Consider the following 115,343-nt stretch of genomic DNA (forward strand, 5'->3'; position numbering starts at 1 on the left):
GTCGGTCGCCGCCACCACCAGAATGCCGCCATCCATCTGCGCCGCGCCCGTGATCATGTTCTTGATGTAGTCGGCGTGGCCCGGGCAATCGACGTGCGCGTAGTGCCGCTTCGCCGTCTCATACTCGACGTGCGCCGTGGCGATCGTGATGCCGCGCGCCTTTTCTTCCGGCGCGTTGTCGATCGAATCGAACGACCGAAACTTGATGTTCGGATTGTGCTTCGACAAAACCTTGGTGATGGCCGCCGTCAACGTGGTCTTGCCGTGGTCGATGTGACCAATCGTCCCCACGTTGCAGTGCGGTTTAGTCCGATCAAATTTTTCTTTCGCCATTTTCCTTCGTGCTCCTCATAGCTCCGGAATCTCAGGCTCTTCCTGATAATGAACCGTCGCAGCAGCAATATATTCCCACTTCAGAAGTTCGGTCGGTGCCGGTTCAACCTCCGCCGGCTGAATCCAAACGCCGATGGTATCCTGACTCACGACTCTCGCTTCAAAGAACTTTTTATCCGCGAAGAATTCGATGCCCTTGAGTTCTCGTCGGCCTCGCCAACTCAACCGAAAAAGGACGTACTTTTTGCGCAAATCCATCTCAGGTGCGATTCACAATACGATCGCTCCTGCCTACTCCCGCAAAAACGACAGTCTTCAGATTTTCCAACTGCGTTAGAATGCCCGACTCCAAGACATCGTCAGCCATTTCAAAGCTGACCGGAACACCGTAAATCCGCTCAGGAGCCTCAATGCGAAGCAGCCAACGCAAGCGCGAGCCCTGCCATAGAACGGCAACGAGCTTATACTGAGTACCGAGAACTTCAAGAATTTCTTCCGCTAGGCGTCCAAGAGCTTTACCTTTGTTCTTCGTGCGCTCCTGCCCAAGCGTCCCAGCCAGCACGCCCCGTGCATATTCCTTTTCGGCGACCCCAAAGCGCCTGACCCACTTCTTTTGCTCATCGGTGAGCTCTGGCAGCTCTGAATCACTCGCACTCAGCGCCTGCTTCCACTCTTCAGCAGAACTACTTAAATCCGAAACGAAAATCTTGAAACCTTCTGTCGACATACAGCTCACCTACTTCGCAGTGCCCTGCACCTTGGCGATGATTTCCTCCGCTACCGACCGCGGAGCCTCCTCATAGCGGGCAAAGTGCATCGAGTATTCGGCGCGGCCCTGCGTTGACGAACGCATGTGAGTGGCATAACCGAACATTTCCGCCAAAGGAACGATCGCCTTAATCACCTGCGAACCGGCGCGATGTTCCATGCCTTCGATGCGTCCGCGGCGCGAACTCAGGTCGCCCATGATCACGCCCGCATAATCTTCCGGAGTGACCACTTCGACCGCCATCACCGGCTCGAGCAACACCGGCGAAGCCTTGCGCGCCGCTTCTTTGAACGCCATCGATCCGGCAATCTTGAACGCCATTTCGTTCGAATCGACATCGTGATAGCTGCCGTCGTATAGCGTCGCCTTCACATCGACCATGGGATAGCCCGCGAGAATGCCGCCTTCGAGTGCCTCGCGAATGCCCTGATCGATCGGCTTAATAAATTCCTTGGGCACCGAACCGCCCGTAATGTCGTTGACGAACTCGTAGCCCGTCCCCGCGGGTTGCGGGTCGAGATAAATCTTGGCGTGCCCGTACTGGCCCTTGCCGCCGGTCTGCCGAATGTATTTGCCTTCCGCTTCGGAGTGCTTGCGGATGGTTTCGCGATACGCCACCTGCGGCTTGCCGACGTTGGCTTCGACTTTGTACTCGCGCATCATGCGGTCGACGATGATTTCCAGATGCAACTCGCCCATGCCGCTGATGATGGTCTGTCCGCTGTCAGGATCGGTGTGAACTTTAAACGTAGGATCTTCCTGGGCCAGGCGGCTGAGCGCCATGCCCATCTTTTCCTGGTCGGCCTTGGTCTTTGGTTCAACCGCAACCGAAATTACGGGAACCGCAAACGTGATCGACTCGAGCGCGATGGGATGATCCTCATCGCAAATCGTGTCGCCCGTGCCCACGTTCTTCATGCCCACCGCGGCGCAAATGTCGCCAGCGAGAATTTCGCTGATCTCTTCTCGCTTGTTGGCGTGCATCTTCAACAGGCGCCCGATGCGCTCGGTCTTCGTTGTCCGAACGTTGCGCACCGAATCGCCAGTCTTCAACTGTCCGGAGTAGACGCGAATGAATGTAAGCTGACCGACGAATGGATCGGCCATGATTTTGAACGCCAAAGCCGAGAACGGCTCTTTGTCGTCGGCCTTGCGCGTGATCTCTTCACCGTTGTCCGGATTCGTCCCTTTCGTCTCGGGCACATCGAGCGGAGAAGGCAAGTAGTCCACCACCGCGTCGAGCAGCGGCTGCACACCTTTATTCTTGAACGACGTTCCCACGACCACCGGGAAAACCTTCAGCGCAATCGTCGACTTGCGCAGCGACTTCCGCAGTTCGTCGGCGGTAATCTCTTCGCCTTCCAGAAACTTGTGCAGAATTTCGTCGTCGTTTTCGGCGATGCTTTCGACCAGTTGCGCGTGGAAGGCTTCGGCCTTCTTTTTCAGCTCCGCGGGAATTTCTTCCGTGGTGTACTCCGCGCCCATGGTTTCGTCTTTCCAGACGATCGCCTTCATGTTGATCAGGTCAACGACGCCGACAAACTTCGCTTCCTGGCCGATGGGAATCTGAATCGCGATGGGCTTGGCGCTGAGGCGCTTGCGGATGGTATCGACGGCATGCTCGAAATCGGCGCCCATCTTATCGATCTTGTTGATGAAGCAAATGCGCGGGACGCCGTACTTATCGGCCTGGCGCCAGACTTTTTCCGACTGCGGCTGCACGCCATGCACCGCGTCAAACACCGCGACCGCACCGTCCAGAACGCGCAGCGAACGCTCCACTTCCGCCGTGAAATCGACGTGGCCGGGAGTATCGATGATATTGATGCGAATGTCGCGCCAGGTGCAGGTCGTCGCCGCTGAGGTAATCGTGATGCCGCGCTCCTGCTCCTGCTCCATCCAGTCCATGGTGGCCGTGCCCTCGTGCACCTCTCCGATGCGGTGCGTCCGCCCCGTATAAAACAGGATGCGCTCCGTCGTAGTGGTCTTGCCGGCATCGATGTGGGCCATGATGCCGATGTTTCTGCAGCGTTCTAATGGGACTGTTCTGGGCACGACAATTAACTCTTTCTGGGCTCCAACTTCAGTTCAGTTCTGATTTAGTAATTGGGAAATTTAGTAATTGTGTAATTGAAAAATGATTCGCGCTCTTGATCTTCAATTACTAAATTACTCAATTTCCCAATGACTCAATCTCTTACCATCTGTAATGCGCGAACGCCTTATTGGCTTCCGCCATGCGGTGCACATCTTCTTTTTTCTTAATCGCCGCACCTTTACCCGAGGCGGCATCCAGCAATTCGTTGGTCAACTTGTCGACCATGCCTTTTTCGCCGCGAGCCCGGGCATAGGTAATCAGCCAGCGAATTCCCAGCGACGTCCGGCGGTCGGCATTCACTTCCACCGGCACCTGATAGTTGGCGCCACCGACGCGGCGGGTCTTCACTTCGAGCAAAGGTTTCGCGTTCTCGACCGCCTTCTTGAAAAGCTTCAGGGCTTCGTCGCCGCCCTTGGATTCCACGCGCTTCAGAGCTTCGTAGAAGATGCCTTCGGCGGTCGAGCGCTTGCCCTGCCACATCATCGAGTTGATAAACTTCGTCACCAGGTCCGATTGATACACGGCATCGGCCGGGACGGTCCGCTTTGCGATATGTCCTTTACGAGGCATTCAGCTTCTAGCTCCTAGCTCATAGCCTTCCAGCTTGAGCTTGCCAACAACTAAACTTAACGACTAAGCACAGAACGACTGTCCTTAAGCCTTCTTGTCGCCCTTTTTGCTGCGCTTGGCGCCGTACTTCGAGCGGCCCTGCTGGCGGCCGGCAACGCCTACCGCGTCCAGCGTGCCGCGAATCACGTGATAGCGCACACCGGGCAGATCCTTCACGCGGCCGCCGCGGATGAGCACGATCGAGTGCTCCTGCAGATTGTGGCCGACGCCGGGTATATACGTCGTGACTTCAATTCCGTTCGTCAGGCGAACGCGCGCCACTTTGCGCAAAGCCGAGTTCGGCTTCTTCGGCGTCTGCGTGTACACGCGGGTGCAAACTCCGCGCTTCTGCGGACATCCCTGCAACGCAGGGCTCGCCGTCTTGTACCGAGGCCGTTTGCGGCCTTGAGCCACCAACTGGTTAAACGTAGGCACTCTTCGCCACTCCTTAAGCCGCGCACCATCCTGCCTTTACGCGCAGACGGCGCAGCTGCAATACCTGTTCTAAACGTGCATCCGTGGGCATAGCCGACTCAGGTTTGTCAAACCGCGCTTAACAAACAAGGCCAAACCATTACTTCTCGCCGCGCGGCTTCACGACCGCAAGCTCACGCCAGAGAGATTCTGGATTCCCTTAGACTTTCGCTGCCGACGGTGGCGCCCGGCCAAACTCCGGGGGCACTCCGTTTCGTCAGCCTTGCCCTGCATATCCTTCCACAATAGGGCGGAAGGCACCGCAGGAACGTTTCAGCGAGGAATGTTTTCGAATCCGCACTTCACTCGAAAACACATTTCTCTTCGTCTATAGCTCTACTGCAAGTTTTCTGCGCTCTTATACCGCACACACTACCGCAGAAAAACCCACAGCACACTGCAAGCCTGGATGTACTCGCGGAACCAAACTAATATAGCAAGTTGCCGCAAACATCGTCAACTCGTCTTTTTGCATCCCACCCAAAGATGTTTCGGAGCGGGCTGGCAAGGGGTCTGAATCGCGCCGCTTGCCGATTCCGCGTCCAGCCTCTACACTACAGGTTTTCCAATTCATTCAGAGTAAGAGTTTCGTCCACGCCGATTTCGGCCCTTGGGCTGGAACTTCGCTTAAAGACTGGGTTGAGCGCCCTGTGCAAGAGAGGACTACGGGGCACGATTGACGGAGGGGTGCACGATTGACGGAGGGGTGCAAGATTGAAAGAGTGGTGCATGCGTAGGTTGCTTTCGAGAGCGTTACCGTTGGCATTCGCGGTCCTTTCTCTGTGGAGCATCAGCGGCTGCGGCGGGGGAACCAAAGCCGGCCCGCCTATTTTTCCCGGGCGCATCATCCTGAGCCCGGGCGGATCCTCCTCGCTGGTGCTGGGCGGTACGCTGAGTTTTACCGCCTCCGCGTCCACCACTTCGGGGACGAATATTGCGACCACGATCACCTACTCCTCCAGCGACACCTCGATTCTGACTCTCGCGCCCAACGGCGTCGCCTGTGCCGGACAGTGGGACATCGCATTCACCACCTGCACTCCCGGCGCGACGGGCCCGGTTCAGGTAACGGCCTCCGCTCTGGGCGCCCACAGCATTCCTACTTGGGTGTTCGTTCATCCGCCTATCGACAGCATCACCGTCACGGGAGTTCTGCTCGATGGCGTCCCGGTGCAGGAACCTTGTCTCTCGCAAAGTCAATCTATGAGCGTGGAGGCCCACGCCTACAGTCAGGGTGTCGATATTACCGCGGCGGTCGGTCCGTTCACCTTTTCTGCGAACAATGCCACCGTCGTCAATCTCATCCCGCTCGTCAATACCTTCTATAATTTTCCGACGAATCAGGCCACGGCTGCAGCTCTTTTTCCGGGAATCACTCAGATCTACGCCTCTGCCAGCGGAGTCTCCAGTTCGACGTTCGCGCAGCCGCAGTTCCAGAATCCGACGGGCGGAACTTCTCCAGCTCTTGATTTCTTTGCCACCTGCCCGATTCAAAACATCGCCCTCGAACTCAACGCAACCGGATCGCAGCAGAACGGTCAGACCAGCTTTGTCACGGCCAAGGGAACCACCCAAACGGCCACGGCAGTGTTGACCGACGTGATGGGCAACAGTTCTTTGGCCAATAAAAACGGTGGTATCGTCCTTAGCAAAATCCCACTGACCTGGACCGCATCCCAGCCTGCCGTGCTGTCCGCTTCCTCTGGATGCACGGAAACCTGTGCCCTCGCCACGCCCTCGGTGGGGGCCGGAACTGTCACTGCCTCCTGCTCCCCGCCAACCTGCAACATCGGATTCCCCACAGTCCCGGCGTCGCTTTCCACGCCGGCGCAACTGACCTCGTGCACCCAATTTTTTAACGCGCTCTATCCCAAATTCATCGATTGCCAGCTAGTGATCCCCGCGCCGGTTTACTCGAACGTTGCGATATCGGGCTCGATCACAGGTTCGACCAGTCCCGTGTCGGTACTCGCGACCAGTACGGGATGCGCTAACGATCCGCCGAACGCGTGCAGTACCGGCGTCTACAGCTTCACGGCTTCCAAGGGTGCCAGCGGTTCTGCGGTTCCCCTGCCCACAGCGGCGAATTCGTTGCTCTTCGATCTTGCCGGCGATAAGGCTTATGAAGGAAGCGCGTACGGAGCGCAACTCATCAACCCGGCAAACTTCGGCTCAAGTACTTCCCCATTCACCGCCTTGGGAACGGTGACCGGACAAGTGTTGGCCACCTCGAACAATGGAAACATGGCGGTGTTCTCGGACACGATCCATAGTCCAAATCAGGTTTACATTGTCAATGCGACCAATACCACGAACCTGACGGCGACTCCATTGAGTATCACCGGAGCCGTGGCTGCCGGCTTCTCTCCCGATGGACTGAAGACTTTTATCATTGGCGGCAGCAACGCGAACTCACTCTACGTCTACTCCCCACTGCAAGCCTTGCAAGGACCGATAGCGCTAGCGGGACCGGCCAATGCCGTTGCTTTTTCACCGAATAGCGCGTTTGCCTACATCGCAGAATCTTCCACCGGTACTTCGTCGGCGAACATCACCGCTTTCGCAAACTGTATAACTCCATCAAATCCAGCAAGCCAGGCTCCTGTGAGTGTGCCTCTGCCCGCCAATCCCATTCTGATGAAGGTATTGCCCGGCGTCCACATCGATGGCACGGACTCCTCAGGCAATCCGATTAAAGATGGAGTTCACGTCTTCGTACTCGACGCCACTGGGTTCGACATCGTCACATCGGTCATTTCTCCGCCGCCACCACCTGCCCATATACTGTGCCCGCAAAGCCTGGCGTTCGATACAGTGCAGCGCGTTGAACTCAACCAGGGCACCCTTCAGCCCATCAACTTTTTCGCCTCCGCCGACGGCTCGTTGCTCTACATCGCATCGGCTAACAACGCCAGCATCCTCGTCTACAATTTCGGCAGCGGAGCGGTCACCGGCATCGAATTGCAAGGCGGCGCCGTCCCACTGAGCGCCGACATGTCAGTTGATGCCGGCACGATCCTGGTGGCGGGCAGCGATGGCATGTTGCACCAGGTAAGCACCGCCCTCGGTGGCAGTGATATGGTTCCGATCTCTTTTCCCAACCTGGACAATTATCTGAATCCTTTCTGCACTTTCACTCCGACTCAAGGCCCCTGCACCTTCAACACAATCCTCGCAAAACCGTAAGGTAGTTGGCAGTTCTCAGTTTGTTCATTATTCAGCCGGAGCCATCGGCCACCCCATCGGCGATTGGAAGGCCGTGGCAAGAGTTTGCCGCCCGCACCCGGAATTTGGACGGAAAAAAGAAAAGCCCCCGCGAGAGGGCCTTGAGCTAAAGGCTAAGAGCTAAAGGCTAAGAGGTAAAAGCTTTCCTATTGCAAACTCCCCTTCGGCTCCAATTCTTTCCCGACGCTGTCGAGGACGCCATTCACGAAATGCACCGACTCGGGACTCGAAAATTTCCGCGCAATTTCCAGAGCTTCGTTAATCACCACCGCTCGCGGAGTCTCAGGATAAGCCAGCAACTCGGCGACGGCCGTGCGTAGGAGATTTCGATCGACGGCCGCCATGCGCTCCATTCGCCAGTGCTCGGCATGCTTCTCAATCAGCCCGTCGATTTCAGCACTGCGTTCGACGGCCACGCGAAACAGATCGTCCGCAAAACCCCGGACTTCCGCACTCGCCGTGCCATGCTCACGCCAAAACGTTCCGCGTACCTGATCGGCATCCTGTTTGCCCATGTCTGATTGAAACAACATCTGCAGCGCCAGTTCTCGGGATTTTCGTCGAGTACCCATAAAAGCAGCTATCAGCCGTCAGCTATCAGCCATCAGTCTACTGCACCGGCGGCTTATCCGCGCTTCTTCTTCGCGCTCTTACTCTTGCTCCCATTCTTGGATTTTTCACTCCGACGACTCGCGGAGCGAGGCGGAGGAATCTGCTTCTTGCTGACAGCTGAAAGCTGAGAGCTGAGAGCTTGCCCCAACGACGCCATTTCCACCGCCGCCAGCGCCGCCTCAAACCCCTTGTTTCCCATTTTCAGCCCAGCCCGATCAATGGCCTGCTCGAGGTTCTCGCAAGTCAGCACGCCAAACGCATGCGGCACCCCGGTCTCCTGTGCCGACTGTCCAATCCCGCGCGTCACTTCGTTGACGATCACGTCGTAATGCGCGGTGTCCCCGCGCAGCAGACAGCCGATACAAATGATTGCGTCGTACTTCTTAGTCGAAGCCAAAGTCCGTGCCGCGGAAGGAATCTCAAACGCCCCCGGCACCCGCGCAATATCGATATCCTCTCGCGCCGCCCCGCAGCGAATCAGGCCATCGCAAGCGCTCGCCAGCAGCCGCTCGGTAATAAATGAATTAAAGCGCGCCACCACGATCCCGAACGTCCGTCCGGAAGCATCGAGCTTCCCTTCCAGCACAGCGAACTTATCCTCGGCTGGATTTTCGACTTTCAATTTGTCTTTCTTCTCCGTGATTCGTTGCCTCTCCGTGCTGATGTAAATTCCTACACGTTGTCATCCTGAGCGGCGCCCTTTGCCGCGAAGGATCTATGCATTTATGCCGGGAACAACGACTACAGAGATCCTTCGGCGCAAAAACCCGCGCCTCAGGATGACAACATTGAGTGATCCGTGAAAATCCATACCGAAGGTTACTTGCCCTTGAACACCGCCGCGCGCTTCTCCAGAAATGCCGTCGTCCCTTCCTTCTTATCTTCCGTCGCGCACGACATTCCGAACAACACCGCCTCCAGATAAAGCCCCTCCGCCAGAGTCATCTCCATGCCTTTGTTGACGGCCTCCATCGCATACTGCACGGCCAGCGGAGCATTCGCAATGATCTTCGCCGCAATCGCTTCCGCCCGAGGAATCAACTCGACCGGCGCCGTGACTTCATTCACCAGCCCGATGCGATGCGCCTCCTGCGCCGTGATCATCTCCCCCGCCAGCACCATCTGCATGGCCATCCCCTTGCCCACCAGCCGCGGCAGCCGCTGCGAACCGCCATAGCCCGGGATAATCCCCAGCTTCACCTCCGGCTGCCCCAGCTTCGCATTCTCGCTGGCCAGCCGCATGGTGCAAGCCATGGCAATCTCGCATCCACCGCCGAGCGCGAATCCGTTGATGCAGCAAATCACCGGCTTGCCCAGATTTTCGATCAAATTCAGAACGCTCTGCCCGCGATGCGTATATTCCTTCCCCGAAACCGCGTCGTGCTTGGCTAGTTCTCCGATGTCCGCGCCAGCGATAAACGCTTTCTCGCCGGACCCAGTAAAAATCACAACGCGAATGCCCGTGTCATTCTTGATGTCATGAAACGCCGCCCGCAGCTCCTCCATGGTCGCCATGTTGAGCGCATTGAGCACCTTCGGCCGGTTGACGGTGACGTAAGCAATCGCGTTGTTCTTTTCGAGAAGTATGTTTTCGAAGTTCATAGATTGAGACCTCAAGTCCTGTCATCCTGAGCGCAGGCAACCGATCCGCGAAGCGAATCGGTTGACGGAGTCGAAGGACCCCATGTAGCTTAAAGCCACCAGCGGCTTATCGAGGAGTTCGCCCGATGCGCTTAGTGAGAATGCCTCTTCGAGCCACACGTCGCCTCCGCTGCAAGGGATCCTTCGACTGCGCAAGAATTCCGCTTCTCAGAATTCTTGCTTCGCTCAGGATGACAAACTCCTGATGGTTCGCGGCTACAGCTTATTCGCCCGCGGCTTCTCCGGGTTTGCGTAATCATAGAACCCACGCCCCGACTTCCGGCCGTACCAGCCCGCCATCACCATCCGCTTCAGCAGCGGAGGCGACGCGAACCGCCGCTCCTTGAACTCGTCATACATCACGTGCGTAATGTAATAAGTCGTGTCGAGCCCGACGAAATCCAGCAGCGTGAACGGCCCCATCGGATAGCCGCACCCCAGCTTCATCGCGTTATCGATATCTTCAATCGACCCCACGCCCTCTTCATACGCGCGAATCGCATCCAGCAAATACGGCACCAGGAGCCGGTTTACGATGAATCCCGTTTTGTCCGACGTGCGCACCGGAACCTTGCCCAGCTTCTTGGCGAACTCATAAGCCGTCTCGTAAACGTCGTCGGCGGTCGCGATCGTCCGCACTACTTCGACCAGCTTCATCAGCGGCACGGGATTGAAAAAGTGCAGCCCGATAAATTTTTCTGGTCTCTTGACCGAAGTTAAAAGCTCCGTCACCGAAATCGAAGAAGTATTTGAAGCAAAGATCGCGTCTTTCTTCACCATGCCATCGAGCGACGCATACATCTTCTTCTTCTCTTCCACATTCTCGATGATGGCCTCAATCACAATGTCGCAATCGGCCAGGTCGGATTTCGAAGTCGTCCCGCGCAGCCGCGCGCGGATCGCATCCTTCTGCGCCGCCGTGATCCCGCCCTTCTCGACCGGCCGCTCGGCAAATTTCGCCAAAGATTTCTCAATTCCGGCAAACCCCTTGTCGAGATACTTTTGCTCGACTTCAAGCACCGTGACGTCGAATCCAGCCGTGGCGCAAACCTGCGCAATGCCAGAACCCATCAGCCCACAACCGAGAACGCCAACCTTCTTAATTTCCATATGAGGTTCCTTGTCGAACATGTTTATCTCGCCGCAGTCCTTGCGGCCGGGATCATCGGCGTAGCGAGTGGGTTCGGAAATTCAGACGCTGAATGAAAATGGCCGTTCAGCGGCCTTCGAGATTCTTAAGCCGGTCTGAGAGAGATTCAACTTCGGCATCCAGCGCGCGAAGAGCCGCGGCATGGCTTCGCTGACGCAGCTCGACAGGGGACGCCCACTTATGAAACTCGGTGAGCAAGGTAGTTTCCACCTTTTCTAACCGCTGGCTAATCCACTGTTTGTCTTCGTCCGTGAGCATAGCTGGATTATAGGGCAATTGCACAGCAGGACGCTGAATAAATCATCAACTCCGGGCGACGAGAAACTCCTTGCATCTTATTGGAAGGAATCAGTTCATGCTCTCGACGATCATTGCGATCCCCTGCCCGCCGCCGATGCACGCTGTCGCCAGCCCATACTTTTTCTTGCGCCGCCGCAACTCATAGAGCAGCGTGATCACCAGCCGCGTTCCGGTCGCGCCCAGCGGATGCCCCAGCGCAATCGCCCCGCCGTTCACATTTACTTTCTCGCGATCGAGTCCTAACTCTTTTTCCACGCCCAGATACTGGGCCGCGAATGCTTCGTTCACTTCAATCAAGTCGATGTAGTCCAGCGACAGCCCGGCCTTCTGCAGCGCAATCTTCGTCGCCGGCACCGGGCCGCGTCCCATCAACTTCGGCTCGACTCCCGCTATACCCCACCCAACAATTCTTCCAAGCGCCTTCAATCCGCGCTTCAGCGCCTGCTCCAACGACATCATCACCACCGCCGCGCCGCCATCGACAATGCCGCTGGCGTTGCCGGCCGTGACTGTTCCGTTTTTTCCAAACGCCGGCTTCAACTTCGCGAGTCCTTCCATCGTCGTCTGCGGACGCCGGTGATCATCTTCCGTCAGCGATTCCCCCGTCGGTTCGCCCTTCGCATTCCGCAGCGGCACCGGAACCAGTTCTTCCTGAATGCGTCCGGCCTTGTATGCATCGTCGGCGCACTTCTGCGAGCGCAGCGCAAATTCATCCTGCATCTCGCGCGTGATTCCCTGCTGCGATCCATATAGCTCTGCGGTATTCGCCATATACGAGCCGCAGTAAGTATCGAGCAGCGCGACCATCAGCGAATCTTCCAGCTTGCCGCCCGGTGCCAGCGTAAAGCCATCGCGCCCGCGAATCACAAACGGAGCTTGCGACATGGCCTCCATGCCGCCGGCCAGAACAATCTTCGCTTCTTCCAGTTGAATCATTTGCGCCGCATTCACAATCGACTGCATGCCCGACCCGCACAGCCGGTTCACGGTCAGCGCCGGAGTCTCAATCGGCAGCCCCGCTCGCAATCCCACGTGCCGCGCGCCATACAGGGCGTCGCCCGAAGTCTGCTGCGCGTTGCCGAATACGGCGTGATCGAATTCCTTGGCATCGATCCCCGCCCGCTCAATCGCGCCCTTCGCCGCCACCGCGGCCAACTCCTGGGCGGAGAAGTCCTTCAACTTGCCGCAATAGCGGCCAAAGGGCGTGCGCGCCCCACTGACGATGGCGATGTCACCTGGCTTCAACATGTTTATTTCGGCAGAACTTTCTTTAGAGCTTTCGTCGGAACTAATCGGAAGCGATCAGCCAAACTTTTTAGTTTAGCAGTGAGGAAGGAATATCCGCCACCGCGAGAATGGAGTGACTGTCTAGCGCTTGTCTGCGCTGGATGCAGAACTGGAGTTTTGCGTTTTCGGATCGGTCGATGCGGGAGCGACGGCAGGTTCGGCAGTGCCCACAAGACGCACTAAGGTTCCTTCCCTTTGCTCGAAAGAAAGAAACTCTCCCTCATGCACGCAGGCTAGGTCGGCGCCAAGCTCGTTGTTGCCAATCTGAAAGCGGCTCAGGATCTTCCCGCTCCGCTCGCTCAATTCGTAGATCGTCCGTATGCGCGGCCCGTCCACACGCGCGTATAAATTATTATCGCTGGGAATGAGCGCGTCGATCTGAGCTCCTCCGGGCAGCTTCGTTTTGATCACCCGGATCGCTCCCCCTTGGCTCACCTCAAGCAAAGGAAACTTGCTTCTGTTTTGAACCACAATGATGGAATCGCCGTACGGCACAAGCTGTGCGGGCGCAACGTAAATGGCTGGCCCTTTTCCGGTTCCATTCAGCGTCCCGAACATCGACTTCGGCGCGTCGCCTTTGGTAATATCGAGAAATTTTAGGAGAGTCCCATCGTCCTTGAACATCGCCAGTTTCGGAGAGTGGTCTTGCCTGTCGAATCCGAAAACGAGAAATGTGCCCGACGCAAATTCAGCGAACCGATGCAGAGCGATAACATCGTCGATTTGTATTTTCCTTTTGTAGTTACCTTGACGGTCAAATATCACCAGATAATCGTGACGTTCGGCGAGATTTGCATCCAGCTCATGGTCCGTACCGTCAGCTGTCGTAAATGTTTCCTTGCCCCGCTTATCCTCTGGCGCAGCGATGACGAGCAAGACTACATCCGATTCCGATGCGTACGCATCCTTCAGATGGACATCGTACAGATCAGTAATTTGGTCTAGCCGAAACTCATTGGCGTCACCGGACGTCGGAACGGCGACAATCAATTCCACAGGCGGTCCGAGCTTCGACATTCGGGTAGAAGACACGATCGATTGGCCATCCAGCGCCGCGGGTACCAGCATGTTCAAAAATGCTGTCCCGTCACCTCCGCACTCGGCTGGAACTTCGGTAGCCCATACGCCCGTCAGGCCCGCAACCTGACCTGCACGCTCGAAAGAGAGGCGATAGCTCGGCACATGGATCGTGGATGGCGGGGGCTTGAACACAGTTTGCCCGTACGACGACGATAGACTTATCGCGAGGGACAGACAGAGAAGGAGTCCGCGCATGACTATTTTATGAAAGCCCCAGCGAATGAAAAATGCAAGGTTTTGGTGGATGAGCGAATAAGGTTCAGGCGGCTGCTTTACGCTACCGCACCCGCGGCGAGCACTGCCGCGCCCAGCGCCACAACCTTCCCCGATCCATGCGCCATGGCCTGCGCCAGCGCATGCTCAGCGCGGTTGATCACTTCGGTGACCACATCGATGGGATCATATTCACTTCGGATCACGGCCTCCGCCAGCCCAGCGGAAAACTGCGCCGCCTGCCGCTCGCCACCGTCTTCCTTCGCCGGGAACCGTACTTCGGAGACAATCTTGCGGAGCTTTTCTATCGCCAGCATGCCCTCTTTTTCCGCCGTCTCGCCCAGCAGGATTGCGATGGTCGTCGTGTCATAACGAAACGCCAGATCGTTTGAGCGGATGTTGGCGGCGAATAACTGCCCAGCTTTTTCCATGACGGCCTGCACTTCCGCCTCGCCATGTTCCTTGATCATCGCCGAACTCTTGCCGAACTGCAGCAGCAGCACCGAAAGCGCCGACGCATTTTGAATCGCGCGCTTGCTCTCTGCCAGGAGCAGATCGAGATACGACGCACGTTTCAACAATCCTGACTTTTCGTCCGTCACCGAAAGATTCTTCACCAGCCGCCGCAGCCCAGCGTTGTTGAGCGCAATCACCATCTGCTCGGCCAGTGTTTTCAGCACAACCATATCTGCCTGCGCCCAGGCTCGCGGCCGGTTGTGCACCAGAACCAGCATGCCGACCACTTCTTCGCCATCGCTGAGCGGGATAGCCAGCACGGAAGCGGCGCCCAGTTCCACCAACGCCTTGCGTGCAGCCTGTAATGGAAGAGCCTTGGGGGCGTCTTCGATCGCCAGCGGTTCGTGCCCATCGACCGCCTTGTGCAGGCATGAAATCAGTTCGCTAATCGCCGAATTGCTCGCCTTCTTCAATCCCTCGGCGCAAAATTCTTCCATCGCGGTCGCCGCTCCGCCCTTGCCCATGGCCGCGATGCAGCGTGCCGCGTCCCAGTGCGATGCAATCTCTCTGACCGCGGTGCTCAGCACAGCAGGCGCCGTGCCCTGGTGATAGAGCTTGCGCGAAATCTCCGCCACGCGTGTGAATGCGCGGACATCGGTCGCCGGATCGGGCGCGGACGCAACCGGAGCGGCAGCTGGCGCTGCAACCGAAACCGGGGCGGCAGCCGGGGGTAAAGGCGCCGTCCCCGCATACCGTGGCGTCACTCCTGCCGATAAATACAATCGCTGCAAATCTTCATTCCGCTCTTCTTCGCGCGGGAACAGTTCTTGTATTCTCTGTAGCCGTTCGACTGCTTTGTTGCGCATCCCGTACTGCACCAGAATTTCCGCCTGCAACATCAGATCCTGGAGCGTCGATGCCCCCAAAGTCCGCAAGTCCTCCTGCGCCGGTTCTTCCGCGGCTTTGCTGGCCGAGCTGAACCTCGATGCGATCGCGCGGAAGCGCGCATCTTCCACCTTACCCTTCAACATCTCCAGTCGCTTCAGGTGCCCGGATTCATAGGGATCGACCTCGGCCGCGCGATCCAGGCACTCTGCGGCCTTAGCGTATTCCCCGGTGCTGCAATAAAGATCGAACAGCTTCAGCAGCGTCTGGCAATAATCATTTTCGCGGTTCGACGCGTTATAGAGCTCGCTCAGAAATTCGAGCATCTGCGGGCAAGCCCGGCGCGTCGCCGTAATGTCTTCCATGATGGCGATAAACTGCCGGCGCTCGCCGCGACGCCGCTGAAATTGTTCCAGCTTGCGCGCCAGTGCGACCGCGTCCTCCTCATTTCCGCCATCCAGCAAATTGCCGATCAGCGCGATTACCTGCTGCACTCGCGAAGGATTCTGCTCAAACAACTGCCACACCAGCGGTTCCGCTTCCGCGTAGCGCCCCGCGGCTACCAGCGCATCAGCATAGGTCTCGCGCAACGACGGCGTTACCTGCCCGGAATTGACTTGTGGCTCGAGTATAAAAATCGCCGCGCCCACCTGGCCCTGCGCCAGCAAGCTCTTCCCATACGCCAGCGCAATGCTTTGATCGGAAGCATCTTCCTGATAAGCGCGCTCGTACCAGGGCGCAGCGTCGCTGCCCTCGGCCGTGGCCAATTGCGCGATCCTCTGGAAAGCTGCCGCCGCTGCCTTGCTATTTCCCAACTCCGACGCAAGTTCCGCCATGCGCTGCCAATTAGCCCGCGTTGGTTCCAGCGTCACGATGCGATCTAATATTTCGGAAGCTTCCTTTTTTTTCCCCAGCTTGGACAGATCCAAAAGCGCGGCTTCATAGGTTCCCACCGCAAGCTTCTTGTTTGACCCCTCCAGCAGTTGGCCAAAGCGGAACTTTTGCTGCCAGGTCGGACTCCCATGGCGCGCCAGCTTCTTATAGGTAAGGCTGGCCCGGGTCGCATCCCCCATCCCCACCTGCCGCTCAAACAGATCACCCAGCAAAGCAACCGCTTCCGCATTGCGACCCAACGAAAGGCACAAGTCCGCCGAGAGTTGCCGAACCACATCGTTGTCGCTATCGTCCCGCAGAACCAGCAGATATTCTTCCAGCGCGTCCGCCGTCTTGCCCTTTTGCAAGAGCTTCTCCGCGCGTTCCACGCGCTTCCCTATCTCGGCACGATCCAGTCGTTTTGTAATCTCAGGCATGCGGAATCAGGCGGAGTAAACCCTGGCTCCGATTCTAGGAGTGCGCCCCCGGAGCGGCAACGCAGTAACGCCGGCAGGCGATTACGAAGGTCACCCCCGCCGCAAGCTTGTGGCGGCGTTTTCCCGGGGGGGTGGAACTACGGAACTCTAAGGGGTTAGTACTGCACTTCGAAGCTTTGGCGACGCTACGGCGATATTGCTATCGTGCACCGCCGTCCGAGCCGGCATGGTGTATGTCTACTGTGAAACCGGCAACGCCGTCGCCCGTGATCTTGTTGATGGAGAATCCGACCCGGCTGCCATAGCTGGCCGGCATGCCACGTTAGAGAGCAAAAGAGCGCTCCGAGGTTGTGTCACGGGTTGCGCGGCGATTTGAATGTACGCGTGTTTCGATGGCCGCAGGCGCGAAATGGTGCGGGAATATTCGCCGCACGCTAGCTCGCATTCTCTAGTGGCCCAGAATCGCCTTGTGCCAGTCCTAACAAGCAGTATGATTGCGGAATCAGCTGAGCCGCCCGATCCTTCGAGATTACTGCCTGCACGCCCGCCTGACGGGCCAACCGTTCTACTTCCGGCCCTTCCTCGACGGTAAACAAAATGATCTTCATAGCGGGAAGCCGCCTCATTAACTCCGCGGCCGCGTCGAAACCATTCATCACAGGCATCGTCAGGTCGAGGATGACGAGATCAGGCTTCAGGTTGTCTGCCTTTTCGATCGCCTCGCGCCCGTTCTCTGCTTCCCCTACGACTTCGAAACTCGGTTCCGATTCAAACAACTGGTGCACCAGGGTGCGAACGGCAATATTGTCGTCCACGAGCAAAACGCGCTTCCGCAAAGGGTTGGCTGCCATCGCCGACATAAGATGCCCGAAACCTGTGGCTGGGCTGTCAGCTTTTCTTCCAATCTGGATATCCTAGTTTCTTCCTCTGAACCGCGCGCAGTCTGCGAATGGCTTCGGCCATCGCTTCTTTCTCCGTGGGGCCTGCCGAAGCTTGCGAGCGCAGAAATATGGCTGCTTCCGCCGCATCCACGCGTTGCCGCAACGTCTCCGCGTCACCATCAACAAGAGCCGCTTCAAATTCGCGCTGCCAGTCGGGATATTTTATATTGCGCACCCTCGAAATGTCGTCTTTCCTCAATGCCAGCTCCCCAAGCCTATGGATATCGAAATATGTATCGAAATATCTATTGAACTCGATGCCGGAAATAGTACGTCGAAGCCAATAAGCCGCTGGAGCGCGGCTTTGCTTAGAACAATGCAGCCCGGTTGCCACTCGATCCGCCGACAGTGAAACTATTTCCAAGCCGTTCCCTTCAGCAGAGTTAGAGGCAACCACCATTGCCCGCCCATCGCGCTTTGAATCCGGTGTTGGTGGCTCAATTCCACCACTGCGGTGATTATTGGCCAACTTCACGCGTTTTGCCCCCATCCGCGTGCAAGCTGGTGACGGGAACATTGTCGGAAGTTCTATCAACGATGCGCTCAAGGTTTTTGATTAGTTCCAAACCTGGCTCGCTCCGCGCGTAAACCTCGCAGTCAGCCTTCTGGTCCCGGTACGGGAATCACCCGATACCGTTCGCTCCCGCCTCAGGACATACTCAATGCAAATTACAGACTGACATTCACGCATCAAAATTCCGCGATTGGCAACGCCAGCGCGTTTGTTTCGACGGATTCTCCGCTCCGGAAAGTTAGTCCTGCGTTTACTCCGCTCTTATCTCTTTTGGGACGCGACTTTGGCGAGGTACGGCGTATCGGTGTGCACTGCCGCGAAATCGGTCGTGCCCCGGCCACGACCCAGCACAGATATTTCGAATCGGGCAGCTCCGGAGGATTTCCGTCATGAAGTCGCAGTCCCTTTTCTTCTCTAGTGTCCTTGTGTCTTTTATTGCCATCATGTTCTTCGTTTTTTTCCTCTTTCCCACCCTGGGGCGGACGCAGTCACTCACCTCGGGCGACGTCGGAGGCACCGTCACCGACCCCAGCGGCGCCGCGGTTCCCAACGCAACCGTAACTCTAAAAAACAACGATACCGGTACCACTCAGACCGCCAACTCGAGCAGCACGGGAGCCTATCGTTTTGCCCTGCTGAATCCGGGCAGCTATAGCGTGTCCGCCACCGCTCCGGGTTTCCAAGGCTCGCAGCAAGTTGTTTCCGTCGCGGTCGGGCAAGCCAGCAGCGTCAACATCAAGCTCCAGGTCGCAACCTCGAGCACAACGGTCGAAGTCACCGCTCAGGGCTCGAATCTCCAGGTAGACAATGGCAATGTCTCGACCACGATCAGCCCCGAGATTGTCGCCAACATCCCGAACCCCGGCAATGATCTGACGTACTACGTGCAGACCGCCCCCGGCGCAACGATGAACACCCAAGCCGGTTACGGCAACAGCGCCACCTTCGGCATCTCCGCGACCTCGAATCTTTTTACCGTCGACGGCATGAATGAAAACGATCCATTCCTCAATCTCAGCAATTCCGGAGCGACCAATCTTCTGCTCGGCGCCAACGACGTCCAGACTGCCACCGTGGTGAACAACGGCTACGCCGGAGAATACGGCAGCCTTGCGGGAGCTAACGTAAACTTCGTGACCAAATCCGGCGGCAACAAGTTTCACGGCAATGCCGAATATTTCTGGAATGGCCGCGTGCTCAACGCCAACGACTGGTTCCTGAACAATAGCGGCACGCCTCGATCCTTCGACAACGCCAATCAATGGGCGGCTTCGCTGGGAGGGCCGATCATTAAGAACAAGACCTTTTTCTTTGTCGATACCGAAGGTTTACGCCTCCTGATTCCGACTTCTCAACCGGTCTACATTCCGAGTCCTCAGTTTCAGGCGGCGACTCTCGCCAAAATTCCGTCCTCGGAGACTTCGTTCTACAATCAGATTTTTTCCATCTATAACAGCGCTCCCGGAGCTTCGCGCGCGGCGAACACTCTTCCCGCAGGGGGTTGCGATGGATCTGTCACTCTCGCCGGAAGCGCACCCTGCGCGCTCCAGTTTCAGTCCAATGCCACGAACCTGACGACCGAATGGTTGATGACCGCTCGCGTGGACCAGAACTTCGGCAGCAGGGATCGCGCGTTTATTCACTTCCGTACCGACCACGGACTTCAGGCGTCGGTCACCGATCCTCTTACTCCCGTGCTCAACGCGCAGAGTGTTCAGCCGCAATACGAGGGTCAACTTCAGGAGACTCATCAGGTGGGAGTAAACGCCATCAACCAATTCATCCTGGCCGGCTCCTGGTATGGCGCAGTGTTTGGTCCTCCCAGTCTGGGTAAAGCTACGTCTCTGATGCCTTACGACCTGTTCTTTTCCGGCAATCAATTCAGTTCGCCCGGCAGTCCTCTCGGAACCACCTTGTATTCATCGTGGCCGCAGGGGCGCAATGTCACGCAGTATCAGGTCTCCGATGACTATTCCTGGCAGAGGGGCAGTCACTCTCTGAAGTTCGGCGCGAACTATCGCCGCAACGACATCACCGACTACACCCCGGGTGGATTCCTCGGAACCATCCCTCTCGCCGTTTTCAATTCTCAGAGCAGTTTCAACGCCGGCAGCGCGGATGTATTTGAGCAGGGCTTCGCCAGCCGCCCCACAGAACCTCTCGCGCTCTATAGTCTTGGCCTCTATGCGCAAGACGAATGGGCCATCCTGCCGCACTTGAAAGTCACGCTCTCATTGCGTGCCGAACATAACTCCGATCCCGTCTGCCAAACCAATTGCTTTGCTCGTCTCACGAATTCATTCCTCGATGTATCCCACGACCCATCTCAGCCGTACAATCAAGCGATCCAAACTGGCCTGAACCAGGCGCTCCCGAATTACCAGAGCATCAGTTGGGAACCCCGAGTCGGATTCGCGTGGCAGCCCCTGGGTCGAGGCACTACCGTCATCCGCGGCGGAGCTGGAATATTCTCCGACATCTTCCCTGGAACCATCGCCAGCTCCTTCGACACCAATCCGCCGTTGAAAAATACCTTCGTCACGACAGGCCTGCTCGCCCCAGGCGTCACTGGCAACGCTCAGTCGCTAGCGCAATCGTCCAACGCCGCCTTCGTTTCCGGTTTTAACTCTGGGCAGACTCTCGCGCAGATTTCCGCGGCTCTGCCGTTCTTTAGCCCACCCACCCTCACCAGCTCGGCGCACCGCATTCAATATCCCACCTATCAGGAATGGAACCTGGAAGTGCAGCAGGCAATCGGATCCAAAATGTCGCTCAGCATCAATTACGTCGGCAATCATGGCTCCGATCTAGCAGCCACCAATGCCGGCTTCAATGCATACTGCGGAGCCGCGTGCCTCTCGGCAGTGAGTACCGCCGAGGGTCTTTTGACTCCCATTGCTTCATTCACCGGCTTGCCTGCGGCCGCTCCCGATTCGCGCTTCAGCACCGTCACCGAAGTCGGCAATTACGGCGTCTCCAACTACAACGGCTTAACCGCTTCATTCACGCGCCATGTTTCCAGCGCCTTCCAGGTGCAGGCTTCGTTCACCTGGAGTCACGCCCTCGACGACATCTCCAACGGCGGCTTCCTGCCCTTTAACTTCGACACCAACACCAGCATCTTAACGCCGCAGAATCCCTATAACTTCCGCCAATACAATTACGGCAACGCCGATTACGACGTCCGCAAGCAGGCCAATCTCAGCTACGTCTATCACACTCCGAAACTCAGTAATCGGGCTTTGGATCTGCTGGCCGACTGGACTGTTTCCGGCACGCTCTTCGTGCGCTCGGGGCTCCCCTTCACCGCCATTGATGGCACCGCCGGTGGGGTCTTGTCCGGTTTCAATTACGCGAACACGATCTTCGCCGATTCCTCGGTGGGACCGCTCTCTTGCAGCTCCTCGAATGTCTTCAATACCTTCGTGACCACGACACCGTGCATGACCCCTTCGGAATTTACTTCACCGATCGGCCCCGGTGGCATCGGCTCCTACGGCAACCAGCGCCGCAACCAGATCTATGGACCTGATTACTTCGACACGGACCTGACACTGATGAAGAACTTCCGCATTCCGCACTGGGAGGGCGCTGAATTCCAAATCGGCGCACAGGCCTTCAACATCCTCAACCATCCCAACTTCGATCAGCCGATCGGGAACATCTCGGACTCCCAGTTCGGCTACAGCGTGCGCGCGGTGGCAACTCCCACCAGCATCTTCGGCTCATTCCTGGGCGCCGACGCCTCGCCGCGCTCTCTCCAGATTCGCGCTCAACTCCGGTTCTAGGCGCGACCTCCCAACACTCGCGGCCCGGTTCTCCACCGGGCCGTTTTTTTCGGATCGAACTCAGACGTCGAACGCATTCGACGAACTCGCCCAACCAGTTCTTTTCCACTACGGCTTGCATTGCGCAGGATTCTCGCTCAGGTGCGCCAGCAACTCTTTCGCCTTCCCGTAATCCGGATTGAACTCCAGCACCTGCTCTACATACCGCCGCGCAATCTCTTTTTGCCCTGCCGCGCAGAACACCATCGCCAAGTCCATCCCGATCGCACTTCGATACGGCACTCTCACAAACGCTCCCTGCCACAACTCTACCGCCCTCCGCAGGTTCCCCGACCGTGCCTCCAACACGCCGAGATTCGCTGCCGCGTCATTCTCCAAGGGATCGATCTTCAGCGCCCGCTCATATAGCTCATGCGCCTGTTTCTCGCGGCCATGAGCTTGCTCCACAAACCCCAAAGCCGCCAGTAACACCGGATCCTCCGGCCTCTCGATTACAGCTTTGCGCAAATAGCCATCCGCCCGCCGCCCCGCGCCTTCCACATTGCGCAGCGCCAGAGTCTCCCAGGCCAGCGCGAAATCGCGGCTAGTCGCAAGCGATGAGTCACTCTCCGGAAAAGCGATCAGCGGCGCACCGGGCGTTCCCCGCACTTCTAGACGCGGCAGCGGCGCCTCTTTGGGATTTCGCTGGATACGGTGGTCCGTCGCCTCCGTGTGCGCCACGTCTTTACTTGGCAATGCCGGCATATGGCAAGCCGTACAGTCTGGCTTGTCGGGATGATGCTGGGCTGCAAATTTTTCTTCATGACACGCCAGGCATTTGCTCCGGTAGTATGCCGCCTTCTGCGCCGCCTCCGGCTCTTTATGCGGATCGTGGCAACTTCCGCACCACATCTTGTCGCCTGACCTGATTTTGCACATACTCTCCGACAGCGCCTCAAACTGGCTGAGTCCCTGCGGCCTCTGCGGCTCGGTTCCGCTGAGAAGAAAATAGTGAATGTAGTCCGAAAGTTTTTCCCCCGGCTGAAACTGGTACGTGCGTTTCCCCGGTTGCTCCACCGCGACTGCGCCCTCGAAGTGACACTCCATGCAGATCGCATCGCGGCGGTCGGGAGAGAGCTTCGCGGGATTTACAATCATCCCCTTGTCTTGGCCCTTGTCTTGGTCTTGGCCCTTGTCTTGGTCTTGGCCCTTTCTTTCGCCATGTCCTTCGCCCGTGCCGTGGCAGCGCTCGCAAGTGATGCCGCCATGCAGAAACGGTTTCCCGGAAAATTTGTTGTCCGTCCCCGTCACCGGCGGTTGCAGCCCGCTGGTGTGGCAATTCAGGCAATCCACATATGCCGGCAAGTTCATTGGCACCTCGCTCGCCTCGGTGTACGCTGGCGTCATATTCCATCGCCCTTCCTGCGAATACCAGTTAATCGGAGCCTCAAATAAAAAATCGTCGCTCGAAAACAGATACGTCCGCCCTTTCACTCCCGAGCCGATGAAATAAGAAAGCTCGCGCTCCCCGCGAAAGCCGGTCTCCCCCGCCCGCTCGTAGCTCATCCATGCCTGGCCGTTCTGCTTGTAGATTCGGTAGCGAATGCCCGAAGGCTTATGGGTGAACTCGCCGGTGATCAATGCCTCGCTGGCAGCGCCACTCGCCCCGGCCATCACTGTTTTCTGGTAGGTCCGGTAGATTTCGGAGTGGCACGAGGCGCAGGCCTCGCTGCCCCCTTCTGCTTTCACTTTCCGGTTAGTGCTGGAGTTTGTTGTCGCGGCCCTGGTCGGATGAGAATCGGCCGGATTCGCGATCGCCGAATTCGGGCTCGTCTGGTTGGGATTGTTTGGACTCTGTCCAGAACCTCTGCCAATCAGGAAGGTGGCAAGGAACAGGCCCGCGATTGCCCACTGAAGACGCATTGCTTCCCGTGATTCTAGCCGAACTTTTCGGAAGTGGTGGGGAAGCGCAGCCGTTTTTCAGGCAGAGCGACGGCCTTGTCTCCGGAAAAACGGCCTATCCCGCCCCTTGAAGCACCCGACTCACCGGCAAGGGGAAAGTTTTTCTAAAATGCGGTACTCTAGCGCAACGGCTGGAACCGCCGAGGGGGAGGTTCTCGTTGGGCTTCGTCATTGATTTCGACGCCGGAAACAGACTGCTTCGCGTCACTGTGAAAGGCAACCTCGACGACGAGATTCTCCTCCACGCCTACGAATCGATCGAACGATATGTCGCCTCTCACCCACCCTGTCGCGGGCTGGTTGACCTTTCCGCAGTCACGAAGTTTGAAGTTTCCAGCAAGGGCGTGCGTGCGCTGGCACGGCGTCCTCCCGCCATCCCGCACGGAGAAATGCGGATCGTTGTCGCCCCTCTCGACTCGGTATACGGTATGGCGCGCATGTTTCAGATTCTCGGCGAACTGACCCGTCCCGATCTCCACGTGGTTCGTACGGTCGAGGAAGCCTTCCGTTTACTGCAAGTGGAGTCGCCGGAATTTCGCATCATCGATTAGAATTTCAGATAATTGATTATCAGATAATCGATTAAAGGATGCGGACTTGAACACGCGTCAACCTGCTCGTCGCGAGGCTCGCTGATCACCGTCTCCATTGGTTCTTGCCTTCGCATTTTGCCTCAGTCGAGCGCAATAGCAGTCTTCATGGACTGCTTGGCCCTGTTCGTCTGTATTTGCCGTTTCCAGGCACACAGGTTTCTTGCAGATCGTACAATGGAGAAGGCCCGGCATCGACGACGAGTCGACCATCTCAAAGTCTCCCCACAACTTATGAATTCCAATGTAAAGAGGTCCTAATTCGGATCGTCAAAGAAAACGTAGCCCTGCACACTTGCTGCAAGTGCACTGAAAGAGTGGATTCGAAGCCATGTCCACGTGTGCGCAGCGGGAGCAGATGTGCCCCTCCGCCTGATCCAGCTCCGCCATCGCCCTGAACTCGCCGGCCTCGACGCAGTACGGGCAGCGGATCACTCTCGCTTTTATCCGAACTCCTTCCCCGTCGAGGCGTGGGTTCGGCAAAATGTACGATTTGATTTGAGTTGGTTTCCTGGCTTCACTCACAGGCTCACCCCGACGGCTACTTTTTCTGCGTTACTGGAATGTTACGCTCCGCTCCGCCAGACCGTCTGCACGCTGCGCATCCTACGTATGTTCGTCAACGTACATACAGATAGATAAAAGAAGTGTAGGTTGGATTGTCTCGTTCAGCATCGTTCCGCCATAGGCCATCTGGCAACGGTTCCGTGCGAAATCAGACGACCGACTTTCGCTTTTAAGGAGCGCGTTTGGCTAGAGTTGCTCTCCCTCGTTCGCTTAGAGCTCCGAAGCTGTCTACCGATAAAGCATCTGACAAAGAAGACGGAGATGGCAGAGACATAGGAAATGTCATTCTGCGGGACCTTCCCCGTAGGGAAGCCGCACAACTGTTCCCGGCGCTCGAATTCGTCCGCCTCAAGCTGCATCAGGTTTTGCACGAGCCCAGCGAGGCCATTCGCTCAGGCTACTTTTTAAATAACGGACTCGGCTCCGTCCTTACCATTCAGCCCGATGGCAAGAGCGTCGAAGTCGGCCTCATCGGGAAAGAAGGATTCATCGGTGTTCCGATCGTCTTCGGATTCAAGACCAGCGGTCTCCGCGTGGTCACCCAGGGCGATGGCACCGCGTATCGAGTCGACGTAGATACTCTGCTCAGAATCCTGCCCGACTGCCCGGAACTTGAAAAACACTTGCAGCAGTTTGCCATGATGCTCGGGATGCAGTCGACACAACTCGCTGCGTGCAACCGTCTGCACGGCGTCACCGAACGCCTGGCGCGCTGGCTCTTGATGAGCCACGACCGCATCGGGGGTGCCCATCTGCCCTTGACTCAGGAATTTCTATCGCAAATGCTCGGCACTCGCCGGGCCAGCGTGACCGTGGCGGCCGGCGCGCTCCAGAGGGCCGGCATGATTCAGTATTCCCGCGGCAGCGTCCGCATCCTGAACCGCCAGAAGCTCGAACAATCCGCCTGCGACTGCTACCAAGCCATCGAACGCCAAAAACAAAAATGGCAAGCCGAAGCGGTCTAGGACCGATTTTCGTGGAGGAGCGGCCCTCGTGGAAGATCGGCCCTTCAGGGCTGCGTCAGCCGTGGCCATGATGGAGGGCTTTAGCCCTGGGGCCACCTGCCGTTCACAATGCCGCTTCCAAAGGAAAAAAGGCGCCGGAAAGATTCCGGCGCCGGAGTGACATACGACTCGCGAGATGCGGTCAAGCGAGAAGGGTAAAACTCACAAGACTTATTTGCTCTCCGCCACCGAAGGCGAAGGGCCGGTGCCGAAGTCGCGGCGATTGTTCACCGCCGTACGCGCCGCCCTGACATTCGGCTGGCTCGCGGCCGCTGCTCCGTAGCGCTCCAGCAGCACCGGAGCCATTGTGTTCTCGGCTTCTTTCACGAAGATCATCTTGTTCTGCGAAGCCATGTCCACGCGGACGAAATCTCCCAGCTTCACCTGACCGGTCGCGACCAGGTTCGCCAGCGGGAAAACCAGATTGCGCTCGATCGCGCGCTTCAAGTGCCGCGCCCCATACCGCGGGTCTGTGCCTTCCTTCAGCAAATACTCTTTCACCGCCGGCGTGCAGTTGAAGACGAACTGGTTCGTGCCCGCCGCCATCAGCACGCGCTGCTGCACCATCCCAAGTTCAATGTCCAGAATCTGCGACAGATGCTCATCGCGCAGCGTCTTGAACACCACCGTCTTGTCGATGCGGTTCATGAACTCCGGCGTAAATTTGCGCCGCGCCGCTTCCACCGCGGTGCGCTGAATCTTGTCGTCGAACGATCCGTTGACTTCCACGACTTTCGGAGCGAAGCCGAATCCGCCATCCACCAGATCGGTCATTTCCGATGCGCCCAGATTCGACGTCATGATGATGATGCACTGCGACATGTCCACGCGGCGGTTGTCGCCCAACGTCAGTGTCGCTTTGTCGAGAATTCCCAGCAGCAATTGCCACAGCGAATCCGACGCCTTCTCAATTTCGTCAAACAGCAGAATCGACAGTTTCAGCTTTTCCGTGAACCACTGGTTCAGCGCTTCCTGAGTGAGCAGAGGATGCGTCTCGCGATGTCCCAAATATCCCGGAGGCGAACCAATCAACTTTGCAATCTCGTGCGAATGCTGGAACTCCGCGCAGTCAATCTTGATGCATGCCCGCGAGTCCCCGAACAACGCCTCGGCCATGGCCTCGACCACGCGAGTTTTACCGGATCCCGTGGGCCCCAGAAACAGCAGGTTCCCCACCGGACGCCCCGGCGCATTCAGCCCCGCCAGAAACATCTGATATATCTCGACGACCTTCTCTACGGCTGCGTCCTGCCCCACAATGCGGCGGCGTAGCGCGGCATCAAACTCTCCAGCATCGTTGCTGCGGCGGTTCGGATCGAGCACTGTTGCGAGATTCGTTCTCATAAAGTGATTGCCAGGAGATTCTAGCCGGAGATGTCAGCCGGGCTCCCGGTAATTTTTCCCTTTCGTGAGGCCGCCATTTCGTCGGCTCTTCGTTCTCTAATTTTCCGGAAGTCTTAACCCCTACTCTCTGGTCTATTCTGGAAGCATTCACCAGTTCAGTTCAGCTTCCAGCATCCGGCTGCCAAGGAAATAAGCAACCGGCTGGCCACGTCCCGACGGCGTTCTGTAATCTTTGCAACACAAACAAATATTGCGACTTAGCGCAACTCCACCCGTCTTCTCCACTCCCCAACTAGGAACCTCAACACCTCAAAGAGCAAACCTTTGCACCATCAAGGAAGGAATGTGGCGAGCAGCCTGCCCTGAGCCTGTCGAAGGGGCCGAGGCCAAGCAGCCTTGGTACGGGCACGAAATTCCCACCGCGCTCTTGCACCAACTGAGAACTGAGACTAAGAACTTCGTCTTTCCCAACCGTGTTACATCCCCCGTAACTAGCACGCCACCCAACCCGCGGCTACTATCGCACACAGGTAGGCTTTTGGGAGGAACGCTTGCGCCTTTCGTCGGTTCGCATCGTCTCTGGCATTTCGTGTCTCTTGTTCGGCGCCGCCGCGTGGCTGGTAGGCTCGGGATCCACGTCCGACTTCACCGCCAATGCGCAGACTTCCAAAGTAGCGTCCGCCAAGCCCGCCGTGTCTTCCACTGCCGAACCGGCACAACTCCGCCCCGTCAGCGCGACTACAGCGAAACCCGCGAACATTCCGGCGCTGCCCATTGCAGCCCCCGGCACAGAAATCTACATCGCAAAGCGCGGAGAAGCTATACCCACGATAGCCCGCCGCTACCTTGGGAAGACCAGCTACCTCACGTCGTTCGACCTGGCCGATGCCATCCGCGCCGTAAATCATAAACCCGACGCCTCCAATATCCTCAAGGCCAACGAGAACATCGTGATTCCGGGAATCCTTGCCGCTCCCATCACCGAGAAAACGATTCCCGTGCCCAAAGATTTTGAAGTCCGCGCCATTTACCTGACCGGCATCATGGCCGGCAGCCCCCACGGCATGCGCATCATCAAGCACTGGCGCGAGGTCGGCGGTAACGCCGTCGTCTTCGACATCAAAGACTCCGACGGCAGCGTGACCATTCCCTTCGAGCACCCGCTGCTCGGCCCGCACCAGGTCTATATCCACGACGTGCCAAAGTTCGTGCGCTTCCTGCACCAGCAAAACATGCACGCCATCGCCCGCATCGCCATGTTCCGCGACGAGCACCTGGTGGTGAATCATCTTGAACTCGCGGTTCAATCGAGAAAAAATAAGCAAGCGTGGCGTGAAAACGGCAAGCTGGTCTGGACCGATCCCTCCAATCCCAAAGTGCAAGATTATGACATCGCCCTCGCCAAGCACGTAGCCCAACTCGGCGTCGACGAGATCCAATTCGATTACGTAAGATTCCCCGCCGAAGGCGACCAAAAAGACGCAGCCTTCGTCTACCAGAAAGATCAATCCGATTCGGCAGCATCCGACGACTCCCACGTGGGGACGGACGCATTCGTCCGTCCCGCGACGGCGAAGCCGAGCAAGACCACCACGGCAGCGGAAGCAGGAAACCCGAAGCTGGAAGCCAAGAACCCGAAAACCGGAGGCCGGAAGCCGGAAGCCGCCCCCCGCGGTCCCCAACGCACTGACGTCATCACTGCCTTCCTGAAAAAGGCCTACGCCGAACTCCACCCCACCGGCGTCCTGCTTTCCCTCGACGTCTTCGGCGTAATGGCCTGGCAACGCCCCGTTGACCTCGCCCACACCGGACAGGACATTGTCGGCATGGCCCACTACTGCGACGTCCTCAGCCCCATGATCTATCCCAGCCACTTCTTCGGCATGGACAACATCGCCCACCCTGGCGACGAACCCGCCCACTTCATCGGCGAATCCATGGACCGCTTCGAATTAATCACCAAAGGAAGTGGCGTGGTGATCCGCCCCTGGCTGCAAGCCTTCCACTGGCGCACGAAAACTTATTCACCCGAATACATAAAAATTCAAGTTGAAACCGCCAAAGCCAAAGGCGGCATCGGATTCTTATTCTGGAACGCCGCCAACGACTACTCCAAGCCCTACCAAGCCATGCCAGAAATGAAAGCCGCCGACGCCAAAGCCGCATCTGGAGCGGGATCGAAAGACAAAGATAAATATAGAGACAGTTCGAGATACTTCCGCGGCGACGAACTGCCAGTGGCGACAACGCAAGCCGCATTAACTCCGACGAACTAAGAACAATCTGTCATCCCTGAGCAAAGCGGGTCGGTGAACGAACCGAGCCGGCTTGCGCAGTCGAGGGACTTTGGGTCACCTTTGTCATCATGCCACTTGCATTGCGCTTATAGTCATTATAATATGACTATATCGAGGGTACCCAATGAAGCAAATGCCAGCCGGCCAATTCAAAGCCCGATGCCTTGCCGTCATGGATCAGGTTCTGCAGAGCGGAGAGCCCGTGCTGATCACCAAGCACGGCAAGCCCGTAGCCAAACTCGTCCCCGCTGAAACGCAGGCCGACGACATATTTGACTATATGGCAGGCAAGGCGCAGGGCGTTGGCGACATCGTCGGTCCTGTCACCCCACTAGAAGATTGGGAGAGCAAGTGATCCTGCTGGACACTCACGCCCTTTTCTGGATGGCCACCGATTCCAGCCGGTTGTCAAAACAAGCCCGCGAGGCCATCCGCCAGGCTCGGCATAACGGAGCCCGACAAGAGACGGGAATCGCTATCGCGACCATCAGCCTGTGGGAACTCGCCTGGCTGGCGCACAACGGACGGATCATGGTCGTAGGCAGCGTCGAGTCGTTCGTCCGCGAAACCATCTCTCGCGTTATCCTCAAACCCGTGACCGCCGAGATCGCTGCCCTCGGCGTCCGCCTCCCCAAAAATTTCCCCAAAGACCCCGCGGACCGCCTGATCGCGTCCACAGCAATCGTAGAGGGCATCCCCCTCATCACTGCTGACGCCTCAATCCGCCAATCGAAGGTAGTCCAAACCATCTGGTAGAGTCACCTACCGGCCAATCCCTGTCTCCAGCGCCATCCCGCCGCGCTATCTCGGTCATCCCGAGCGCACCAGGTCGGCGAGCGAAGCGAGTCGATCTGCGCCGTTGAAGAACCTGCTTTCCCAGTAGTCCACTACTCCATTAACCGCGCCAAAACTCATCCCCGCCCACGAGTTTTTCTGTAATCTATTCAGAAGAGGGCTGACGTCCGACGACTGACGCCCAATTTCTCAAGGTCTGTATTTTGATTTTCATACTCGACAACTACGACTCGTTCACCTACAACCTGGTGCAATACATCGGCGAACTCGGTGCAGAAGTCGAAGTTCGCCGCAACGATCAGATTACGGTGAGCGAAGTCGAGGACTTGCAGCCCACGCGGATCGTCGTCTCCCCCGGCCCCTGCACGCCGCACGAAGCCGGCATCAGCGTCGACTTGATCCGGCATTTTGCGGGCAAGATTCCCGTGCTCGGCGTCTGCCTCGGACATCAGGCCATCGGCGAAGCCTTCGGCGGACGCGTGGTCCGCGCTCCGCACCTGATGCACGGCAAAACCAGCGCTGTCATGCATGACAATCGCACCGTCTTCCAGGGCCTGCCCATGCCGATGACAGCTACGCGCTATCACTCCCTCATCGTGGAAGAAAAAAATCTCCCGACGGAATTAGAAGTCAGCGCCTGGACCACCGAAAAAGACGGCATCCGCACCATCATGGGCCTGCGTCACCGGAAGCATGCGGTCGAAGGCGTGCAATTCCATCCCGAAAGTGTTCTAACCGACGCCGGCAAAAAACTCATAGAAAACTTCCTGACGCTGTAAGCACTGCGAATCACGTGCCCCCAGGGCGCATTCGTCCGGGGGCGAAACTCCAACCTTTAGTGCGTTCGGACGAATGCGTCCGCCTTCGCCACGTGTATCATTCGCCGCCCCGTGCTTTCGCGACAGCTCGCAGCACGGCCTGCGCTTTATTCATGCTCTCCTGAAACTCCCTCGCCGGATCCGAATCCGCGACAATGCCCGCGCCCGCTTGCAAGTACGCTTTCTTGCCCCGCATCAGCAGCGTGCGAATGCCGATGCACGAATCCAGATTGCCCGCGAAGTCGGCGTACAGCACCGATCCGCCATAAACCCCGCGGCGCGTGGGCTCGAGTTCTTCGATGATCTGCATGGCGCGCACTTTTGGCGCGCCACTCAGCGTGCCCGCCGGGAAGCATGCGGCGAACGCATCGAGCGCGTCAAGATCGTTGCGCAGCGTGCCTTCCAGCGCCGATACCAGATGCATCACATGCGAATAGCGCTCCACATACATCAGATCTTTCACTTTCACCGACCCATATTCGCTGACGCGTCCCAGGTCGTTGCGACCCAGGTCGACCAGCATCACATGTTCGGCGCGTTCTTTTTCGTCGGTGCGCATCTGCTGTTCGAGACGCAAATCTTCCGCCTCGTCACGCCCGCGCGGATGCGTGCCCGCGATCGGACGGTATTCCAATTTGCGTCCGCTGACCCGAACCAGCATTTCCGGCGACGACCCCAGAATGTGCGTATCGTTCATCCGCAGAAAATAAAGATACGGCGACGGATTCACCTGCCGCAGCGAGCGATACAAATCAAACGGCGCAACCTCAGGAGTGAAGTCGAGCCGCTGCGAGAGCACGACCTGAAAAATATCGCCCGCGGCAATGTATTCTTTGCAAAGCGCCACGCTGCGCAAAAAAGTCTCGCGCTTTGCGCCCGCGTGAACTTTAAGTCTGCCGCTCTTAACTTTGTTCGATTTGCGCCACAGCGCCGGACTCAACCCTCCCGCCAGTTTCCGCTCCAGCGACGCGATGTCGCGCACAGCGCGGTCATAGGCACGCCGCGGATTCTCGCGTTTCACATCGGCCGCGGCGACAATGTGAATCTGATGGCGCAGATGATCGAACGCCAGCAGCCGGTCGAAGAACATCAGCTCAGCGTCAGGCAGCCCTAGATCGTCTTTCGCGTGCTCGCCAATTCTTTCCAGCTGCCGCACCACGTCGTAGGCAAAATATCCCACCGCTCCCGCCGTAAACGGAGGCAAACCGGGGACGTTGGCCGGACGATGCTCTCGCAGCAATCTTTTTACGACCTCGAAAATATTCTCCGTAACAACTTCGCGCCGGCGTCCGCGCTCAATCTCGACCGCTCCCTGCGCGGCTTTCACCCGCATATAAGGCCGAGCGCCCAGAAACGTGTAGCGCCCAATCTGCTCGCCACGCTCGACTGACTCGAGCAGGAAAGCGTGCGGTTCCTTGTCGGCGATTGCCAGGAACGCCGACACTGGCGTGAGCAAGTCGGCGCTCACCGATTTGACCACCGGCACCAGCGTAGACTCTCGCGCCAGACGCGAAAATTGTTTGAAATCCGGCTGTAGCATGGGGGGCTTCATTATAGAGGAGGCTGGTCAGTGGTCAGTGCGCGTAGCCCGGGACGCATTCGTCCGGCGGGGCCAGGCATTTCACCTCAAGTTGCGGGCGGACGAATGCGTCCGCCGCTACGCGCGCTGATCCCTAATCCCTGCCGCCTGCCTCTCAAACTTTGGTCACTTGTTACCTCGCGATCACCCGCTAAAATCCCATATATCCCGACTATTATGAATATCTTGGAGTAGCGTTACCAAATTTATGCGAATCAAGTTTTGGGGCGTGCGCGGCTCTACGCCCACGCCACAGGCCGAGAACCTGCGCTACGGGGGCAACACCTCGTGCGTGGAGGTGCGCGTTGGAGATCAGATCTACATCTTCGACTGCGGCACCGGATTTCGCGTGCTGGGGCACGAACTGCGACGCGAGTTCGGCGCGCATCCGTTCGCCGCGCATGTTTTTGTTTCGCACTTCCATTGGGACCACATTCAGGGCATGCCGTTTTTCCGTCCGCTCTACGAGAACCGCGACAGCCAGTTCATCTTTCATTCCTCGGGCCGCAAACGCAATTTGGAGCAGGTGATGGCCGAGCAAATGGCCGCGCCGTACTTTCCCGTCGATCTCGACTACATGAAGGCCAAGCGCTCGTTCTACAACATCGAAAACGGCAGCGTGCCGATGGAAAACGGCGTCAAGATCAAGACGGAATATTTGAACCATCCGCAAGGCTGCCTGGGATTTCGCCTCGAAACGAAAGACGGCGTGCTGGTCTACGCCACCGACAACGAGCCCGGCGATGCGAACTTCGACAAGGCGGTGCGCAAGCTGGCCGAAGGCGCCGACATTCTGATCTACGACGCGCAATATCTTCCTGAAGAATACGAAGCCCGCCGCCGTGGCTGGGGACACAGCCACTGGCGCGAAGCCGTCAACGTGGTGATGGAAAGCGGCGCCAAGGATTTGATCCTCTACCACCACGATCCCGACCACACCGACGCCATCGTCGACAAAGTGGTCGAGGACGCCCGCAGCTACTATCCAAAGGTTCGCGCCGCCGCCGAAGGCATGGAAATCCTGCTGTAGCAGCTTTCCGCCTGATCGGTCGCTGGTCGTCGGTCGTCGGTCGTCGGTCGTCAGTCGTCGGTCGTCGGTCGTCGGTCGTCGGTCGTCCAACGGAGAGGTTCCCACCGGCAAATCTGCGGTGGTAAACTGCGCGTATGGCTGCCAAAAAGAAAGCTGCGAAGAAGAAGCAAACGAAATCCAAAAAGAGTGCTGCTGGCAAGTTGACTGCGAAGAAAGTGGCGAAGAAAACTAAGCCGGCGAACAAGCGGGCGACTGCAAAAACAACGCCTGCAAAAATCGCGAGGGCAAAAGCCGCGCCGGCAAAAGTAAGAGTAAAGAGCAAGAAGAAAACTGCGGGCACGAGCGCCGTGGCTCGCAGGAGATCCGCGACCGAGCGCGTTCGGGAGAACAGAACATTCCGGCCAGAGCGCGAACGGGCGATTACGGGAGGACAATCGGGAGATTTGCAGGGATTGTCCGATACGGAAGGTGCGAACTCAGAGAGCGTCGATGAGTTGGTCGAGGAAGGAAACGCTTTCGAAGCCGACGCGGTACAGGGCGTAGAAGACGCCGACAACGCCGACGAGCGCGAAGTCCACACGCATGAAGTGCCGGAGGACGACGTTCCGGAGGAGTATATCGACAAAGAGTAGAGGGTCTGCCCAGGTCATCATTGCTTCGAATCTTTCCTTTGAGGTGACTTGTCCTTATTTCTTGAAGTCCGTCATTCTCGCCCTTCGCAGAAAAGCGTGCCTATTTCACTTTGCCCGAAACCTTTAATTGATAGTAGCGCCGCATGTATGCACGACGGGCAGCCCTGAAAGTCTCCGAGCTCTCGTGATCTTTCTTTCGGCACGCAATACCACAGAATCGCTGGTGTTTGAACTTCGCATAAAACCATCGACCGCACCTGCACGGTACTATGCGCTCAAGCAAGCCAAGCTTGGCCAGTTCAATGGCATTGTGGATGGCTACGGATTCAATTGTTGGGCGTCTTCCGGCCACTGCGCCGTCGTCGAACACCCACTCTCGCCCGTGATTTATATAGAAGGCGACGCTCGTCGGATATTCGTCCAGCCGAGCATTAAGCTCAGTCATCAGTCGATTCATTCGTCTCGTCGGACGATTTATGAGGTCCCATGATGGCGCGGCTTCGATTGCCTTAATGACGTCCCGGAAGTTGTCGATGAAATCCAGTACCCGATCCCGCGAGGCAGCGCTCGCTTTTCCCCATCCCTCTATTGGTGCCCTGTTCAGGCACGCAATTAGGTACGGCAGCCCCGGCAACTTTCCATACCTCCGTTTATTTTCTAACGGACGGCTTGTGCCTATAGCCATATTTAGAAAAGTATTACCGTTCGAGCCGAAGGTCAAGGCACGCTATGTTCATGGCAAATCGTACCTCCTGTGAAAGTTGCTCGCCACCGGATTCGCTCGGAACTGAGGTTCAAGATATAATCGATTTCGTATCGACTGGTGCTTGCACCGTCCGATTTAGCTCGGGAGTCGATGCCGTCGCCGTGGCGACGAACTTCTTAATTGTCGATTTAGGAGATGAACGAATGGCCCTTAAGGTAACCTCGCACGTCCCGCCTGTCGAAAAAATCCAAGCGTCTTACAAGCAGCTTTCCCTCGCCGCGGTCTCCCTCAACGCCGCATCTGATGCCCTAGGGGAGGCAGTTTCCGTCTTTGATGCCGCGCTGAAGCGGCTCAACCTCGGCGTATCCGCCTGGGTAACCGTGAGTGGCAATGACGAAGAGGACGGCCAGTGGTGGAGCCGAGACATCGGCTACACGCGAATCGGAGATAAATGGGGTATCGCGCTCAAGGCGGCCAATGGGGATCATGCCGTTCCGGAGCGAGATTTGGTAGAAAAGTGGCTATTCAATGACGCCCCCCGTTGGATGCGCATAGAAGCCGTTGGGAGAATCCCCGACTTGCTTGACGCGTTGCTCAGGCAGACCGAGGATACAACGAAAAAGATCAAAAGCAAGACTGAAGAGGCGTTGGCGCTGGCCGAGGCGATGGGCAAGGCGCTTGAACAAACTCAGGCTGAAGGGCGGGGGTGAGAAAAAGCCATGCCCAAAATCCTTGATGAGCTTCCAGAGATCGTAAACCGCGTCTTCGATATTCTTGATCTGGTCATCGTTCGTTTAACGCTTTTAGGTCTAGCGGCACTTGGCGCTTATGCTGTCCTGCGAAGGTAAGCGGCCTAAATGCAGAGGTGCAAACTTGCCTGACGCGCGAGGCCGGATCAGCGCGAGATTCTTCGCGTCGCCCGAAAAACGGCTGCGCTCAGGGTTGACATCGCTATAAAAACGCCAAACCTCGACGTACACTCCGCTTGCTTCCCTGGCATCCCGGCTCATATACTCGGAACGTTTGCCTGCTCCGACCGGGGGACCTTCCCGGCGTCGGGCTGACCCAACCTGCATTCATTCCGGAGACTATTTTTATGACGACGATCGCGACGCCCCCGCACGTGGATAAAGAGAGCAATCCGTGGGAATCGCAGCGGGCGCGCTTTGACCTGGCTGCGCAGAAACTCAATCTGGACGAGGGGCTGTGGCGGGTGTTGCGCTATCCCAACCGCGAGCTGACGGTGTATATCCCGGTGCAGATGGATGACGGGCATCTCGAAGTGTTCACCGGATTTCGGGTGCAGCATTCGATTGCGCGCGGTCCGGCGAAGGGCGGCATTCGCTATGCACCGGACGTTACGCTGGATGAAGTTCGGGCGCTGGCATCGTGGATGACCTGGAAGTGCGCCGTGGTAAACATCCCATTCGGCGGGGCGAAGGGCGGCGTGATTTGCGATCCGCACAAGATGTCGATGGGCGAGGTCGAGCGCATGACGCGGCGCTATACCTCGGAGCTGATCGAATTTATCGGGCCGGAAAAAGACGTGCCGGCGCCTGACGTGAACACCAACGAACAGATCATGGCGTGGATGATGGATACCTATTCCATGCACATGCGGCAGACGGTGACGGCGGTCGTAACCGGAAAGCCAATCAACATAGGCGGCTCGCGCGGGCGGCGCGAGGCCACCGGGCGCGGAGTGATGGTCGTGTGCGATGAGGCCTGCGCGAAACTCGGCATTGCTCGCGAAACCGCGCGCGTGATCATTCAGGGCTTCGGCAATGTAGGGTCGAATGCAGCGGTCCTAATGCATCAAGCCGGATATAAAGTGATTGGCATCGCCGAAGTCGGAGGTGGGCTGCATAACAAGAACGGCATCGATCTGAAGGCTCTGGTGGATTATCGGCAGAAGAATGGCACCGTACACGGATTCCCCGGCGCGGAAAAAGCGGAATCCGCTGACCTGCTCACGACCGATTGTGAAATTCTGATTCCGGCCGCGACCGAGAACGTTATCACCAGCAGGAATGCCGACCGCGTGAAGTGCCGCATTCTGGCAGAGGGCGCGAATGGGCCGACGACTTCGGCGGCCGACGATATTCTTACCGACAAAGGCGTGTTCGTGATCCCCGACATTCTGGCGAACGCGGGCGGCGTGACCACTTCGTATTTCGAGTGGGTGCAGGATCGGCAAGGATATTTCTGGAAGGAGTCGGTGGTGAACGAGCAGCTCAACGAGATTATGAAATCGTCGTTCGAAGACGTGGTGCGCTATGCGGAGACCCATCGCGTGAACAACCGCATCGCGGCTTATATGCTGGCCATCGATCGGGTGGCTTATACCATTCGGCAGCGCGGAATTTATGCTTAGGAGGGGGTTCATCGGGACGGCAGAAAAGCCTTACCGCAAAGGTCGCGGAGGAAAGGCCGCAAAGGTCGCTAAGCAGAGCTTTTAAGGAGTGCTAATGAAAACGATCGAACGTAAATTGATGGCGCAGATTGCGGTGCTGGTATTTGCGCTTTCGCTCGTCGGCGGCGTACCCGCCTTGCATGCCGCGACAAGCTCGGGCACTGCCGCCACGGCGGCAACTGCGGACGATAAGCTCGACATCAACACAGCGACCAAGGATCAACTCAAGGCCCTGCCGGGAATTGGCGACGCCTATTCGCAGAAGATCATCGACGGGCGGCCCTACCGCGCCAAGAACGAATTGGTGCAGAAGAAGATTATTCCGCAGGCGACCTACGACAAGATCAAGGACACGATCATCGCCAAGCAGCCGAAGAAAGATGTGATGGCGCCCGCGGCGAAATAAACATCGGTAGAGGGATCGACGACAAAATACAAATCTATTTTCTTGAATCCTCCGGTTGAGCACTCTTCCCAATTCGATGTTGAGACTCGTTCCAGTACTGTTTGCGCTTAGCGTCAGTCTATGGGCGGGAACGCGGCAGCCGGGTTATCCCGTGCCGCACGTGGGTGGGCCGACCGTACCGCAGTCGGTCGCACCCGGAGGACCGGATTTTACTCTCACCGTCTACGGAGCTAATTTTATTCCAGTTTCTACCGTGAACTGGAACCGTCAACCGCGAGCCACTACCTATATTTCCGCTCACGAGCTTCACGCAACTATACTTGCCTCCGATATCGCCGAGCCCACCGCGGGCATGATCACGGTCACCACAACGAGTCCGAAGGGTCCGATCACCAGCTCTACCTACTTTCAGGTTGAAGTGCATGACGCCAGGGCAACCATGGGCGCGACCACCGAGGTCACTTATTCAAACCTTGGCGCCTTTTACAATTTCGCGGCAGACTTTACCAATAACAATGCCGTTGGCCCCGTAGGAATCATGGGCGGCACTGGTACTTCCGACATCCTGGGAACGCTGATCAACAATGGAAAAGGCGCATTTCATCTGGGGGCGCCTATTACCAAGGCGGGATATCCGTATGCCGCGGTATATTCAAACGCCCTTGGTGATTTCAACGGTGATGGCAACCTTGATTTTCTCTATCTTATCGGACGGAATTACCAGAATACGCCGACCCAGTTGGCTGTCAGCTTTGGCAATGGCGACGGCACATTCGCACAAGGGCCAGCCTTCGGCTCTTTTGGCCCTATCGGGCCCGGCGTCCCAGATATCGTGGTGGGGGACTTCAATCAGGATGGTGTTCTGGACGTAGCCGCACTCGAAGGTGGAAACCGAAATACTGAAATGTTCCTGGGAATCGGCGATGGGACATTTGTCACAGGCAAGCCGTTGTATTCTGGCAGATGCGGGAACTTTATCGTAGGTGACTTCAACGGCGACGGCAAACTCGATCTTTTATGCTATGCCTTTGAGCAAGGCGCCCTCAATTTCGACTTCCAAATTATCTTCGGCAACGGCGACGGAACCTTTCAGACGCCACGGAGCATAGCACTCATCCCGTACCAAACTGCCTTTTCATCAACTTTCTTCGTCAACGATTTCAACAATGACGGCAATCTGGATATCGCGTTTAGCGCTCCGAACGAGCAACTCGGCATTCTACTGAACAACGGAGATGGCACCTTCCAATCGCCGGTTTATTATACGGTGGGCAACCAGAACGCTTTTGGGTTTGCGCTGGGTGACTTCAACAGCGACGGCAAGACGGACATCATCATAATTGAGAGCTTTCCACCAGCATTAGAGGTGATGTTAGGCAACGGCGACGGAACGTTCCAGAATCCGCAAGTGCTCCCCACGCCGCCCTTGACCAGCCTGGCATTCACGGTGGCAGATTTTAACAACGATGGATTACTCGACTTCGCCTTTCCGAATGGCGGCTTCTACCCCTGTTTTCAGCAGTAAGGGTTCCATTGCGTTCTCTGTTTCCGTGGCGCATAATCGAAACAGGATTCCGGGTGGGCGCCGGAGCCGACCCGCGTTGTGAACCTGCCGAACTCCATCACGCTGATTCGTATCTTCAGCATTCCTCTGCTGATGTGGATTCTGTCCAGCGGACGATTCAGCAGCGTGCATGGCGAGAAGGAATTGCTGGCCTCGGCGCTGTTCCTCGCCGCCTCCATGACCGATGGAATCGATGGTTACCTGGCGCGCAAACGCGGGCAGGTCACCACCATGGGCATCCTGCTCGATCCGCTGGCCGACAAACTGCTCATTGCTGCGGCATTCGTTACGCTGGTGCAGTTGAATCCCAGCCTGGTTCCGGCATGGATTGCCGTGATTGTGATAGGGCGCGAGTTCCTGGTAAGTGGCCTGCGTTCGATCGCCGCCTCTGAAGGGTTTACGATTGAAGCCAGCGATTTGGGCAAGTTTAAAATGGTGGTACAGATTGTCGCCGTGGTGGCGGTGATCCTCGATCACCATTGGCAAGAGTTGCCGGTTTATGGCCACTACATTTTTCCCATTCATTGGATCGCGTACCTCGCGATCTGGTTCATGGTGTGTGTGTCGCTGGTATCGGCGATCGATTACTTTGTCGCGTTCTGGTCGAAGATCGATCGGCGGGTGGTGAAGCGGCGACGCCGAGCCTTCATCCTCAGCCGACGCAGAAAGCCAGTGCCGCCCGCTCGGGCAGATGGCGATGTCGCGGCCTCGACCTAGTCCGGTGTACTTTACTCCGGTAAATTCTGGTGGACCCGGCCGCGGAAGTCTCCCCGAACGAATACGTACCCACCGATGGAATCCTCGCAGATTGAATACTCGAATGAAGAGCGCGAGTTGCTGCTTCGTGTGGCGCACGAGTCAATTCTTTCCGCGCTGGAAGGGCGCCAGATTTCGCTCGACGCGCCGAGCGATCATCTGGCCGGACCGCGCGGGGTTTTCACAACGCTCTATCGGAATGGCGAGTTGCGGGGATGTGTTGGCTACGTGCAGCCGGTCAGCGCGGTGTACCGGGCTGTCGCCGATACGGCGCGGGCCGCAGCGTTCGAAGATTCGCGCTTTTCTCCCGTAACGCTGCCGGAAGCCGACAATCTGCAAGTTGAGTTGAGTATCCTGTCTCCGCCGCGCCCCATCGCTGCCGAAGCGATTGAGATTGGACGTCACGGACTGCTTATCACCATGGCGGGGCGTCGCGGCCTGCTGCTCCCGCAAGTGCCGGTCGAGCATGAGTGGAACGCCACGACCTTCCTCGAACAAACCTGCCGCAAAGCGGGGCTGCCGCTCGATGCGTGGCGGAAGGGCGCGAAAATCGAAGCATTTACGGCCGAGGTATTCGGGGAGAAGTAGTCAGAAGACAACGATCGCCATCGGCTAGGGGACCGCTAGCTTATGGCGAGAATAGACGCAAAGGAATCACGCGGGTGTATCGGATAAAATCGCGGTCGGTGGTGAAAATCTCCCAACCGTGGCGCAAAGAAACTGCACACGTAAGCATATCGACCGGAGAACCCGCAATCCCGGACTGCCGACATTCGTTAGAGATCCGCGCCGCCTCTTCGTAGTCGAATGTGTCCAGATCGACATTCGGGAATTCACCCAAGTGGTCGCGAATCCGCCGAAATGTGGACTCCTCGCGAATCCCAGAGAGGACTTCCTGCCTCGTCGAGCCCAAGAGTTGTACCTGATTCTGTCTCACTAGCTGGTAAAGAGAGTGGGTAAGACGACGCTCAGGAGACGACAAGTCGACAGCCCGGCGGCGCAGAGATAGCGACCAGAGCGGTGTGTCGACCAAAACCATCACATACGCTTTCGGCGACGCTCTGCCTTGTAATCATAGGTCGGATCAAAATCGACAGTTCCGAAGTCGGAAAGGATTTTCAGCTGCTTGCGATGCCTGATGTACTCTTGAAGAGCCGTCGTCACAGCTTCTTTCTTGGTTTTATGGTTACCAGTCTTCCGCGCTTCTTCGATCAGCCGGTCGTCAATTGCTAAGTTGGTTGCCATGTGTAGATCATTACACACCGATATGTGTAAGAACAAGAAATCTCTCCCGAAAAAACAAAACCGGGAACGGTTCCCCGTTCCCGGCTCGACGCTTGCAACTCCAAAGACCTACTGCACGCTATCCGCTTCCACGCCGTCACCGGCGTGCACATCTTCCAGGGCGAATACGATCATGCCGGTGGCGGTGGTGTTGGTAACGCCGATGATCACGATCTCTCCGACCGCGCGGCGCGGCAGGTCGCGTACGTGAATGATCGGGCCGTTGCCCTTGGTGAACATGGTGGGATCGATCGACGGCGTCTTTTTTTGCGTGTCTTCGGCGATTGCGGCCTTGAACGACAACGAATCCACCGGATCATTCAGATCGGCCTCATAGGAGCGTACGGCGCGGAAGTAATCGCCGATCTTTACGCCCTGATTCGCGCCGAGGTTCAAATAGACTTTCTGCCCGGTGCCGAGTTGGGAGTCGAAATCTTTTCCCATCACAATGCGACCGGAGAGCCTATTGCTCGCCGGGAGAAAACGATCAAAACGGATAGGAGCGTGGAAGGTGATAGTCTGCTTTTCGGCGAACGGAATGGCGGTGTCGCCAGGATTGATGCCGTCACAGGAATATTCAATCTGCCCAATCGCAGTGTGGCTGCGGGTATCGACGATCTTTATCCGTCCCACTTCTTCGTAGGGCTGACCCGTTTCCTTCAGCAGTTTGCGCTGGCCGGGGAACATCTCGTATTCGTTGACGTCGCGCAGGGCGCGCACAATTTCGTACTCCGCGCCCGCGCTATAGCCGTTTCCCTGAAGATAGATCATGTCGCCGCGCACGAACTTCGTTGTGGTCGGGGTTTGCAGGCCACCGGCAACGAAGTTGGCATCAGGCAGGGTCTGTTTGCTGATGAATCCCGCACAATAAAGGTCGGCGTAGGTGGGAGCTTGCACCCGCAGGGTAGGAAATGTGGCCGTGGTGGGCGCAGTCCCTGACGGATCAGTCGTGGCTTCGTTACCGCTTTGCGCCCAAGCCGCCGTCGCAAGCAACAGCAAGAACAGTCCTGTTTTCTTCATGTTACCTCCGGAAGAGGAATCTATCTTCCCCGCCCTAGTCAAATGCCTGAAAAGAAAAGGCTTCAGCCGGAAGGTAACAAGCAGGTCCGGGTGGGTCAAGGTTACGAGGGTGTTGGGCACCGTTGGGAGCGCAAGGATTTATTGAAGTTTTTCGCCAGGACATTAATCCGTTGTTGCATAAGTAATTAAGGCCCTGTAATAATTCGCCGTTCATTAATTGGCCGTTCATTCGGTGCGCGCCGAGCCAAATTCTGGAAATCGGGTCCGCTGATTTTGGAACGATGAATTCCGCCCCTACATACACGCCCCGCCTTCTGCCTCTGCGCCTGCCACGGGTGTGCGTGGCGGTCACTGGCTCGGACCCGAACGACATGGCCGAGAAGGCGGAGGCTCTAGTCCGGGCTGATAACTCCTTTATCGAGTTCAGGTTGGATTACCTTCCCAAGCCCGGCTTGGCCATGCCCCGGATCAAGCGCTTCATGGAGTCCCATGCCGGTATCGTAGTAATCGCCACCTGCCGCCGGGTGGCCAGCGGGGGCAAGTTTCGGGGTTCGATCCTCTCTCAACTGGACGTTCTGGCCAAGGCTGCGGCCGCGGGCTGCCAGTTGGTTGACGTGGAATTGCAGACGGCGAGCAAGTGCAAGCCGGAACAGTTGAAAAAGCTCCGCACCCGGGCCGCGCTGATTCTTTCCTACCACGACTTCCGCGCTACCAAGAAGCTCGACGAAACTTTGGAGAAGATGCTGGCTTATCCCGCCGATTTCTACAAGATCGTCAGCACTGCCACGACGCTCGCCGACAACGTGACCATGATTAAGTTTCTGGCGCGCGAAGGCGACCGGCACTCTCTGGTCGGCATGTGCATGGGGGAGCAGGGGATTATCAGCCGCGTGCTGGGCGTTCGCGCCGGAAGCGTGTTTACTTTCGCTTCCGCAAGTGTGGGCGAAGAGACTGCACCGGGCCAGGTGACGGCGCAGGAATTGCGCAATGTCTATCGTATCGAGCGCGTCGATGTGGCGACACGGGTCTATGGCGTCGTCGGCGATCCGATCGCGCACTCGCTGTCGCCGGCGATCATGAATGCCGCCTTCCGCCGCGAGAACGTCAATGCCGTCTATCTGGCGCTCCACGCCAAGACGCTGAAAGACTTTCTGACCTGCGTGCGCGAGATTCCGATCCACGGCATCAGCGTGACCATGCCGTACAAGGAAGCGATCCTGCCGTATCTCGACAACACCGATTCGCACACAACAAAGATCGGCGCCTGCAACACCGTGGTTCGCGCCCAGGACGGCAAACTTTACGGCTTCAATACCGACGCTTCCGGCATTGTCCGCCCGCTGGAGCGGCGGCTCAATACTCTGGAGGGGGCGCGAATCCTCGTGATCGGCGCCGGCGGCGCGGCCCGGGCGGCCGTCTTCGGACTGAAGGAACGAGGATCGGAAGTTTATATCCTGAACCGCAGCGCTGCACCTGCCAAGAAACTTGCTCACCGGGCCCATGCCCGGATGATCAAGCGCGCGGATTTGAAGAAGCTGGCCTTCGACGTAATCATCAATGCGACCCCTATCGGCATGGGCAATACGCGCGAAACGCCGCTCCAGGATAAAGAGATCAATGCCCGCTATGTCTTTGATATGATTTATGATCCGGGCGAAACCAGGTTCCTGAAATTGGCCAAAGAACGGGGCGCGCAGATCATCCCCGGCATCGAGATGTTTGCCCATCAAGCCGCGCGGCAATTCGAAATCTGGACCGGGAAACCAGCGCCCTGGGACGAAATGCTGCGGGTGGTGCTGCTGGCCGTGCAGGAGCGGGCGCAGCGGTCGGCGGCGGGAAAGTAACGCCGGGGGTTTGGCGCAGCCGAACGCTTTCCTGAGAGCCGCCACGAAACAGGATGCCCCACCCGTGGCACTTTCACGGGTGGGCCGCGATGCTGATGGTGTCAAGAGATCTTCCTGATGGTCGTTACTCTTCCCTTTTCCGAAATGTCGGATTTGCGTGTTAGACGGCGGCGCGGACTGGAGTTGTTCTGTCTCTCATTCCTAGCCCTTTTCCTGGAATTGATGGTGATTCGCTGGGAGCCTGCGGTTGTAAGGCTGATCGCCTATTACGCCAATCTGATGTTGATCAGTTCTTTCCTCGGTTTGGGTCTGGGAGCGATCGTTGGAAAGACAAGAAAGTCGCTTTTTGGATGGCTGCCGGCTTTGCTGCTGATCAACGTGGCATGGCTGTTGATTGCCCATTTCATTACCCTGCCGACCACTGCTTCGGAAAGCAGGTTCTATACTCCAAATCCTCAACTCGTGCGTTATCTGAGCCTGGTAGGTATTTTCGTCACGAATGCCATTGTGTTCGTGCCGCTGGGGCAGCGGATCGGATCGCTCTTTGAAACTCTACCTCCGTTGCTGGCCTACTCCTGGGACTTGGGCGGCAGCCTTGCCGGGACGCTCTGTTTCGGTTTTTTCTCGCTGAAGTACTTTTCGCCGACGCTCGGAATCGGTTTCGTCGCGCTCGCGATCATTCTGCTTCTTCCGCGGGGAAAATGGTTGCGATCAGTCCCGATCCTCGTTCTGGCCGTGGCTGGGGTATATTTTTCGGTCAGTTCGAGCGCGATCTGGTCACCCTACTATTACATCGCGGTGGTCTTGCAGACCGATAAGCACGGGAGCGTTCCGGTGCGAGAGCCCCAACCGGGGTTGCGCACGATGCAAGATCCTCCGATCTACGATGTGAGAGTTAACCACTATTTTCTTCAAAGCGACGGCACCTTCGATCCAAGCCGGTATTCTCCGTCGAGGAGAGCTGAGATTCTCGACGCGCGATTGCAATACGACCTGCCCTACGCTGTGGCTCCGGCCCATCGACGAGTACTAATGTTAGGCGCGGGCGGAGGAACGGACACACAGATCGCGGTGCTGAACGGGGCCGAACAGGTCGATGCAGTGGAAATCGACCCGATGCTGGTGAAGCTATCGAACCGATTCAATGCTTCGGGAATTTATGAGAATCCGAAGGTCCACGTCCATGTCGAAGATGCCCGGGCTTTTCTTCGGCGTTCAGGTGGCGGATACGACATGGTGGTCTTCGGCTTTCTGGACTCACAGACCTTGTTCAGTTCGATGTCGAATATCCGCTTGGACGGTTATATCTACACCGTGCAAAGCATGCAGTCGGCGTTCCGACTGCTGAACGACAATGGGGTATTGTCCCTTTCATTCATGGCTGGACACGAGTGGCTCGCCCGCAAGTTGGTGCGCATGGTTGAACTCGCGACGAACCAGATGCCAGTTCTCTATGAAAGTCAGGGACAGGTAGTAATCTGCGCCTTCCGTGGGCAGCATCCGGACCCGCCGCCGCAATTCGGTCGCTTCGTTCGCACAGCTTTCCCGGCAGGCGACGACTTGTCCGACGCGGTCGCTCCCACAGACGATTGGCCCTTTCTTTATCTGTCTCGCAAGACGATTCCGGCGGATTACCTGATCGTGATTGGAATTTTGCTGGCGATCGCGATACCGGCGGTGTTCCTGCTGCGTGGCCGCGGGTTCGGCATGAACGACGGCCATTTCCTGTTTCTAGGCCTTGGCTTTCTATTGCTGGAGACCAAGAGCATCTCCGACTGCTCGCTCTACTTTGGCACTACCTGGTTTGTAACCCTGGTGGTTGTGGCGGGCGTTCTTCTTATGGTGTTGGCTGCCAACCTGGTGGCAATGCGCATGATCGGCTTCCGGATGTGGCTGTATGTACCGCTGATTGCCACTCTGCTGCTGCTTTATTTCGTTAGGCGCGACTCCATTCTGGCCTTGAGTTTCGACCAACGATTATTGTGGGCTCTTCTGGTTGTACCCCTACCGATCTTTTTTGCCGGCTTGATCTTCTCCACAACTTTCCGCCAAGGGTCGAATCCATCCTCATTCTTCGGCGCCAACCTGATCGGAGCCATGATCGGCGGATTCAGCGAGTACCTCAGCATGATCATAGGCAATCAAAACCTGATGTTCCTTATTATTGGAGCGTACCTGGTCAGTCTCGGTATCCAGCTGCGGCTGGTCAAGATGAGGGTGTCCTTGTAGGGATTCGTTGCACAGGTTACCCCAGTTTGATCGAGGGTGGGTCGGACCGGCCTCCCTCCCGGTGGAAAAGAAAGCTTCCGATGCTTTTCGCAAAGAAAAAGTTGCATTTTGATAGGTGCCCAAAGTAATATGCAGTTAGGGAACGTGATTGTTAGCGTTTCCGGTTCGTTCGGCCCTGTACCGCCCGATTATCCTGCTTCCTCGCTGTAACAAGCTTTGGCGAAAAACTCGACGTGAGAGACGGTCCGGTTCGTCTCCATCCCGGTTCGGAGAGTTCAATATGGCGTGGTACGCGTACTGTCTTACCGAGCACCAAACCCTCCCAAATGGAACCCGCACTCGCCGCCCTTTCCTGCTAGAGGGCGTTCAAGGAGTGAACGGCGCTGCGGTTCTGAGCTACCCGAGTGGCGAATTCGCGGTGATTGTCAGCGAATACGACCATACAGTGGGTGACCTTGACCACAAATCCGCGATAGAGCACGCCCGCGTGGTCAGCAACTGTTTCCGCAATTCCACCGTCCTGCCGTTCAAGTTCGGCACGATTTTCGACAGCGATGACGCGCTCCGCCAGGCCGTCCGGGTCAACCGGCGGGCTTTTGGAGTCAGCGTCGCCAAACTGCGCGGCAAGTCCGAAATGCACATTAAACTGATCGTGCGGGATGGGTCATTGCGCGAAGCCATGATCGACATCGAACTGCCAGACACGGTCGGCGGCGACTATCTGTCGAAGCTGAAGGTGAAAGCCTCCCGCGAGCGCGAGCGCCAGACCAAGGCGCGGGCTCTCTCGGTTCAGGTCCACAAGCTGTTCAATCCGCTCGAGGAGGAAGTCAGCTGCAAGAAGGTCGCCCCCGAGGGCATGTTGATCGACATTGCCCACCTAATCGACTCCAAGAGCATTGAGAAGTATCAGAACCGCTACACGACCGCCGCCAAGCAGTTGAAGAACTGCGAAGTCGCGATCAGCGGTCCGTGGCCTCCATATCACTTCCTGCCGGGCAAGCTGCGCACCGTAGCCGGCAACAGCTAAAGTTACAATAACGTTACATTCCCAAGAGCCCACGGCGAGTCAAAACCCGCCGTGGGCTTGGTGTTTGGGGGATTTCGTTGCCGGGAGTTTGGTAGCGGAGTGCATGCAATATGCATTGTTCTGCACTTGGATTTTTCCTAGATTTCCGCAGCCGCCAGGCCAGACTGGGGCGCGAACAGCTTAAGTACTTGCTGGGCATCGAGTTATGGTGAAGCGTGACCGGCCTCGCAAAAGAGTCTGAATTTGGCGCGGCAAATGCTTCGGTATTGGTAACAAAGAGGCCGCAACTCAGCAACATGACCATCACTCTCTTCGATTCTCCGCGTCACTACCCGAACCGTTCCGGCTGCCGGAACGGAGCCTTGCATCGCCTTTCCTGACATCCCTCCAAATTCGCAGCCTCTTAAATTTGGCCCTACGCGATGGGGCCATTTTTTTTCTGGACGCGGCTGATTCGAGGGCGACTCGAACTCAGCCCGGGTTTCGCACTTCGTAACGGGCAATGATGTAACCGAGAGGTGCTCCCAGAAAAGCGTCGGAGGAAAATGTGCTAGCGAGTTATACGAGAGCGGACTGACAATCGTTTGCAAACTGCCGCGGTAAGCTTGCGACGGGATCGGTCATGTCGGCATCCAATCCGCGTACGCAATATGACGGGACTTCCTACAGCCGACTCCGTACGGTCTTGGCAGCGGGTTGACGCATCATAATTTTCGCGCTTATCATCTTCGTTTGGCCTTATTGCCAGGGGACGCCTTCGAATGGAGGCGTCCTAAGACTTTGATAGGGGTTTTTTAGAAGCCAGTTAGAAGCGGACCTATGGAAAAGAAGAAACTCGAAACATTCAAAAAACGTTTAGAGACGCGGCAACAGGAGTTGCGCCGCACCGTGAACCGTACCCAGGCCGACGGCCGCTCCGCCGACGAGGACACGGCGCAGGACATTGCCGACCGCGCCGCCAGTTCCTATACCAAAGAATTCTTGTTCAGCCAGAGCAACAACGAACGCCAGTTGCTCCAGATGGTCGATAAGGCCCTGGCCCGCATTCGCGAAGGCGCCTTCGGCGAGTGCATTCACTGCGGCAAGGAAATCAACGCCAAGCGCCTGGAAGCTGTTCCCTGGACGCGGCACTGCATCGAATGCCAGGAAAAGCTCGAGCAGGGTTTGTTGGAAGAAGCCCCGCGGTAACGAGAGGGCCATTCACAAAAAGCCGCCGAGAAACATCGGCGGCTTTTGTTTTTATATGCTCCGCAGACTTGCAAATTCTTTTGCGATCGAAAGCCCGTACGAGTGCGCCAAAGTAACCGCGAGCACGCTTACTAATCAAAAATAGTCACGAACCCCTGATGTCTCGCCCCGATCCCTCTTTAGTTCGCCGCTCGAGACGTTCCGGAGCGAGGCCAGCAGGTGATCGGCGACAGCATCCGTCTTGGACAACACTTCCTTGACTCCGACGGCGTGTGCGGTCGCGATCAGCTCCGTTGATTCGTGCAAGGTGATCATCAGCAGGGTCGCCCCCGGGTGGATGCGGTTAATTTCTCTGGCCGCATCGAGTCCGTTCATAACCGGCATCTGCCAGTCTATGATCACAACATCGGGACGCAACTGCCGGACCTTCTCAATGGCAGCTTCACCGTTCTCGGCCTCACCGCAAACCAGCCAGTCTGTGTTGCGCTCAATGCAGTCGCGGATAGAGTGACGAATTAAAGCACTATCGTCGACGATCAAAATCGCGTGAGGCATGCAACCTCCTCGAGAAATGCCTTTGGCGGTTGCTGGCCGCGCCGATTCGTTCGAGGCGGCGGACGGCGAGTAGGGAAAGGCAACTTGCTATCACCCTATGCTTTTGGATGGTCCATCCCAATACAGCGAACGATGTACGCTAGCGCACAGAATCTGATGAAGCCGCAAGGGCGGTTGCTGCGAGGAAAGCGTCTGCAGGCATGATTACTGCATTTGCCGAAACAAGTAGCCGGCAGTCCCGGTTTGCAGTCTTCGCGGCCTTTCCGGGAATTCTTAGCGCACTTTGCGGTTTCAGATTTTCCTTGTGGGGGCTGCAAGAGTCAAAAAATTCTAAGCGCAAAGGATGCTAAGAAATAGCGCAGAGAACGCAAAGATGATCAACTGCGCAATCCGGAATGCTCCCACCCGGGCGCGCGCTTTGACGCCCTATTTTGCGCCTGCTAAACTGTTGCTTCGTCGCTTTGATTCGACCAGCCTACCGCTACCATCAGAAGGGAAGTCCGTGCGCGCAGAAACCCGCCATCAGCTGAAACAGGATGCCTTTAGCCGCGTCACCATCGGTGCCGCCGAAAAAACCGCCCATTGGACCGCCGAACACCGCTCGACTCTCGCCATTTCCGTGGTCGCGATCGTGATCATTCTCTCCGCCGTAATCGGCGGGTGGTTCTACCTGAATACTCAGGACGAAAAGGCCAGTCTAGATTTGTCGGTTGGGGTTCGCACCATGGATACGCAACTGCGCGCCTCAGGCGCACCGGAGCAGCCCGACTTTCCCACCTTCACGTCGGCAAAAGAACGCGCTCTGGCCGCGCAGAAACAGTTTCAGGCCATCGTTGAGAAGTACCCGCACACCCGTACTGCCGATATGGCTCACTATTTTCTGGGCGTGACGGCGGCTACTTTGGGTGACAACGCCGCCGCGGAGCGTAATTTCAAAGAGGTTATTTCCGCCGGCAACCGCGAAGTCGCCTCCGTTGCCAAGTCCGCGCTGGCCTCGCTCTATGGACAAATCAATCGTACCAAAGAGGCTGTAGCCCTCTATCAGGAACTCATCAATAAGCCCACCGCTTCGGTCAGCAAAGTGACGACACAGTTGGAGCTGGCTGAACTTTATGAGAACTCCAACCAGCCGCTTGAGGCCAAGCGCACGTACGAGCAGATTAAGAAAGAAAATCCCGGCGCTGAAGCCGCGCAACTCGCCACCCAGAAGTTATCTCAACTGAAGTAGTTTCTGGTCGGGCTTTCGGTCTCGTTCGCTAACCTCGTTCGGACGATTATCCTCCCGCGGACCGGCTCATTGGCGGAACCGCGATGGTATACCTAATCATCACCGCCTCAGGATAATTGATAATTATGGTAGCGGGCTGAACAGGCCGGTAATTGCGCCGTTTCTATTTTCCCGCGGGTTCAGTACCATGTTGTCCAGCTTCTCAACTCCATCACTGGACCCACATGGCCGATCTCACACTCCGCATTAACGGCAGTGAACAGAAAGTCAGCGTCTCACCGGAAACTCCTCTGCTATGGGTTCTTCGCGACACACTCGAACTCACTGGAACAAAATTTGGCTGCGGCGCCGGATTATGCGGAGCCTGCACGGTTCACGTTGACGGCAGCCCCATCCGCTCCTGCTCTACACCCGTGTCGCAGGTCGCCGGCAAAAACGTGACCACGATCGAGGGCCTTGGAGCCAATGGCCTGCACGTGCTCCAGCAGGCCTGGATCGCCGAAGAAGTTCCGCAATGCGGCTACTGTCAGACCGGACAGATCATGACGGCCGCGGCGCTGCTCGCGAAAACACCGAACCCCACTGACGAACAGATTACCCAGGCCATGAACGGCAATCTCTGCCGCTGTGGAACTTACGAACGGATTCGCAAGGCCGTGCATCGCGCGGCCGGCAACGGAGGTGCGCGATGAGCCCGCTTTCGCGTCGCGAGTTCGTCGCTGCCGGAGTTGCGGCGGGCGCCGGACTGGTCATCGGCTTCTATCTGCCGCATAAAAACGGCTCACGTGCAGAAACGTTCTCGCCCAACGCCTATCTCCGCATAACGCCTGACAATAAAGTGACAATCGTGGTCGCGCGCTCCGAGATGGGGCAAGGCGTGCGTACCGCGCTGCCTATGATCCTCGCCGAAGAATTGGAGGCCGACTGGAAGCAGATCGAAATCGAGCAGGCGGGAGCGAGTACGCTCTTCGGCGATCAGACTACCGGCGGCAGCGCGAGCGTTCGCACTACGTGGGATCCCATGCGCAAAGCCGGCGCTTCGGCACGCGAGATGCTGATCTCAGCCGCCGCGCTGACCTGGGGAGTTCCGCGGTCATCGTGTACAGCGGAGAACAGCCACATCAAGCACGCTGCAACCAATCGGACTTTGAGTTATGGCGAACTCGCCAGCAAGGCCGCGATGCTCCCCATTCCAACCGACGTCACTCTAAAACAAAGCAAGGATTACAAGATCGTTGGGCAGCGGCTGGCGCGCGTCGATTCGCCCGCCAAAGTGAAAGGCGAAGCTGTTTTCGGCATCGACTTCCGTATGCCTGGAATGAAATTCGCTCTGCTCTCGCGCTGTCCTACGATCGGCGGGAAAGTGTCGAGCTTCGACGACAAGGAATCGAAAAGGATTTCCGGCGTGAGTTATGTGGGCAAGATCGGCGACTCGGCTGTAGCCGTGGTTGCCGACAGCGTGTGGGGGGCGATGGAAGGGCGCCGCGTACTGAACATTGCGTGGGACGACGGGCCTAACAAAGATCTGAATACCGCGACGGTTATGGCGGTGCTGAAGCAGGCCGCGTCGAAAAAGCCAGCGAATCTTTTCTCCGCCGGCGATGCCGGAAAAGCTGCGGGACGAAGAATCTCCGCGGAATATGAATTGCCCTTCATGGCGCACGCTCCCATGGAACCGGGCAATTGCACCGCGCACTTCCAGGGAGCAAAATGCGAATTGTGGGCGCCGACCCAGGTGCCGCAGGATTGCCGCGACTCGGTGGCGACCGCAATCGGACTCGATCCCGATCAGGTGAAAGTCAACGTTACTTTGATGGGCGGAGGATTTGGCCGCCGGCTCGAGCATGACTACGCGGTCGAGGCAGCGCTGGTATCGAAAGCAATTAACGCTCCGGTGAAAGTGATCTGGACACGCGAAGACGACATGCGGTTTTCGTTCTACCGTCCCGCGAGCCTGCATCAACTCCGCGCCACGCTGGATGGTTCCGGATTTCCAGTTGCGCTGACTCATCGCCTTATCTCGCCGTCAATCAGCGGACAGAAAGGTCAGCCGACGCCGAACGGAGTGGATCCCGATCTGCCCGACGAAGCCGGACCGGTCTACGGAATCCCCAACTACTCAATCGACTACGTGCTCGCGGAAACGCCCGTCCCGCTGGGCTGGATGCGCTCGGTGTACGCGCTGCAAGCGGCATTCGCGCTGGAAAGTTTCATCGACGAACTTGCGGTCGCTGCGAACAAAGATCCGGTGCAATACCGGCTTCATTTGCTCGCGAAAGATCAGGACTTGCAATATTTCTCGACGACCTGGCATACGGCCCGCATGCGCGCCGTGCTGCAACTTGCCGCCGAGAAAGCGGGATGGGACAAGCCACTGCCCGCCGGCCGTTATCGTGGCATCGCTTGCTTCGGCTGCTTCGCTTCGTACATGGCTGAGGTGGTTGAGATCACGATGGAAGGCGACCAGCCCCGCATTCATCGCGTTGTGGCTGCCGTTGATTGCGGGCAGGTGGTGAACCCCGCGATTCTCGAGCAGCAGATTCAGGGCGGTATCGTCTACGGCTTGAGCAATGCGCTGCGCGCAAAGATCACGATTGAGAAGGGCCGCGTAGTGCAGGGCAACTTCGACGACTATGCACCATTGCGCATGGAGGAAACTCCCACGGTCGAAGTCTATGCGGCTACGAGCGCGGAGTCTCCGACTGGAATCGGCGAGCCGTCGGTTCCGCCGGTTGCTCCCGCGCTGTGCAACGCAATCTATGCGGCGACGAAGAAGCGGATTCGCACGTTGCCCGTTCTCAAGAGTTAATTGCGGTCCTGGCCGCCAAAAACCGGGCCGCACACGGCCGACAGCCGCGGCGGCTGTCGCCACATGAGCATAGTAGATCTGGAGAACTTCAGTCATGGGCAAGTGGATTGCCGTTATATTTCTAGTTTCCGTTTCTTTCGCTCAAAGTACACCGGCATCCTTCGTGCCAACTGCACGCCTGGCGCACATTCGCCATGGCATCAATCTGAGCGAATGGTTCGCGCAGGTCTACGATCCTAAGGGATACACGACAGAACATTTTCAAAGCTGGACCACGGCGTCGGACATTGCGCTGATCAAGTCTGCCGGCTTCGATCATGTGCGGCTCAGTGTGAATCCACAGCCTATGATGGACGCCATGCGGAATGGCAACGGCGGCGCAGAGTATTTCGGTTATCTGGACGCAGCAGTCAGAATGATTCTCGACGCAGGGCTTGCGGTCGAGATCGACATGCATCCCAACTCCGATTTTAAGGAGCGATTGTCAAAGGAAGACGACTTTGTCGCGCGTTTCGCGGATTTCTGGAACACGATCGCGCAACATTATGCGTCGTGGGATCCAGAGCGCGTGTTCTTCGAAATTCTGAACGAACCCGAGATGCGCGATGCTTATCGCTGGTATGGCGTCGAAGCCAAGCTGGCAGCGGCGATTCGGCGCGGCGCGCCTTCGCACACCATCATCGCCGCGGGCGCGCGCTGGGACGACGATGACGACCTCGTATTTCTTGAACCCCTGCCCGATCCCAACGTTATTTACGTCTTCCACTTTTATGAGCCACACATTTTCACGCATCAGGGCGCGACCTGGGGCGCGTATTACTGGCATTGGCTGAAGGGATTGCACTATCCGTCGTCGCCGGAAAATGCTGCACAGGTGGCCACGCTCGTGCCCGAACCGCGCGATCGCATGCAGGTAATCCGTTACGGGCAGGATCACTGGGACGCTGCGCGCGTTGAGGCCGAAATCAATCAGGCTGCGGATTGGGCCAAACAACACGGCGTGCCGCTCACCTGCAACGAATTCGGCGTGTTCCGGAATTTTTCCGATCCGCAGGACCGCGCGCAATGGATTACTGACGTGCGTACCTCGCTCGAACGCCACAACATTGGCTGGGCCATGTGGGACTATTCCGGCAGCTTCGGCGTGGTCACGAACCGGGAGTCGGGCGCCAAGCTGGATGAAGTCACCGTGCACGCACTCGGCCTGAAGATGCCGGACGGGAAGTAAGTTCGTTCACCGGAACTCAGTTCGGTCGTCCGGTGTCTAAGCAATACCAGAGTCTCGACGTTGGAGTCTCTCTCGCTCTGACATCCAGCACTTCGCCGCTCGAGGTAATAAATGCTCGAAGCCGTGCACCTGACCAAACGTTATGCCTCGCTGCCGGCCGTGCAGGACTTGTCATTTTCGCTGCGGCCCGGCGAGGTGCTCGGATGCCTCGGCCCCAACGGCTCCGGCAAGAGCACGACTGTAAAAATGCTAACGGGATTATTGCAGCCTACGCGAGGCGCAGTTCTCTTCGCGGGTCACGATATCCAGGACAACCTGGCGGCTTACCGCAAGCGTCTAGGCTATGTCCCTGAAGAGGCCCATCTTTATCCGTACTTAAGCGGTTGGGAATATCTCGAACTGATCGGCATTTTGCGCGGGATGGATCACAAACGTCTCCCTATTAAAATCGATTCCCTGCTTGAGTTGTTCTCCTTGCATCCGAGCCGCCATGCCAGCATTAGTTCGTATTCCAAGGGAATGCGGCAGCGCCTGCTGCTGATTGCCGCGATCATGGACAATCCCGAGATCTTCATTTTTGACGAGCCGCTCTCCGGGCTGGACGTGACCTCCGCGCTGATCTTCAAGAACCTCGTGCAGGAATTGGGGCAACAGGGAAAACTCGTGTTCTATTGCTCGCACATGCTGGAGGTCGTGGAAAAGGTCTGCTCCGATGTGCTGATTCTCCGAAAAGGAGTCGTAATCGCACAAGATTCCGTGGCCAACATCGGACAGATCCTGGGCCAGTCGCTCGAGAACACGTTCCTGCATCTAGTGGACGAAGTAGACACGGTCTCGGTCGCGCGTAATATTGTGGACGTGATGCAGATGAGGGCAGCATGACGTCGCCGTTCGAAATTCTTCGGCATTGGTGGGATTACTACCGGGAACGCCCGTTTCTGCGACTCGTGGAGCTCTTCCTCGCGCGCATCTTTCGCGGCAGTGGAGACGCCGACGCGGAAGGGCTCGACCTGGGCGTCGGATTGGTGCTCACAATGTTGGCGATGCCCGGCGGTTTTGTATCGCTGTTGCTCTTGGACAAATACGGGACCTTCGCGCAGTGGCTACGCGGCATTACCAATGTCGATGTTTTGCAGGCTGCGCTTCCCGACGAGTATTTCTTTATCGTGCTTTCGATGACGGTGACCGGCGCGGTCGCCGTGTGGCGCTGGGACGCCATTTTTCCGGACCGCCGCGACTACATCAATCTGGTGCCATTGCCGATTGCCACCCGGACCATTTTTTTCGCAAACCTCGTTGCAGTGGTATTTCTCGGCGGCTTGGTTGCATTTGATGTGAACGCCGTTTCCTGCATATTATTCCCCGCTGTGGTGGCGGCGACGCAAATGAAGTTTTTCTTTTTCGTGAAATTTGGGGCCGTGCATGCCATCGGAGTTTTGCTCTCGAGCCTTTTCTCGTTCTTCGCAGTATTTTCAGTGCTGGGTCTGCTGATGGCGATGCTGCCTCCGTCTGCCTTTCGGCGAGGATCCGCCTATGCCCGCGGGTTGGTCGTGATTTATCTGGTTGCGCTGCTTTGCACTACGGCGGCGGTTCCAAACTCGCTACGGCATCTGCGCGGAAATGCACCCGGGTGGGCGTTCCTCCTGCCCTCGTGCTGGTTTTTGGGACTGTGTCAGTGGATGCGCGGGCGCGCCACTCCGGCCATGATCGAATTGGCGAGACTGACGTTTCCGCTCATCGGCGGAGTAGTGGTGGTCGCTTTTTGTGCTTATGTCGCGGGCTATCGGCGCCACTTCGTTCGCATCTCCGAGTTAACCGAGTCCGTCTCGGCTCCGGGCCGCAACCGCAGGGCGGACGCGGGCGACTCGATTTTAGGACATCTGTCGCGCCTGCTCTTGCGAACCGCGTTCCAGATCGGCGGCTTTTCTTTCGTCTGGAAAACTCTGCGCCGCAGCGAGGCCCACCGCCTGGTTATGACTGCGGTTGCAGGCCTGGGCCTGGTGCTGTCTTCACAAGCTCTCATGGACGCCACAGAGAATGCGACCTCGGCACGGCAGGCTGCGCTCTCGCCCGACGCTCTCTCCATCCCATTTATCCTTACATTTCTGGTTGTTGCTGGGTTGCGGCTTGTCTTCGAACTTCCAGTGGAGTTGCGCGCCAATTGGCTCTTCCAATTAATGATCGATTCCGATCAGCGGGAATGCGAGCGGCTGGCCAGAAACGTAATTCTCACCTTCGTATTGCCTTGCGTTTTTTTCATCGCATTTCCCGTCTACGCTTACCTCGAAGGCTGGCTGATTGCGTCCCTGCACACGCTGCTTGTGGGAACCTGGGCGGTATTGTTGACGAATATTCTTCTGGTTCGCTTCCGCAAGCTTCCGTTTACCTGCACGCTTCCGCTGTTCAAGCAGCATTCCATCGTGATCCTGCTATCGTTCGGTTTCGGATTTCTGATCTACGCGCTATCGACGTCTGAGTTTGAAGCAACGGCTCTGCGTGAACCGTTGCGCATGATCAGTCTGGTGCCGGTCGCATTCCTGGCGTGGTTGATTCCGCACCGGCTGGCCAAGAGCACGCCGGAAATCGACAGAAAGATGATTTTCGAGGAATCGGCAAGCCGGACGATCGAGGTGCTGCAGCTGGGTGATTAGGTTAGAGCGCGCCCAGCCATTTCACCGGCAAGTGGGCAGCGAGTGCATTCGCCAGGCTTTCGTCGGCGGTGATCAGTTGCCTTTCAGCTTGCACCGCCAAAGCTACGTACAAAGAATCGTAAACTGACCGGCCGAAGTTGAAAGCGATGGTTAGGGCTTTAGACAAGAGCTCTGCCGACGGGATGGTTGGGATCGCGCGCTGTGTCATCAAGAGTATCGCTAGTTCGGCCTCGGCGCGAGAAAAGCGTTGCTGCCGGACCGCCTTCCAGGCAATGTTCCCGCACTCTGCCCAGAAAATGTCGGGCACCAAGAGCCCGACTTCGCCGGCTCCGTAGGAATCCAGCAATCGATACGCCTCCGGCCGGAGTAATTCGCCCTTGGCGGGCAGCATCCACTTCGCGGCAACGCTCGCGTCGACGACAAACTTCCTCACCGCTCGCGATCCTCGCGGATCATTTCTTCAGCGGAAGGAAACGGGCCAGGTGTGAGCGGTTCGCGCGAAGATAGTTCTTTCATTCTTCGAGCGAACTCTCGCCGACGCCGTAATTCTTCGGCGGTAGGAACGTTCTGCTCAAGGAGGTCGATCACTTCCGCCGCAATCGACGTCCGGTTTTTCCGGGCACGTTCGCGTAGCGCTTTGTACACGGCCACTGGTACGTTTTCGACATACAGCGTTGGCATAGGGCCTCCCTAGGGACAGTCTAGCACTTTCCTAGGCCGAAGCCCACCCCGTTTTTCTTGACATTCTCTCCCTTCGCGTTTTATCCTAAGTCTTGCTCCTTGCGGTACTTGCGCCTCTTGGCGTGCTTCCGCGGGCCTGGAAGATGCGATAGGCTGGCAACATGGGCGCGGAGGTTTCGCAATGTTCCTCGACATCAAAGAATTGGAAGCTCATCCGCTTGATTTTGAGGAGGAGTTTCAGCCCGATGTCCTCGACCTGGGAGGCGAAGCCCGGCAGATCACGCCACTGAAGGCCGTAGGGCACGCCGAGGTGGTCGAAGAGCATCACGGTAAGCATGAGGTAATAACGGACATACGCCTGAGGGGGCGCCTGACCGCGGGGCTCGAACTGCAATGCGCCCGCTGCGTGGAACCGGTACGGCAAGAGATTGCCCGCGACTTCGAGTTGCTCTATCGACCGCTCGGGGCCGACGCAGGACGCGACGAGCTTTCGGTTACCGACGCCGAGGCCGAGATCGGCTATTATCAAGGCGACGGCATTCTGCTGGAAGATGTTTTGCGCGAACAGGTGCTGCTGGCGTTGCCGTTGAAAGTTACGTGCCGCGAGGATTGCCGCGGCCTGTGTCCACACTGCGGGACCAATTTGAACGAGGAACAATGTTCCTGCGCGGTCGCGGTCGAAGATCCGCGATGGACGGCGTTACGAGAAATTCGCGAGAAGTTGCAGCACTGAAAAACCGTCAGCTATCAGCCGTCAGCTTTCAGTCGAAAATTGTTTCCGCTAAATTTTCTAGAGTCCCGATAGAAACTAGATTCTTATCCGCGGGAGTCGACAGATCTTATTCAGGTTCAAGAGTTTTAGCTGAGGGCTGACAGCTGAGAGCTGACAGCTTTCTTGAGAGGAATTCAATACCATGCCTAATCCGAAACGACGACACTCCCAGAAACGCACTTCCACACGGCGCGCGCACGACGCTCTCAAAGCCCACAGCCTGTCCGAGTGCCCGAACTGTCATGAGAAAAAAATGCCGCACCGCGCCTGTGCTAAGTGCGGGTACTATAAAGGTCGTGAAGTTCTCGACGTCAAAGAAGCCAGCTAGCTCAAAGACGCCATGCCTAGCGTGATCGCGCTGGATGCAATGGGTTCGGACCGCGCTCCCAAGCCGGAGATTGAGGGCGCCATTCTGGCGTCGCGTCATTACGGCGTCAGGGTGCTGCTGGTCGGCCCGGAAGCTGTCGTCAAGGCGGAATTGGATCGCCATCCTTCGGCGGCTCGCCTGGCCATTGAAATCGTCCACGCCAGCGAATTCATTACCATGGAAGACAAAGTGGAGGCGATTCGCGCCAAGCGCGACTCCTCCATGCGCGTCGGCCTGCGTATGGTGCGCGAGGGTCAGGCCGCAGGTTTCGTTACCGCGGGAAACACTGGAGCGGCCATGGCCACGGCGAAAGTCGTGCTGGGCGCGGTTCCGGGCGTCGATCGGCCGGCGCTGGCCGCGGTATTCCCCACTGCCCCGGGAAATCCCGCCATGCTGCTCGACGTGGGCGCGAACGTTGACTGCACACCGCAGAATCTCGAACAGTTCGCCGTGATGGGCGATATTTATTTTCGCGCCATGTTTGGGAATACGAGAGTTGGCAGTACCGTGTTCAGAAAGAAGTCCGCTACTCACGGTCCACGCGTCGGATTGCTTTCCATTGGCGAAGAGGAAAGCAAAGGCAACGAACTCACGCGCGAATCGTTTCAGTTGCTCAAGCAGCTTCCGCTGAATTTTGTGGGCAATGTGGAAGGGCGCGATCTTTACAACGGCCAAGTCGACGTCATCGTGGCCGATGGATTTGTAGGCAATGTTGCATTGAAAATTTCCGAGGGCGTGGCCAACCTCGTGCGCACGGCGCTTAAAGAATCGCTGAAGGCGACGATCACGCGACAAGTGGGTGCGCTGCTCTCGCGCAGCGCCTTCACCGATTTTAAGAAGCGCCTCGATCACACCGAATATGGCGGCGCGCCACTGCTGGGCGTGAAGGGCGCGTGCATCATCACGCACGGCTCGTCGAATGCCAACGCCATCAAGAATGCCGTGCGCGTGGCGGCAGAATTTTCCGAACGCGGCATTAACGGATCGATCGAACGCGGACTAGCAGCGGTGCATCCGGCGCCGGTAGAAGCAGCAATGCCGCAGCCGGGCTAAGGTTTTGTAGCGCCAGCGTCCCGGCGGCTGTCCCGAGGGCGTCTCGCCCTCGGTGCAGGCAGCAAACGATCTGTTAAAGATTTTGAAGGCGTGGCGCCTACCGCGCGGCGGGCGAGGACGCCCGCCGGACAGCCGCCGGTACGGCGGCGCTACTCGAATTCATGACAGAAAACGCCATCGCATTCCTCTTCCCCGGCCAGGGCTCGCAGGCCGTCGGCATGGGCCAGGATCTGGCCGACAAGTATCCCGTGGCCCGGCAGACATTTGAAGAAGCCGACGACGCACTCGGCTATAAGCTTTCCACCCTTTGCTTCGAGGGCCCGGAAGATCAGCTGCGGTTGACCGAAATTACTCAACCGGCAATCTTGACTGTGTCGATTGCGGCGCTGCGGGTAATCGAGTCCCGGATGTCGAAGCCCTGCTTTGTCGCGGGGCACAGTCTCGGCGAATATTCCGCGCACGTGACGTCCGGCACATTCGGTTTTGCAGATGCCGTGCGTACAGTGCGCAATCGCGGCAAATATATGCAGAGCGCCGTGCCGGTGGGTGTGGGCGCGATGGCCGCCATCCTGGGCATGGACCTGGAGAAAGTCTCTGTCGTTTGCCAGGATGCGGCGCAGGGCGAAGTCTGCGAACTGGCCAATATCAATTCGCCGGAACAGATCGTCATTTCCGGCAGCATGGGCGCCGTCGAGCGCGCCGCGAGGTTGGCCGACGAGCGCGGCGCCAAGCGCGCCAAATTGCTTCCCGTCAGCGCGCCTTTCCATTGTTCGCTCATGAAGCCCGCACAGGATCGTCTGGCAGGCGATTTGAATCATCTCAAAATGCAGAAGCCGGTCTACCCGGTCGCGTGCAACGTAGATGCCGAACTGGTGACCGACGATCTCCGCGCCCGCGACACGCTGCTGCGCCAGGTTACGGGATCGGTGAAGTGGGAGCAATGCATGCGCCTGCTGATTGCGCAAGGTGTGCAGACATTCATCGAGGTGGGGCCGGGAAAAGTTCTGTGCGGATTAATGCGGCAGATCGACCGCTCAAAAACCTGCCTGAATGTGAGCGACGAGGCAACTCTTACGAAAACCATGGCGTCGCTTGCAAAAGCGCCGGCGTAGCCGCCATCGTATCGCCTACCGGAAAACCAGCTCGCAAGGCCCGGGCGGATAGCTCAGCGTCTTATCCGACTTCTCGACCCAGACCTGCGCGTGTTCGGTGCGGTCGTTGACCACGAAATCCACAACGACGCCGCTCCCGCCGCCGGGGCAAGCGCTGACCCCGTATTCTTTTTGCGTCTTGATCAGGCCCCACTGCCCGCCCGGTCCCCAGTCCTGATAGAACTCATTGAACGGATATTTCGCGTGCTGTTCAGGATGCTGCGCCCATTGCGGATCGTGCATCCAGATGCCATAGGCGGACTTGTAATCCTGTTTTTGCAGCGCGCTAAAGAACTGGCGCGCCACGTGTTCTTCCGGCCAATAGCGAAACCACCATAGCAAGCCGGCTACAAGTAACACGATCACGATCGCAGAAATGATTCGGTTTCTGCGCTTACGCGCTCTTTCCAGATCGAACTCTTGGGCATCCAGAAGTGTCATACCTCTCTAGCATAACGGACACAGGCAATAAGTTAAAAGTTCCCGAAAATTAGGCAGGACGATTGAGAAATTGAGTAATTTAGCAATTGTGTAATTTTGAAAACCGGCGGGATCGGTTTTCAATTACCCAATTATCAAATTTCCCAAATTACTCAATTCTTCTATAGGGTTCGCTTGAACAACGGAATCGCAACGCCCAACGTGACCGCAGCAAAGATCGAGAGAAACAGCATGTCTCCCCAGACCGCGGAGAGCGTTGTTTCTTTTAGCAGCAGACACTTGAAACCGTCGACTGCGTAGGTGAACGGATCGCATTTCGCAATCGCGCGCAGCCACGGCGGAAAGGCTTGAATGGGATAGACCGAGCCGCTGGGAAAGAATAGCAGCGTGTTGAGAATGCCAAACATCGCCCGCGGAACGAGCGGATCTTCAATGCGCACCATCAGCAAGAACATCATTGTGTTAAAGGCCAGCGAAGTCAGCACGATCATGATCAGCAGTCCGATCACGGTTACGGGATTGAAAATCGTGCCCACGCCCGCCATCATCGAGCCGATGGCAACGATGATCACGCCCGTCATCACGGCCTTGATGGCGCCCGCGAGGTTCAGTCCCAGCACGAGTTCGAGCTTCGTGATCGGCGTGACCAGGTAGCCTTCATGCACGCCGCGCGCTTTGTCGTCGATGTAGAGCATGCCGCCGCCGATCATCACCGAGACGAACATGGCCAGCACCAGCGACCCCGGCAGCAGATATTTCATGTACTCGATGTAGGGATAAAGTTCGACAATGTCGAGCGCCGTCTGCTGCAGAATGCGGGGCGAGACCGTGGGCTGGTTGAGCGAGTTGGTCAGGTCGGTTAATTCCGATTCGACCGCCGAACTCATGAAGTTGTCGCTGTTATCGACGACCAACGCAATGCGGGGATGGTTCTCCTCGTACACGCGCCGCGAAAACTGCGGCGGGATAATCACCGCGCCTTCCAGTTTGCCGTTGCGCACATCTTCCTGGGCCTGCCGTTCGCTGTCGTACTCGATGGGCACGAAGGTGCGGATGTTGGCGCGAACGGAATCGAATGCTTCCCGGACTCGCACGGCCTGCGGACCACCGTCCTGGTCGACGATGGCGACGCGGGCATCGTGAATCTTTCCGCCGAACGCATTGCCCAGAATGATCAACTGCACCAGCGGGAAAATCATCGATGCCAGCATCAGCGCCGGCGAGCGGAAGAATTTTCGCATCTCGCGCTCGACAATCGCCATCATTCGATTCATGGCTGCAACCCCGGCCGCTGCGGCATTACGAACGCATACGCTTTTTGCAGTTCGTCGCGCAGTTGCCGCCCGGTGTAGTGAACGAACACGTCGTCGAGCGTAGTGTTCTGCACCGAAAGCGACTTCACCGCAACTCCGCTCTGGACGGCCATTTCTACCAATTGGGTCGTCGTGTGCGAACCGTTGCCGGTCAGTACGCGATACATCCCCGCGCCCTCATGCTGCACCGACGTCACTTCATCGAGCGCGCCCAGTTTTTGCTGCCAATCCGCCGGAGGATTTTCGAACTGTGCTTCAATCACGTTCGATCCCGGCACGCTGGCCTTAAGAGCGCTGGGCGCGTCGAGCGCCACCAATTTGCCGTGATCGACGATAGCGATGCGATCGCACAGGCGGTCAGCCTCATCCATGTAGTGGGTGGTAATCAGAATCGTCAGTTGCCGATGTTCTTTGATGTTGCCCAGCATCTCCCACACCGCTACGCGGGATACGGGGTCGAGTCCGGTGGTCGGCTCATCGAGAAAAAATATCCGGGGATGGTGGACCAGACCGCGCGCAATCTCGAGCCGCCGCCGCATTCCGCCGGAGAGCGTCTTCGTGGCCGCATCGCGCCACTTGGTCAGATCAACCAGCTCAAGCAGCTCATCGATCGACTTCTTCCGCTCTTTCGCTGGCACGTCGTAGAGCTTGGCATAAATATTCATATTCTCTTCGACAGTCAGATCCAGATCGCTGGTGAGCGCCTGTGGAATCACCCCAATCATGCGGCGCGCGGCATTTGGCTCCTTGGCAACGTCATGTCCCGCGATGCGCGCGTGCCCCGCGGTAATCGGGATGAGCGTGGTCATCATCCGTATGAGCGTTGACTTCCCTGCCCCGTTCGGACCGAGCAGGCCGAAAATTTCGCCTTCCTTCACGCTGAATGAAACGTCGTCGACGGCTGTGAAGTCGCCGTACTTTTTAACAATATGATCGACCTCAATGGCCGACGGCGCCGCAGGATCGTAGACGGGCTTCTCCAATGTCGCCCCGTGCTTCGTGTTTTGATTTGACTCCGCCATCATCGTGGCCCCGCGTCGGCTGTGCTCTGCGTGCCAGTGCCCTTCAGTTGCTCCGGCGATACTAGGACTTCGGCCGTCATGCCGGGCACGAACGCGCCCTTGGGGTTGTCCATGCGAATTTTCAGCACGATAGTTTTGATATCGCGTTTGCGGCGGCTCACATCGCGCTGAGTGGCGAAATCGCCTTCCACGCCTTTAAAAAATACTTTGCCGCTCTGCACCGTTCCACCGGGCAGCCGCACGCGCAGCACATCGCCATAACCAATGTGGTCCGCATACGTTTCCGGGATGGCGGCTCGCGCCCACGTGTCGTTCAGGTCGACGATCGTGACGATCGGTGCGCCGATGTTGACAACCTCTCCCTGCCGCGCCGCGCGCACCGAAACCGTCCCGCTGACCGGCGCATACACATTGGTGTAACCCAGGCGGACCGCGGCTTGATTTTTCAACGCGACCGCATTCTTTAAATCTGCCTCGGTCGAGGCGACAGTGCTCTTCGCGGCATTCGCCTGATGGGTGCGCGCGATGGCCGAATTCAGATCGGCTTCCGCCGCTCTCACCAACTCCTGCTGAGCCTGCACGGTGGCCTGCGCAGCCTGCAGATTGGTCTCGGCCTGCACGCGATCCTGATCGGATGCCACGCCCGCTTTGGCCAATGCAATGGCGCGGCGGCTGTCGCTCTCAGTGCGATCGAGCGCAGCTTTGGCCTGAAGCAGTTGCGCCTTCGCCGACGACAGCTTGGCCAGCGCGTTGGCCACATCGCTCGAAGTCGAGCCGGTTGTCGATAGTTCGGTGGCCTGCATCTCGGTAACTTTGTGTTGCAGGCTCGCGATTGTGGCCGTGGATGCGGCTTCTTGCGCCGCAAGTTCCGAGGGGTCGAGCACGGCGATCAGATCTCCGGCCTTAACCGGAGTTCCCTCGTCCACCAGCAGTTTCTGGATGCGGCCCTCGACCTGCGCGCTTACTATCACCTGGTTTGCATCGACCGTGCCGATCAGCACCAGATCCTTGGAATGGTCGACCGAGAAAAAGTAGTAGGTCGCGGCAATCGCGAAGATGACTCCGAGAAGGATGAGAAAACGGTTACGCGCGCTCATGAGCGTGCTCCTTGCGTGACGTTCGCTTTAAGCCCAGTTCCGGAGATAAACGCTCTGGAACAAACAAGGCGGCAGAAATGAAATCGAGCACCGAAGCGCGTCGCTCCGCGATCCGCTCCGGCGTCAGAGGGTTAAACCCAACAATCTTCTGCATCATGGGAGCGCTGCTGAAATAAAAAACGATCATCGCGACCATTGACGGCACAAAATGCTCGGGCTTGACCGCGCGAAATTCGCCGGCAGAGATTCCTTTTCGCATCAGTTCGCCCACCCGCACAAAAATTGGCTGGATATAGTTCTTGACGATCTTGTCGATGTGCTGCGACTGGCCTTCGCGTGCCCGCATCATCTCACGCTGCATCAGCCGAGGATAAAGCTGGTTAGACGCGATGAAATCGAAGTACGCGCCGGCGTAGGCAAGAATCTTCTGGCGCGGCGGCAGGTCGCCGTCAAGCACACGGAACACGCTGTCTTTCAGTCCGGAGAACGCGTCGTCGAGCACCGCGCCGTAGAGCGTTTCTTTATCTTTGAAGTAGTAGTAGAGCAGGGCCTTGTTGACCCCGGCCTCGCCGGCGATGGCGTCAGTGCGAGCTCCAGCGATGCCGTGTTCGGCAAACTCCGCGGCGGCCGCGTGGAGAATGGCCGCGCGGCTCTCCTCGGGCTGCCCGCGGGATCCCATGCGGCGGTGCAATGCATGACGGCGATGAAATAGACGAGCCATAATTTGCCCCGGAAATCGCTAATTAACTAGTTAGTTAGATTATACTCCTGCGAGCCGATTGCACCAACTGTTTTTCCAGTTTCCGGCCGGCCGCATCCAGCTAAAGGAACGTCGGCCATGTTCTAATACCTCTTCGCATTCACACTTGCGCCAAAGAGGGCTCTAGATGAACAGGTTCCTTCTGCTCGCCGCTGCCTGCTTGCTTCTATTATTGTGTGCCGTCGCCATAAGCCAGGCAGCCAAACCAGACCGCCAGGTCGCGGTCACGATCGACGACCTTCCCGCGGGTATGGCCGATCGTCTGCCCGCCGCCGACATCACGGCGATGACAACCAAGCTGTTGACCACGTTGCGCGATCGGAAAGTTCCCGCAGTCGGCTTCGTAAACGAGAAGAAGCTCTATAAAACCGGAGAAGTCGATGAGCGCATCAAGGCGCTTCAAATGTGGCTCGACTATGGTTTCGAACTGGGAAATCATACCTTCAGTCACGCTTCGCTAAACCAGGTCGGACTGAAAGCGTGGGAGGACGACGTCATCCAGGGCGAAAGCGTGACTCGCATACTGCTGGCGCAGCGGAAAATGAAACTGCGGTATTTCCGCCATCCCTATCTCGATACCGGACGCGACCTGCAGACGCGGCGCGAGGCCGAGGCATTTCTTGTAGAGCGCGGCTACCGCATCGCTCCCATTACACTCGACGGCTGGGACTGGATGTTCGCCGGACTCTACGAAGACGCGAAAAAGCGAAATGATGGTGATCTCGAAACAAAGATCGTGAAGGAATATCTCGCGTATCACGACGCGGTGTTCGCATACTCTGAACAGCTTTCCGCGAAGATCGTCGGCTACGAACCGAAACAGATTCTGCTATTGCACGCCAGCAACCTGGAAGCCGATCACGTCGGCGAATTGCTCGACGTTCTGCGCAAGCGCGGTTATCGCTTCATCACCCTCGAAGACGCGCTCAGCGATCCCGCCTACAGCCTGCCCGATACCTATGTGGGGGAAGAAGGCACGGGATGGCTCGACCATTGGGCAATTACACAAGGCAAGATTCCGCAAGGCGCTCCACAATTTCCGCAGTGGGTGGTGGAGCGCACGAAAGAGTTGCATCTCTCGACGGGGCAGGTCACGGCCCCAGCCCCATAGCAACGCCCACGTGGCGGCGGACGCATTCGTCCGTCCGCAACGAATGCACCATGCTTTTCCCCAGACGAATGCGTCCGGGGCTACGTGATGGTGCCGCCTGCGATCGAGGGCACCAGCAAAACTTCGTCGTCTTCCTGAAACGCATATCCCGCACCGCCGAGAAAGCGTATGTCTTCTTCATTTACGTAAACATTCAGGAAGCGGCGAATCTGGCCCTGGTCGTCGCGCAGGTGGGGCTTCAGCTCGGGAAATTTTTCGTCGAGCACGGAAAACAAATCTCCAAGGTTCGACGCGACACAGGTAATCGACTTCAGGCCGTCGGTGTGGCGGCGTAGCGCCGTCGGAATTTGCACGGTGATCGGCATGTTTACGCTCCCACCGCTTCGGCAATCACTCCAGGAATGTCGGTCGTCTTCAGCGATCGCTGCAAGTAGTTCTCGAACTCCGTCAGCTTCGGAGCAATCGCCCGCTCGGTCTCGTAAACGCCCGCAAAAACGTCGGTCGTCTTGAGCCCGTTGCCGGTGATGCAAAGAACGGTGGTCTCTTCCGGCAGGATGCGGTCCTGGCGATAGAGTTTGCCCGCGCAGCCGACCGTCACTCCTCCGGCAGTCTCGGTGAATATGCCTTCCGATTCCGCCAGCAGCTTGATCGAATCGATCACTTCCGGATCGCTGACATCTTCGCTCCATCCGCCGCTGCCTTTGATGGCTTTGATGGCGTAGTGTCCGTCGGCGGGATTGCCAATGGCGAGCGAGCGCGCAATGGTCGACGGTTTCTGGGGCTCGATCTCAGAGCTGCCGGTCTTGACCGCAGTCGAAATCGGAGAGCATCCCGTAGCTTGTGCGCCGAAGAATTTCACTTCCTTGTGCTCGACCAGTCCGAGCTTGACGAGTTCTTCAAACGCCTTCTTGATCTTGACGATCAACGACCCGCCGGCCATAGGGCAGACGACGTTATCGGGCAGGCGCCAGCCCAGTTGCTCGGCGATTTCGAAGCCGACAGTTTTCGATCCCTCGGCATAGTAAGGCCGCAAGTTAACATTGACGAAACCCCAGCGATGCTCGTCGGCGATCTGCGAGCACAGCCGGTTGACCTGATCGTAGTTGCCGGCGATGCGGACGACCTTGGCGCCGAAGACCTTCGTACCCAGAATTTTCGCGGGCTCAAGATCGGACGGGATGAAGATCCACGCCTTCAATCCTTCGCGCGCGGCGTGGGCAGCAACGGCGTTGGCCAGGTTTCCGGTCGATGAACACGAGACGGTGTCGAAGCCGAAAGCCTTCGCCTGCGAGAGCGCGACCGCGACCACGCGGTCTTTGAAACTTAAAGTCGGCAGACAGACGGCGTCGTTCTTGATGTAGAGGTTCTTCGCGGCCGTCCCTCTCGCGGCCGTATCTGAAGATGACCTACTCAATTGCGCCGCCAGACGCGGAGCCTGAAGCAGCGGAGTGAAGCCGACCGGCAGCCGCGGTTCATATCCGTGCGGCAGAGGTAAAAGCTCGGAGTAGCGCCACATGTTCGGTGGCCGCTGGGCAATGCGCTCACGGTCAAAATGTCCGCGCAAGGCGTCGTAGTCGTAAGCCACTTCCAAGGGGGAGAAACAATCGTCGCAGATGGAGCGGGGCTGGTTCCCCCAGGTCCGTCCGCATTCGCGGCACCGCAGTTCGTAATGAAGATCGGCGTGAGACATGTTGCTACTCGCTTTCTGCTGCAAGCTGCGAATAGCTGGGTACGAGCCCGAAAAAGTGGCCTAAAAAGCAAAGGCCTCTTTTTCCGGGAAATAGGAAAAGAGGCTATCGGAAAGCAAATACAGCGCGCTTGCCGAATCCCATGTTCCCTGTTTCCAGGAGAGAGTTGGCACCAGTCAGCCGGGATATATGATCCCGGTTCGGTTGCCGTGGCGTCATAGGGCTCGTCCCTCAGCCACTCTGCATGAAATTCAGGTTCGCCCGACAGCAAGCTGAAGAGCGAACTTGTCTTGACAAGACTACAAAATGGTGCGTGGAGAGTCAAGAACAAAGTCTCTGCGCAATTGCTCGCGTGGCCGCGGACGCATTCGTCCGGCGGCATTCGCCGATTCTTGCCAGCAGTCTCGGCGCTTGCCGGGTGGACGAATGCGTCCGCCCCTACGCACGCTCATTCGAATCGACGGGCGCGTTTATAATCAAGACTTACAGATTCGCAGAGGCCGCACTGATTATGACTTTCCCTAATGGCAATGGCAGCAACGGATACAGCATCCCGCAACCGCGCGCAGAGTGGCTCGCCTGCCGCAAGAAAGAAAATACCAGCGGCAACTTTTCCCAGATGCATTACGCCCGCCAGGGCGTGATCACCGAAGAAATGGCGTTCATCGCCCACAAAGAAAAGCTGACGTCGGAACTGGTGCGCGACGAAGTGGCCCGCGGAAGAATGATTATTCCCGCCAACATCAACCATCCCGAGCTGGAGCCGATGGCGATTGGTGTGGCGTCGCTGTGCAAAATCAACGCCAACATCGGCAACTCGGCCGTCACGTCGGAAGTGAATGAGGAGTTGAAGAAGCTGCACACTGCCGTGCATTACGGCGCTGACACAGTGATGGATTTATCGACGGGCGGCAACATTCACGAAATTCGCGAGGCCATTCTGCGGCACTCGCCGGTTCCGATCGGTACCGTTCCGATCTATGAAGCCATCGCCCGCGTGAAGCGCGTCGAAGACTTGAACGCCGAAGTGATGCTCGAAGTGATCGAAGAGCAAGCCGCGCAGGGCGTCGATTACATGACCATACACGCCGGCGTGCTGATTCAGTATCTGCCGCTGATTTCGAAGCGCATTACCGGCATCGTAAGCCGCGGCGGCGCAATCCTTGCGCAATGGATGGCCTACAACCACAAACAAAATTTCTTATATGACCGCTTCGACGACATCGTTAAGATTTTCAAGAAGTACGACGTTAGCTTTTCTCTCGGCGACGGCCTGCGCCCCGGCTGCGTCGCCGATGCCAGCGACGAAGCCCAGTTCGCCGAACTGAAAACTCTCGGCGAGCTCACCAAGAAAGCCTGGGAGCACGACGTGCAGGTCATGATCGAAGGCCCCGGCCACGTCTCGATGGACAAGATCAAAGAACAGGTCGAAAAAGAAGTTGAGCTGTGCTACGAGGCCCCGTTCTACACGCTCGGCCCGCTCGTCACCGACATCGCTCCCGGCTACGACCACATCACCAGCGCCATCGGCGCGGCCATGATCGGATGGTACGGTGCAGCCATGCTCTGCTACGTCACCCCAAAAGAGCACTTAGGGTTACCCAATGAAAAAGATGTGAAAGACGGCATCATCGCCTACAAAATTTCCGCCCACGCCGCCGACATCGCCCGCCAACGCCCCGGCGCTCGCGACCGCGACGACGCCCTCAGCTACGCCCGCTACAAATTTGACTGGGAAAAACAGTTTGCTTTATCACTAGACCCCGAGACCGCCCGCGCCATGCACGACGAAACTCTCCCCGACGACTACTACAAAGAAGCCGCCTTCTGCTCCATGTGCGGCCCCAAATTCTGCTCGATGAACTATTCGTCGAAAGTCGACGAATATAACAAGCAGGTGCACGGCATCGAGAAGAAAGATTACTCGGAGTTGGTGGAGCGGTTAGTTACGCTGAAGTAGGCCAGAGAATTTCTAGGGGACGATTAGTCTCGCATGCCTTTTAGGGTAGGGAGCGCAGATAGGAAGAGATTTGCATTGCGTTCTGTAGCGTGATCCCTTCGACGCTTGAAGTACCACTGTCCATTCTCCGGAGATCATCCTCCAAATCGATAATGGCACGGAGATGTATCGAACCCCAGATTGAGATCCAATAACGCACGTTGAGTCGATCTTCGATGGGCGAGATTCTTGCAATCCTGAAGCCGGGACCAAAATCGAAAACCTCCACAAACGGTGCAAGGAATTCGGGCACAATGCCATCGTCGCTAACCGACGTGCGGATACCGTAAGGGACCTCCAAAAATCTATGTTTGAGCTTGTGCTCGCAGACCCGAGCAATCTTTGTAGCTAGGATGGACAGTCCTGCCCAAGGGATCGGCACTCCCCACGGCGAATTTTCATGTGGCCCTAGCCCTGGTATTGCGCCGCGACCTTTGGCGAGATCCTCGTAAGGCATCAACTCCGTTCTGATCTTGGATCCCAGGCGGTCTCGATAGGCTTTTTCTGATTCTGACACTCCACGGGCATCGATCCCTAAAGAACGAAGCGCCCTGGCCCCGAGCCCAGAAACCCCTTCTTTTCGAGGATCGATGCATAAGACAGTACGGATAAAAAGATCCTTTTCGAGCCGCCCCAGCTCGCTGTTACATCTTGGACAGCTCGGCGCAGTCCACCGTTGCACAGTCTGCGGCGTTGTGTCGGGATACCAAGACTGCGGGAGAGCATGATCAGAAGTTAAGGATTCGCACACACGAAGGCAATGTACGCATTTTCTCTCCGCCGCGCGTGTCCTCTTCGCCATGCCGTTTCTCGGAAACTTGGTGCAATGTCATTTTCTCACTTCCCGCTCGCAATACGAAGCATATTCCTGGCGAATCTATAATGAGATTTTGAGAACCGCCGGGTGCCCCATCCTTATCGCGTTCGCTGCGAAAGGGTGGGTACCACGGGCTCGTGCATCGAGAAGGTTTGAAAACGTCGGCGGCGGAGTATTCTGTAGCCACGGCTACGAACTGGCTTGAATTCGCACAGAAGCTGCAGGAGAATGCCCGCGCAAACTTGGCTGCGGATCGAAAGCGCTTGAAGGATATTCTCGCAGCCAAAGAAGACGACGAAACTCTCGCGGCCATTGACGAAGGCATCCGAGATGTGAAAGCTGTTCGAGTCGTTCCAGCGGAAAAAGTCCACGAGCTGTTAGAAAAGTGGATCGCCGACTCGTCTGCGCCGAAAAGACTATAAGAAATTCGCGGGAGTCCAGGATGCCGCCAGCGAGTCGCTTTGCTTTCTATGGCTTACGTGTCATGACAACTTCGCATGCCTCTTACTGTGATGACGTTATGTTCCCACAGGAACACTTTGCCGTGTGCCCCCGACCAAGCGATCTTGCTCATCTTCGCGCCTATTTTTATTTGTTCTTGAAATCATCGGGAGTCAGGCCAAAATCAGCGAGGACTTCTTCGTGCGGAATTCCCTTGCCTCCGCGTCGGTTGAACCAAGCCTTTGACTCGGCAACAGCCTGACGCTCCTGCTCGTTTTCCGGTTCGTCATCCACTGGAGCGTTCGCAATCGCGCGCGCAACGGGATCGAGCAAAGTTTCGAGCATATCGATCGCCTCCGGCACCTGGCTCGGAGCCAGCTTTTCGATCAGTTCGTGGCATGTTGTTTGTCAGCCGCCATGGTCTCGCTCCGTCATAAATTCTACACGGTTTGGTTGAAATCTAATCAGGAGCGGGAGTCCCGTCGACTTAAGCGTTACTCTTCTTACTCCAGCGCGTCTATACTCCAAGGCCTGCGCAGAAACGGAGACTATGAGAATCTATCTCGGGCGTCACGTATACGGATTGGCTGCCATCGCCTTCGGCGTCATCACTTTGGTGTGGCATGACTTTAACGGATGGCAACAGATCCGGGCGCTGGGCAACGTTCCTCACCGCGATGTTTTGGTCTACCTCGCCGCGGCCATCGAAATCTTCGGCGGCGTTGCGATTCAATGGCCGAGAACCAGGCGAATTGGCGCTCTCGCACTCGGCGCCATATACCTTGTCTTTGCCCTGCTCTGGGTGCCGTTCATCGTTGCGGAGCCGCTGAATTACGATCCGTGGGGCAACTTTTTCGAGCAATTCTCGTTGGTCTCGGGCGCGCTCATCGTTTATGGGTCGAGCGTGTATGAATCGAGCGTGTATGACTCGAGCGCCGGGAAGGATTCGGTGGGAGCGGCGAAAACACGGATCGCTCGTCTCGGCTACGTATTCTTCGGAATCTGCGTGGTTTCCTTCACGCTGGAACAACTCTTTTATCTTTCTGGAACTGCATCGTTCGTTCCCAAGTGGATTCCTCCCGGACAAATGTTCTGGGCAATCGCGACCACGATTGCGCTGGCGCTAGCCGCCATCGCGCTACTCTCCGGACGTTTCGCGCTTCTTGCATCTCAATTACTTACTGTAATGATAGTCGGCTTCGGTTTGCTGGTCTGGCTGCCGAGGCTCTTAGCCGATCCGCATACGCTGTTCAACTGGGCTGGCAACGCGCAGAACCTGGCAATCACAGCGGCGGCGTGGATTGTCGCTGATTTTCTCCGGCAAAATCGTTCGACTTCAAATGGTGCGCGAGTGAACTGACCGTGGGCAGCGACGCTACTTCCCTTCCAAATTAATGTCTCCCACGCCGACGTGCGCCCTCAGTTCGTACTTGCCTTCGCCGTGATACTTTAACTTCTTGCCGAGCCAGCCGGTGGTTTCGCCGTAGCCGTCGCCGTTGACCTCCCCGATGCCGGTGCTGGCGTTGACCAGACGATATCGGGCGTGCCCGCTGTTCACGCGAATGTCGCCGACGCCCAGGCTCAGATCCTTGTCGCCCTCAACCTCTTCCACGGTCACGTCTCCCACTTTGTCATGCACGTCGAGATTGGTGTTCTGCGGCACTTCCAGCTCCACGTCAAACTCGGTGTTGCTGCTGGAAGGCGCATGGAATTCGATCGTGGCATCGCTGCCTTTCACGTCAAAGTCCACCGTAGCCTCTTTCACGGTTTTCTCGCGGCGCGATTTGATGGTGTAGCGCAGGCTGATCTTGCTGGCATCTCCGCGCTTGATGTGCATGTCGCCAACGCTCAGGCGCACGTGCACGAAACCGCCGGCGGCAAACTCGCGAGCGTCACTGTGGGTCTCTTCGTAGTTCCAGTCATTGCTCCAGGATCTGGCTGCGCAAAGTGGAACCGCCGCAAGTAGTACGAGCGGAAGACAAGCGATAAATGTTTTGTTCAGCAGAACCAGACGGAGAAGCGACTTTTTGGACATGAAGCACCTCTTGGACATGGAAGCGCCTGATGGTGGTACGTAGAGAGGAGGAACGAAGTTCCAAAAGAAAGTTCTGAAAGTTCTGTCGTTATCGGCCGCAGGCGGACGAATGCGTCCGCCGCCACGTTTTTCCACTCAGTTTCTGAAGTCGGCCATGCCGTTCCACACCAGTTGCACCGCGATGGCAAGAATCAGGAAGCCGAAAATCTTGTTGATCGCGCCCACCGCGCTCGGCCCCAGACGCCGCACTAGCGGACCTCCCAGGCCAAAGAAAAGCGAAACGCTCACAGCGATGGCCGCAATGCCGATGACCATGCCTAGATACGCGGCTGCGTTGTCCACATGCGCCGCCAGCGCCATTACGACGCCGATGGCACCCGGCCCTGACATCAGCGGCATCGCCAGCGGCGTCAGAGAAATGTCTTCTTTGTCTTCGGCTTCGTGGCTCTCTTCCGGCGTGATGCGCGCATGCGATGTCACCATGCCCCAGGCCGTATTGGCCACGATCAGCCCGCCAGCGATCTTGATCACAGGCAGCGAGATGCCAAAGAATTGCAGCACAAAGCGCCCAAAGAAAAGAAACGTAACCAGAATTATGAAGACCCAAATTCCCGTCTTGATCGCGGTTCGACGACGATCCTGCGCCGTCCAAGTCGAAGTCATCGAGAAGAAGATGGGGACGCCGCCGAACGGGTCGACAATCGGAAACAGCGCCAGGAAAGTCGCCGCAGCCGAGGCGGGCAGCGTGCGCAGGAACTGGCCGAGTGCGTGCGCGGAGGTCATTCGCCGGCCTTGAACGGATTTAGAATCCCGACCCCGAGATGCGTGAAGTCTTTTTCGTTGCGGGTCGCTACCGTGAGGCCGTGGACCCGGGCGGTCGCCGCGAGCATGGCGTCTGCATCCAAAGCGCGGGACTTTCCCTCCATCAACCGTGACCACTCGCGAAAACAGGCAGTATCCATGGGCAACAATGAAAATGATGTTTCTACATAGCTCAGCCAATTCTCGATCTCTCGAGCCTTGGCTGCATCCTGCTTGCGAGTTCTTTCAACCCCTGCCTGAAGCTCTCCCATCGTGACAGCCGAGATGAATACCTGCTCTGCGCGAAGCGTGTCTAACCACGCCACCACCGCGCCGTGCGGATTGACTTTGCGAAGCTCAGAGACCACATTGGTGTCGAGAAGGTATCGGCTCACTTAAAGTCCGGATGACTAAAGTCGATGGGTGGCCTACGCTTTCGTCTCCTGCGCTTCGGAACACGCATGTCAAAACGGGGCCCAGGACCGAGGAGAATTTCTTTGATGCTGGGACGGTGAGCATGCTGCATGCGGCGCCATTCCTCAATGGGAACTAACACGGCGGCCTCGACGCCGCGGCGCGTCACGATCTGCGGGCCCTTCTCGAGCGCTGCGTCCAGAAACTCGCTGAAACGCGCCTTCGCATCTTGTAACTGCCACGTGCCCACGGATGAACCTCTTCTTTCATGGGATTATATGACTAGTCAGATGACTAGTCAATGATTCGGGTTTTTACCGGTACCCGTCCAGGATTTTCGCCGCGCGCTCCAGCGCGGCCGCGAGTACGGCGAGTTGCTGGCGCGCGCGCTCGCTGTCGCCTTTATCAAGAGCTTCATTCACGCCCGGGATTACCACCGCCGCATAACCCGTATATTCCCCGGGCGCATAAATCACATGGCGAAACCAGGGACGATGCGGCAACCCTTCCGACGACAGCAGCGCCCGCTCCGCCCCGCGCAGGGCCTGATTCAAACGTGCGGGATCCTGCGGCGGGCTCTTCTGCTTCGCCAGTATTTTTATTCCGGCGGCCTCGAAGTGCTGAGCCGCCGCATTCACCGCGCTGAAGTCGGGTGCATGGCTGCCGAATTTATCCTCGGCACGCTTGCGCGCCGCGTCCACGTACGCGACAATTTCTTTCCCATACTCGTCGTAGTCGTAAGGCAACACATCGGCGCCGGCCATGCGCAGGGCTTCCAATCCAAACACGCGCGCCATCTCTTGCTCGTAGGCGAAATCCGGATCGGCAAATTTTTTGAACCATGTGAAGTCATCGAAAGCGGAGTGGTATACGCCGTAAGAACCGCTCGAACTAATATCGTTGGATGGTACTCCTGTGTGCTGAAAAAATGCCGTGTAGTCGGAACCACTGCCCAAGTCGCCCACAGGCACGTCGCTCTTCCCCTGCGCCGCGGGAAGACGATGATTTTCGACAACCGCCTCGGTAGCAGATTGCGCCGAAAGGATCTCTGCCTGCGCTCCCTTCTCCCAAACCTCATAGACGGTTCCACCTTTCGGGCTGGGCACAACTTTGGTGACGTCGCGGATAAATTGTTTAAGACTAGGCACCGCCGATGCGCCAAACTTCGATCCGGAAACGGCGACATCCATATTGAAATACGCTGCCGCATTCGCCAGCTCGGCCTCATGTTGTTCCACCCACTCGGTCGAGCCCATCAAGCCTTCTTCTTCGCCGTCCCAGCTACAGAAAATCAGCGTGCGTTTAGGCTTCCACCCGGACTTCAGCAACTCGCCGGCGCCATGCGCCGCCTCGAGCATCGCCGCCGTGCCGCTATTAGGATCTACCGCTCCATAAACCCAGGCATCGCGATGGTTGCCCGCGACCACCCACTCATCGGGCAACTCCCCGCCACGCACGCGGCCGATCACGTCCCACAGAGTGCGGAACTGGTAGTCCTGCTTAAGATGCATCTTGAGCTTCGCCGGCCCCGGACCAACGTGATAAGTGAAGGGCAGCGCGCCCTGCCACTCGCGAGGCGAGTCTGGTCCGCCCAGGTGTTCCAGCACGGGCCAGGCATCGTGATACGACAGAGGTGTAACCGGAATCGTTGGCATCTGCCGCGATTCCTGCGGCGAAATCCGCTGTGACGCCGGAAGCGTGGGCACAGACGCCACGCCGGGAGTGGTCGGATCGCCAGGAAATTCGAACATATATCCCACCGACCCACGCTGCACGCCGGTATCCGGCCGCCACGGGCCTTCAGGATATTTATCGCCCTTTCGCCAACCGTCATCCGCCGGATCGGAATAGATGATCACGCCCGCCGCGCCGCGTTCCTGCGCGATGAATACTTTAACGCCGCGAAAATTCTGCCCGTAACGCACCAGCACGATCTTGCCGCGCACGTCGATCTTCAGCTTGTCCAGTTTCTCGAAATCCTCCGGCGTGCCGTAATTGGCATAGACTACGTCGGCTTCAGCGTCGCCCGACGGAGACATCCCGCTGAACGGCATGACCACGCGAGGATCGTCTTGAAAGGGATCGTGATCGACGTGCTCGCGCGTGGGTCCGTGCATTTCCACACCATCGGGCGCGACCAGATCGACGCTGATTTCCTCCGGGTAGTTGATCCAGACTTTGTATTCGACAATTTCGGTGTCGAGCCCGGCGTCGCGGAACTTCTGCGCGACATAGTCGGCTGTGGCTTTGTCTTCGATCGTGCCCGCCATATGCGGAACCTTGGTCAGTGTGCGTAGATGTTCCTCCGCCAGGTTGGCATCCGGAACGGCGAGAAAGCGCGATTCAACGGCCTGCTCAGCCGCGGCGTCGCGGAAACCAAAGATGGTGGGAGGGGAACCTGAAGCGGCTGCGGCGTCATGAGTAGCGGTTGAAGACGATCCGGAAAAAAATAGCGCTGACGACAGCACTGCTGATAAGAGAAGTTTCATCGGGCTCCTGGGGCGGAAGGTAGTAAGGTAGCATATACGTCGATAACCTTTACACTCCCGGATCTATGAAACGTCCAAAGAAGTCATTCAAACCGTTGCAGATTACGTCACTGAAGATTAAGTCACTTGGAAACAGCGGCGTTAGCGATGTGAGCGTGAACCACGACCGCTATCTTGCGGATTTCATCTACAGCACAAAGTTGCTGGAGCCACTACCGCACCTGCCCCGTCCCGACAATCTCGTACTTCGAAGAAGTCAGTTCCGCGAGCGCGAACGGGCCCCGGCAGTGGAGTTTCTGGGTGCTGATGCCCATCTCGGCGCCGAAGCCAAACTCTGCGCCATCGGTAAAACGGGTCGAGGCATTCCAGTAAACGGCGGCGGAATCGACGCGGTGCAGGAAGTTACGGGCGTTGCCTTCATTGTGCGTGACGATCGAATCGCTGTGCTTGGTCGAATAGCGGTTGATGTGGGCAATAGCGTCGTTGACATTGGCGACCACGGCCACGGCCATGCACAGGCGCAAATACTCTTCGTACCAATCTTGTTCAATCGCTGGCGCGACCGGCAATCCGGCCGCTAAGGTGCGGGCTTTGCCGTCACCGCGCACTTCCACCCCGGCCGCGATCAACTTTTTCGCGATGCGCGGAACATATTCCGCGGCGACCCGCTCGTGCACCAGCAATTTTTCCGCGGCGTTGCACACCGACGGGCGCTGCGTCTTGGCATTAATGACAATCCGGTCGGCCATGTCGAAATCGGCCGACTCGTCGACGAAGATGTGGCAGTTTCCGGCTCCGGTTTCGATAACCGGGACTGCCGAATTTTCTGTGACGAAGGTGATGAGCCCCGCGCCGCCGCGTGGAATGATGACATCGACCAATCCACGAGCCTTGATGAGTTCCTGCACCGATTGCCGGGTGCCGGAGTCGAGAAGTTCCATCGCGCCCTCGGGTACGCCCGGCACGGCGGTCATCATCTCAACCAGGCGCTGATTGCTGTGCGCCGCTTCTTTGCCCCCGCGCAGCACAATAGCATTCCCGGTCTTGAGCGCGAGCACCGCGGTATCGACCGTCACGTTCGGCCGCGACTCATAGATGATTCCGACGACTCCCAGCGGAACGCGTAGCTTGCGAATGCGCAGGCCGTTGGACTTCGTCCACTCCGCCAGCGTTTCACCGATGGGATCCGCTAGGGCCGCAACGTCGCGCACACCGCTCGCCATGTCTTTGATGCGTGCCGAGGTCAGCAGCAGGCGGTCTTGCATCGCGCCTTCCAGACCGGAGCTTTGCGCGTCTTCGTGATTCGCGGCGAGAATACTTTTCTCGTTCGCTTCGATCGCATCGGCAATCGCAAGCAAGATCGCATTCTTTTCTTTTGTAGTCAGCAGGGCCAGCAAGCTCGAAGCGGCGCGGGCACGCAGCAACTTTTCCTGTGTCGACGCAGTCGTGGTGAGCGTGGCAGCCATCGCAATAATTATCAATCTTCAAGACTTCGAATTATCGATCCTTCTGCGGCGGAAAATAAGTTCCGATCTTGCGCTCCATGCCCGCCGTGATCGCCTTCGGATGACGCCCGTTCACAATAGCCACGTGCACTCCCCCTTCGCTCGCCAGCTTGGCAGCCCGCAGTTTTGAAATCATTCCGCCGCGGCCCTGCGAACTTTTGCCATTGCATTGCGCTTCGATCGTTGGAGTCAGCTTGCGAATCACGCGCTGCAAACGCGGCTGCTTGCGGCCGTTTGGCACGAGGAATCCATCGACATTGGTCAGCAGGAGCAGCCAGTCCGCTTTGACCGCCGTAGCCAGCAGCGAACTCAACTCGTCGTTGTCGCCGAACGCGCCTTCCAACTCGCGCACAGAAACGCTGTCGTTCTCGTTCACGATTGGCACGACACCCAAGGCCAGGAGTTCGGCAAGTGCGTTCTGCAAATTGCGGTAGCGCACGGGAGAAGTGAAATCATCACTCGAGAGCAACAACTGCGCCACGACTTTCTTGCCGAAGAAAAGACGCTCGTAAGTATGCATCAGCTTGCTCTGCCCAACCGCGGCACAGGCTTGCATGCGCGGCACATCGTTCGGGCGCTTCTGGAGAGCAAGGCCCGACATACCCGCGGCGATCGCGCCCGAAGTAACGATCAGATATTCGTTCTTCGACAGATCGAACTGATCCACCATCCCGCGCAGCAGGTTGATATCAATTTGCCCGCCGGGAGCGATAAGGCTGGTGCCGACTTTAATGACAACTCGCATACTTTAGATGACGTGAGATGACAAGCTCATCGACCAGTTTGTGCGGCTGACGTACCAGGGCAAGTTCACATTTTCTTCGCCGCCGCGCGGTCCTCTCAGAAACCGCGACTCATACCCAGCGGCGACGGACAATACCTCTATCCTGCCGTTAGAATAGTTTTCTGGCAAGGTGAAAAATCTTGCCAGGTTGCAAGATTATGCCTGCTTCCAATGCCACCAGCCGCTTCTCCGATCGCGTGGAACATTATGTCCGTTACCGGCCAGGATATCCTGCTGAAGTTTTACAAGTTTTGAAAACCGAGTGTGGATTGCAATCCGGTCACGTGATTGCAGACATTGCCTCTGGCACGGGTATCTGGACGCGCGTTCTGCTTGAACATGGAAACCATGTCTTCGGAGTCGAACCCAACGCTGAGATGCGGCAAGCCGGCGAGCGGCTGCTGGCTTCATTTCCCAAGTTCACGAGCGTTTCTGGAACGGCCGAGGCGACCACGCTTCCGAATCACTCCGTCGATTTTGTCACCGCAGCACAGGCGGCTCACTGGTTTGATCGAGCGCGGGCGCGAGCCGAATTTGTCCGCATCCTCAAGCCGGGCGGATGGCTCGTGCTGCTCTGGAACGAGCGCCTCACCGATTCGACTCCGTTCCTTCGCGACTACGAACAATTATTGCTGACCTACGGCACGGACTACGAAGAGGTAAGGCATGAGCGCACCACCGACTCGGTGAATGAGTTCTTCGATCCGGCGCCGTTTCACGAGCGCGTGTTTCCGATGCAGCAGGAATTCGACTACGCGGGAGTCGAGGGCCGATTGTTATCGTCGTCTTATGCGCCGGGCCCGGAAGATCCCAAGCACACGCCCATGCTGCAGGAACTGCGCCGGATTTTCGAGATGCGGGCAGTCGATGGGCGGATCGCATTCGAGTACAAAACACGTGTCTATTACGGGCGGGTTTGGTAGCGCCGGCATCTTGCCGGCTGTCCCGAGGGCATCCCGCCCTCGGCGCTGGCGACCGCCAGTCTCTAAAACGGTTTAAGGGCATCTCGCTGTCAGCACGGCGGGCGAGTCGCCCGCCGGACAACCGCCGGAGCCTGCCCTGAGCGAAGTCGAAGGGACGGCGGCGCTACAACTTCTCTGCTACGATCTGCTTTTCAATCGTCCGAGGTTATCGTGTCCGACGAAAAATCTTTTCACATGACGCCCGATGAATTCCGCCGCCACGGTCACGCCGTCGTGGACTGGATCGCCGACTACCAGTCCCGTATCGAATCGTTTCCTGTGCTATCGCAGGTGAAGCCGGGAGAGACTCGCGCTTCGCTGCCAGCGAAGCCCCCGGCGCAGGGCGAGCCATTTGACGCGCTGCTGAAAGACGTCGAGCGCCTGATTCTGCCGGGCGTCACGCACTGGCAGTCGCCGAATTTCTTCGCCTACTTTCCCTGTAACGCGTCGGGGCCGGGGATTCTCGGCGATCTTCTTTCGTCCGGCCTGGGCGTGCAGGGGATGCTGTGGTCAACCAGCCCGGCTTGCACCGAACTCGAAACACACGTAATGGATTGGCTGGTCTCAATGCTCGGACTGCCGGAGAAATTTCTGTCGACGGCGACGGGTGGTGGCGTGATTCAGGATACGGCTTCGAGCGCCGCACTCTGCGCTCTGCTGGCCGCACGCGAACGCGCGACCGGTTACGTGAGCAACAAAAAGGGATGCAACGGTCGGCTGGTCGCCTACGTTTCGACCCAAACGCATTCTTCCCTGGAAAAAGCCGCGATGATCGCCGGCATCGGCACAGAAAATCTGCGCTTAATCGAAGTCGATGAGAATCTTGCCATGCGTCCGGATGCGCTGGCCCGCCAGATTGAAGCCGACAAGTCCGCGGGCCTGACTCCGATTCTTGTGTGCGCGACCGTCGGCACCACCTCCTCGAACGCGATGGACCCGATCGCGGCCATCGGCGAAGTCTGCCGCCAGCATCGTCATAATCAGGACAGGATCTGGCTGCACGTGGACGCGGCTATGTCGGGCACAGCCATGCTCTGCCCCGAATTTCGCCACTTGCAAAACGGAGTCGACCTCGCCGACAGCTATAACTTCAACCCGCATAAGTGGATGTTTACCAACTTCGACTGCAACTGCTTCTGGGTCGCCGACCGCAAGGCGCTGGTTCAGACGCTGAGCATCCTGCCAGAATATTTGCGGAATCAGCCGACCGAATCAGGAGCGGTCATTGACTACCGCGACTGGCACATTCAACTGGGACGGCGCTTCCGGTCGCTGAAATTGTGGTTCGTCATCCGGCACTACGGCGTGGAAGGCTTGCAGCACCACATCCGGCAGCATGTGCAACTGGCGCAAGATTTCGCCGAGTGGGTAAGAAATGACGACCGCTTCGAAGTGGCCGCTCCGGTGCCGCTGAATCTTGTCTGCTTCCGCCACAAGGCCGGCGACGCGGCGAATCAGACCATCATGGATCGCCTGAACCGCAGCGGCAATCTCTTTCTCACGCATACGAAGTTAAAGGGCAAATTGACGCTGCGGCTCTGCGTAGGGCAAACGCATACCCAGGCGCGGCACGTGGAGAAGGCGTGGAAGCGGATTCGGGAGGAGGCGGAGAAATTCACGCTTCCCAAGGATTCAAAATAGGGGTTAGTGTGACGACGAAGTCAGTGACATTTCGGGACACGATCGTAAGATTGTGGTGCAGCGCGGTGGCGGCGAGCAGGCCGTCGATCGCGGAGAGCGCTCTTCCCTTTCGCTTAGCTTCCGCTGCGAGCAATCCCCAGCGGTCTGCGATGTGAGCATCGATAGACAAGATCCTGCCAGAAAAACGGACTTGCAAATCCAGTTCCAACCAGGTCTCCAGATGGGTGCGGCGCTTGCTTTGCGGCGTTCCAGCTAAACCTTTTCGAATTTCGCCGAGCGTCAAGACGCTTAGGAACAGCAGGCTTTCATTCGCGGCCTGCATCCAATCCAATACGTTCTGATCAGGTTTGTTACGCACTAACTCAGAGATGCAGTTGGTATCGAGCAGAAATCCGCTCATAGCTCGATGTCATCGCGCTCAGGGTCGCGGTCTCGCTCCAGGTCGAGCTCAATACCGACGAGTGGGGATTGCCGAAAAAACTGCACGATATTCGTTGGCTGATGCGATTTACCGACGAGCCGCTCGTAATGCTCCTCGGCAACCATCACCACACCCTCTTTTCCTTGGCGCGTAATGCGCTGTGGGCCTTCGGTCCGCGCCCGCCGGAAGACTTCGCTAAAGCGGGCCTTCGCGCTTTGAATCTGCCACGCGTCTGACTTGGCCTTCACATTCAGTTGCGGATCGCCGGTTTTCGGAGCACGTAAGTTCGAATGTTTCATAGCGCCATAATATGACTAGTCTGACTAGTCTGGATTCTATGCTCCCGACTTAATCTTGTCAAAGCAATTGGTGCAATTAGTAATCATTCCCGCGGGTGCAAGAAGATGGAAAGGCTGCGAGCACCGGTCTTCGATGGGCAACCGTGCAGTTCAGTCCGCCGGCATCGGCGCGACTCGTGGCTCGCCGCGGCGTTCGATCGCGGGATAAGCTGCCTCGACAGGAGTCTCCAGCCATTTGCGCACTTCCGGCAGCGCTTTCCGCATGGCGACTTCGCCCGCGTGGATCAAGTCGGTGGCACGCTTGAAGTCGTCATAGGCGAATCCGGCGACGTCCGGTTCAATCACAATGTCTGCGGCTTCGCGCCACACGCCCGCCATAGCATCCTGCGCGATGGCGAACGATTGCCCGATCACGTCGAATAGATGGCGCGGCGGCCCGCCATTGGACCAGGTGCCTTTCAATTGCACCGCAATCACGCGATCCGCGCCCATCTCGCGCACAGGGTGCGTGGGCACCGGATGCGACAGCATACCGTCCACTAAATAGCGCCCGCGAATCTCTACTGGTAAAAACATTCCCGGATAAGCGCAACTCGCGCGCACCGGATCGACAATGTTGCCAGAGTGAAATACCACGCCCTCGCCGGTATTAAAATCTGTCGCAGTCACGCCGAGCGGAATGCGCATCTCTTCAAACGTCTTCACCTTCAACGTGCGGCTGAGAAATGCGATCATGCGGTCGTTGGAAGCGAATCCCATGCGCGAGAGGGTCCAGCGGGCGAAGGTCGTGAAGCGCGTACTATGCGCCACATCCTCCATTTCGGCCAGCGAGAGGCCGCTGCAATAGCAGGCGCCGATGAGCGCGCCCACGCTGGTGCCGGCAACAACGCGCACCGGAATATTTTCATGTTCGAGGACGTTGAGGACTCCAATGTGCGCGATGCCGCGGGCAAAGCCTCCGCCCAATGCCAGGCCAATCGCGGGAACAGGGGAAGCAACAACCGGGGCGTTCTTCCGGGAGAGTTCCCGCCCGAACGCCTGTACCGATCGAATAATCTTGCCGAGGCTGTTCACAGCCAACCCCACATTCCCGGGCCGCAGGTGGCCACAGTACTAAAACCCCTGCTGCTATATAAGATGCCACAAACGATTCAAGGGCTGTAAGGGCACAAGGGTGCTACGCAATCGTTACCTCAATAACCTATTGGGACAGTAACAGGTACCATGAGACCAGTACTGTGGATGACGAGACTCCTGTACTCCTGCTAACTTCCAGACAGTATGGTGCGCGAGATTTCAGCCGGGGGCGTCGTAATCCGCAAGAAAGAGGGCGGATGGTGGATGGCCGCCATCGAGTTGCCCTCCGGGGCGACTGCTCCGCCCGACCCGGCTGTATCCGACGTATTGATGGTCAAAACCCGGCACTCCGTAGTACCGAAAGCAAAGTCGAAGCCAGTGCTCTGCCTGCCCAAGGGGCTGATCGACCCCGGCGAGAAGCCTCTGGAAGCGGCACTGCGAGAAGTACGTGAGGAAACCGGCATCAGCGCGGTTCCCATCACGAAGCTGGCCGACAGCAAGTACGTTTATGTGCGCTCGTGGGGCGATGGCGAAAAAGTTTTCAAGATCGTCAGCTTTTATCTGCTGCGCTATGAATCGGGGCGCATCGACAATATCGCCGAAGAAATGCGAATCGAGGTCGGCCGCGCGCGGTGGGTACGCCTGGAAGATGCGCCTAAATTGCTAGCCTACCGCGGCGAAAAACAAATGGCGCGCCAGGCCTTGCAATACGTGGAGACCCACGCTGAGTTGTGATGAGTGAGCACGCCGGTAGATATATTTGTCGTCCAGCGATTACCATAGCAAGTCCCGCCAGTGTTCGTGGGGCGAAAGCAGATGTCATTTGAAATCCTCTGCGTCCTCCGTATCCTCTGTGGTTAAAGACTTTCTGTCTCGAGGCTTGATTCATGAAGCGCATCAATAAAGTCGCCGTTCTGGGCGCCGGAACCATGGGCGCGCGCATCGCCGCACATTTCGCCAACGCCGGTGTTCCCAGCTATCTGCTCGACATCGTCCCGGCGGACGCCGATGGTCCCGCACGCAATAAAATCGCCGCCGCCGGACTCGATGCTGTAAAAAAATCCAAGCCCGCCGCGTTTATGGAGCCGTCGCTGTCACGCTTCGTAACAGTCGGCAATTTCGACGACGACCTGAAAAAACTCGCCGACGTCGACTGGATCATTGAAGCCGTGGTCGAAAATCTCGAGCTGAAACGCACTTTGCTGCGCAAGGTGGAAGCCATCCGCAAGCCAGGGACGATTATCACGACCAATACCAGCGGCTTGCCGGTGGGCAAGATTGCCGAAGGATTCTCTGACGACTTCCGGCGGTCGTGGTTTGGCACGCACTTTTTCAATCCGCCGCGCTACATGCGTCTGCTCGAACTGATTCCTACGCCCGAGGCCGATCGTTCGCTGATCGATGCGGTCTCGCGCTTCTGCGACGTGCGTCTGGGCAAAGGCGTGGTGCTGGCGAAAGACACGCCAAACTTTATTGCCAATCGCATCGGCACATTCTCAGTGTTGAATGTAATGCGCCTGATGCAGGAGATGGACCTGACCATCGAAGAAGTCGACGCGCTCACCGGACAAGCCGTCGGTTGGCCGCGCTCGGCCACGTTTCGCACGATTGACATGGTTGGCCTCGACATTCTCGGAGACGTCGTCGGCAACATGACCAACAATGTTCATGACGAGCGCAGCGATCTCCGCCTGCCCGACTTCTTCACGAAGATGCTCGAACGCAAATGGCTCGGCGACAAAACAAAGGGCGGCTTTTACAAAAAAAATGTGGGACGGGCGCCCTCATCCACCGAACCGGGCGCCGAAGACGAACGCCTCGCCCTCGACTGGAGAACTTTCGAATATCACCCTCGGCAGAAGCCGAAATTTCCCGCGCTCGACATGGCGAAAAATATAGAGGACACCGGAGCGCGTCTACGCACCTTGCTGGGACTCGAAGGCGCCGGCCCGCAAAAAGGTGACAAAGCTGGCGCATTTTTGTGGGCGGCTCTCTCCGATCTGTGGACCTACTCGGCCAATCGCATTCCGGAAATTTCAGACTCGATCGTGGAAATCGACCGTGCTATGCGGCTTGGCTTTAACTGGGAAGTTGGACCGTTTGAACTCTGGGACGCAGCCGGAGTCGAGCCCACCGTCGCTCGCATGAAGAAAGAAGGCAAGCCGGTCGCGGGCAATGTCGAGAAGTTGCTCGCGGCAGGACACAAGGGTTGGTACATCGACGATCCCTATACAGCATCGGGCTGCAAGTACTGGGATCTCGCAACTGATCACTGGCGGCCAGTGGAAGTTCCAGCCGGAGTCTGGTCGACGACCGTGGCTAAGAAATCGAAGGGCGTCGTGAAGAACAATTCCGGGGCATCCCTGATCGACCTGGGCGACGGCGTAGGCTGCATCGAATTTCACAGCAAGATGAACTCTCTGGGCTCTGACATCATCAGCCTTATTAGCCAAACCCTGAAACCGGGAGGGCGCGGCGACGCGTTCGACGCATTCGTCATCACCAACGACGCGGCGAATTTCTCCGTGGGCGCAAACCTGATGCTGCTGCTGATGAGCGTGCAGGAAGAGGAATGGGACGATGTGGACCTCGCGATCCGCCAGTTTCAGGGAATGACGCAGGCAATTAAGTTCTCTCCAAAGCCGGTAGTAGCTGCGCCGTTTGGCCTCTGCCTGGGCGGCGGTACTGAAATTTCTCTGCACGCCGCGGCGCGCCAGCCGCACGCGGAGCTTTACGCCGGACTGGTTGAAGTCGGCGTGGGATTGCTGCCGGGTGGTGGCGGCTGCAAAGAAATGCTGCTTCGCGCCGTAGACGGCGCGGCGGCCGCGCGCGGAAAAGTTTCCGGCGAAGCACTTGCTGGGTCCGTCGAAATGCTGGAAGCAATGAAAAAGGCTTTCGAGACCATCGCCACCGCCAAAGTCGCCACATCGGCGCACGAAGCCCGCGGTCTGGGCATCATCTCCGACGGCGATCGCATTACGATGAACCGCGAGCGCGTGCTCTCCGACGCCAAGACCCGCGCACTCGAACTGGTCCGCGCTGGCTACGAACCTCCGGTACCGCGCAGCGACATTCCCGCACCCGGCGAAAGCTTGCTGGCCGCGCTCAAGATGGGTGTCCACCTGATGCGGCAGGGCGACTTCATCACCGACTACGAAGTGAAACTGGGCGCGAAGATCGCCGAAGTGCTCTGCGGCGGCTACGTCACGCCGGGAACGCCAGTGAGCGAGCAGTACATCCTCGACCTTGAGCGCGAAGGATTCAAATCGCTCTGCGGAGAAAAGAAAACGCAGGAGAGAATTCAGTACACTTTGAAGACTGGCAAGACTTTGCGGAATTAGTCCGATGAAGGTTCGTGACGTAATCAAACGGCTGGACCCTCGTCCGGACCAAGGGTAGTCACCGGCAGTTTCATCACAAATCGAAATCCGGGAACCGTTACGGTCGCAGGACATCCGTCACTGGACATTCCTCCAGGAACATTGAACAATATCTTCAAGCAGGCGGGATTGAAATGAAGTATCTCGTTATCTACGAAAAGTCGGCGACCGGGTGGGGCTCATATGCTCCGGACCTGCCGGGTCTGGGCGTCGCAGCCAAGACCCTCGAAGAGGCCAAAGAAGTCATCCGCGAGGCGGTGGATTTTCATATCGAAGGCATGCGCGAGCACGGCGAAGAAGTGCCGGTGCCCACCGCTACCACGGAATACATCACAGTCTGAGTTAGCTCTTTAGATTAAGATTAAGCTTAAAAGACAACATGCAAAAAATAAGACTTCATAATCCCCTCACAGGCGTCGCCGCCGCCCTACTCTTGCTTCTCGCCTCGCACGTCGCCACCGCGCAGAAAGACCCGCCCGCCGGCAAAGAATCCGCGCCCGACGTGCCGGACGCGATCGCCGTCCCCGCGGGCCAGGAAGTTGTATTCTTCGCCAGCGCCAAGGGATCGCAAATCTATACTTGCCAGGCCGGTTCGGATGGCAAATTCAGTTGGACGCTGAAAGCTCCCGATGCCGAACTCCGCGATCGCCAGAATAAAGTGATCGGGCAGCATTCCGCCGGACCCACGTGGAAGCTGAAAGACAGCAGCGAAGTCACCGGCAAAGCCGTCGCACATGTCGACGCGGTCGATTCCGACTCGATTCCCTGGCTGCTGGTGAATGTCGTCAGTCATGCCGGCAAGGGAAAACTCGAGAACGTGACGACGATTCAGCGTGTACACACGCACGGCGGCAAACCGGGTTCATCCGATGTTTGCGATGCGGCGCACAAGGACACGGAAACCAAAAGCAGCTATACCGCCGACTATTACTTTTTCGCGCCGGCGAAGTGAAGGCCGCAGGCCTGAAGCTGTTGCGAGGCCTGATGCGAACCACATGGCGCGCGCATCTAACCAAATGAAGCCGGGAACGGAGAAACCCTATGCGGGAAGTCATCATCGCCTCGTCCGTGCGCACGCCCGTAGGACGCGCCTACAAAGGCACCCTCCGCGCCACTCGTCCCGACGAGTTGGCCGCGGTGGCGATCAAAGGGGCGCTCGATCGCGTGCCGCAACTCGACGGCAAAGAAATTGAAGACGTCATTCTAGGCTGCGCCATGCCCGAAGCTGAGCAGGGAATGAACGTGGCCCGCATCGCATCATTGCGAGCAGGCCTGCCGGTCGAAGTCTCCGCGCTCACCATCAATCGATTCTGCTCCTCCGGCTTGCAGGCAATTGCCATGGCAGCCGAGCGCATCATGTCCGGTGGCGCCGAGACGATCGTCGCCGGAGGCGCCGAGTCGATGTCGATGATCCCCATGGGCGGCCACAAGATTTCTCCAAATCCCTGGCTGGTCGATCATTATCCCGACGCGTATCTTTCCATGGGACTCACGGCCGAGCGCGTTGCGCAGCGCATCGGCATTACACGCGAGGCTGCGGACGAGTTCTCACTACGCAGCCACCAGAAAGCGCTCGCGGCAATTCAGGCGGGAAAGTTCGAAGATGAAGTCGTGCCTGTACCGGTAAGCTTCAGCACGCCGAACGGATCGAAGCCCAAGCGCCAGGAAATTATTTTCAAAGTGGACGAAGGCCCGCGCGCGGATACTTCCCTTGAAGCTCTGCTCGGTCTCAAGCCAGCCTTCCACATGAAAGGCACGGTGACGGCCGGAAATTCGTCGCAAATGTCAGACGGAGCAGCAGCAGCCGTAGTGATGTCCGCCGATCGGGCGAAGGCGCTGGGCATCACGCCGCTGGCTCGCTATGTCTCGTTCGCAACCGCAGGCTACAAGCCGGAAGAAATGGGGCTAGGTCCAGTCTTCGCGATCCCCAAAGCACTGAAGATGGCAGGCCTGAAGCTTTCCGACATCGATGTGATCGAATTAAACGAAGCCTTCGCCGCGCAATCGCTGGCGGTGATCAAAGAAGCCGGTCTTGATCCTGAAAAAGTAAATCCCAATGGCGGTGCGATCGCTCTTGGCCATCCGCTGGGATGCACCGGCGCGAAGCTGACTGCCACCGTCATCCGCGAACTGAAGCGCCGCAAAGCCCGCTACGGCATGGTAACCATGTGTGTCGGCGGAGGCATGGGCGCAGCCGGAATTTTCGAGAATTTGTAGAGGCGACGGCGTTATAATTCCGCCTTAGGAGGGTTCGTCATGACTCTCACTCGCCTTCTCGCTGCCGCACTGTTGCTCTGCTCCCTGCCTGCTTTCAGTCAAATTCAGCCAGTCGGAACAACTTCGGACTCCGTTTATTCGGGCCCCATCCCCACTGACAGGTCACTCTATTTCTCTCCGGCGGCCACGCCTTCCGAACCGTGGAGGCTCATCTCGAAAACGGCGGTGGATGTCGGCGGAGTCAACGCTCTCGATCCCGCGCCTGTTGATCATTATCATCCTGACCGGCACAAAGATGATTCCGGTCGCTCCTTCCTTTCGAATGCCCGTTCGCGTACTCATGAGCCCGATCTATGGTTGGACGGAGATGGCGGCATTACGTGCCTCAAGTTGCGCAGCTATGTAGTGGCCCGCGACTCGAAGAATTCGGACTCCACGCATCTGGTGAGTTATTCGACCTGCCAACCAACATCGCGTTATGGACTGAAGACCACAGAAATCCGAACCGAATCGGTTTACCGATAAACCGCGACGCGTAACTTAGGATTGACCATATCAAACGGCATTGCCTTCCCGACCGGCGCCGTTTTTCAGGTGAAGCGAAGGATTTCGGCTGAACCGGCGTGCAAGCCGAACCGGACCATTATCGTTTCTTCGCATTCCTTCCTTTCGCGTCATCCCCGCATTAGAATTGATTGTGCTTCCGCCGCCGTCATTCAAGACCCGGCGGTCTTTACCGGAGAGATAGACGATGGCGACGACCACTGCAGTTCCCAAGACCCGCATTTCCGGCGGCAGCTTTTTGCTGGAATCGCGGCAGACCGAAGACATTTTCACGCCCGAAGATTTCAGCGAACAGCATCAATTGATCGGGCAGACCGCGGAGGAGTTCGCGGTCAACGAAATTCTTCCGAATGTCGAGAAAATCGAGCACAAAGATTTCTCGGTCTCTCGCGATCTTCTTAAGAAGGCAGGCGAACTCGGACTGAGCGCTGTCGAAATTCCGGAAGCCTATGGCGGCCTTGAAATGGACAAAGTTACCGCCGCTGTTATCGCCGATCACATCGCAAAATATGCCGGCTTCGCCACCACTTGGGGCGCGCACAGCGGCATCGGCATGCTGCCCATCGTCTACTTCGGCACCGAAGAACAAAAGAAGAAATATCTGCCGCGCCTGGCCTCTGGAGAAATCGTGGGCGCATATGCCTTGTCGGAAGCCTCTTCCGGCTCGGACGCGCTCAACTGCCGCGCCCGCGCCGAGCTTTCCGCCGACGGCAAGCATTACACCCTGAACGGCGAAAAGATGTGGATCACCAACGCCGGCTTCGCCGACCTGTTCACCGTCTTCGCCAAAGTGAACGGCGAGAAGTTCAGCGCATTTCTGGTCGAGAGAACTTTCCCCGGATTCTCCGTTGGCGCCGAAGAGCACAAGATGGGCATTCGTGGGTCGTCGACCTGCCCCATCATTCTCAACGACTGCAAAGTTCCGGCTGAAAATCTGCTGGGCGAGATCGGCAAAGGCCACATCATCGCCTTCAACATTCTGAATGTCGGACGCTTCAAGTTGGGCGCGATGTGCGTGGGCGGCGGCCGCGTGTCACTCGAAAACGCAATTGGCTACGCTAAGCAGCGCAAGGCGTTTAACAAAGTCATCGCCGACTTCGGCCTGCTGCGGGAAAAAATCGCCAACATGGCCACGCTGCTCTACGTCGGCGAATCGCTGGTCTACCGCACCGTCGGAATGATGGACGCGGCCCTCGCCGACGTCGACAAGTCCGCCGCCGACGCCGCTAAGCAAACATTGAAAGCAATCGAAGAGTACGCCGTCGAATGCTCGATTATTAAAGTCTGGGGATCGGAGATGATCGACTACGTCGTCGACGAGACCGTGCAAATTTACGCCGGCTATGGATTTGTCGAGGAATATCCCGCCGAGCGCGCTTACCGCGATGCTCGCATCAATCGCATTTTCGAAGGCACGAACGAGATTAACCGCCTGATCATCACCGGCTTCCTGCTGAAACGGGCGATGAGTGGGCAATTGCCGCTCATGCCCGCCATCAAGAAGTTGATGGACGACGTTCTCTCCGGCCCATCCATGCCCGAGGAACTCGAAGGCGCGTTGCCCGAGGAACGAAGGTTAGTCGGACAGGCCAAGAAGTTGGGACTGTTTGCCTCCGGCGCAGCCACCCAGAAATACATGCAGGCGATTCAGGATCAGCAGGAGATCATGGGCGCAATCGCCGACATGACCATTGAAACCTATGCGATGGAGTCGGCCGTCCTGCGCGCGCAGAAAATGGTCGAAGCCAAAGGCGAAGCCGCCGCGGCGTTGCCGGTTGCGATGACCCGCGTCTATCTCTCGCAGGCCATGGAAAAAGTCGAATCCGCAGCGCGCAAAATCATCGCCGCCGTTGCCGACGGCGACATGCTGCGCACGCAGCTCGCAATCCTGCGCCGCCTCGCCAAGCACGAGCCCTTCAACACCATCGAACTGCGCCAGCAAATCGCGCAAAAGCTGATCGAGCGCGGGAAATACTCGCTCGCGTAAAACCTTAAACCACAGAGGCCACAGGGGATCACAGAGAAAACTCTGTGGTACTCTGTGCCCTCTGTGGTTAAGCTTTTGTTCTGGCTGTGTCCCTTCTGATACAACTGTCGCCATGAAAATCACCGCGATGCATCTCATCGCCGCCGCGATCGCGCTTGCTCCCGCACTGGCGGCACAAGCGACTCCAGCCCCACCGCAGGACTCCGCCACCTTCGATGCCGACGGCACCGCTCACATCACGCGCGTCATTCCCATGCCGGCAACGGTCAGCCAGGAAGCGCAAAAATGGCTCGACTCGCTCAACCAGCAGAAGGTTGGTCCGCCGGAGTCGCTGGCCGAGCGCCGCGCCCGCACCGACGAATGGCGCAAGAGCCAATCCGCCGAGGCGCGCCGCCTTTATCCGGTGAATGTCGAGGAAACCAGCATGGCAGGCGTGCGCACCGACGTCATCACGCCGCTCTCGGGCGCGGACAAGCGCGTGCTGATCAATCTCCACGGCGGCGGATTCAATTCCGACTCCGGATCGTTGATCGAGGGCGTCCCCATCGCCAACCTGGCCAAGATCAAAGTCGTCTCCGTCTACTATCGTCTCGCTCCCGAGAATCCGTTTCCCGCCGCGGTGGACGACGTGGTCTCGGTCTATAAGGAGCTACTCAAAACTTACCCGCCGCGTAGCATCGGAATTTTCGGCACCTCCGCGGGAGCAATCCTGACTGGCGAGGTGGCCGTGCGCCTGAAGCAACTCGGACTGCCCGAACCCGCGGCTCTCGGAATATTTTCCGGCCTCGCGGACTTCAGCCGCGTGGGGGATGCTCGACAAATATTCGCGCTCAATGGCTTGCCCGGCCGCATAGAGCCGGTCGATTCCAAGCATCTGCCCGACGATCGATATGTGGGCAAGACTGACCGCAAAGATCCCGCGCTCTCACCCATCTTCGCCAACCTGCAAGGCATGCCGCCCAGCCTGCTCATCACCAGCACACGCGACCTGCTGCTGAGCGATACTGCGATCTTTCATCGCGCCCTGCTGGCGGCCGGCAACGACGCACAGCTAGTCGTATTCGAAGCTTTGCCACATGCCTTCTGGTATCACTTCCAATTGCCGGAAACCAAAGAAGCACTCGACCTGATGGCTAAATTCTTTGACGAAAAATTGACGCGATAGAATTTTCTATTTCCCGTCCTCCGGCGCCACCGTCAAGCGGGCAATTGCAAATCGTATCGTCGCTTACTGCTCGGTAACTTGGCCGATCTTCTACCAATCTCCCCGCTCTTCTGATAAAACGTCTGCATGAAAATGCGCCGCGTGATTTTTGCATTGTTGTTCTCCTTGCTCGTCTTTACCGCCGCTTCGCTCTCGCAGGAAAAGGCTTCGCCCTCGGCGACTCTCGCACTTACGCCCCCTATGGGCTGGAATTCGTGGAACAAATTCGCCTGCAATGTGAGCGAAGACTTGATCAAAGGCATGGCCGACGCCGTCGTGAAATCGGGCATGAAAGACGCAGGCTACGTCTACGTCAACATCGACGACTGCTGGCAGGTGAGCCGCGACGCCAACGCCAACATCGTGGCCGATCCGCAGCGCTTTCCGCATGGCATGAAAGCCGTGGGCGACTACATCCACTCGCTTGGGCTGAAGTTTGGCGTCTATTCCGACGCGGGATCGAAGACTTGTGCCGGACGCCCCGGCGGCCTTGGCCACGAATATCAGGATGCCGTTCAGTATGCTGCGTGGGGCGTCGATTATCTGAAATACGACTGGTGCAACACGACCACGCAGGATGCGAAAGCGTCCTACGCCAACATCCGCGCCGCGCTTGACGCCTCCGGCCGGCCGATCGTGCTGAGCATCTGCGAGTGGGGCAAGGCCAGCCCCTGGCTCTGGGGCAAAGAAGTTGGCGGAAACCTGTGGCGCAGCACGGGCGACATTCAGGACCGCTGGGGAGGCCAGCAGAAATGGCCCGACGGCAGTTGCTGCTCCAACGGTGTGCTCGCAATTATCGATCAGCAGGTCGGCCTGCAATCTTTCGCGGGCCCCGGACATTGGAATGATCCGGACATGCTCGAAGTCGGCAATGGCGGCATGACCGACACAGAGTACCGCTCGCATTTCAGTCTATGGGCACTGCTGGCGGCGCCATTGATCGCGGGCAACGATTTGCGCAATATGCGCCCGGAGATCCACGACATTCTCACCAACAAAGAAGTCATCGCCGTGGATCAAGATCCGCTCGGCCACGAGGGCGAGCGCGTGGCTAAGACCGGTGACCTGGAAGTCTGGGCGAAGCAACTAAGGGACGGCAGCCGCGCCGTGATCCTGCTGAATCGCGGCGCGGGAGAACAGCAAGTCACCGCCAACTGGGAAGACCTTGGTTATCCCAGCAGCATCGCCGCTTCCGTTCGAGACTTATGGCAGCACCAAGAATTGGGAAAGTTCACCGGGAAATTTTCCGCCACTGTTGCATCGCATGGCGTAGTAATGGTGATTGTCAAACCCTAAAGCATCAACCACGAAGGGCGCGAAGTTTCACGAAGGTTTCTCCCACAAAAGATTTTCCTTCGCGCACTTTCGTGTCCTTGGTGGTCAGCGATTTTTATTCAGCTCCTCCATCACGCTCTGAATCAATTCTTTCGCATCAGTCAGGCTCTTCATGATGATCTGAATATCCATGACCGGCTTGCCCGGCCAGCGCTGGCTCTGGCAATAAACGCCGTGTTGCCCGACGAGCGCCATCGCATCGGTGATCGTATCCATGGTGACAGCCAGCCGTCCGCGCGGCACGCCCATCATGGTCTCGTAATGTTCCAGTTCTTCCTGCTTTTCTTCAAATACCGGCATGCGACGATTGTAACTGCATGCCCGGATGGCGCATAATGGCCGGGCTGCTGACTTATTCTTCGTTCACGCGTCAAATCACTTGGCCTTAGATCACTCGGCATTCAATCCAAAGGAGAGACCAAAACATGCGACACAAGATTGCCCTTCTCGCGCTTTCGATTCTGACCCTCACCCTGTTCGGTGCAGCGCAGGCCAGCCCTCCGGCTTCGGCCACCTGCGATCTGGGCGGCGGCAAGACCATCAAGACCGACTACTCCAGCCCGCGCGCCAAAGGCCGGAAGATTTACGGCGGGCTGGTTCCCTATGGCGAAGTCTGGCGCACCGGCGCCAATTCTGCGACAACGTTCGTGACCAGTTCTGATGTAAGCGTTGGCGGCAAGACCATACCGGCTGGCAGCTACACGATCTTCACCGTCCCCAACGCCGACAAGTGGACGCTCATCATCAACAAGAAAACCGGCGAATGGGGCATCCCTTACAAGTACGAGGGCGATGAACTGGCGCGTATCGACATGAAAGTCTCGAAGCTGCCATCGCCGGTCGAGAACTTCACCATCAACTATGCCAAGTCCGGCAACACTTGCACCTTGCAAATCGATTGGGAGACAACTCGGGCGTCAGTAGACATCAGCGCGAAGTAAATTTTGAATCAATTTGCGACCCCTAAAACTTTGTCATTTCGAGCGCAGCAAAATGGCGCGTGTGGCGCGCCATTTTGCGAAGTCGAGAAACCTGCTTTTTTCCCGGATTATTGTTCCAGAATTGCGGTTCCAGAATTGCGCCCTAGCACATGCCGCCGGCAGCTTTTTACTTGGGCTGGCGGACCGCGTCCATAGCCTGTTCCGCCTCAGCCAGATCAGGCGAGATCTTCAACGCGTTCCGGTACGCATCGAGCGCCTCAGATGGACGACCACCTTGCGCCAGCACGCGCCCAAGACCCAGCCACGCCCTGGCCTGATTTGGATTCAAGCGCAACGACTCCTCGAAATTATTGCGCGCCTGTCCGTATTCTCCCAATTTGAAGTACGCGGCCCCCAAATTCGCATGCGCCCCGGCCAGCAGCCCCGGATCTGAAGTCAGCTGGACCGCAGCCTCATACTGTTCCACAGCCTCGCGCAGCCGGCCGTGCATCTGATAATACGTTCCCAGATTGCCGCGGCTCATGGGATCCTTCGGATTGATGCGGGCCGCCATCTCGAAGTGCGGATACGCCTCTTCTTCTCTCCCTTCCAGAATCAGCGCCCCGCCCAGATTATTTTCAGCCACAAAATTATTCTGAGTGACAGCGAGCGTGTGCGACCACAAATCGTAATTGCTTTGCCAATATGCGATCTGGCGATGTGTCGTGACGACGAACGCGAGAATAATCAAAACCGCAACTCCCACAACTGAAGCCGGAAGAACAAGATTATTCTGCTTCGCCTGCTGCCGTTCAGCCCACTCCGCGACGCCGAACGCGATCGCCACGAAAATCCCAATCAGCGGAATGTACGCGTAACGGTCGGCCATCGCGGCCTCGCCCACCTGCACCAGACCAATCACCGGAACCAGCGTTCCCAGAAACCAGAGCCATCCTACGAGCAGGTAACGATGCGTGCGCAACTGCCAAACCACGGCAGTGATTGGGAGCAACACAACTGCCGCAACCATCACGCGCCACGCGGCCAGGGAATCTCCGGGATGCGGATACAAGGGCGCAAGCCGCGCAGGCCAGACCATCTTCCACAAATACATCGCGTAGACATAAATGGCGTTCGCGATACGCGCGCCAAAAGAAACTTCGACGCTCGTGCGCACCGCTCCACCGGCTTGCTGTGCTTGCATGGTAATCATCGCACTGGCGGCGGAAAGCGCAAGCAACGGCAGTTTTTCGAGCGCCAGCCGCGACCATGGAAATGTCGGCTGCGCCCGGCTCGTCTCCGTGCTCGCTCCGCTCACACGCGCCAGCGGCCAATAGTCGAGCAGCAGCAGTACGAACGGCAACGTGATCACCATCGGTTTCGACGCCAACCCAGCAGCAAACAACGCGGCCACCGCCAGATAGCGCTGCCAGTTCGGCTTCCGTGCGTACCAGCCATAAGCCCACAACGTGAGAAAGAAGAAGAACGTACACAGCACATTCTTGCGCTCGGCCACCCAGGCCACCGACTCTACATTGATGGGATGAACCGCGAACAGCGCCGCTACAAACAAGCTCGGCCCCAGACGCGACGTGAACTTCACGAGCAGCAGAAAGAGCAGCACGACATTCACCACATGCAACAGTACGCTGGTCAGATGATGTCCCGCCGGATTTAGCCGAAACACCGAAACGTCGAGCGCATGCGACATCCACGTCACGGGATGCCAGTTCGCCTGCTCGGTAGAAGTGAGAGCCCACCGGACAGTATCAAAGGTGAGGCCTTGGCGAACGTGCGGATTCTCCGTGACGTAGCGATCGTCGTCATAATTCACAAATGGATGGCGATTGACCGGGTTGTACAGAGCGAGCGTAACCACCGTCAGCAGCAGGCACACAATCGGATTGCGCTTTTCACGAGCGGCGAACACTCCCGCCGATTCCGGGGCGCGTGGAATTTTCTTGGTGGGCGGCAATAGAAGGATTTAACCACAGAGGACACAAAGGAGCACAGGGGAGGAAACAGGGAAGGCACGGGAGAGAGGATTGCAGATTTTCCGATTGCAGAGTGCAGATTAACAATCGTAGCCAAGGGTTTCAATCTGCAATCTGAAATCGACAATCTGCAATCAGGCCGGCTTCCACCGCAACACGGGCTTCCTGGCAGCCGCGGTCTCGTCCAGCCGCGAAACCCGCGTGGAGTGCGGCGCATCGAGCACCGTCTGCGGATCTTCCTCGACCTCTTCTGCAATCGACTTCATGGCTTCGATGAACAAATCCATCTCTTCTTTCGATTCGCTTTCCGTGGGTTCGATCATGAGCGCCCCGGGCACGATCAGCGGAAACGCCGTCGTATAAGGATGGAAGCCGTAATCGATCAGTCGCTTTGCAATGTCCATGGTGCGCACGCCTTTTTTCAGTTGCGTTTTATCGCTGAATACAACCTCGTGCATAGTCGGCGTGGAATAAGGCAAATCGTAAGTGCCTTCGAGCCCCTTGCGAATGTAGTTGGCATTGAGCACGGCGTCTTCAGTGGTCTGGCGCAGCCCGTCGGGGCCATTCGCCTGTATGTAGGCCAAGGCCCGCACGAACATTCCGAAGTTGCCATAGAACGCCCGCACCCGCCCCACCGACTGCGGACGGTTGTAGTCGAACGCCAGCGTTCCATCGGAATTTGCCGTGAGCGTCGGCGTCGGCAGGAACGGCTCCAACACTTTCTTGATCGCCACCGGTCCAGACCCAGGTCCGCCGCCGCCGTGCGGCGTGGAAAACGTTTTGTGCAGGTTCAAGTGCATCACGTCGACGCCGAAATCTCCAGGCCTCACCTTGCCAACCAGCGCGTTCATGTTGGCGCCGTCCATGTAGAGCAGCCCGCCTTTCGCGTGCAGAATGTCGGCGATCTTGTGGATGTCCTGCTCAAACACTCCCAGCGTATTCGGATTGGTCAGCATGAGCGCCGCGACATCTTCATTCATCTGCGCCGCGAGCGCCGCAAAGTCGACCATGCCGCGCGAATCCGATTTCAAATTCTCAACCGCATAATTCACCATCGCGGCCGTCGCCGGATTAGTTCCGTGCGCGGAATCGGGAATCAGAATTTTCTTGCGCGCGTTGCCTTTCGACTGATGATAAGCACGCACCATCAGCAGTCCGGTCATCTCGCCATGCGCGCCGGCCGCGGGTTGCAGCGTGATCGCATCCATTCCGGTGATCTCGATCAGCTGTTCGCTCAACGTCTTGACGATGCGCAACGCGCCCTGCGAAATTTTCTCCGGCTGGTACGGATGCCCGTTCGCAATTCCCTCCACCCGCGCCACCGCCTCGTTCACCCGCGGGTTGTACTTCATGGTGCACGATCCCAACGGATACATGCCGAGATCTATCGCATAGTTCCACGTGGAAAGCCGCGTGAAATGGCGGATGATTTCGATCTCGCTGACCTCCGGCATGTTGCCCAAATCTTTTCTTTCCGATGCGCCGAGAAGCTTCGCGGTGTCCACTTCTGGCACGTCGAGCGGCGGCAGTTTCCAGGCCGCCTTCCCTGCCGAAGACTTCTCGAAGATCAGGCCCTCATTTTGATTCACCTGAAGGGACGCTTTGCGGGTCGCATGCTTCATCGCGCCACCTCTTCCACTTCTTCTTTCGCCGACCGCACCGACCGCTCACTCTCGGCCACCAGTCCGACGGCGGTATCAATCGTGCTCCGCGTGGTCAACTCCGTGCAACACCACAACGCAGCATTCCCCAGTTCGGGATAGAACTTCTTCAGCGGCAAGCCACCGATCATCTTGTGTCCCAGCAATCGGCCGTTGATCGCATAGGGATCTTCGCTGGTCTCCACGACGAACTCATTGAATCGCGGCGTTCCGCCAAACAAAACTTTCCCGTGCTTGGCAAACTGCGCCGCCGCGTAAGCTGTCTTCGCCAGATTCTGCTTCGCCAATTCCCTGAGGCCGACTTTCCCATAGACCGTCATGAAGATATTGACCATCAGCGCGACCAGCGCCTGGTTCGTGCAAATGTTCGACGTCGCCTTCTCGCGCCGGATATGCTGTTCGCGAGTCGCCAGCGTCAGCACGAATCCGCGCTTGCCCTGCTTATCAACGGTCTGGCCGACGAGTCTACCCGGCATCTGCCGCACATATTTTTCGCGCGTGGCAATCACTCCGCAATAAGGTCCGCCGAATCCCAACGGCACGCCGAACGATTGCGCTTCCATCGTGATGACATCCGCTTCCCGCGGCGGCTCTACAATTCCCAGCGAGACCGCTTCCGCGATCGACACCACCAGCATTGCGCCACGCTTGTGTGCCATCTCGGCAATCGCGGCGATGTCTTCAATCGTGCCGAAAAAGTTCGGCGACTGCACGAGCACACACCCGGTCTCGGGCGTAATCGACTTCTCAAGTTCGCCCAGATTGAGCCGACCATCGTCGCCGAAACCTGCGACAGACAATGGCATGCCCTGATGCGTCGCATAGGTCGCCAAAACCTCGCGATACTCCGGATGCAAGCTGCGCGCCACCACCACCGAGCGCTTCCCGGTCAGGCGCACCGCCATCATCACGCCTTCGGCCGCTGCGGTTGAGCCGTCATACATCGACGCGTTCGCAACTTCCATTCCGGTGAGTTCGCAGATCATCGTCTGAAATTCGAAGATGGATTGCAGCGTGCCCTGCGAAATCTCCGCCTGATAAGGCGTATACGCGGTCAGAAACTCTCCCCGCGAAATCAGCGAGTCAATGATGACCGGCCGGTAGTGAAAATACGCGCCAGCGCCCAGAAAGCTGGTATAGCCCTCGCCGTTCTCGCGCGAACGCTGGCGGAAGAAGTCGACAATTTCCGACTCCGCCATCTGCCGCGGAATGTTGAGGTCGCGAGTCAGGCGATACTCCGCCGGGATCGGCGCAAACAAATCGTCGACTGAATGCAGGCCAATCGCCTTCAACATCGCTTCGCGGTCGGCGGGAGACTTGGGCAAGTAGCGCATAAGAAATTCTTTAGATGTGCCAGGGAGTCATTTGGATTGCGGCGTCATCGCTTCGTTTAAGCAGTAATGTCATCCCGAGCAGAGCCGTTTTTCAGCCCTGAGCGCAGCCGAAGGGGAGGGATCTCGCGCACAACCGGCTCCGCACGCAAGCGGAACACATTACCTCGTCGTGCAAGAATGCCTGAGGTCCGGCCTGACGCCCAATGCCCGACGCCCGCCTTTCAGTGTCCCGCCTCTTCCGCCACAAACTTTTCATAATCCGCGGCCGAGAGAAGACCGTCCAATTCACTTGGATTCTTCAGCGTCAGCTTTAGCATCCACGCCCCATGCGCATCGGTGTTCACCTTCTCGGGCGAAGTTGCCAAATCTCCGTTGACCTCAGTCACCGTGCCACTCGCCGGTGAAAATAAGTCCGACACCGCCTTCACCGACTCGACGGTGCCAAAAGATTTCCCCGCCGTGAGTTCCGCGCCCACCTTGGGAGTCTCAACGAACACGATATCCCCGAGCGACTGCTGCGCATAGTCGGTAATGCCGACGGTGGCGGAAGTTCCATTCACCTGAATCCATTCATGCTCTTTGGTGTATTTACGATCTGTCGGGTAAGCCATAAAAAGCCTCTAGCTCCTAGCTGCTGATCTAGTAGCGCCGCCGTCCCGGCGGCTGTCGTGGCGGCGTCTCGCCGCCACTCCCGCGGGCGCGACGTCCCCCGCGACAGCCGGCAAGATGCCGGCGCTACAACTTACTTTTTTTCGGGCGCTTGTAAAACGGCGTGGGCACCACAACTGCTCCCACGCCCTGACCTCGAATCTCGATCTTTACCGCAGTGCCTACCGCCGCCAACTCGACAGGCACATACGCGAGCGCGATATTTTTCTTCAAGAACGGCGCCGGAGATCCACTCGTGACATATCCAATTTCGCGTCCGGCGGTGTCGAGCACCTTGTAATCATCGCGCGCGATCCCGCGTTCCGTCATCTCCAAACCAACCAAAGTCCGCTTCAGGCCCGCCACTCGAGCCTGCTCCAACGCGACCCGCCCCACGAACTCCTGCTTCTCCATCTTGCAGAAACGGTCCAGCCCCGCTTCCCAGACATTAATCGTATCGGAAATCTCGTGCCCGTAGAGCGACAAGCTACCCTCAAGCCGCAGCGTGTTACGCGATCCCAGGCCGCACGGCACTGCGCCGAATTCCTCGCCCGCAGCCAGAATTTCATACCACACCCGCGCGCTGGTCCCCTCATCGCTGGGGATATAAATCTCAAAGCCATCTTCCGCCGTATAACCCGTGCGGCCCATCAGAATATTGTCGATCCCACAAAGCTTGCCGCGCGTAACCCAATAAAACTTCACCGGGCTCAAATTGGCGTCGGTAAGCTTCTGCAGCAGATTCACGGCCTTCGGTCCCTGAATGGCAATCTGCGTGAAATCGTCCGACAGATTCTCGACCGCACAATCAAACTGCCGCGTGTTCTCGCGCACCCAGCCGAAATCTTTCTCGCGCGTCCCCGCATTGATCACCAGAAGATGCTCGTCCTCTGCCAGCCGGTGGACAATAACGTCGTCAACAAACGTCCCCTCCGGATAGAGCAGCGCCGAATACTGCGCCTGCCCCACCGCCAGCCGCGAAGCGTCATTCATGGAAATATGCTGCACCGCGGCCAAAGCCTGCGGCCCGGCCAGGCAAATGTCGCCCATATGGCTGACATCAAAAATCCCCACACCGGTGCGCACTGCCATGTGTTCGTTGATGATGCCGCAGCCGATCGCCGCGGGATACTCCACGGGCATGTCCCAGCCGTTGAACTCCACCATCTTCGCGCCCATCTGGCGATGGACGGCGTTCAACGCAGTTTTGCGGATGGCAGAAGTGGCCGAAACCGAAGACAAAATAGACCTCAATCAGCGGGCCGCAGCTGCCCTGCCGGGATGTCTGAACTCCAGAACGCGTGACTGTTTACCGTATCACGCGCTTTTTCAACGGGTCAAACCGGGAGAACCTGAACCACAGAGGGCACAGACTTCCACGGAGAATTACTCTGTGCTCCTCAATGCCCTCTGTGGTTGAGGGGTTGGACCGTAATTTGATTCTGGCATTATAATATGTATGGTAATTTAGAAAAAGGATTTCCACATGAAACTCAAGCTCCGCTCCGTCGGTACGTCCACTGGCGTTCTTCTACCCAAAGAGATGCTGGTTCGTTTGAAGGTTAAGAAAGACGACTCGCTCTTTGCCGTGGAAACGCCCGAAGGCTACCTGCTCACGCCTTACGATCCTGAAGTCGAGCGGCAACTGTCTAAGGGCCGGGAATTCATGGCGAAGTATCGCGATACCTTTCGGGCCCTGGCGAAGTGAAATCTCCGAAGTGGATCGACCGACGCGCTCTGATCTTGCTGCACGGAGAAACGCTGACAGAACATGGTGGCCTCTCAGGATTGCGCGACGAGGGCGCCCTCGACGCTTCGCTGGCTCGGCCCCAGCACCTGCATACTTACGAACCCACATCCGATATCGCGGCCCTCGCAGCCGCATACGGCTTCGGCATCGTCCGCAATCATCCCTTCAATGACGGTAACAAACGTACCGGCTTTCTCGCGATCGGTCTATTTGTTGAGCTCAACGGACGTGAGCTTTCGGTTGACCCCGTCGAGGCCATTGCCATTATCTTGCGCTTAGCGGAAGGCAAACTGTCGGAGGCGGAACTCGCCGAATGGATACGGAAGAACACTGTAAAATCCAAATAGTTAATCGCAATGTCCCGGCGAGTTTTAACGCTGAGGAAGTTGGCAGCCGGAGTTACGAGAGTCAGCGCCCGAACTGCACCGTGACTCGCGCCCCCGCAGCCACGTGCGTTCCGGCCAGAGGAGACTGTTGCCGGGCCACCCCGCTGCCGACGGCGTCGAGCTCCAGGCCCATATCCTGAGCGGCTTCTACCGCGCCGCGCACCGTCTTGCCCACGAATGACGGCACTTCGATGCCGCCCTGCTCAACGTCGAGAATTACCGTACCGGTCGATGGCAGCTTCTCTGCCGCGGTTGCTGCCTCCGCTGTTTTCGCCGGACTCACAATCCCCCCGGCCGGCTCCGCCGCAACCGGCTCGCGCATCGCCGCTTGCACGATCTGATCATTGCTGGCGACATTCACGGGCGCCTTTGCCAAACTCGCCTTCGCCGCATCCGACGCATCGCCATTCACTTCCGCCGTCTCCAGCGGCTCGCCCGGATGATCCGGCGTCCCTTCTTCCAGATCTTTATCTTTCGCCTTCGCCCGTGCCAACAGCAACTGATGTTGCGGCGCCAGCGGCAGATCGTGCGGCACATGCAAATATTCCAACACCTGCTGCGAGATGCGGCGAAACACCGGCGCCGCAACCTGCCCGCCCTGATGCAGTCCCACCGCCGAATCGAGAATCACCGCGACCACAATCTGCGGATTATTCGTGGGCGCGAATCCCGCAAACGATCCGATATATTTTGTCTTCGAATACGCTCCGGTCGCAGGATCGACTTTCTGCGCCGTGCCTGTCTTCCCCGCCGACGAATAACCTTCGAGAATCGCCTTGCGCCCCGTGCCCTCGAGCACGACTTTCTGCATCATCGATCGCATCTCGGCGGCGGTGTACGACGAAAGCACGCGATGCGATGCACCAGGATGAAACGCTACAGTTTGCGCTGTCAGTTGCGGCTGCACCGCTCCAGTCACAATGCGCGGCGCTACCCACACCCCGTCGTTGGCGAACGTTGAAACCAGCCCCGCTAGCTGAATCGCCGAAATGCCAATTTCCTGTCCCATCGAAATCGCCGCAATCGAAACTTTCGACCACCGGCTTACCGGCTTAGTCAGTCCGCGAGTTTCGCCGGGCAACTCGATCCCCGTCTGCTGCCCAAATCCGAAGGCGCGAATGTATTTGTAGAAGCGATCTTCGCCCAGCCGCAGCGCGATCTTAATGGACCCTACGTCGCTAGACTCCGCCAGCACGCCCCACACCGGCAGCAAGCCGTGCGGCTTCGAATCGCGGATGCGCATGCCGTTGTAGACGATCGATCCCATCTGGCAATCGAATATTTCATCCGGGTTCGTAACTTTTTCTTCGAGCGCCGCCGAAATGGTCACCAGCTTGAACGTCGAGCCCGGCTCGTAGATGTAGCTCACCGCACGATTGGTAAGCGCTCCAGGCGTGATCTGCTTGCGCAGATTCGGATTGAACGTGGGCCGGTTCGCCAGCGCCAGAATTTCTCCCGTGTGCGGATTCTCCACAATCACCGTGCCCGCAATGGCCTGCGTGTCGTGAATCGCCTGATCCAGCTCTTTCTCGGCGACGTATTGAATATTCTTGTCGATCGTTAAAACTAAATTTTCGCCCGGCTCGGGCTGCGTCTCGACATCGGAAAACCATTGCCGGCGCGCGTCCACCGAAATAAACATCTTCCCCGCACGCCCGCGCAGTTCATCGTCAAACTCGTGCTCGATCCCGCTCTGGCCGGAATCCTCCATGCCCACCGACCCGAGCACCTGCGCCGCCAGGTCGCGCGCCGGATAAAAACGCTTCGGCTCTTTCTGAAAATGAATCCCTTGCAGCTTCAACGAATTAATGCGCTCGATGGTTTCGTCGTTCGCCTTGCGCGCCACCCAGCAAAAAGTCTTGTGGGCCCGGCAATCCGCCAGCACGACGTTATAGTCGTCGCCGGTGATGCGCGTGATCAAAGAAACAGCTGTAGGAAGATCTTTGACTTCGGTAGGCACGGCAAACGCTGAATCGACCAGCACCGACATCGCCAACTCATGACCGGCACGGTCGTAGATCACGCCACGCTTCGCAGCCAGCGGAATCGCCCGCTGCTGCTGATGTCCCGCCTGCTTGACGAACCTGCCGTAACTGAAGATCTGCAGAAACACCAGCCGTCCGCAGATGACGACGCACCACAGCAACAACACCGCTCCCAGAAGGTAGAGCCGGGAATTCTCGCCGGGACTGAAGGTGGGCGCTGCCATGGTTGAGTCGTTGGTCGTTGGTCGTTAGTCGTTGGTCGTTAACGTTAATCGTTTAATCGCACGAAAGCTTCGAGTCTCTCCCCTAGAGACGAACATGGCGGCCCACCGAAGAGGCGGACCGCCAGATAAACTTGTGGCGACAGCCGCCCTCGGCTGTCGTGTTCCGAATAAAGCGCCGAGCGTAGCTCGGCTGCTTTTCTCGCGCCGAACATTTACCGTCCCGGAATCACCGTCACCGGAAACGCATTCGCCATTACCGGCGCCTGAGCGTCGGCCGCCGCCGAATCCATGCGAATCACCTGTCCCGGCTCCGGTGGCACCAGCCCGATGCGCCGAGCCAGCACGTCAATCCGCTCGGGATCGCGCAGCGACGCGTCTTCCAAACGCAGCGCGTGATTCATCTCCGTCTTCTCGCTCAACTCGCGCTTCGCCGCTTCGATCTGATAGCCATACTCGATCGCCTTGAAATGCTGCCAGGCATAGGTAAACACCAGCAGGAACAACACAGCCAGCGCCGTGCCAAACTGCTTCATCTCGCGGTTGCGCTGCGGGTCCTCCACTTTCACCAGACGCGAATTGTCGATCGCCTTGGAGAAGTAGATCTCGGGTGTACCGGTCCAAAACGAACGCCGCTCCGCCGCCGCGCCCGCACCGTGAACTGTTGCCGCCGCTGCCGCCATGTTATGCCGCCCCCATGAAGATCTGGTCGCCGTCCGCCACTGGAATCTGCATGGAAAAAATCTCATGCAGCTCCTGTTCGACCCGCCGCTGCTGCGCCTGATCCCGCGCGCGCTCGGCAGCCGCCATCAAATCGCTTATCAGTTTGCCCGTGTACATGTCCCGCACCTTCAAGTTTGGATTCCTACCACGGAACCCGTAAAATGGCTGTCAGCTGTTTTGCCGACGCCCGACACCTACCGCCCGACGCCCGCTCTCAAATCCGTTCCGCCGCCCGCAATTTCGCGCTGCGGGCCCGCGGATTCCGATCGCTTTCCAATTCCGATGCCGTCACCGGCTTCTTGGTCAGAACACGAAAGTGCTTGTCCTGATTTCCACTCTCGCGGAAGGCATCCTTTACGATGCGATCTTCCAGCGAGTGAAAACTGATCACCACCACGCGCCCTCCTGGCTTCAGAATCCGCGGCGCCGCTTCGAGCAGCGCCTTCAGATCGTCCAGTTCGCGGTTTACGAAGATTCGAAGAGCCTGAAAGGTCTTAGTCGCGGGATGAATTCTTCTCTCCGCCTGGTTCATTGGCCGGGCCGCGGCTGATATGACGTCCGCAAGATGTGCGGTAGATCGTATCGGCCGCGACCGGCAAATGGCTCTGGCGATTCTCCGCGACCTCCTTTCCTCTCCGAATTCGTAAATCACATCGGCAAGCTGTCGCTCGTCGAGGTGGTTTACCACTTGTTCGGCGGTGCGCTCGCCACGCGGGTCCATCCGCATGTCCAGCGGTCCATCCGCCTGAAAACTAAATCCGCGTGCCGCATCGTCCAGCTGCAAACTGCTGACGCCAATGTCGGCGAGAATTCCGTCAACCGTCCCCGCCTTGTGCCCTTTCGCAATCTCCGCGAAAGATCGGTTCAGCAACGTCACCGTCGGCCAATCGGAATCTTGTCGTCGGTCCTCGGTCGTCGGTCGTCCAGCATCCTTGTCATCCCGAGCGGAGCTTTCTGATTCGCGAAGCGAATCAGAAAGCGCAGTCGAGGGACCTGCTGTTTCTTCGTCGCCGACGACCGACGACTGACGACCGACGACGAACTTCTCGCCGGCAATCTTCAGCGCCGCCGGATCCTTATCGAGCCCAATCAAATGTCCCGGTGCGCCGAGGCGTTTTGCGATTTCGTAACTGTGCCCGCCCAAACCCACCGTCGCGTCGATATATGTCCCGCCACGCTGCACGTTTAAAAAGTCGATCGCTTCTTTTAAAAGAACCGGAACATGATTGGCTGAAAGCTGGCTCACTGCCCTTCCACCACCATGCCCTACCCCCTGAGGGGTGTTTGTTAAACCCTCGCCCACTAGATGCCCAGTTCGTCGAGCGTCTTCTCATCGTCAGGCGTAAACTTTTCTTCTACGATCTCTTTCTTGAACAGCTCCAGGTTCCTGACCGTCAAGAAAGTCAAGTTGCCCAGAACCGCTACCTCGCCCTTGATCTGTCCAGCCTCGCGCAACAACTGCGGCAGAAGCAGCCGCCCCTGCCCATCCATCTCGACCTGCTGCCCGTAATAGTTCGTCCGGTCGAGAAACTTTTTCTTCGTAGGATTGAAATTGGAGAGCCCCGCCAGCTTCTGCTCGATCCTCTCCCATTCCTCGAAGGGATATACTTGAGCAACCTTTCCATCCAAGCTTGTGATGTAGAATTGCTGACCGTATTTCTCGTCGATCACCCGCTTGAACTCGGCCGGCACCTTGAGCCGTCCTTTTTCGTCGACCCGGGTTGGATGATTGCCGCGAAACATGCTTGCTCTTTGTCGCCTGCTTGCTCGTTGTCATCCTGAGGACGCGTTCTTTGCGTCCGAAGGATCTATGCACTTGCTGCTCGCGAATCCATGCCAAAACTGTCCAAATCCCGTTTAAATCCAAGCATTTCGGGCTGTCTGTGGTGCTTTTGGGTCGGTTTCCCACCGGCTCCTCGTTTTCAGCTCCGGAATTCCATTGGCCTAACTGAACTCACCACAATATTCCACTTTCTCCCACATCTTACCCGTAAGTCGTTTATTGTCAAGCAGAAACTGATAGGTAGCAGTCCCACTCCTGCACCGATTCTGGAAAATACGAGGACTTGTGGTTAACCAGTTGAACGACCACAAGGGGTTGGGTTTACGCTCTTGATCCCTTCGCTATTCTTTCGCTAATATTTTCCTTGCTTCCCGCGCCCCGCGCCGATTTTCCTGTGGAAATTCCGACAAAACCACAAACACGTAGGCCCCGAACGCATTCGTCCGGGGATCTCCGCGACATGCTCACTTAAACCGAGCCTCGAGGACGAGCCGTTTTCTGGGACGTCAGCTGCAACCCGAAAAAGAGTTCTGTCATCTCGACCGGAGCGAGCGAATGCGAGCGCAGTGGAGAGACCTGCTGTTTCGGCCCACTCACGGTTTCCGTTTTCAGCCGCTCCTTCCAGACGAAACCTCGCCATCCCTCCCTCGCTCGTTTTCATCTTAAACATAACGAATTTACAAGACCCCGAGGTTTTGTCATGAAGAGATCACAGTTGCCCCTGATAGCAGCGTTATTTCTTACGATTCCATGCTTTTCCATTTCAACGTTTGCCCAACAGAATCCCCCGCCGATCTATCCCGCGTCGGGCAATTCCGCCGACGCCCAGTCGGCGCAGGATGTTTCCGCTCAAGAGAACTCCCAGATGCCGGTTTTCCGCGTACATGTGTATGCGCGCACCGCCCGGGCCGTGAACTACCGCCATCGCGGCGGATCCACGACCGTCGACATGCGCGGCACCAGCCTTATGCCTTCTATCAGCGGCAAAGCGAAGGTCGACGGAAAGGCGGGCAGGCTCGCCATCGACGTTGACCTCGACCACATGGAGCGTCCTGCCAGTCTGGGTCCACAGTATCTGACTTATGTTTTGTGGGCAGTGACGCCGGAGGGCCGAGCGGTGAATCTCGGCGAAGTGCTTCCCGGAGACAACGGCAAATTCAAAATGAATGTCACGACCGATCTTCAGGCTTTCGGTCTGATCGTGACCGCGGAACCTTATTTTTCGGTCACCCATCCCAGCAACGAGATTGTCGCGGAGAACATCATTCGTCCCGAAACTAAAGGTTTCGAGGAAACCATCGACGCCAAGTTCGACGTGCTCGAGGGCGGCCAGTACACCATCGACGTCGCCGCCGACCAACTGCCGTCGGCGCAGGCGCAGCCGAACGTTCCCCTCGATCTGCTGGAGGCCCGCGACGCCGTCATGATCGCCAAAGCCGCCGGCGCCGAGCAGTATGCCCACGACAGCATCATGAAAGCGGAAGATATGTTGCAGCGCGCCGAAGATTACTATCAGCGCAAACAAGGCCGCACGCCCATCGGAACCGCCGCCCGCGGCGCCACGCAAATGGCCGAAGACGCCCGCGTGCTAACCTTGCGTAGAAAAGAACAGGAGCGCGAAGACGCCGCCCGCCGCGCCAGCGAAGCAGCTCAAGCGAAAGCCGAAGCCGACGCGGCCGCCGCCAAGCAGGCCGAGCAGGACGCGCAGGCTCGCGCCGACGAAGACGCCCGTCGCCGCGCCGAAGCCGAACAGGCTCAGGCCCAGGCCGACTTAGCACGATCGCAAGCCCTGTTACAGCAACAACAGGCGCAGCAACAGGCTGAAGCCGCCGAACAAGCCGCCGAAGACGCGGAACGTCAAAGAGAAGCAGCCGTTCAACAAAAAGAAGAAATGCGCGCCCGCCTGCTCGCCCAGTTGAATCAGGTTCTTGAAACTCGCGACACTGCGCGCGGACTCATCGTCAGCATGCCCGACGTTCTTTTCGATTTCAATAAGTACACGCTCAAGCCGGAAGCCCGCGAACGCCTGGCCAAAATTTCCGGAATCGTGCTCGCCTATCCTGACCTGAAGCTCGATATCGAGGGCTACACCGACGCCATCGGCTCCGACGAATACAACCAGACGCTGTCGGAAAGGCGCGCGGAGACCGTCCGCGGTTATCTGGCCTCGTCGGGTGTGCCGCCCGATCATGTAACTGCCGTCGGCCTGGGCAAGTCCAATCCGGTCGCCGACAACAGCACCGCAGCCGGCCGTAAACTAAATCGCCGCGTCGAGATGATCGTCTCCGGCGATGTCATCGGTACGCAGCAGCCGGGGCCCTCGATCGCGCCGGCGCCGAACCCCGCCAACCCGTAACCATGAGCGAAAATAAAGTAAGAACCGCAGAGGACGCGTAGGACGCAGAAGATAGCAAGAAAAATCGTTGGGATAGTGCGGTTGTAAATTTCTCCGCGTCCCCAGTGTCCTCTGCGCTGTTGACTGAGCCTTATTTCGACGCCTCCACGAACACCGCCGTGCCATACGCCAGTACTTCGGTGACGCCCTGCATCACCTCAGTGGCGTCATAGCGTGCGCCGACCACGGCGTTCGCCCCTAACTCCGCCGCATGTTGCAGCATCAGATCGAAGGCCTCCTGGCGCGTCTTCTCGCACAAATTGGTGAGCAAGGTGATATTGCCGCCGACCAGCGTCTGCAGTCCCGCCCCAATGGTTCCGAAGATCGATCGCGACCGCACCACAATGCCGCGAACGACGCCGAGTGTGCGCGTCACGCGAAAACCGTCCAGTTCAAACTGCGTGGTCACCATATTGTGAGCCACCATCCTGCCAGCGCTGTAGCCGGTTGCCATGGCCTGGGTCCTTTCTGAAAGCCGGAGAATTGCTAACTATAGCGGACTTGGGCGTCGGGCGTCAGACCTCGGACCTCAGACATCGGACCTCAGACATCTGGGCGTTAGCCCATTAACTCGCGCTTTGTCATCCTGAGCAAAGCCGTTCTTCAGGCGAAGCGAAGGATCTCAGTCTTATACCTGCCCTGGCGCGCCTTCCTCACTCCAGTTGCGCGCCGATAAAAAATTCCTGCGCCGCCTTGTCGTACTCGACGCGCAGAACATTCGGCTTGCAGCAAACCTGGCAATCCTCGACATAACTCTGCCGCCGTCCCGCGGACTCGTCGACTGACGTAATGTTCCATTCGCCACAAGCTGCGCACTGGAAACCAGATTCCATGATGCAGAGAGAATACCGCAGGGACGAACCGCAACAATTTCTTAGCGGTTATCTGTAAGTCGTTGAGCCTTCGTGCAAGTGATTGAAAAGTCGTAGAAGGCCCCCGGGAGGCTACAGGACGTGCAATTGTGCCGCGGACGACCTTTCCCTCGGCGTGGCAGATTATCGTCGCAGCCAGGGCCGTTCCCGGCCCCGGAAAAGGCATTTTAGGCAAGGGCGAGAGCATCGGCTGGGACCACCACGTGCCGGGGGATAGGCATGTACGCTGTTTGTGTACGTACATTTATGTATGATTAACCTCCCTCGTTCAGCGAGGTTGAATGGAACGGCGCCATTTCGCATGAAGCCAGGCGAGGATGCCCAATGCGCAGACCTCGACCGGACCCGGCGGCATGATCTGCATGTGCCAGAGGCTTTCGTAATCTGTGGTCGCGACATAGACGGCCCAGATTATCCCGGCCGCGGCGAGCAGGCTGGCAAGGCGCTCTTGCCGGCGAATCCTGGCCAGGGTCCCCCCGGTCGCTATCTTGTTTTTTGGGGGGATGGCTACAACGGGGACAAATTTGTTCCGCGTCTGGACGTAGCCTTCCCGCCCAGCATCCCAGTCGATGTAGTCGTTTGAATCCGATTTGGCCACACTCTAAGGTGCCACAGCCGCGACTGTTCGCGCGCGTTACGCCCGTACCTGTCCCAGCGGGGACCAACAAAAGTCCGCAGAGTTCGGCTAAATCCCGGGAACCGGCGGACAGCCGGGAAATTCCTTGAGAAAGGTGTTGCCGATGTAACCCAGATACTCGATGCCGATTTCGCTGGTGAAAAAACCGTCAGCGGTGAGCTTGCGCAGAAAACCGAAGAATTCAATTCCCTGCCCGAGACTGGGATCTTGTTTGGCATTCTTGGTGTAGGCGATGAGGTCGAGAAATTCTTTCTGCTGCGCCGGCGCGCACTCGAGATAAAACTTGCCATAGCGATCCAGGCAAGTATTGTCGAGCCACATCAAGCCGCCGCCGAGAGCGACTTGATAATCTTTGTTCTCGCTGGTGATCAGGTCGATGAACTCAGGAGCGCCGGCTTCGATTGCGCCTTTGGCCTCGTCATCGGCAGGGATGATGGTCTGGCAGAGCGTCTGCAAGGTTTTGTAATCGTGCGCGGAAAAGAATTTTGGGACGTAAGTTTGTGAGTCCGCTTTTTCCGCTTTCACCATGCGATGGGCGTACTCGGCCGCTTCCAGCGGAATCACGCGCAGCACCGAGCCGGTCACGGCGGTGATGGTCAGCGATTTGAGAATGTCTCTTCGTGAAATGGACATGGCGCTATTTCGCTACAGATCCGGTGAGCATTGACTTACGCTCAGGGCTGCTCAAGCTTGAGATCCTTCGCTCCGCCTGAAAAACGGCTGCGCTCAGGATGACATCGCGTTCGCACGAGCTAAGGTGCACCACTACTAGATATTTCCTTTCTTCGCCTCGGCGAGCAGATAATCCGACGCGCGCCAGGTCAGCGCCATGATGGTCAGCGTGGGATTTTTGTCGGCGTTGGTGACGAAGCTGGCTCCGTCGGTCACGAACAAATTCTTTACGTCATGCGCCTGGCAGTATTGATTCAACGCCGACGTAGCCGAGTGCTCGCCCATGCGAACCGTGCCGACTTCGTGAATGATCACGCCGCCGTCGGCGATGCCGTAGGGATTTGGCCCGTCGGAGCGATGATCGGTCAGATAGACTCCGCCGGCGGCTTCGACGATTTCTTTGTAAGTCTCCTGCATGTCGCGCGCCATTTTGATTTCGTTGTCGCTCCACTTCCAATGGAAGCGCAGCACGGGAATGCCCCACTGATCCATGGCGGAGGGGTCGATCTCGCAATAGCAATTTTCGTTGGGAATCATCTCGCCGCGCCCGGCGAAGCCGATCCAGGTGCCGTATTTTTTCTTGCACTCCTGTTTGAGGGATGTACCGTAGCCTTCGAAGTCATCGCACAGATCGTCGTAGTCGCCGACGCCGGGCATGCCGCGTCCGCCGCCGAATTCGGTGTGGTAGCCGCGCAGGAATTCGTTTTTGCGATCGAACTTCCACCAGGGCAAATACATGTGCATGCCGCCGACGCCGTCGTGGTTGTGCGGCGGCATTTTTTCGAGCGACTCGAAGTATCCGCCGCCGTCGCTCCCGACGGTGTCCATCAGATTGCGGCCGACAACTCCGGAGGAATTGGCCAGGCCATCCGGAAAAAGCGTGGACCGCGAATTCAGCAGCAGGCGGGCCGATTCGCAGGCGCTGGCAGCCACCACAAAAGCCCGCGCGTGAATGCGCTGCTCGGTGCGCGTGGCTTTGTCAACGTAGGAGACGGCGCTGACTCTACCGTCTTTCCCGACGATCAGTTCCCGCGCCATTGCGCCGGTGATCAGGGTGAAGCGTCCGGTTTTTTCCGCGGGCGGAATCATCACCTGGCTGGAGCTGAAATTCGATGCGCTCTTGCAGCCGCGTCCGCATTGCGCGCAGTAGTGGCAAGCGGCGCGGCCGTTGAGGGGTTGAGTGAGAATCGCCAGCCGCGACGGGACGCAGATGATGTTAAGTTTGTCGCAAGCCTTCTTGATGATGGTTTCGGTGCATCGCGGTTTGGGCGGCGGCAGGAAAATTCCATCGGGCGCGCTGGGAATATTTTCTTTGGTCCCGAAGACGCCGATGTAGGATTCGACTTTGTCGTAGTAGGGCGCGACATCTTCGTAGCTGAGCGGCCAGTCGTCGCCCATGCCGTCATGCGAGCGCACTTTGAAGTCTACCGGAGCCATGCGCAGGGCGATGCGTCCCCAGTGGTTAGTGCGTCCGCCGACAATGCGCGAACGGAACCAGCGGAATTTCGATCCCGGAGCGGCGACGTAAGGTTCGCCTTCGATCTCCCACGCGCCGTTGGGAGCGAGAAATTCATCTTCCAGTCCTCGACGTGCCGCACCGCCGACGCCCGCGCCGCGATGCGGCAAGTCGTAAGGCCAGACGTGCTCCTTGAAATCTCGTTCGGGAACCAGCGGAGGGCCAGCTTCGAGCAGCGCGACGCTGAGTCCGCCCTCGCTGAGCACCTTGGCCGCTGTGCCGCCCGAGGCCCCGGAGCCGATGATGCAAACGTCATACGTTTTGGGCGTGCGCTTGACCTGCATGAATCGTTTCCTGAATCGGCCTTTCTGCTAATGAGCTTCTGCTTTCATGCGGAAGTCGTCGGTCTTCGGTCGTCGGTCTTCGGTCGCCGGTCTTCGGTCGCCGGTCTTCGGTCCTTCGATTGATGGCGGAGGATCGACGGCCGACGACCGACGACCGCTTACCAGCGCAGCTTCTCGAGATACTGGTAGCTGGTGGCGATGCTCTCGAAGGGCATCTTGGGATGATCGTGTTCGACGATATAGATTTTGATGCCGGCTCCGGCCTTATCGGCGCCTTGGAACAGGGCCTTCCAGTTGATGAGTCCGCTGCCTACTTCGGTCAGGTCGACGGTGTCGCCGAAATTCTGCGGACCGCCGGTGGTGATCGCCGGCATTTTTTTCAAGTCTTTAACGTGAACCAGGGGGAATCTTCCGGGATACATCTTGAAATACTTGATGGGATCGGCGCCGGCCGCGGTGATCCAGCACAAATCCATTTCCATTTTGACCAGGTTCGCATCGCAATCTTTCAGCAATACGTCGTAGGGACGCACGCCATTGGTAG

109 protein-coding genes and 1 riboswitch (1 of these 110 running past the window's edge) are annotated in these 115,343 nt (G+C 57.7%); of the genes, 49 read left to right on the top strand and 60 right to left on the bottom strand.

Features of this window, described 5'->3' with window-relative positions; genetic code table 11:
* From VGM18_15970 to rpsL, 6 genes are all read right to left on the bottom strand, one after another.
* The coding region (locus VGM18_15970) for a GTP-binding protein (GenBank protein ID HEY3974501.1) at positions 1-333 on the bottom strand (333 nt) is incomplete at its 3' end.
* 15 nt (positions 334-348) lie between these two features.
* Entirely contained in the window at positions 349-591 is a 243-nt protein-coding gene (locus VGM18_15975) for a hypothetical protein (protein HEY3974502.1), read from the bottom strand.
* Position 592: 1 nt separating this feature from the next.
* Positions 593-1,060 (bottom strand): hypothetical protein, encoded by a 468-nt coding sequence (locus VGM18_15980; protein HEY3974503.1) that lies wholly within the window; start codon positions 1,058-1,060, stop codon positions 593-595.
* Between the two features lie 9 nt (positions 1,061-1,069).
* Positions 1,070-3,157, bottom strand: a complete 2,088-nt coding sequence (gene fusA, locus VGM18_15985) for an elongation factor G (GenBank protein HEY3974504.1) — start codon at positions 3,155-3,157, stop codon at positions 1,070-1,072.
* Positions 3,158-3,299: 142 nt separating this feature from the next.
* On the bottom strand, positions 3,300-3,770 hold the full coding sequence (rpsG, locus tag VGM18_15990; protein ID HEY3974505.1) for a 30S ribosomal protein S7: 471 nt from the start codon (positions 3,768-3,770) through the stop codon (positions 3,300-3,302).
* A gap of 84 nt (positions 3,771-3,854) precedes the next feature.
* Positions 3,855-4,244, bottom strand: a complete 390-nt coding sequence (rpsL, locus tag VGM18_15995; GenBank protein ID HEY3974506.1) for a 30S ribosomal protein S12 — start codon at positions 4,242-4,244, stop codon at positions 3,855-3,857.
* A gap of 798 nt (positions 4,245-5,042) precedes the next feature.
* Here rpsL and VGM18_16000 point away from each other — a divergent pair.
* Positions 5,043-7,469, top strand: a complete 2,427-nt coding sequence (locus VGM18_16000) for a hypothetical protein (protein ID HEY3974507.1) — start codon at positions 5,043-5,045, stop codon at positions 7,467-7,469.
* 185 nt (positions 7,470-7,654) lie between these two features.
* Here VGM18_16000 and nusB read toward each other — a convergent pair whose 3' ends face one another.
* From nusB to VGM18_16045, 9 genes are all read right to left on the bottom strand, one after another.
* Positions 7,655-8,080 (bottom strand): transcription antitermination factor NusB, encoded by a 426-nt coding sequence (gene nusB / locus VGM18_16005; protein HEY3974508.1) that lies wholly within the window; start codon positions 8,078-8,080, stop codon positions 7,655-7,657.
* A gap of 53 nt (positions 8,081-8,133) precedes the next feature.
* On the bottom strand, positions 8,134-8,742 hold the full coding sequence (gene ribH / locus VGM18_16010; GenBank protein HEY3974509.1) for a 6,7-dimethyl-8-ribityllumazine synthase: 609 nt from the start codon (positions 8,740-8,742) through the stop codon (positions 8,134-8,136).
* Between the two features lie 197 nt (positions 8,743-8,939).
* A complete protein-coding gene (locus VGM18_16015; protein ID HEY3974510.1) occupies positions 8,940-9,722 on the bottom strand; it encodes an enoyl-CoA hydratase-related protein in 783 nt (260 codons plus the stop codon).
* 255 nt (positions 9,723-9,977) lie between these two features.
* Positions 9,978-10,871, bottom strand: a complete 894-nt coding sequence (locus tag VGM18_16020; GenBank protein HEY3974511.1) for a 3-hydroxybutyryl-CoA dehydrogenase — start codon at positions 10,869-10,871, stop codon at positions 9,978-9,980.
* A 388-nt stretch (positions 10,872-11,259) separates the two neighbouring features.
* A complete protein-coding gene (locus tag VGM18_16025) occupies positions 11,260-12,459 on the bottom strand; it encodes an acetyl-CoA C-acetyltransferase (protein ID HEY3974512.1) in 1,200 nt (399 codons plus the stop codon).
* 120 nt (positions 12,460-12,579) lie between these two features.
* Positions 12,580-13,494: a hypothetical protein gene (locus VGM18_16030; GenBank protein HEY3974513.1), complete on the bottom strand. Its 915-nt coding sequence runs from the start codon at positions 13,492-13,494 to the stop codon at positions 12,580-12,582.
* A 356-nt stretch (positions 13,495-13,850) separates the two neighbouring features.
* Positions 13,851-16,442 carry a diguanylate cyclase gene (locus VGM18_16035; GenBank protein HEY3974514.1) on the bottom strand — a complete coding sequence of 864 codons (2,592 nt, stop codon included), beginning with the start codon at positions 16,440-16,442 and terminating at the stop codon, positions 13,851-13,853.
* 434 nt (positions 16,443-16,876) lie between these two features.
* The gene (locus VGM18_16040) at positions 16,877-17,302 is read right to left on the bottom strand and encodes a response regulator transcription factor (protein HEY3974515.1); all 426 of its coding nucleotides are present in this window, start codon (positions 17,300-17,302) and stop codon (positions 16,877-16,879) included.
* 28 nt (positions 17,303-17,330) lie between these two features.
* Entirely contained in the window at positions 17,331-17,858 is a 528-nt protein-coding gene (locus VGM18_16045) for a hypothetical protein (protein ID HEY3974516.1), read from the bottom strand.
* Positions 17,859-18,286: 428 nt separating this feature from the next.
* Between VGM18_16045 and VGM18_16050 the strand changes: the two genes are divergently transcribed.
* Positions 18,287-21,685 (top strand): carboxypeptidase regulatory-like domain-containing protein, encoded by a 3,399-nt coding sequence (locus VGM18_16050; GenBank protein ID HEY3974517.1) that lies wholly within the window; start codon positions 18,287-18,289, stop codon positions 21,683-21,685.
* Between the two features lie 108 nt (positions 21,686-21,793).
* Here the strand turns inward: VGM18_16050 and VGM18_16055 are convergent, their stop codons facing one another.
* Positions 21,794-23,587 (bottom strand): cytochrome c3 family protein, encoded by a 1,794-nt coding sequence (locus VGM18_16055; protein ID HEY3974518.1) that lies wholly within the window; start codon positions 23,585-23,587, stop codon positions 21,794-21,796.
* Between the two features lie 197 nt (positions 23,588-23,784).
* Here VGM18_16055 and VGM18_16060 point away from each other — a divergent pair, with 197 nt between their 5' ends.
* Positions 23,785-24,177 carry a hypothetical protein gene (locus tag VGM18_16060; protein ID HEY3974519.1) on the top strand — a complete coding sequence of 131 codons (393 nt, stop codon included), beginning with the start codon at positions 23,785-23,787 and terminating at the stop codon, positions 24,175-24,177.
* 788 nt (positions 24,178-24,965) lie between these two features.
* Positions 24,966-25,748, top strand: coding sequence for a Crp/Fnr family transcriptional regulator (locus VGM18_16065; protein HEY3974520.1), 783 nt, complete (start codon positions 24,966-24,968; stop codon positions 25,746-25,748).
* Between the two features lie 210 nt (positions 25,749-25,958).
* Here VGM18_16065 and VGM18_16070 read toward each other — a convergent pair whose 3' ends face one another.
* The gene (locus tag VGM18_16070) at positions 25,959-27,131 is read right to left on the bottom strand and encodes an AAA family ATPase (GenBank protein ID HEY3974521.1); all 1,173 of its coding nucleotides are present in this window, start codon (positions 27,129-27,131) and stop codon (positions 25,959-25,961) included.
* Positions 27,132-27,682: 551 nt separating this feature from the next.
* Here VGM18_16070 and VGM18_16075 point away from each other — a divergent pair.
* The 4 genes from VGM18_16075 (at position 27,683) to VGM18_16090 (ending at position 31,002) form a co-directional block, all read left to right on the top strand.
* Positions 27,683-29,407 (top strand): putative glycoside hydrolase, encoded by a 1,725-nt coding sequence (locus VGM18_16075; GenBank protein ID HEY3974522.1) that lies wholly within the window; start codon positions 27,683-27,685, stop codon positions 29,405-29,407.
* Between the two features lie 145 nt (positions 29,408-29,552).
* A complete protein-coding gene (locus VGM18_16080; protein ID HEY3974523.1) occupies positions 29,553-29,783 on the top strand; it encodes a type II toxin-antitoxin system Phd/YefM family antitoxin in 231 nt (76 codons plus the stop codon).
* Positions 29,780-30,184, top strand: coding sequence for a type II toxin-antitoxin system VapC family toxin (locus VGM18_16085; protein ID HEY3974524.1), 405 nt, complete (start codon positions 29,780-29,782; stop codon positions 30,182-30,184). The genes VGM18_16080 and VGM18_16085 overlap by 4 nt, the downstream gene beginning before the upstream one ends.
* A gap of 242 nt (positions 30,185-30,426) precedes the next feature.
* A complete protein-coding gene (locus VGM18_16090) occupies positions 30,427-31,002 on the top strand; it encodes an aminodeoxychorismate/anthranilate synthase component II (protein HEY3974525.1) in 576 nt (191 codons plus the stop codon).
* A 97-nt stretch (positions 31,003-31,099) separates the two neighbouring features.
* Here the strand turns inward: VGM18_16090 and trpE are convergent, their stop codons facing one another.
* Positions 31,100-32,581, bottom strand: a complete 1,482-nt coding sequence (gene trpE, locus VGM18_16095; protein ID HEY3974526.1) for an anthranilate synthase component I — start codon at positions 32,579-32,581, stop codon at positions 31,100-31,102.
* Positions 32,582-32,828: 247 nt separating this feature from the next.
* Here trpE and VGM18_16100 point away from each other — a divergent pair, with 247 nt between their 5' ends.
* Together VGM18_16100 and VGM18_16105 are read left to right on the top strand one after the other, a co-directional pair.
* The gene (locus VGM18_16100; protein HEY3974527.1) at positions 32,829-33,650 is read left to right on the top strand and encodes an MBL fold metallo-hydrolase; all 822 of its coding nucleotides are present in this window, start codon (positions 32,829-32,831) and stop codon (positions 33,648-33,650) included.
* A 134-nt stretch (positions 33,651-33,784) separates the two neighbouring features.
* Positions 33,785-34,282, top strand: a complete 498-nt coding sequence (locus VGM18_16105) for a hypothetical protein (protein ID HEY3974528.1) — start codon at positions 33,785-33,787, stop codon at positions 34,280-34,282.
* A 100-nt stretch (positions 34,283-34,382) separates the two neighbouring features.
* Here VGM18_16105 and VGM18_16110 read toward each other — a convergent pair whose 3' ends face one another.
* Positions 34,383-34,727, bottom strand: coding sequence for a hypothetical protein (locus VGM18_16110; protein HEY3974529.1), 345 nt, complete (start codon positions 34,725-34,727; stop codon positions 34,383-34,385).
* Positions 34,728-35,149: 422 nt separating this feature from the next.
* On the opposite strand from VGM18_16110, the gene VGM18_16115 reads away from it, so the two are divergent.
* From VGM18_16115 to amrA, 6 genes are all read left to right on the top strand, one after another.
* A complete protein-coding gene (locus VGM18_16115; protein HEY3974530.1) occupies positions 35,150-35,698 on the top strand; it encodes a hypothetical protein in 549 nt (182 codons plus the stop codon).
* A 386-nt stretch (positions 35,699-36,084) separates the two neighbouring features.
* Positions 36,085-37,362 carry a Glu/Leu/Phe/Val dehydrogenase gene (locus VGM18_16120; GenBank protein ID HEY3974531.1) on the top strand — a complete coding sequence of 426 codons (1,278 nt, stop codon included), beginning with the start codon at positions 36,085-36,087 and terminating at the stop codon, positions 37,360-37,362.
* 94 nt (positions 37,363-37,456) lie between these two features.
* Entirely contained in the window at positions 37,457-37,807 is a 351-nt protein-coding gene (locus VGM18_16125; protein ID HEY3974532.1) for a helix-hairpin-helix domain-containing protein, read from the top strand.
* Between the two features lie 439 nt (positions 37,808-38,246).
* Positions 38,247-39,332: a VCBS repeat-containing protein gene (locus tag VGM18_16130; protein ID HEY3974533.1), complete on the top strand. Its 1,086-nt coding sequence runs from the start codon at positions 38,247-38,249 to the stop codon at positions 39,330-39,332.
* A 78-nt stretch (positions 39,333-39,410) separates the two neighbouring features.
* A complete protein-coding gene (pgsA, locus tag VGM18_16135; GenBank protein HEY3974534.1) occupies positions 39,411-40,088 on the top strand; it encodes a CDP-diacylglycerol--glycerol-3-phosphate 3-phosphatidyltransferase in 678 nt (225 codons plus the stop codon).
* 75 nt (positions 40,089-40,163) lie between these two features.
* Positions 40,164-40,715: an AmmeMemoRadiSam system protein A gene (gene amrA / locus VGM18_16140; protein HEY3974535.1), complete on the top strand. Its 552-nt coding sequence runs from the start codon at positions 40,164-40,166 to the stop codon at positions 40,713-40,715.
* 40 nt (positions 40,716-40,755) lie between these two features.
* Here amrA and VGM18_16145 read toward each other — a convergent pair whose 3' ends face one another.
* From VGM18_16145 to VGM18_16155, 3 genes are all read right to left on the bottom strand, one after another.
* A complete protein-coding gene (locus tag VGM18_16145) occupies positions 40,756-41,040 on the bottom strand; it encodes a PIN domain-containing protein (GenBank protein HEY3974536.1) in 285 nt (94 codons plus the stop codon).
* A gap of 125 nt (positions 41,041-41,165) precedes the next feature.
* Positions 41,166-41,372, bottom strand: a complete 207-nt coding sequence (locus tag VGM18_16150; protein HEY3974537.1) for a type II toxin-antitoxin system VapB family antitoxin — start codon at positions 41,370-41,372, stop codon at positions 41,166-41,168.
* Between the two features lie 108 nt (positions 41,373-41,480).
* Positions 41,481-42,431, bottom strand: coding sequence for a hypothetical protein (locus VGM18_16155; GenBank protein HEY3974538.1), 951 nt, complete (start codon positions 42,429-42,431; stop codon positions 41,481-41,483).
* A 281-nt stretch (positions 42,432-42,712) separates the two neighbouring features.
* Here VGM18_16155 and aroE point away from each other — a divergent pair, with 281 nt between their 5' ends.
* The 4 genes from aroE (at position 42,713) to VGM18_16175 (ending at position 48,719) form a co-directional block, all read left to right on the top strand.
* Positions 42,713-44,275, top strand: a complete 1,563-nt coding sequence (gene aroE / locus VGM18_16160) for a shikimate dehydrogenase (protein ID HEY3974539.1) — start codon at positions 42,713-42,715, stop codon at positions 44,273-44,275.
* A gap of 222 nt (positions 44,276-44,497) precedes the next feature.
* Positions 44,498-46,504: a hypothetical protein gene (locus VGM18_16165; GenBank protein ID HEY3974540.1), complete on the top strand. Its 2,007-nt coding sequence runs from the start codon at positions 44,498-44,500 to the stop codon at positions 46,502-46,504.
* Between the two features lie 280 nt (positions 46,505-46,784).
* Positions 46,785-47,531, top strand: coding sequence for a GvpL/GvpF family gas vesicle protein (locus VGM18_16170; GenBank protein HEY3974541.1), 747 nt, complete (start codon positions 46,785-46,787; stop codon positions 47,529-47,531).
* Between the two features lie 819 nt (positions 47,532-48,350).
* The gene (locus tag VGM18_16175; protein HEY3974542.1) at positions 48,351-48,719 is read left to right on the top strand and encodes a TraR/DksA family transcriptional regulator; all 369 of its coding nucleotides are present in this window, start codon (positions 48,351-48,353) and stop codon (positions 48,717-48,719) included.
* 135 nt (positions 48,720-48,854) lie between these two features.
* Here the strand turns inward: VGM18_16175 and VGM18_16180 are convergent, their stop codons facing one another.
* Complete coding sequence (locus VGM18_16180; GenBank protein ID HEY3974543.1) at positions 48,855-49,274, bottom strand: response regulator transcription factor; 420 nt, start codon at positions 49,272-49,274, stop codon at positions 48,855-48,857.
* 502 nt (positions 49,275-49,776) lie between these two features.
* Here VGM18_16180 and VGM18_16185 point away from each other — a divergent pair.
* The 6 genes from VGM18_16185 to VGM18_16210 all read left to right on the top strand — a co-directional run bounded on the left by VGM18_16185 (position 49,777) and on the right by VGM18_16210 (position 57,190).
* Positions 49,777-50,502 carry a tetratricopeptide repeat protein gene (locus tag VGM18_16185; protein ID HEY3974544.1) on the top strand — a complete coding sequence of 242 codons (726 nt, stop codon included), beginning with the start codon at positions 49,777-49,779 and terminating at the stop codon, positions 50,500-50,502.
* Positions 50,503-50,726: 224 nt separating this feature from the next.
* A complete protein-coding gene (locus tag VGM18_16190; GenBank protein HEY3974545.1) occupies positions 50,727-51,194 on the top strand; it encodes a (2Fe-2S)-binding protein in 468 nt (155 codons plus the stop codon).
* The gene (locus VGM18_16195; protein ID HEY3974546.1) at positions 51,191-53,311 is read left to right on the top strand and encodes a xanthine dehydrogenase family protein molybdopterin-binding subunit; all 2,121 of its coding nucleotides are present in this window, start codon (positions 51,191-51,193) and stop codon (positions 53,309-53,311) included. Before VGM18_16190 ends, VGM18_16195 begins: the two co-directional genes overlap by 4 nt.
* 163 nt (positions 53,312-53,474) lie before the next feature.
* Positions 53,475-54,539, top strand: coding sequence for a cellulase family glycosylhydrolase (locus VGM18_16200; protein ID HEY3974547.1), 1,065 nt, complete (start codon positions 53,475-53,477; stop codon positions 54,537-54,539).
* A gap of 111 nt (positions 54,540-54,650) precedes the next feature.
* Positions 54,651-55,421 (top strand): ABC transporter ATP-binding protein, encoded by a 771-nt coding sequence (locus VGM18_16205; protein HEY3974548.1) that lies wholly within the window; start codon positions 54,651-54,653, stop codon positions 55,419-55,421.
* Positions 55,418-57,190, top strand: coding sequence for a hypothetical protein (locus VGM18_16210; protein ID HEY3974549.1), 1,773 nt, complete (start codon positions 55,418-55,420; stop codon positions 57,188-57,190). Before VGM18_16205 ends, VGM18_16210 begins: the two co-directional genes overlap by 4 nt.
* Position 57,191: 1 nt before the next feature.
* Here VGM18_16210 and VGM18_16215 read toward each other — a convergent pair whose 3' ends face one another.
* Positions 57,192-57,623, bottom strand: a complete 432-nt coding sequence (locus VGM18_16215; GenBank protein ID HEY3974550.1) for a type II toxin-antitoxin system VapC family toxin — start codon at positions 57,621-57,623, stop codon at positions 57,192-57,194.
* A complete protein-coding gene (locus VGM18_16220; protein HEY3974551.1) occupies positions 57,620-57,871 on the bottom strand; it encodes a hypothetical protein in 252 nt (83 codons plus the stop codon). Before VGM18_16220 ends, VGM18_16215 begins: the two co-directional genes overlap by 4 nt.
* Positions 57,872-58,052: 181 nt before the next feature.
* On the opposite strand from VGM18_16220, the gene VGM18_16225 reads away from it, so the two are divergent.
* From VGM18_16225 to fabD, 4 genes are all read left to right on the top strand, one after another.
* The gene (locus VGM18_16225; protein HEY3974552.1) at positions 58,053-58,604 is read left to right on the top strand and encodes a DUF177 domain-containing protein; all 552 of its coding nucleotides are present in this window, start codon (positions 58,053-58,055) and stop codon (positions 58,602-58,604) included.
* Positions 58,605-58,785: 181 nt separating this feature from the next.
* On the top strand, positions 58,786-58,971 hold the full coding sequence (gene rpmF / locus VGM18_16230; protein HEY3974553.1) for a 50S ribosomal protein L32: 186 nt from the start codon (positions 58,786-58,788) through the stop codon (positions 58,969-58,971).
* A gap of 12 nt (positions 58,972-58,983) precedes the next feature.
* On the top strand, positions 58,984-60,063 hold the full coding sequence (gene plsX / locus VGM18_16235) for a phosphate acyltransferase PlsX (protein ID HEY3974554.1): 1,080 nt from the start codon (positions 58,984-58,986) through the stop codon (positions 60,061-60,063).
* A gap of 161 nt (positions 60,064-60,224) precedes the next feature.
* Positions 60,225-61,175 carry an ACP S-malonyltransferase gene (gene fabD, locus VGM18_16240; GenBank protein HEY3974555.1) on the top strand — a complete coding sequence of 317 codons (951 nt, stop codon included), beginning with the start codon at positions 60,225-60,227 and terminating at the stop codon, positions 61,173-61,175.
* A 15-nt stretch (positions 61,176-61,190) separates the two neighbouring features.
* Here fabD and VGM18_16245 read toward each other — a convergent pair whose 3' ends face one another.
* From VGM18_16245 to VGM18_16265, 5 genes are all read right to left on the bottom strand, one after another.
* Positions 61,191-61,655: a hypothetical protein gene (locus VGM18_16245; GenBank protein HEY3974556.1), complete on the bottom strand. Its 465-nt coding sequence runs from the start codon at positions 61,653-61,655 to the stop codon at positions 61,191-61,193.
* A 161-nt stretch (positions 61,656-61,816) separates the two neighbouring features.
* A complete protein-coding gene (locus tag VGM18_16250) occupies positions 61,817-62,929 on the bottom strand; it encodes an ABC transporter permease (protein ID HEY3974557.1) in 1,113 nt (370 codons plus the stop codon).
* Entirely contained in the window at positions 62,926-63,993 is a 1,068-nt protein-coding gene (locus VGM18_16255; protein ID HEY3974558.1) for an ATP-binding cassette domain-containing protein, read from the bottom strand. The genes VGM18_16250 and VGM18_16255 overlap by 4 nt, the downstream gene beginning before the upstream one ends.
* The gene (locus tag VGM18_16260) at positions 63,990-65,087 is read right to left on the bottom strand and encodes an efflux RND transporter periplasmic adaptor subunit (GenBank protein HEY3974559.1); all 1,098 of its coding nucleotides are present in this window, start codon (positions 65,085-65,087) and stop codon (positions 63,990-63,992) included. The genes VGM18_16255 and VGM18_16260 overlap by 4 nt, the downstream gene beginning before the upstream one ends.
* Positions 65,074-65,808: a TetR/AcrR family transcriptional regulator gene (locus VGM18_16265; GenBank protein HEY3974560.1), complete on the bottom strand. Its 735-nt coding sequence runs from the start codon at positions 65,806-65,808 to the stop codon at positions 65,074-65,076. Before VGM18_16265 ends, VGM18_16260 begins: the two co-directional genes overlap by 14 nt.
* A 166-nt stretch (positions 65,809-65,974) precedes the next feature.
* Between VGM18_16265 and VGM18_16270 the strand changes: the two genes are divergently transcribed.
* Positions 65,975-66,958 carry a polysaccharide deacetylase family protein gene (locus VGM18_16270; GenBank protein ID HEY3974561.1) on the top strand — a complete coding sequence of 328 codons (984 nt, stop codon included), beginning with the start codon at positions 65,975-65,977 and terminating at the stop codon, positions 66,956-66,958.
* Between the two features lie 80 nt (positions 66,959-67,038).
* On the opposite strand, the gene VGM18_16275 is transcribed toward VGM18_16270, so the two are convergent.
* Positions 67,039-67,323, bottom strand: coding sequence for a MoaD/ThiS family protein (locus tag VGM18_16275; protein ID HEY3974562.1), 285 nt, complete (start codon positions 67,321-67,323; stop codon positions 67,039-67,041).
* Positions 67,324-67,325: 2 nt separating this feature from the next.
* Positions 67,326-68,648 carry a threonine synthase gene (gene thrC, locus VGM18_16280; protein ID HEY3974563.1) on the bottom strand — a complete coding sequence of 441 codons (1,323 nt, stop codon included), beginning with the start codon at positions 68,646-68,648 and terminating at the stop codon, positions 67,326-67,328.
* Between the two features lie 135 nt (positions 68,649-68,783).
* Positions 68,784-68,897, bottom strand: a riboswitch (SAM riboswitch).
* 260 nt (positions 68,898-69,157) lie between these two features.
* Between thrC and thiC the strand changes: the two genes are divergently transcribed.
* Together thiC and VGM18_16290 are read left to right on the top strand one after the other, a co-directional pair.
* Positions 69,158-70,606 carry a phosphomethylpyrimidine synthase ThiC gene (gene thiC, locus VGM18_16285; protein ID HEY3974564.1) on the top strand — a complete coding sequence of 483 codons (1,449 nt, stop codon included), beginning with the start codon at positions 69,158-69,160 and terminating at the stop codon, positions 70,604-70,606.
* A 1,008-nt stretch (positions 70,607-71,614) separates the two neighbouring features.
* Positions 71,615-71,884, top strand: a complete 270-nt coding sequence (locus VGM18_16290; protein HEY3974565.1) for a hypothetical protein — start codon at positions 71,615-71,617, stop codon at positions 71,882-71,884.
* Between the two features lie 166 nt (positions 71,885-72,050).
* On the opposite strand, the gene VGM18_16295 is transcribed toward VGM18_16290, so the two are convergent.
* Positions 72,051-72,248 (bottom strand): hypothetical protein, encoded by a 198-nt coding sequence (locus VGM18_16295; GenBank protein ID HEY3974566.1) that lies wholly within the window; start codon positions 72,246-72,248, stop codon positions 72,051-72,053.
* A 205-nt stretch (positions 72,249-72,453) separates the two neighbouring features.
* Here VGM18_16295 and VGM18_16300 point away from each other — a divergent pair, with 205 nt between their 5' ends.
* Entirely contained in the window at positions 72,454-73,263 is an 810-nt protein-coding gene (locus tag VGM18_16300) for a DoxX family membrane protein (protein HEY3974567.1), read from the top strand.
* 15 nt (positions 73,264-73,278) lie between these two features.
* On the opposite strand, the gene VGM18_16305 is transcribed toward VGM18_16300, so the two are convergent.
* From VGM18_16305 to proB, 7 genes are all read right to left on the bottom strand, one after another.
* Positions 73,279-73,938 (bottom strand): hypothetical protein, encoded by a 660-nt coding sequence (locus VGM18_16305; GenBank protein ID HEY3974568.1) that lies wholly within the window; start codon positions 73,936-73,938, stop codon positions 73,279-73,281.
* 135 nt (positions 73,939-74,073) lie between these two features.
* The gene (locus VGM18_16310) at positions 74,074-74,721 is read right to left on the bottom strand and encodes a MarC family protein (protein ID HEY3974569.1); all 648 of its coding nucleotides are present in this window, start codon (positions 74,719-74,721) and stop codon (positions 74,074-74,076) included.
* Positions 74,718-75,134 carry a type II toxin-antitoxin system VapC family toxin gene (locus VGM18_16315; protein ID HEY3974570.1) on the bottom strand — a complete coding sequence of 139 codons (417 nt, stop codon included), beginning with the start codon at positions 75,132-75,134 and terminating at the stop codon, positions 74,718-74,720. The genes VGM18_16310 and VGM18_16315 overlap by 4 nt, the downstream gene beginning before the upstream one ends.
* Positions 75,131-75,403: a type II toxin-antitoxin system Phd/YefM family antitoxin gene (locus tag VGM18_16320; protein HEY3974571.1), complete on the bottom strand. Its 273-nt coding sequence runs from the start codon at positions 75,401-75,403 to the stop codon at positions 75,131-75,133. Before VGM18_16320 ends, VGM18_16315 begins: the two co-directional genes overlap by 4 nt.
* 64 nt (positions 75,404-75,467) lie before the next feature.
* Positions 75,468-77,642: a M28 family metallopeptidase gene (locus VGM18_16325; protein ID HEY3974572.1), complete on the bottom strand. Its 2,175-nt coding sequence runs from the start codon at positions 77,640-77,642 to the stop codon at positions 75,468-75,470.
* 212 nt (positions 77,643-77,854) lie between these two features.
* Positions 77,855-79,108, bottom strand: coding sequence for a glutamate-5-semialdehyde dehydrogenase (locus VGM18_16330; protein ID HEY3974573.1), 1,254 nt, complete (start codon positions 79,106-79,108; stop codon positions 77,855-77,857).
* 31 nt (positions 79,109-79,139) lie between these two features.
* Positions 79,140-79,892 carry a glutamate 5-kinase gene (proB, locus tag VGM18_16335; protein HEY3974574.1) on the bottom strand — a complete coding sequence of 251 codons (753 nt, stop codon included), beginning with the start codon at positions 79,890-79,892 and terminating at the stop codon, positions 79,140-79,142.
* 197 nt (positions 79,893-80,089) lie between these two features.
* Between proB and VGM18_16340 the strand changes: the two genes are divergently transcribed.
* Positions 80,090-80,854, top strand: a complete 765-nt coding sequence (locus VGM18_16340; GenBank protein ID HEY3974575.1) for a class I SAM-dependent methyltransferase — start codon at positions 80,090-80,092, stop codon at positions 80,852-80,854.
* A 210-nt stretch (positions 80,855-81,064) separates the two neighbouring features.
* Positions 81,065-82,534, top strand: a complete 1,470-nt coding sequence (locus VGM18_16345) for a pyridoxal-dependent decarboxylase (protein ID HEY3974576.1) — start codon at positions 81,065-81,067, stop codon at positions 82,532-82,534.
* On the opposite strand, the gene VGM18_16350 is transcribed toward VGM18_16345, so the two are convergent.
* From VGM18_16350 to VGM18_16360, 3 genes are all read right to left on the bottom strand, one after another.
* On the bottom strand, positions 82,509-82,934 hold the full coding sequence (locus VGM18_16350; GenBank protein ID HEY3974577.1) for a type II toxin-antitoxin system VapC family toxin: 426 nt from the start codon (positions 82,932-82,934) through the stop codon (positions 82,509-82,511). The two genes, VGM18_16345 and VGM18_16350, sit on opposite strands and share 26 nt — an antisense overlap.
* Positions 82,931-83,254: a type II toxin-antitoxin system prevent-host-death family antitoxin gene (locus tag VGM18_16355; protein HEY3974578.1), complete on the bottom strand. Its 324-nt coding sequence runs from the start codon at positions 83,252-83,254 to the stop codon at positions 82,931-82,933. The genes VGM18_16350 and VGM18_16355 overlap by 4 nt, the downstream gene beginning before the upstream one ends.
* Positions 83,255-83,404: 150 nt before the next feature.
* The gene (locus tag VGM18_16360) at positions 83,405-84,328 is read right to left on the bottom strand and encodes a patatin-like phospholipase family protein (protein HEY3974579.1); all 924 of its coding nucleotides are present in this window, start codon (positions 84,326-84,328) and stop codon (positions 83,405-83,407) included.
* A gap of 207 nt (positions 84,329-84,535) precedes the next feature.
* Between VGM18_16360 and VGM18_16365 the strand changes: the two genes are divergently transcribed.
* The 9 genes from VGM18_16365 (at position 84,536) to VGM18_16405 (ending at position 94,979) form a co-directional block, all read left to right on the top strand.
* On the top strand, positions 84,536-85,066 hold the full coding sequence (locus VGM18_16365; protein ID HEY3974580.1) for an NUDIX domain-containing protein: 531 nt from the start codon (positions 84,536-84,538) through the stop codon (positions 85,064-85,066).
* A 152-nt stretch (positions 85,067-85,218) separates the two neighbouring features.
* The gene (locus VGM18_16370; GenBank protein HEY3974581.1) at positions 85,219-87,672 is read left to right on the top strand and encodes a 3-hydroxyacyl-CoA dehydrogenase NAD-binding domain-containing protein; all 2,454 of its coding nucleotides are present in this window, start codon (positions 85,219-85,221) and stop codon (positions 87,670-87,672) included.
* A gap of 173 nt (positions 87,673-87,845) precedes the next feature.
* Positions 87,846-88,052: a type II toxin-antitoxin system HicB family antitoxin gene (locus VGM18_16375; protein HEY3974582.1), complete on the top strand. Its 207-nt coding sequence runs from the start codon at positions 87,846-87,848 to the stop codon at positions 88,050-88,052.
* Positions 88,053-88,090: 38 nt separating this feature from the next.
* The gene (locus VGM18_16380) at positions 88,091-88,663 is read left to right on the top strand and encodes a DUF3455 domain-containing protein (GenBank protein ID HEY3974583.1); all 573 of its coding nucleotides are present in this window, start codon (positions 88,091-88,093) and stop codon (positions 88,661-88,663) included.
* An 89-nt stretch (positions 88,664-88,752) separates the two neighbouring features.
* Positions 88,753-89,928 (top strand): acetyl-CoA C-acyltransferase, encoded by a 1,176-nt coding sequence (locus VGM18_16385; GenBank protein HEY3974584.1) that lies wholly within the window; start codon positions 88,753-88,755, stop codon positions 89,926-89,928.
* Between the two features lie 39 nt (positions 89,929-89,967).
* Positions 89,968-90,453 (top strand): hypothetical protein, encoded by a 486-nt coding sequence (locus tag VGM18_16390; GenBank protein HEY3974585.1) that lies wholly within the window; start codon positions 89,968-89,970, stop codon positions 90,451-90,453.
* A 226-nt stretch (positions 90,454-90,679) separates the two neighbouring features.
* On the top strand, positions 90,680-92,479 hold the full coding sequence (locus VGM18_16395; protein ID HEY3974586.1) for an acyl-CoA dehydrogenase family protein: 1,800 nt from the start codon (positions 90,680-90,682) through the stop codon (positions 92,477-92,479).
* A gap of 112 nt (positions 92,480-92,591) precedes the next feature.
* Positions 92,592-93,644 (top strand): alpha/beta hydrolase, encoded by a 1,053-nt coding sequence (locus VGM18_16400; protein ID HEY3974587.1) that lies wholly within the window; start codon positions 92,592-92,594, stop codon positions 93,642-93,644.
* Between the two features lie 126 nt (positions 93,645-93,770).
* The gene (locus VGM18_16405; protein ID HEY3974588.1) at positions 93,771-94,979 is read left to right on the top strand and encodes a glycoside hydrolase family 27 protein; all 1,209 of its coding nucleotides are present in this window, start codon (positions 93,771-93,773) and stop codon (positions 94,977-94,979) included.
* A gap of 84 nt (positions 94,980-95,063) precedes the next feature.
* Here the strand turns inward: VGM18_16405 and VGM18_16410 are convergent, their stop codons facing one another.
* The gene (locus VGM18_16410; GenBank protein ID HEY3974589.1) at positions 95,064-95,318 is read right to left on the bottom strand and encodes a hypothetical protein; all 255 of its coding nucleotides are present in this window, start codon (positions 95,316-95,318) and stop codon (positions 95,064-95,066) included.
* Between the two features lie 125 nt (positions 95,319-95,443).
* Here VGM18_16410 and VGM18_16415 point away from each other — a divergent pair, with 125 nt between their 5' ends.
* Positions 95,444-95,959: a DUF2911 domain-containing protein gene (locus tag VGM18_16415; GenBank protein ID HEY3974590.1), complete on the top strand. Its 516-nt coding sequence runs from the start codon at positions 95,444-95,446 to the stop codon at positions 95,957-95,959.
* Between the two features lie 166 nt (positions 95,960-96,125).
* Here the strand turns inward: VGM18_16415 and VGM18_16420 are convergent, their stop codons facing one another.
* The 5 genes from VGM18_16420 to gcvT all read right to left on the bottom strand — a co-directional run bounded on the left by VGM18_16420 (position 96,126) and on the right by gcvT (position 102,817).
* The gene (locus VGM18_16420; protein HEY3974591.1) at positions 96,126-97,913 is read right to left on the bottom strand and encodes a tetratricopeptide repeat protein; all 1,788 of its coding nucleotides are present in this window, start codon (positions 97,911-97,913) and stop codon (positions 96,126-96,128) included.
* A 153-nt stretch (positions 97,914-98,066) separates the two neighbouring features.
* Positions 98,067-99,554, bottom strand: a complete 1,488-nt coding sequence (gene gcvPB, locus VGM18_16425) for an aminomethyl-transferring glycine dehydrogenase subunit GcvPB (protein ID HEY3974592.1) — start codon at positions 99,552-99,554, stop codon at positions 98,067-98,069.
* Complete coding sequence (gene gcvPA / locus VGM18_16430) at positions 99,551-100,927, bottom strand: aminomethyl-transferring glycine dehydrogenase subunit GcvPA (GenBank protein ID HEY3974593.1); 1,377 nt, start codon at positions 100,925-100,927, stop codon at positions 99,551-99,553. The genes gcvPB and gcvPA overlap by 4 nt, the downstream gene beginning before the upstream one ends.
* 221 nt (positions 100,928-101,148) lie before the next feature.
* Positions 101,149-101,538, bottom strand: a complete 390-nt coding sequence (gene gcvH / locus VGM18_16435) for a glycine cleavage system protein GcvH (GenBank protein ID HEY3974594.1) — start codon at positions 101,536-101,538, stop codon at positions 101,149-101,151.
* A gap of 124 nt (positions 101,539-101,662) precedes the next feature.
* A complete protein-coding gene (gcvT, locus tag VGM18_16440; protein HEY3974595.1) occupies positions 101,663-102,817 on the bottom strand; it encodes a glycine cleavage system aminomethyltransferase GcvT in 1,155 nt (384 codons plus the stop codon).
* A gap of 244 nt (positions 102,818-103,061) precedes the next feature.
* Between gcvT and VGM18_16445 the strand changes: the two genes are divergently transcribed.
* The gene (locus tag VGM18_16445) at positions 103,062-103,283 is read left to right on the top strand and encodes an AbrB/MazE/SpoVT family DNA-binding domain-containing protein (GenBank protein ID HEY3974596.1); all 222 of its coding nucleotides are present in this window, start codon (positions 103,062-103,064) and stop codon (positions 103,281-103,283) included.
* On the top strand, positions 103,280-103,672 hold the full coding sequence (locus tag VGM18_16450; protein ID HEY3974597.1) for a type II toxin-antitoxin system death-on-curing family toxin: 393 nt from the start codon (positions 103,280-103,282) through the stop codon (positions 103,670-103,672). Before VGM18_16445 ends, VGM18_16450 begins: the two co-directional genes overlap by 4 nt.
* Positions 103,673-103,733: 61 nt before the next feature.
* On the opposite strand, the gene VGM18_16455 is transcribed toward VGM18_16450, so the two are convergent.
* The 5 genes from VGM18_16455 to VGM18_16475 all read right to left on the bottom strand — a co-directional run bounded on the left by VGM18_16455 (position 103,734) and on the right by VGM18_16475 (position 108,383).
* Positions 103,734-105,920, bottom strand: coding sequence for a penicillin-binding protein (locus tag VGM18_16455; GenBank protein ID HEY3974598.1), 2,187 nt, complete (start codon positions 105,918-105,920; stop codon positions 103,734-103,736).
* A gap of 212 nt (positions 105,921-106,132) precedes the next feature.
* Complete coding sequence (locus VGM18_16460) at positions 106,133-106,600, bottom strand: cell division protein FtsL (protein ID HEY3974599.1); 468 nt, start codon at positions 106,598-106,600, stop codon at positions 106,133-106,135.
* A 1-nt stretch (position 106,601) separates the two neighbouring features.
* Positions 106,602-106,772, bottom strand: a complete 171-nt coding sequence (locus VGM18_16465) for a hypothetical protein (protein HEY3974600.1) — start codon at positions 106,770-106,772, stop codon at positions 106,602-106,604.
* A gap of 82 nt (positions 106,773-106,854) precedes the next feature.
* Complete coding sequence (gene rsmH, locus VGM18_16470) at positions 106,855-107,886, bottom strand: 16S rRNA (cytosine(1402)-N(4))-methyltransferase RsmH (GenBank protein ID HEY3974601.1); 1,032 nt, start codon at positions 107,884-107,886, stop codon at positions 106,855-106,857.
* Positions 107,887-107,942: 56 nt separating this feature from the next.
* Positions 107,943-108,383 carry a division/cell wall cluster transcriptional repressor MraZ gene (locus tag VGM18_16475; GenBank protein ID HEY3974602.1) on the bottom strand — a complete coding sequence of 147 codons (441 nt, stop codon included), beginning with the start codon at positions 108,381-108,383 and terminating at the stop codon, positions 107,943-107,945.
* A gap of 740 nt (positions 108,384-109,123) precedes the next feature.
* Here VGM18_16475 and VGM18_16480 point away from each other — a divergent pair.
* Complete coding sequence (locus VGM18_16480) at positions 109,124-110,779, top strand: OmpA family protein (GenBank protein HEY3974603.1); 1,656 nt, start codon at positions 109,124-109,126, stop codon at positions 110,777-110,779.
* 130 nt (positions 110,780-110,909) lie between these two features.
* Here VGM18_16480 and VGM18_16485 read toward each other — a convergent pair whose 3' ends face one another.
* The 6 genes from VGM18_16485 to VGM18_16510 form a co-directional block, all read right to left on the bottom strand.
* On the bottom strand, positions 110,910-111,272 hold the full coding sequence (locus VGM18_16485) for a YbjQ family protein (GenBank protein ID HEY3974604.1): 363 nt from the start codon (positions 111,270-111,272) through the stop codon (positions 110,910-110,912).
* Positions 111,273-111,471: 199 nt separating this feature from the next.
* Positions 111,472-111,651: a CPXCG motif-containing cysteine-rich protein gene (locus VGM18_16490; GenBank protein ID HEY3974605.1), complete on the bottom strand. Its 180-nt coding sequence runs from the start codon at positions 111,649-111,651 to the stop codon at positions 111,472-111,474.
* 307 nt (positions 111,652-111,958) lie between these two features.
* Complete coding sequence (locus tag VGM18_16495) at positions 111,959-112,288, bottom strand: hypothetical protein (protein ID HEY3974606.1); 330 nt, start codon at positions 112,286-112,288, stop codon at positions 111,959-111,961.
* A gap of 87 nt (positions 112,289-112,375) precedes the next feature.
* A complete protein-coding gene (locus VGM18_16500; protein ID HEY3974607.1) occupies positions 112,376-112,960 on the bottom strand; it encodes a gluconate 2-dehydrogenase subunit 3 family protein in 585 nt (194 codons plus the stop codon).
* A 135-nt stretch (positions 112,961-113,095) separates the two neighbouring features.
* Positions 113,096-114,799: a GMC family oxidoreductase gene (locus VGM18_16505; GenBank protein ID HEY3974608.1), complete on the bottom strand. Its 1,704-nt coding sequence runs from the start codon at positions 114,797-114,799 to the stop codon at positions 113,096-113,098.
* Between the two features lie 158 nt (positions 114,800-114,957).
* On the bottom strand, positions 114,958-115,343 hold the 3' end of the coding sequence (locus tag VGM18_16510; protein HEY3974609.1) for a sugar phosphate isomerase/epimerase. It continues 541 nt past the right edge of the window; 386 of the gene's 927 nt are visible here — the last part of the coding sequence; the start codon falls outside the window, past its right edge; it ends in the stop codon at positions 114,958-114,960.

The organism is Candidatus Sulfotelmatobacter sp. (assembly GCA_036500765.1).
GTDB lineage: Bacteria > Acidobacteriota > Terriglobia > Terriglobales > Acidobacteriaceae > Sulfotelmatobacter.

Bases quoted from the DNA above. Each gene is read 5' to 3' on its own strand.
- VGM18_16070 (HEY3974521.1), bottom strand. From the start codon at position 27,131: ATGAGAACGAATCTCGCAACAGTGCTCGATCCGAACCGCCGCAGCAAC.
- VGM18_16165 (HEY3974540.1), top strand. From the start codon at position 44,498: ATGGTGATTCGCTGGGAGCCTGCGGTTGTAAGGCTGATCGCCTATTAC.
- VGM18_16485 (HEY3974604.1), bottom strand. From the start codon at position 111,272: ATGGCAACCGGCTACAGCGCTGGCAGGATGGTGGCTCACAATATGGTG.
- VGM18_16375 (HEY3974582.1), top strand. From the start codon at position 87,846: ATGAAGTATCTCGTTATCTACGAAAAGTCGGCGACCGGGTGGGGCTCA.
- plsX (HEY3974554.1), top strand. From the start codon at position 58,984: ATGCCTAGCGTGATCGCGCTGGATGCAATGGGTTCGGACCGCGCTCCC.
- VGM18_16490 (HEY3974605.1), bottom strand. From the start codon at position 111,651: ATGGAATCTGGTTTCCAGTGCGCAGCTTGTGGCGAATGGAACATTACG.
- VGM18_16125 (HEY3974532.1), top strand. From the start codon at position 37,457: ATGAAAACGATCGAACGTAAATTGATGGCGCAGATTGCGGTGCTGGTA.
- VGM18_16355 (HEY3974578.1), bottom strand. From the start codon at position 83,254: ATGAAACATTCGAACTTACGTGCTCCGAAAACCGGCGATCCGCAACTG.
- VGM18_16410 (HEY3974589.1), bottom strand. From the start codon at position 95,318: ATGCCGGTATTTGAAGAAAAGCAGGAAGAACTGGAACATTACGAGACC.
- VGM18_16245 (HEY3974556.1), bottom strand. From the start codon at position 61,655: ATGACACTTCTGGATGCCCAAGAGTTCGATCTGGAAAGAGCGCGTAAG.
- aroE (HEY3974539.1), top strand. From the start codon at position 42,713: ATGAATTCCGCCCCTACATACACGCCCCGCCTTCTGCCTCTGCGCCTG.
- VGM18_16175 (HEY3974542.1), top strand. From the start codon at position 48,351: ATGGAAAAGAAGAAACTCGAAACATTCAAAAAACGTTTAGAGACGCGG.
- VGM18_16015 (HEY3974510.1), bottom strand. From the start codon at position 9,722: ATGAACTTCGAAAACATACTTCTCGAAAAGAACAACGCGATTGCTTAC.
- VGM18_16350 (HEY3974577.1), bottom strand. From the start codon at position 82,934: ATGAGCGGATTTCTGCTCGATACCAACTGCATCTCTGAGTTAGTGCGT.
- fabD (HEY3974555.1), top strand. From the start codon at position 60,225: ATGACAGAAAACGCCATCGCATTCCTCTTCCCCGGCCAGGGCTCGCAG.
- VGM18_16295 (HEY3974566.1), bottom strand. From the start codon at position 72,248: ATGCTCGAAACTTTGCTCGATCCCGTTGCGCGCGCGATTGCGAACGCT.
- gcvH (HEY3974594.1), bottom strand. From the start codon at position 101,538: ATGGCTTACCCGACAGATCGTAAATACACCAAAGAGCATGAATGGATT.
- trpE (HEY3974526.1), bottom strand. From the start codon at position 32,581: ATGCTACAGCCGGATTTCAAACAATTTTCGCGTCTGGCGCGAGAGTCT.
- VGM18_15975 (HEY3974502.1), bottom strand. From the start codon at position 591: ATGGATTTGCGCAAAAAGTACGTCCTTTTTCGGTTGAGTTGGCGAGGC.
- VGM18_16260 (HEY3974559.1), bottom strand. From the start codon at position 65,087: ATGAGCGCGCGTAACCGTTTTCTCATCCTTCTCGGAGTCATCTTCGCG.
- VGM18_16500 (HEY3974607.1), bottom strand. From the start codon at position 112,960: ATGTCCATTTCACGAAGAGACATTCTCAAATCGCTGACCATCACCGCC.
- VGM18_16170 (HEY3974541.1), top strand. From the start codon at position 46,785: ATGGCGTGGTACGCGTACTGTCTTACCGAGCACCAAACCCTCCCAAAT.
- amrA (HEY3974535.1), top strand. From the start codon at position 40,164: ATGGAATCCTCGCAGATTGAATACTCGAATGAAGAGCGCGAGTTGCTG.
- rpmF (HEY3974553.1), top strand. From the start codon at position 58,786: ATGCCTAATCCGAAACGACGACACTCCCAGAAACGCACTTCCACACGG.
- VGM18_16385 (HEY3974584.1), top strand. From the start codon at position 88,753: ATGCGGGAAGTCATCATCGCCTCGTCCGTGCGCACGCCCGTAGGACGC.
- VGM18_16220 (HEY3974551.1), bottom strand. From the start codon at position 57,871: ATGCCAACGCTGTATGTCGAAAACGTACCAGTGGCCGTGTACAAAGCG.
- thrC (HEY3974563.1), bottom strand. From the start codon at position 68,648: ATGTCTCACGCCGATCTTCATTACGAACTGCGGTGCCGCGAATGCGGA.
- VGM18_16040 (HEY3974515.1), bottom strand. From the start codon at position 17,302: ATGTCGGCGATGGCAGCCAACCCTTTGCGGAAGCGCGTTTTGCTCGTG.
- rpsG (HEY3974505.1), bottom strand. From the start codon at position 3,770: ATGCCTCGTAAAGGACATATCGCAAAGCGGACCGTCCCGGCCGATGCC.
- VGM18_16150 (HEY3974537.1), bottom strand. From the start codon at position 41,372: ATGGCAACCAACTTAGCAATTGACGACCGGCTGATCGAAGAAGCGCGG.
- VGM18_16460 (HEY3974599.1), bottom strand. From the start codon at position 106,600: ATGGCGGCAGCGGCGGCAACAGTTCACGGTGCGGGCGCGGCGGCGGAG.
- VGM18_16050 (HEY3974517.1), top strand. From the start codon at position 18,287: ATGAAGTCGCAGTCCCTTTTCTTCTCTAGTGTCCTTGTGTCTTTTATT.
- VGM18_16265 (HEY3974560.1), bottom strand. From the start codon at position 65,808: ATGGCTCGTCTATTTCATCGCCGTCATGCATTGCACCGCCGCATGGGA.
- VGM18_16275 (HEY3974562.1), bottom strand. From the start codon at position 67,323: ATGCCGATCACCGTGCAAATTCCGACGGCGCTACGCCGCCACACCGAC.
- VGM18_16305 (HEY3974568.1), bottom strand. From the start codon at position 73,938: ATGTCCAAAAAGTCGCTTCTCCGTCTGGTTCTGCTGAACAAAACATTT.
- VGM18_16300 (HEY3974567.1), top strand. From the start codon at position 72,454: ATGAGAATCTATCTCGGGCGTCACGTATACGGATTGGCTGCCATCGCC.
- VGM18_16330 (HEY3974573.1), bottom strand. From the start codon at position 79,108: ATGGCTGCCACGCTCACCACGACTGCGTCGACACAGGAAAAGTTGCTG.
- VGM18_16190 (HEY3974545.1), top strand. From the start codon at position 50,727: ATGGCCGATCTCACACTCCGCATTAACGGCAGTGAACAGAAAGTCAGC.
- VGM18_16205 (HEY3974548.1), top strand. From the start codon at position 54,651: ATGCTCGAAGCCGTGCACCTGACCAAACGTTATGCCTCGCTGCCGGCC.
- VGM18_16405 (HEY3974588.1), top strand. From the start codon at position 93,771: ATGAAAATGCGCCGCGTGATTTTTGCATTGTTGTTCTCCTTGCTCGTC.
- VGM18_16370 (HEY3974581.1), top strand. From the start codon at position 85,219: ATGAAGCGCATCAATAAAGTCGCCGTTCTGGGCGCCGGAACCATGGGC.
- VGM18_16100 (HEY3974527.1), top strand. From the start codon at position 32,829: ATGCGAATCAAGTTTTGGGGCGTGCGCGGCTCTACGCCCACGCCACAG.
- VGM18_16365 (HEY3974580.1), top strand. From the start codon at position 84,536: ATGGTGCGCGAGATTTCAGCCGGGGGCGTCGTAATCCGCAAGAAAGAG.
- VGM18_16310 (HEY3974569.1), bottom strand. From the start codon at position 74,721: ATGACCTCCGCGCACGCACTCGGCCAGTTCCTGCGCACGCTGCCCGCC.
- VGM18_16055 (HEY3974518.1), bottom strand. From the start codon at position 23,587: ATGCGTCTTCAGTGGGCAATCGCGGGCCTGTTCCTTGCCACCTTCCTG.
- gcvPA (HEY3974593.1), bottom strand. From the start codon at position 100,927: ATGCGCTACTTGCCCAAGTCTCCCGCCGACCGCGAAGCGATGTTGAAG.
- VGM18_16105 (HEY3974528.1), top strand. From the start codon at position 33,785: ATGGCTGCCAAAAAGAAAGCTGCGAAGAAGAAGCAAACGAAATCCAAA.
- VGM18_16475 (HEY3974602.1), bottom strand. From the start codon at position 108,383: ATGTTTCGCGGCAATCATCCAACCCGGGTCGACGAAAAAGGACGGCTC.
- VGM18_16120 (HEY3974531.1), top strand. From the start codon at position 36,085: ATGACGACGATCGCGACGCCCCCGCACGTGGATAAAGAGAGCAATCCG.
- VGM18_16225 (HEY3974552.1), top strand. From the start codon at position 58,053: ATGTTCCTCGACATCAAAGAATTGGAAGCTCATCCGCTTGATTTTGAG.
- VGM18_16255 (HEY3974558.1), bottom strand. From the start codon at position 63,993: ATGATGGCGGAGTCAAATCAAAACACGAAGCACGGGGCGACATTGGAG.
- VGM18_16455 (HEY3974598.1), bottom strand. From the start codon at position 105,920: ATGGCAGCGCCCACCTTCAGTCCCGGCGAGAATTCCCGGCTCTACCTT.
- VGM18_16390 (HEY3974585.1), top strand. From the start codon at position 89,968: ATGACTCTCACTCGCCTTCTCGCTGCCGCACTGTTGCTCTGCTCCCTG.
- VGM18_16195 (HEY3974546.1), top strand. From the start codon at position 51,191: ATGAGCCCGCTTTCGCGTCGCGAGTTCGTCGCTGCCGGAGTTGCGGCG.
- VGM18_16415 (HEY3974590.1), top strand. From the start codon at position 95,444: ATGCGACACAAGATTGCCCTTCTCGCGCTTTCGATTCTGACCCTCACC.
- VGM18_16210 (HEY3974549.1), top strand. From the start codon at position 55,418: ATGACGTCGCCGTTCGAAATTCTTCGGCATTGGTGGGATTACTACCGG.
- proB (HEY3974574.1), bottom strand. From the start codon at position 79,892: ATGCGAGTTGTCATTAAAGTCGGCACCAGCCTTATCGCTCCCGGCGGG.
- gcvPB (HEY3974592.1), bottom strand. From the start codon at position 99,554: ATGAAGCATGCGACCCGCAAAGCGTCCCTTCAGGTGAATCAAAATGAG.
- thiC (HEY3974564.1), top strand. From the start codon at position 69,158: ATGACTTTCCCTAATGGCAATGGCAGCAACGGATACAGCATCCCGCAA.
- VGM18_16400 (HEY3974587.1), top strand. From the start codon at position 92,592: ATGAAAATCACCGCGATGCATCTCATCGCCGCCGCGATCGCGCTTGCT.
- VGM18_16080 (HEY3974523.1), top strand. From the start codon at position 29,553: ATGAAGCAAATGCCAGCCGGCCAATTCAAAGCCCGATGCCTTGCCGTC.
- VGM18_16340 (HEY3974575.1), top strand. From the start codon at position 80,090: ATGCCTGCTTCCAATGCCACCAGCCGCTTCTCCGATCGCGTGGAACAT.
- VGM18_16480 (HEY3974603.1), top strand. From the start codon at position 109,124: ATGAAGAGATCACAGTTGCCCCTGATAGCAGCGTTATTTCTTACGATT.
- VGM18_16155 (HEY3974538.1), bottom strand. From the start codon at position 42,431: ATGAAGAAAACAGGACTGTTCTTGCTGTTGCTTGCGACGGCGGCTTGG.
- VGM18_16035 (HEY3974514.1), bottom strand. From the start codon at position 16,442: ATGCCTGAGATTACAAAACGACTGGATCGTGCCGAGATAGGGAAGCGC.
- VGM18_16380 (HEY3974583.1), top strand. From the start codon at position 88,091: ATGCAAAAAATAAGACTTCATAATCCCCTCACAGGCGTCGCCGCCGCC.
- VGM18_16250 (HEY3974557.1), bottom strand. From the start codon at position 62,929: ATGAATCGAATGATGGCGATTGTCGAGCGCGAGATGCGAAAATTCTTC.
- VGM18_16325 (HEY3974572.1), bottom strand. From the start codon at position 77,642: ATGAAACTTCTCTTATCAGCAGTGCTGTCGTCAGCGCTATTTTTTTCC.
- VGM18_16270 (HEY3974561.1), top strand. From the start codon at position 65,975: ATGAACAGGTTCCTTCTGCTCGCCGCTGCCTGCTTGCTTCTATTATTG.
- VGM18_16020 (HEY3974511.1), bottom strand. From the start codon at position 10,871: ATGGAAATTAAGAAGGTTGGCGTTCTCGGTTGTGGGCTGATGGGTTCT.
- VGM18_16445 (HEY3974596.1), top strand. From the start codon at position 103,062: ATGAAACTCAAGCTCCGCTCCGTCGGTACGTCCACTGGCGTTCTTCTA.
- VGM18_16130 (HEY3974533.1), top strand. From the start codon at position 38,247: ATGGGCGCGACCACCGAGGTCACTTATTCAAACCTTGGCGCCTTTTAC.
- VGM18_16180 (HEY3974543.1), bottom strand. From the start codon at position 49,274: ATGCCTCACGCGATTTTGATCGTCGACGATAGTGCTTTAATTCGTCAC.
- VGM18_16395 (HEY3974586.1), top strand. From the start codon at position 90,680: ATGGCGACGACCACTGCAGTTCCCAAGACCCGCATTTCCGGCGGCAGC.
- VGM18_16025 (HEY3974512.1), bottom strand. From the start codon at position 12,459: ATGTTGAAGCCAGGTGACATCGCCATCGTCAGTGGGGCGCGCACGCCC.
- VGM18_16505 (HEY3974608.1), bottom strand. From the start codon at position 114,799: ATGCAGGTCAAGCGCACGCCCAAAACGTATGACGTTTGCATCATCGGC.
- nusB (HEY3974508.1), bottom strand. From the start codon at position 8,080: ATGGGTACTCGACGAAAATCCCGAGAACTGGCGCTGCAGATGTTGTTT.
- VGM18_15980 (HEY3974503.1), bottom strand. From the start codon at position 1,060: ATGTCGACAGAAGGTTTCAAGATTTTCGTTTCGGATTTAAGTAGTTCT.
- VGM18_16110 (HEY3974529.1), bottom strand. From the start codon at position 34,727: ATGACTGAGCTTAATGCTCGGCTGGACGAATATCCGACGAGCGTCGCC.